Consider the following 115343-nt stretch of genomic DNA (forward strand, 5'->3'; position numbering starts at 1 on the left):
GGTGGAGATCCGCGAGGTCGCCGAGGCGTTGCTGCTCCACGACGACACATGGGGTGTGCGGGCACTCGACGACGGCCCGATGATGCAGGTCTGTCGTGACCAGGAACACCCGGTGATCACGGTGCTCGGCGTCCGCCGGGTCGACTCGTTCGACGAGGTGGAGCGGATCCTCCCGGACGCCCCGACCCTCGGGACCCCGCTGTGGTGGGTGGACACCGTGACCCCTGCCGGGTCGGACGGCGAGTCGGGGATCGCGGCTGCGCTCGAGGCCGCACTCGACCTCGACGCGGTCTGCATCGTCCACGGTGACTGACCGGCGGCCAGCCGGACCCCGGTAGCGGACAGCCCGTGCGGCCGTGTCAGTCGCGGTTCATCGCGGACAGGCGCTCGTTGTACGCCTTCAGCTCGGCGTCCCCGTCGCGGTCGGCCTGGCGGTCGAGGCGCTTCGCGTCGCGCTTGTCCGACTTCACCCAGTTCCGCACCACGAGCAGCGCCACGAACACCATCGGCAGCTCGGACGCACCCCACGCGATGCCGCCGCCGGTGTGCTGGTCGGCGAGGAGTGCGGCGTCGTTCGTCTGCCCGAGGGCGTGGAACCAGTCGACGGCGTAGATCGACTCCGACGTCATCACGGCGACACCGAAGAACGCGTGGAACGCCAGGGTCGCGAGCAGGGCGATGATGAGGATCGGGTACTGCGGGCGCTTGGGACCGGGGTCGATGCCGACGAACACCCAGAAGAACAGGTAGCCGCTCAGCACGAAGTGGACGACCATCGCCACGTGCCACTCGTGTGACTGCATGGCGGCCTGGAACGCACCGGTGAAGTAGAACACCACGAGGGATCCGGCGAAGATCACCCCGGCGACGGCGGGCTTCGCCATGAACTGCATGTACCGCGAGTGCACGAACAGCATGAGCCACTCCCGGGCGCCGCGCGAGCCGTCGTTCCGGACCGGCAGGGTCCGCAGTGCGAGCAGCACCGGGCCGCCGAGCACGAGCGGCAGCGGCACGAACATCATCAGCAGCATGTGCTGGATCATGTGCGACGAGAAGTGGATCATGCCGTAGACCGACGGACCGGCCGAGGTCGTCCAGATGAACACCGCGCAGCCGAGCAGCCACGAGATCGTCCGGCCGACCGGCCACTTGTCGCCGCGCTTCCGGAGCTTCCGGACGGCGACGAGGTACCAGCCGGCACCGACCACGGCGAGCGCGAGCCACACCCAGTCGATGTGCCACTGCGTGAGGAAGGTGTGCAGTGTCTGCGTCGGCGGGTACGGGTAGCCGATGAGGCCCGAGCGGGTGTCCTCGCCGGTCTCCGGGGTCTGCGGGATCGGCGGCTGGCTCCGGGACACCGCGACGGAGACGCCGATGGCGACGGCCATGAACACGATCTCGGCGAGGGCGAACCGGGTGAACGACCGGCGGTCGAGCGGGGAGCGCAGCAGTGCCGGCACGAGCTTCCGTCGCTGCACGACACCGGCGAGCCCGAGCAGGATCAGGATCGACGCCTTGACGGTGATGAGCCAGCCGTAGGTCGTCGTGAACAGGTCGAGCGGCCCGGTCAGACGGAGCGAGGCGTTCACGATGCCGGAGAACGCCACGGCGGCGAACGACCACCCGGCGAGCGTCGAGTACCGGGCGACCATGCGTCCGGTCGCGCCCTTCGTCCTGGTGCGCAGTGCGACGACCGCGACGAGCCCACCGGCCCACACGCACACCCCGATGAGGTGGATCGCGAGGGAGTTGACCGCGTTGGCGTGCTCGAGGGACCCGGCGGCATGGCCGGAGAGGGCGAGGGGGAGCAGCGCGAAGAGCCCGGCGACCGTCGCCATGGCGAGTGTCGTGACCCGGGTCGCGAACGCCGCGAGCACCGTCGCGATGAGGATCGCGGCCGCCGACACGACGAGCGCCTGCCCGATCTCGACCTGGAACGCGAAGAGCATGAAGTTCCGCGCGAACACCGAGTTCGTCAGCGGGACCCCGAGGGTGTTCGCCCCGGTGAAGACCAGGCTGACGACGGCGGCGAGGAACCAGATCGCTCCGGTCGTCGCCGCCCACCGAACCGCCCGGTGCTGGACGCTCGACATCGCGCCGTGGTCCTTCTTCTGCGCGGGCAGCGCGAACGCGGCGACGATGAGCAGCCCGATCGTGAGCGCCGCCATCGTGTCGTGCACCACCCGCGCGACGGGGAGCCCGTACTGCACGAGGTCGCCGGCCGACACGAGCTGCTGGCTCGCCGTGAACGCGCCGGTCACGGTCATGCCGAGGATCGAGCAGCCGACCGCGAGCGGGATCGCGATGGCGAGCACGGTCGCGACGGTGGATGTACGAGCGGTGACGGGCGCCGATTCCGGCGCCGAGCCTCCAGGCTGTGTTTCGGGTGACGTGACGGTCATCGACCTGTTCCGGGGACGCTTGCGTCCGCGAGACCGCGGACCCTCCATGGTAGGCGCTGCCGACTGATCACACCTTGCGCTCCCAGATCCCCTCGCTGCCGACGCCGACGAACCCGACCGCCTCGTTCACGTCGAGCATCGGCCGGTTCTCCTCGGCGTTGAACGTCACGATGGACGGGTGCCCCGGGTGGTCCCGCTCGATCGTCTCGATCCCGACGACCTTGAGCAGCCAGCCGAGCCGGTGCCCGCGGTGTTCCCGGAGGACGAGCGTGTCCCACTGGAACACGGGCTGATCGCGGTCATCCGGCACGGACAGCTGCGTGAAACCCACCAGGGTGGTGCTCGGGACGTGTTCGACCGCGACGGTGAGCAACGTCCTGGGGGAGTCCTCGAGGTGTTCCTCGTGTTCCTGCAGCCGCTCGACGGTCCACACGTCCTCCGGCTCCTCCATGTCGCCCTCTGGTGCGTCGGTGCTCATCCGGGTCTCGAGCAGGGCGATGCCCGCCTGCCACTCGGTTGGCGTGCGACCCGTCCAGGAGTGCACGCGGTAGTCGGGACCTGCCGCGGTCGACGCCCGCTCGTGCAGGGTCTGCACCACCGAGTGGTCTGCCGGCAGCGCGAGCCGGCTGATGCGGTTCACCTGGCCGAAGCGCCAGCCTCGGCCGGTCAGGAAGCGGACCCCTGGCTCGTCCGCGGGGACGGCGCCGAACCCGGTCGGGGCGACGACGTACCCGGGGCCGGCAGCGGGACCGACCTGCCGCGAGACGGCGTAGGTCTTCCATTGGGTGCGGCCCTCGGCGCGGGCGATGCCCTCGATGTGGTCGGCGAGCAGCGTGCCGATCCCGCGGCGACGGTGCTCGGGGTCGACGCCGATCGAGATCCAGCAGTTCGGCGTGCCCTCGGCGGTCTTCGAGTCGTACGCGCCGGCAGCGACGACGATGCCCCCGTCCTCGGAGTCCGCCGTCTCGTCCCGGACGACGAACAGTCGGCTCGGTGCCTCCGGGTCATGCTGCAGGGGGAGCTGTTCCTCGGCCTTCCAGGCGAGCTCGGCGAGGCCGTGGACGGCGACCTCAGAGCGGTTCGACACGTCGACCCACTCCTGGAACGCCCGCACCTTCGCACGGTCGTCGGTCATGGTGGCGGGGACGTCGAGTTCGACGACGCGGTACACGGTGGTTCCTTCCGCCGCCCGTGCCGTCTGCAGGGCAGCCGAGCAGCATATCGGGGGAGCGCCTGTGCCCGCTAGGATTCCGTACCGTGCTGCTCTCCGACCGCGACATCACCGCCCAGCTCGCCGCAGGCCGGATCGGCCTCGATCCCCGCGATCTCTCGCTCGTCCAGCCGTCGAGCGTCGACGTACGCCTCGACAAGTTCTTCCGGCTGTTCGACAACCACAAGTACCCCCACATCGACCCGGCCGTGGACCAGCCCGACCTCACCCGTCTGGTCGAGGCCGACCCGGACGAGGCCTTCGTGCTGCACCCCGGTGAGTTCGTGCTGGGGTCGACGTACGAGGTCGTCACGCTCCCCGACGACATCGCCGCCAGGCTCGAGGGCAAGAGCTCGCTCGGCCGTCTCGGACTCCTGACGCACTCGACCGCCGGGTTCATCGACCCCGGGTTCTCCGGCCACGTGACCCTGGAGCTCTCGAACGTCGCGACCCTGCCCATCAAGCTCTGGCCGGGCATGAAGATCGGGCAGCTCTGCTTCTTCCAGCTGTCGAGCCCCGCGGACAAGCCGTACGGCTCCGCCGAGTACCAGTCGCGGTACCAGGGCCAGCGTGGCCCGACACCGTCGCGGTCGGCGCAGAACTTCCACCGGACGGACGTCTCCGTCCGCGACTGACGACCTCGCGGACGGCCCACACGCCCCCGATCCGACACGCAGGGCAGAACGATCGGTGCGCGAGATGATACGAAATTTTTCATCTTGTGTATCGTGGCGTCATGTCAGGTGTCCTTGCACGACCCGCGGACCGACTGTCCGCGGCCGACCTCATCCGTGACGCGCGACTCCGTGCCGAGCTGACCCAGGTCCAGCTCGCGAAGCGGGCGGGCGTCACGCAGAGCGTCATCAGCACCTACGAGAACGGTCGACGCGAGCCGTCCCTCGCGGCGCTCCAGCGGTTGCTCTTCGCCGCGGGCTTCATGACCGTCATCGACCTGGAGCCCGTCGCCGATCCGCCGCCGCTCCGCGAACGGGTCGCCGCCGCCCGACTCGAGCTGCTCGAGGTCATCACGCGACTCGGCGGGATGAACCCGCGGCTGTTCGGCAGCGTCGCCCGGGGCGAGGACGGTCCGGACAGCGATGTCGACCTGATGGTGGACCTGCGCCCGGGGCTCGGGATCTTCGCCCTCATGCGCATCCAGGACGCCGCGGAGCAGGTGCTCGGCGTGCGCGTCGACGTCGTCGCGGCGGCCGGCATGAGCGAGGACGTCGTCCGGGACGCGGTGCCGCTGTGAACCGCGACGTCCCGGAGCGGCTCGACGACGTCATCCGGGCGTGCGGGGTCATCGACCGGTACGTCTCGGACACGTCGCTGCCGGAGGACCTGGTCTACGACGCCGTCCGGATGCGCCTCGTCGAGATCGGCGAGGCCGTGCGGATGCTCCCAGTGGCGGTGACGGCTGGCGAGCCGGGCATCCCGTGGTCGCGCGTCTCGCTCCTCGGCGAACGACTCACCCGGCGCTACTTCGACACGACGCCGGCGATCGTGCTCGGGACCGCGCGGGTGGACGTCCCACACCTCTGCGAGGCGGCCCGCCGCCTGCGTGCCCGCCACGGCTAGCCCCGGCTCGCGCGCTCCGGACGGGAGGCTCGCGGCGGGCCCGCCACGAGCCTCCCGTCCGACGGTTGGTGGCGGCCGCTGGTTCGCACCCCGGTGCGGACATCGCGCCCCGTCGCGAACGGGCGCGATGTCCGTGGCCGGGCGCGACGCCCCGGGCCGTCGCGCCCCGAAACGGGACAGGGCCCCGTCCGCGATGCGGACGGGGCCCTGTCGGGTGCTGTGTTGCTTACTTGCCGGCCTCGGCCAGCTTCTCGAGGGTGTCGTTGCCCTTGTAGGCCTCGACCGCGTTCTCCTTGGTGACGAGCACCGGGGTGAGCTCGATCGCGGGGACCGTCTTCACACCGTTGTAGTTGTTCGTCTTGTCGATCTTGGTGTCGGGCTTGTCGCCCTTCGCCAGCGTCGAGACCAGGTCGACGGCCGCCTGGGCCTCTTCCGTGGTGTTCTTGTAGATCGTCGAGTACTGCTCGCCGCTCATGATGAGCGGGATCGACGCGGTCTCCGAGTCCTGCCCGGTGACGACGGGGTTGTCCTTGCCGGCGGCCTTGGTCGCGGTGAGGATCGCACGGGCGAGGGTGTCGTTCGGCGACAGGACGCCGTCGAGCTTGGTGTCACCCGTGTAGTACTGCGACAGGAGGTCCGTCATGCGGGACTGGGCCTTCTGCGCGAGCCAGCCCTGCGTGTTGACCTTGCCGAACGTGGTCTGACCCGAGACGACCTTGAGCGTGCCGTCGTCGATCTTCGGCTGCAGGACGCTCATCGCACCGTTGAAGAACACCGTCGCGTTGGCGTCGTCCGGCGAACCGGCGAAGAGCTCGACGTTGTACGGCCCGCTGCCCTTCTTCTCCTTGAGGCCCTTGAGGAGCGCGTTGGCCTGCAGCTGGCCGACCTTGTAGTTGTTGAACGCGACGTAGTAGTCGACGTTCTTGGTGTTCAGGATGTTGCGGTCCCAGGCGATGACGACGGCACCAGAGGACTTCGCCGACTTGACCTGCGAGGTGAGCTGCGAGCCGTCGGCCGCACCGATGATGACGGCCTTCGCACCCTTGGTGATCATGCCCGAGATCTGCGACTGCTGGTCCGGGACGGGGCTGCCGGCGTTGGCGTACTGGATGTCCGCCTTGAAGCCGGCGTCCTCGATCGACTTCTTGAACGCGGCACCCGCGAGGACCCAGTTCTGCGAGGTCTTCGCCGGGAGCGCGACGCCGATGAGGTCGCCCTTCTTGATGGTCGCGTCGGAACCGCTGCCGGAGTCCGAGCCACGTGCGGAGCAGCCGCTGAGGGCGAGACCCGCGATGAGCGCCAGGCTGAGGCCGGCGACGATCTTCTTGCGCATGTGATTGCTTTCTCTTCGTTGAGGAGGGATGGGGCCGGAGCCCCGCTGTGGGGAGTGGGTGAGCTAGGGGAGGGTGATCTTCTCGGGCTGGTCCTCGATGGACTTCGGCTGCTGCGCGGCCACCGTGTTCTGTTCGGTGTCCTTGCGCTGGAACTGCCGCATCATGCCGCCGATCAGGGACGGACGCCCCTGCGACTTCGAGTAGACGTCGAAGGCGACGGCGACGAGCAGGACGAGACCACGGATGATCTGCACCTTGTTCGACTCGATGCCCATGAGCTGCAGGCCGTTCGACAGCAGCGCCATGACGAGACCACCGATGATCGACCCGGAGATCGTGCCGACACCACCGGCGACCGCTGCACCACCGACGAACACGGCGGCGATCGCGTCGAGCTCCCAGCCGGTGCCGTCAGCAGGGCCGGAGGCGCCCGAGTACCCGACGAAGACCATGCCGGCGATCGCGGCGAGGACGGACATGTTCATCATGACGAAGAAGTTGACCTTCTTCGCACTGACGCCGGAGAGGACCGCGGCGTTGGCGTTGCCACCGACGGCGTAGACCTGGCGACCGAAGATCGTGTTCTTCGTGACGAAGCCGTAGATGATCGTCAGGACGCCGAGGATGATCGCGACGATCGGGACCGAGGTGCCGACGGGGCCGGCGGCGAACAGGTACGTCGCGACGAGCGTCACGGCGACGAGGACACCGGTGCGGACGATCGAGACCCACAGCGGCGGGACCTCGGCCTGCATCTTCCGGCGACGGGACCGCCCGCGCGCCTCGATGATGATGAGCGCCGCGACGGTGACGAGACCGATCAGGACGGTGCCGTTCGAGAACGGGGTGCCTGGTCCGAAGTCCGGGATGAACCCGGCGCCGATCGTCGTGTAGCTGTCCGGCACGGGGACGGATGTCGAGTTGCCGATGATCTGGTTCGCACCACGGAAGATCAGCTGACCGGCCAGCGTCACGATGAACGCGGGAACCCGGACGAACGCGACCCAGAAGCCCTGCCACGCACCGATCAGGGCGCCGCACACCAGGCCGAGGACGATCGCGGCCCACACCGGGAAGTGCCACACGGCCATCGACTGGGCGACGACGATGCCGACGACCGCCGCGACCGATCCGACCGACAGGTCGATGTGGCCGGCGATGATCACCATGACCATGCCGAGCGCCAGGATGAGGATGTAGGAGTACTGCAGGAACAGGTTGATGACGTTCGTGGGCTCGAGGATGAGCCCGTTCGTCGTGACCGAGAAGATGGCGAGGATCGCGATCAACGCGATGATCATGCCGTACTGGCCGATGCTGTTGCCCTTACCGAAGAGCAGTCTCAAGTTCTTCATTTCGCGAGTGCGCCCTTCCGCGCGGAGGTCATGCTGCGCATGAGCGTTTCCGGATCGGCCTGGTCGGCCGGTACGTCGTTGGTGATCTGGCCCTCGAAGATCGTGTAGATCCGGTCGGAGAGGCCCAGGAGTTCCGGGAGCTCGGACGAGATGAGGATGATGCCCTTCCCCTCGGCCGCGAGCTGCTGGATGATGCCGTAGATCTCGAACTTCGCGCCCACGTCGATGCCGCGGGTCGGTTCGTCGAGGATGAGTAGGTCCGGGTCGGTGAACATCCACTTCGACAGGACGACCTTCTGCTGGTTCCCGCCGGAGAGCTTCCCGACGTTCTCCTCGACGCTCGGCACCTTCGTGCGGAGCAGCTTCCGGTACTTCTCGGCGACGTCGTACTCCTCGAGGGAGTCCACGACGCCGGCCTTCGAGATCTTGTGCAGGTCGGCGGACACCGTCGAGCGCTTCACGGTGTCGAGCAGGTTCAGGCCGAGTGCCTTGCGGTCCTCGGACACGTAGCCGAGCCCGGCGTCGATCGCCTGCTGGACGTTGTTGAGCTTGATCTCCTGGCCGTCCTTGATGACCTGGCCACCGAGGAACGTGCCGTAGGAGTGGCCGAAGATGCTCATCGCGAGCTCGGTGCGGCCGGCGCCCATGAGCCCGGCGAACCCGACGATCTCGCCGCGCTTCACGTGGAAGTTCGAGCCCTTGCAGACCAGGCGCGACGAGTCGAGCGGGTGCTGCACGGTCCAGTCGCGGACCTCGAAGAAGGTCTCGCCGATCTTCGGGGTGCGGTCGGGGAAGCGGGACTCGAGCGAGCGGCCGACCATCCCGCGGATGATGCGGTCCTCGTTGACGCCGTCCGCCTTGACGTTGAGCGTCTCGATGGCCTTGCCGTCACGGATGATCGTGATGCTGTCGGCGATCTGCTCGATCTCGTTGAGCTTGTGGCTGATGATGATGCTCGAGATGCCTTTGGCCTTCAGACCGACGATCAGGTCGAGCAGGTGCTGCGAGTCGTTCTCGTTGAGCGCCGCGGTGGGCTCGTCGAGGATGAGGAGCTTGACGTCCTTGTGCAGGGCCTTGGCGATCTCGACCAGCTGCTGCTTGCCGACACCGATGTTCTTGATCTGCGTGTCCGGGTCGTCGGCGAGGCCGACGCGGGCGAGCAGGTCCTGGGCGCGGAGCTGGGCCGTGGTCCAGTCGATCGCCCCGAAGCGGCTCGGCTCGTTGCCGAGGAACAGGTTCTCGGTGATCGAGAGCTCCGGGATGAGCGCGAGCTCCTGGTGGATGATGACGATGCCGGCCTGCTCGGACTGCTTGATGTCCTTGAAGCGGACCTCTTCGCCTTCGTAGACGATCTCGCCCGTGTAGGTGCCGTACGGGTAGACGCCGGACAGGACCTTCATGAGGGTCGACTTGCCCGCACCGTTCTCCCCGCAGATCGCGTGGATCTCACCGGCGCGGACCGTGAGCGAGACGTCCGCGAGGGCCTTGACACCAGGGAACTCCTTGGTGATCGACCGCATCTCGAGGATGGTCTCGGGTGCGGTGATCGACCGGGTCTCGAGTCCGGTGTCGATCGGGTTTGACGCCACTGTGCATCTCCTTCTGCCGCTTCGGTGCGGCAGTCCTTCGGTGGTTCTGCGAGCGGCAGCGAAGGCACAGAGAGTCTGTGTGGACTTCGTTGTCGCGTCCGGTGTCCCAGTCTGTGTGACGGTCCATGTGAACGGTCACATCGGCTGGAACGGAGGTAATACTACGCACGGCGTCGGCGCGGGTGTCAATTCGGATTGGTCGCGTTTCGGTAACGGCCCGCAGTTCCGCGCCGTCGGGCCGCACGGTGACCCTCGATGTGGGGTCGCTTCCCCGGCGTGGCGGGCATCGGACGGGAGGCTCGTGGCGGCCTGGCCACGAGCCTCCCGTCCGCCGTTCTGGCCGGTCTCGGCGGTGGGCCGAATCGCGCGTAGGGAGCCGAATCGCGCGTAGGAGGTCGAAAATTCCGACCTCCTACGCGCGGAACGGCCTCCTACGCGCGGAACGGCCTCCTCCGCGCGGAACGGCCTCCTACGCGCGGAACGGCCCGCTACCCGCGGTGCCGCGGCGCGCTCGTGGAGGCGCGGACCACCAGCTGGGGGACGATCTCGATCGGGCGGAGCACATCGCCCTCGTGGGGGAGGAGCAGGTCCACGCAGCGTCGCCCGAGCTCCGCGAAGTCGACCTGCACGGTGGTCAGCGGCGGCCAGAAGTGCTTCGCCTCCGGGATGTCGTCGTACCCCACCACGGACAGGTCTCCCGGCACGTCGAGCCCGTACGACCGCGCCGCGTGCATCACCCCGAGCGCCATGGCGTCGTTCGAGCAGAACACCGCCGTGCAGTCCCGCCATCGAAGGAGCTCGCGGCCGGCGTGGTACCCGAAGTCCGCGGTCCAGTCGCCCAGGATCGGCGGCTGCACGGGCTTGTCGCGGTCGGACATCTCGCGGAGGAAGCCCTGCATGCGGGCGTCGGCCTCGATCCAGTCCTGCGGTCCCGCGATGTGCCTGATGTACTCGTGGCCGAGGTCGAGCAGGTGTGCCGTGGCCAGGCGCGCGCCCTCCATCTGGTCGACCCAGAGCGCCGTCGGGTCCTCGCCGATGCTCGAGCGCAGGGTGATGTACGGCGTCCGGACGCCGAGCTCCTCGATGAGGTCGAACACGCGCTGCTGCGGCGCGATGACGATCATGCCCTCGACGTCCTGGTCCAGCAGGTGCCCGAGCCCGTCGCGTACGGCGGCGTCGGTCGGCTCGGCGATGTTCGCCGTCGTGACCGAGTACCCGCGCGCGACGGCCGAGTCCTCGATCGCCTGCATCGTGACCGCGGGGCCGTAGTGCGAGCGCTGTGCCGTCAGCACCCCGATCGTCCGGGTCCGGCTGGTGACCAGCGCGCGTGCTGCGCGGTTCGGCCGGTACTGCAGCTGCTCCATGGCAGCGACCACGCGCTCCCGTGTCTCGGCGCGGATCGCGTCCGAGTTGTTGAGCACCCGCGACACGGTCTGGTGCGACACCCCGGCGACCCGCGCGACATCGCGGATGGAGGGCGATCGCGGTTGCTGTGCCCGCGTCGACGCCATTGCTACTCGTTCCCGCTCGGTCTGCTGGCACGCCCATGTGCACGTTCACATTCCGAGCCAGATCATTATGCACGTCCGGATGCTCGGCGCCACCTGAGTTGTCGTGCTGCTGATGCACCCCCGAGCGCCTGAGACACCTCCGAGCTGCTGAGACACCCCCGATTCCGGAGGTGTCTCAGCAGCGGGGCGGCGTTTCGGCGGGTCGGCGGCGCGTCAGAGCCAGTTGCGCTTGCGGAACACCACCCACAGCACGCCGGCCAGGGCGAGCATCGCGACGATCGCGGCCGGGTAGCCGTAGCGCCAGTGCAGCTCGGGCATGTGGTCGAAGTTCATCCCGTACACGCCGGCGATGAGCCCGGGCGCGAACAGGATCGCCGCCCACGATGAGATCTTCTTCACCTCTTCGCCCTGCTGGTGCGCGGCACGGGCGAGCTGCCGGCTCTCCTCGCCCTGCGCCAGGCTCGCGCTCGTCATCCGCCGCATGGCCTCGTTCTGCTCCTGCGACACCAGGGTCGAGTGCAGCGTCAGGGCGTTCTCGAGCAGGGCGCGGAACGAGTCGATCCGCTCGGTCACCCGCAGCGCGTGGTCCATCACGTCGCGCAGCCGGTGCTGGACGTCCTCGTCGACGGCGTACTTGTCGGCGCCGCGGAGCAGCCCCTTCACCATCGCGGGGACCGGCTTCGTCGCACGTTGGAACGCCAGGACCTCGCTGAGGAGCTGGTAGATCCGCTTCGAGACGTCGGCGGCGACATGGCCGGCGAAGAGCTGGTCCTCGATCTCGTCGATCTCGTCCTGCAGCACCTCGACGACCGGCGCGTAGCCGTCCACGACCTCGTCGAGCACCGCGGCGGTGACGGCTTCCGAGCCCTTCGCGAGGAACTCGGGGTCCTGCTCGACGCGTGCGCGCAGGGCGGCCAGGTCCGGGCGGTCGGCATGCCGGACACTCACCACGAAGCGGTCGCCGACGAACAGGTGCACCTCGCCGAACTCGACCGTGCCCTGGTCCGCGTCGTACCAGGCCGGACGCAGCACCACGAACAGGGTGTCGCCGTAGCGCTCGAGCTTGGCGCGCTGGTGGCCCTTCATCGCGTCCTCGACGGCGTTCTCGTGCAGGTCGAACTCCGTCGCGACGGACTCGAGCTCACGTGGGTCCGGGCGCAGCAGCCCGATCCACGCGAGGTCGCAGTTCCGTCGTGCATCGAGCGACAGGGTCGATGACGACTCGACGCGACGTCCGTCGACGTAGATCGCGTTGTCGATCATTGCCATGCTGTGCTCCTTCGGTCGGGAGCAGGCAGGCGCGAGTCCGCGCGGGAGAACCGCTGCGGGCCGGTGGATCTAGGACACGGGCACGGGGGCGACCGGAAGGGTCAGCCGGCCCGCGCGAGGATGGTCACCCGACATCGCGCCTCACCTGCCCTTCTGGTTCGTCCTGCGCCGCGGGGTGTCCCGCGGCCAACCGCCGAGCGTACGCCTGTCGTCCGCGATTCCCAAATACTCCCGGGTGTGCTGATGTTTCAGTGTGACATCTCGGTCACGCTGATCGAAGGAGATCTGATGAAGGCATCACTCGTCCGGAACGGCCTCGTCGCGTCGGCACTGTCGGCGGCCCTGCTCGTGGGCATGACCGCGGGGCCCGCGGTCGCAGATTTCGCACCGACCGCCACCGGCAGCTTCGAGGTGAGCTGCGGCAGCCCCGGCGGCGGAGCGAAGGTGTCGTGGGAGCGCACCGGCACGACGTACCGAGCGACCATCGACCAGTACCGGCTGTCACCGGCCCACGGCAACACGAACTCCGATGGCGAGGTGACGCTCGAGGTCAACGGAGGCGCGTACGTCCAGAAGACGAAGTTGCTGTCCGATGGCGGATGGCACGGTCTCGGCGCCACGGTGACGGCGAACGTCGCCAGCGGGGCATCGATCGAGAACGCCTTCACCTTCGTCTACCAGGGCTTCCCGTCCTACCCCTCGTGCAAGGCGTCGAAGTGGCTCTGACCTCGTTGTGAGCCGGACCGTGGCGTCGGGGCCACATCCCCGGACGCCACGGTTCGACGTCGCAACCCCGCTGGCGGTCAGTCGAGCGCGCGGACCGGCAGTTCGGCGAGCTGCCAGCCGAGCCACGGGCTGAACGCGAACGGCGCTGCCGAGACCGCGGCGCGCAGCTTCTCCTCCGAGAGCCACACCCACTCGGACACCTCGTCGTCGGCGGGCTCCGGGTCGTGGTCGGCGACCGCACGGAACACCGGGCAGACCTCGTTCTCGACGATGCCGGACGCGTCGACCGCGCGGTAGCGGAAGTCCGGCAGGACCTCCTCGATGCCGTGCAGGGTCATGCCCAGCTCGCGTGCGGCCCGGCGGGCGATGGCGTCCTCGAACGACTCGTCGGGACCGGGGTGTCCGCAGAACGAGTTCGTCCACACCCCCGGCCAGGTCTTCTTCGCCAGCGCACGACGGGTCACGAGGATGTCGCCCGCGTCGTTGGTCACGTGGCAGCTGAACGCCAGGTGGAGGGGCGTGTGGTCTGTGTGCACCGTGAACTTGTCCGCCACGCCGATCGGGGTACGGTCGTCGGCGAGTAGCACCACGGTTTCCGGGAATTGGCTCATCTGTCTCGATAGATTAGTTGCATGACGGACGAAGCGGCCACCGTGGCGCCGATCGACCTCGCTTTGGTCGATGCGTGCCTCGAGCGCTTCTTCACGGTGTCCTCGGGCAGGGCACAGGCGTTCGGGCGTCCGTCCGAGGAACTCTGGCGGGTGCTCCGCAAGGCGAGCATGGGTGGCAAGCGCTTCCGCCCGCGCATGGTGCTCACCGCGTACGCCGGGCTCGGCGGCGACGACGTGCACGCCGCGTCGCACATCGCGGCCGCGTACGAGCTGCTGCACACCGCGCTGGTCGTGCACGACGACGTCATCGACCGGGACTGGTCCCGCCGTGGGCAGCCGAACGTCGCAGGAGCCTTCCGCGACACGGGCACGACGGGTGGGCTCCCGCTGCCGATCGCCGAGCACCGGGGGATGAGCGCCGCCGTGATCGCCGGGGACCTGGCGCTCTCCGGAGCCCCGCGCTTCATCGAGTCGAGCGGCGTCACGGGCGACCGTCGCACCCGCCTGCTCGACCTGTTCGACGACGCCGTGTTCGCCAGCGCCGCCGGGGAGATGGCCGACGTCGACCTGAGCCACGGCGTGATGCCGACGGTGGACGAGGTCCTCCAGATGGAGCGGGCGAAGACGAGCGTGTACTCGTTCGAGGCGCCGCTGCAGTCCGGTGCGGTGCTCGCCGGCGCGGACGAGTCGATCGTCGCCGCGCTCGGGGCCTTCGGCCGTGAGATCGGCATCGCCTACCAGATCGTCGACGACCTGCTCGGGGTGTTCGGGGACGAAGCCGCAACGGGCAAGACCGCCATCGGCGACCTGCGCGAGGGCAAGCGCACCATGCTCATCGCCTACGCCGCCACGACCGACTGCTGGGCCGAGCTCGCGCCGTACCTCGGGGACCCGCACCTGACCGAGGAACATGCGAGTGCGATGCGCGCGCTCCTGACGTCGTGCGGGGCCAGGGATGCCGCCCTCGCACGGGTCGAGGAGCACACGGCCCTGGCCCGCGCGGAGCTCGCGGCGCTGCCGTACGACCTCGCGGACCGGCTGGAGACGCTCGTGTCCGAGCTGGTGGAGCGCGTCCGGTGACCTCCAGCAACGCAGGGAGCACGCACACCGCGCGGCTCCCGCTCTACGACGCCACGGCAGAGGCGGCGTCCTCCGTCGTCATCGAGCGCTACTCGACGTCGTTCGGCCTGGCGTCGCGCCTGCTCACGAAGGACACCAGGGAGCACATCAGGAACGTCTACGCACTGGTCCGCGTCGCGGACGAGGTCGTGGACGGCCCCGCGACCGAGGCCGGGCTCGCGCCGGACCTCGCCCGCACGGTGCTCGACGAGCTCGAGTCGGACACCGAACGCGCGATGCGCCTGGGGTTCTCGGTGAACCCGGTCGTGCACGCGTTCGCCAGGACCGCCAGGACGATCGGGTTCGGCGCGGAGCTGACGGCCCCGTTCTTCGCCTCGATGCGGATGGACCTCGAGCAGACCGAGCACGACCAGGCCTCGTTCGACGCCTACGTCTACGGCTCGGCGGAGGTCGTCGGGCTGATGTGCCTCCGCGCGTTCGTGTACCGCGCCGGACGGCCGACCTTCGACGAGTCCGTGCTGGTCGAGGGTGCCAGGGCGCTCGGTGCCGCCTTCCAGAAGGTGAACTTCCTCCGCGACCTGCACGCCGACTTCGAGGTGCTCGGCCGGTCGTACTTCCCCGGCGTCGACGTGCGGACGTTCGACGAGGCCACGAAGGACCGACTCGTCGCGGACGTCCAGGCCGACCTCGACACCGCCGCCAGGACCGTGCCGCTGCTGCCGAAGGACGCCCGACACGCGGTCGGCCTCGCGCACGCGCTGTTCCAGGAGCTCAACGACCGGATCGCGGCCACGCCGGCCGACCGGCTGATCACGACGCGCGTGCGCGTCCCGAACCCCGTCAAGGCGCGGCTCGCCGCGCAGGTGCTCGCCGGTCGCGCGCCGCTGCGGTCGCGCACGGTGACCACGGGACACACTGGGCCCCAGCTGCCGGTTCCGGACCGACGCGCCAGCGGCGGGCCGGCCGTGACAGAAGGGAGAGGCTCCTCATGACCCCGCCACGAGCCTCCAGTCCGAAGAACCAGCCGTCCACTGCGCGCAAGGTCCCCGTCCGTCGCGCCGTCGTGATCGGCGGCGGCATCAGCGGACTCGCGTCCGCCGCACTGCTGGCGCGGGACGGCTTCGCCGTCACCGTGCTCGAGCAGCGCACCCAGCTCGGCGGACGCGCCGGGTCGTGGGAGCGGGACGGCTTCCGGTTCGACACCGGGCCGTCGTGGTACCTCATGCCCGAGGTGTTCGACCACTTCTTCCAGCTGCTCGGCACCAGCGCCGACGAGCAGCTCGACCTCGTGAAGCTCGACCCCGGGTACCGCGTCTACAGCGAGGGGTACGACGACCCGATCGACCTGCGGGCTTCTCGCGAGGACAACCTCGCGCTGTTCGAGTCGATCGAGCCGGGGGCCGGCGCCCGGATGGCGAAGTACCTCGACTCCGCTGCCGAGACGTACGAGATGGCCGTCCGGCGCTTCCTGTACGGCACGTTCCAGGACTTCCGGAAGCTCGCGGCCCCCGACGTGCTGCTCCGCATGGGCAAGCTCGCGCGGCTGCTCATCGAGCCGCTGTCGACGTTCGCCGAGTCCGCAGTGCGGGATCGTCGCCTGTGGCAGATCCTCGGCTACCCGGCCGTGTTCCTCGGCACCAGCCCGTATGCCGCACCGAGCATGTACCACCTGATGAGCCACCTGGACCTCGCCGACGGAGTGCTCTACCCGAAGGGCGGCATCACCGAGGTCATCGCGGCCGTCGAACGCGTCGCCCGGGCCGAAGGGGCGCAGATCATCGCCGGCGCCAAGGTCGAGCGGATCCAGGTCGAGGGCGGCCACGTCACCGGCGTCGTGCACCGAGACCGTCGTGGCGCGCAGCACGTCGCACCGGCGGACGTCGTCGTGAGCGCCGCCGACCTCCGGCACACCGAGATGCAGCTCCTCGACCGCGAGCATCGGACGCACGACGAGTCGCACTGGAAGAAGCGCGACCCCGGCCCCTCCGCCGTGCTCGTCTACCTCGGCGTCGACGGGCCGGTTCCGGGGCTCCTGCACCACACGCTGGTGTTCACCGCGGACTGGAAGGCGAACTTCGGCGCGGTGTTCGGTGACGACCGGCACGTGCCCGACCCCGCGTCGATCTACGTCTGCGCCCCGTCCGAGACCGACCCGACCGTCGCACCGCGGGGATCGAGCAACCTGTTCATCCTGGTGCCGCTCCCCGCCGACGTCGGCATCGGCAAGGGCGGGCTCGACGGCGCGGGTGACTACGAGGTCGAGCAGATCGCGGACCGCGCCATCGACGTCGTCGCCGAACGGTCGGGCGTGCCGGACCTCCGCGACCGCATCCGGGTGCGCAAGACGATCGGCCCCCGGGACTTCGCGGACGACTTCAACGCGTGGAGCGGCTCGATGCTCGGGCCGGCGCACACGCTCAAGCAGAGTGCGTTCTTCCGCGAGGGCAACGCCTCCGAGAAGGTCGAGGGGCTCTACTACGCGGGGTCCTCGACGATCCCGGGCATCGGGCTGCCGATGTGCCTGATCAGCGCCGAGGTACTGCTGAAGCGCATCCACGGGGACACCTCGACCGAGCCGCTGCCGACGCCACTCGAGCGTGCGGACGGTGCACCGCCCCGCCCGCAGAAGCGCGCGCCGCGGCGGACGCCGACCACGCCGCTGCCTCCGACCAAGACCCCGGCCGCGACGACCTGATGCCAGGGCTGTACCTCCTCGGGCTCCTCGTGGCGCTCACCGGGATGACCGTGCTCGACGCGCGCTTCCGGCTGTTCTTCTGGCGGGCGCCGTGGCGGGCCGCGGCCGTGATGGCGGTCGGCGTCGCGTTCTTCCTGGTCTGGGACGCCGCTGGTGTGGGGCTCGGCATCTTCTTCATCGGGCAGCAGCGCCTGCTGACCGGCGTCCTGCTGGCGCCGGACGTCCCGCTCGAAGAGGTCTTCTTCCTGCTGCTGCTCGGCTACACGACGATGAACCTGATCGGGTTCATCCGGCCCCGCGTGGCCCGGGCGCTCGATCGGGCGGGGGACCGGTGACCGGCTCCGGCGCGTACGCGCTCCTCAGCCTGCCGTTCTTCGGGGTCGTCGCCGTGGTCGGGATCGTGGCAGCGGTGGTCGCGGCACGTCGCCAGCGCCGGCTCGGGCGCGACGTCCACCGCCGACGCCGCACGGGCGTGGTCACCGGGCTCGTCGCCGGTGTCGTGCTGCTCGTGATGACGATCGTGTTCGACAACGTCATCGTCACGCTCCGCGTCGTCGCCTACGACCCGGCGCTCATCAGCGGCATGAAGATCGGAGCGATCCCGATCGAGGACCTGGCGTACTCGATCGCGGCCGTCGTCCTGCTGCCGAGCCTCTGGGTGCTGTTCGACCGCAGCCACGGGACGGACCACGAGACCCAGCCATCCACCGGACAGGAGCACGACCGATGACGGCGACCCCGGCCTCCCGGCAGTCCACCATGCGCGCGCTGTTCACCTCGTCGCGCCCGATCAGCTGGGTGAACACCGCGTACCCGTTCGGCGCCGCCTACCTGCTCGGCAGCGGGGAGCACTTCTCGATCCTCGCGTTCCTGATCGGCGTCGTGTACTTCCTGGTGCCGTACAACCTCGCGATGTACGGCATCAACGACGTCTTCGACTACGAGTCCGACCTGCGGAACCCCCGGAAGGGCGGCGTCGAGGGGGCGCTGCTCGACAAGAGCGTCCACCGGACGACACTCTGGGCGGTCGTCATCACGAACGTGCCGTTCCTCGTCGCGCTCGTGCTGCTGGGCGGCCCGTGGTCGTGGCTGGTCCTCGCGATCAGCGTCTTCGCGGTGATCGCCTACTCGGCACCGGGGCTGCGGTTCAAGGAGAAGCCGTTCCTCGACTCACTGACGTCGTCGACGCACTTCGTGTCGCCGGCGGTCTACGGGCTCGCGCTCGCCGGGACGCACTGGACCGGGCAGCTCGTCGCCGTGTGCGTGGCGTTCTTCCTGTGGGGCGTCGCCTCGCACGCGTTCGGCGCAGTGCAGGACGTGCTCGCCGACCGGGCCGGCGGGATCGGCTCGGTCGCGACCGTGATCGGTGCGCGGACGACCGTGCGCCTGGCGTTCGTGGCGTACGTGGTGGCCGGGATCGCGCTGCTGTTCTCGGCGTTCCCGGGGCCGATCGCCGCCGTGGTCGTGATCCCGTACGCGCTGAACGTGCTGCCGTGGTGGAACGTCACGGACGACGGCGCCGAGTCGGCGAACGCGGGGTGGAAGCGGTTCCTGTGGATCAACTACCTCGCCGGCTTCCTGGTGACGATGACGCTCATCGCCTACGCGTTCACGCGCTGAGCGGGGGCGCCGCGGGCGCGCGCGGCGCGGGTCGCGGCGCGGGTCGCTTCGCGCGTAGGAAGTCGAATCGCGCGTAGGTGTCCTGGATTCCAGACCACCCACGCGCGAAACGACCTCCCATGGCATGCGTTGTGGGAAGGAACCGCGCGCCTGACAGACTGGACGCGCGCGACGACAGCGCAGTCGAACACGAAGGAGTGCACGCATGACGGTCCGCATCATCCACGTCGGTCTCGGAGGGTGGGGCGGCAGCTGGGCCCGCACTGCACTCCCCGCGGTGTCGGAGGTCGAGGTGGTCGGGATCGCCGACCCGAGTGCGCCGACGCTCGAGGCCGTCCGGAAGGACCTCGGGCTGCCGGAGTCCGCCGCGTTCGGCTCCCTGACCGATGCGCTCCAGGCCGTCGACGCCGACGCCGTGGTCATCACCGCCCCGGCCGTCACGCACGTGCCGCTCGCCCTCGAGGCCCTCGCCGCGGGCAAGCACGTCCTGGTCGAGAAGCCCTTCGCCAACAGCGCCGCCGAAGCCGCCGAGGCCGTGCACCTCGCGGAGGAGCTCGGCCTCGTGCTGCAGGTCAGCCAGAACTACCGCTACTACCCGGCGCCTCGCGTCACGAAGGACCTCCTCGCCGCCGGTGCCGTCGGTGAGCTCTCGGCGATCAACATCGACTTCCGCCAGTGGGACAACGACCGCGCGTTCGAGGACCACCCGCACTACCGGTTCCCGCACGCGATGATCAACGACATGGCGATCCACCACTTCGACCTGCTCCGCATGGTCACCGGCAAGGAGGCCGTGCGGGTCTACGCCAGGGCCACCTACCCGTCCTTCAGCAAGTACCAGGACGAGGCGGTCGCGTCGATGCTCATCGAGATGGAGGACGGCATCGTCGTCAGCTACCGCGGCAGCTGGCTCAGCCGCGGGGAGCACACCCCGTGGGCCGGCGAGTGGAGCATCCAGGGCGAGGACGGCGAACTCCAGTTCACCAGCCGGGGCGGGGAGCCCGGCGACGTCAGCTGGGACCGCGTCACCGTCCGGAAGCCCGAGGGATCCGGTCGGACGTCCGGGGAGTCCGCTCGGACGTCCGTCGAGCTCCCGACTGCGGAGCACCACGACCGGCAGGGCGGGCTCCAGGCGTTCGCCCGTTCGGTGTCGAGCGGCGACGTCCCGGAGACGAGCGGGCGCGACAACCTCAGGAGCCTCGCGCTCATGGAGGCGGCCACCCGCTCAGCAGCGTCCGGCCTGCCCGAGGACGTCGTCGTCCCGAGCTGAGACCGAGCGGACACCGGGCCGAGACCGAGCGGACACCGGGCCGAGACCGGGCCGAGGCCGGGCCGAGACCGGGCCGTCACCGGGCCGACACCGATCATCCGCCACGCGCGAGCCGGACGCAGCCAGGGCCGCGTCCGGCTCGCGACGTGTACGAACGATGTATGGCGAACGACAGTCTCCCCGAGCTCGAGCTCGCGAACGTCCGCACCCGTGAACGCATCACCGACACCGTCGACCGGATCCGGCACAAGGTGGACGTCCCCGCGCGCACCCGCCTCGCGATCGCGAAGACGAAGCAGCGTTGGCACCGCGACCCCACCCCGCTCGTGGCGCTCGCCGCGACCGCCGCGGCCGGCATCGCGGCGATCGTGGTGGGTGTCCGGATCCGGAACTCCCCGGCCGCGCGCCTCGACGCACTCCGCACCCCGGCTCCCGTCCCGGTGTTCAAGCCCGTCAAGGTGGGCAAGGACGGGACCGCGAAGGGCGTGCCCGTGTTCGCACGCAAGGACGACAAGCACAACCCGGTGCTACAGGACCAGAAGGCCTCCGAGAAGCGCCGCGAGACGGTGCAGAAGCAGGCGAAGAAGGCCGGCAAGCGCGCCGCCAAGCGAGCGAAGAGGATCTGACCATGGCGCGAGAGCACCACAAGCCGGACCCGGACGACCCCCGGAAGGCGGACAGCCCCACGGAGCTGACGAAGCCCACGCTCGTCTACACGCTGAAGAAGACGCTCCGCGAGTTCTCCGCGGACCAGTGCACCGACCTCGCAGCGAGCCTGACGTACTACACGGTCCTGGCGCTCTTCCCCGGGCTGCTGGCGATCGTGTCGATCCTCGGCCTCGTCGGGCAGGCGCAGTCGGTCGTCGACACGTTGCTCGACATCGTCAAGAACGTCGGATCGGCGCAGATCGCATCCCTGCTCGAGGAGCCGATCAACAGCCTCGTCCGGTCGCCGGCGGCACCCATCACCTTCATCGTCGGTGTCGTCGGCGCGCTCTGGTCGGCCTCCGGGTACGTCGGTGCCTTCGGCCGCGCGATGAACCGCATCTACAACGTCCGCGAGGGCCGGCCGATCTGGAAGCTCCGCCCGACGATGCTCGGTGTCACGCTGTTCACCGTCGTCCTGCTCGTGATCGGACTGCTGGCGCTCGTGAGCGGACCCATCGCGCGGAGCTTCGGCGACACGATCGGTCTCGGCGACGTGGCCGTCACGGTGCTGTCGATCGTGCAGTGGCCGATCCTGCTCGTCATCGCGATCATCGTCGTCGCGGTGCTCTACTACTGGTCGCCGAACGTCAAGCAGCCGAAGTTCCGGTGGGTGAGCGGCGGGTCGATCCTCGCGATCCTGATCCTCGTCATCGCGAGTGTCGGATTCGGGTTCTACGTCGCGAACTTCTCGAACTACAACGCCACGTACGGGTCCCTCGGTGGCGTCATCGTGTTCCTGCTGTGGGTCTGGATCACGAACAACGCGCTGCTGTTCGGCGCGGAGTTCGACGCGGAGCTCGAGCGCGGGCGACAGCTGCAGGCCGGCATCCGTGCCGAGGAGGACATCCAGCTCCCGGAACGCGACACCCGGCAGATCGAGAAGCAGGACGAGAAGCGTGCGCAGGACGTCCTCGACGGCATCAAGATCCGGGAGGGCCGGGGATAGCTCCCGGATGCGTCCGTTACGGTTCCGGGCGTGCCGTCCTTCCTCGAGGGGCTCCCGTTCTGGTGGCTCGTCCTCGCGCTCTTCCTGATCGTGTTCTGCCGTGCGCAGGCCACGTACTGGATCGCGCGTGGAGCCGTCGCCGGCGCATCGCGCTCCCGGTGGGGCCGCTGGCTCGACTCCGCCGCGGTCCGTCGCGGCTCGGCGCTCCTCGACCGATGGGGGCTCCCCGTCGTGACGGTGAGTTTCGTGACGGTCGGGCTGCAGACGGTGATGAACGCGGCAGCCGGGCTCGCCCGTGTCCCGTGGCGGCGGTACCTGCTCGCGATGGTGCCCGGGTGCGTCGCGTGGGCGTTCCTCTACGCCACGGTCGGGCTCGCGGTGTTCTGGGCCGTCGTCGCGGCGCTCGCCGGCTCGCCGTGGGGGATCGCAGCGGTGGCCCTCCTGGTGGTCGCCGCGGTCGTCGCGGTGACGGTCGTGCGGCACCGCGGCAGCCGGACGGGAGGCTCGTCCCGCCTTCCGTAGGCTGGCCTGCGTGACGCACGCACAGCCTCCAGTCCGTCCGGTCGCCCTGGTGACCGGAGCCACCCGCGGCATCGGCCGCGCGATCGCGGCCGACCTCGGCCGCACCCACCACGTGCTCGTCGGCGGCCGGACGGCCGACGCGGTGGACGCCGTCGTGGCGGAGCTCCCGAGCGCGTCGCGGTTCGTCGGGGACCTCGGCGCCGGCGACGTCCCCGAGCTGCCTGCTCGACTCGACGTGCTCGTGCACTCCGCCGGTGTCGAGCAGGGCAACCGCATCGCGGACACCCCGCGGTCCACGTGGGAGGCGGTCTTCGCCACGAACGTCTTCGCCGTCGCCGAGCTCACGCGCCTCGCGCTGCCGGCACTCCGGGCGTCCCGCGGCATCGTCGTGACGATCAACTCCGGCTCGGGCTTCGTATCGGGCCCGGGCGGCGGGGTCTACGGCGCGTCGAAGTTCGCGCTCCGGGCCTTCACCGACGCCCTGCGCGAAGAGGAACGTCCGAACGGCGTGCGGGTGTCGAGCGTGCACCCCGGTCGGACGGACTCGGACATGCAGCGGGCGCTGACGGAGAAGCTCGGCGAGACCTACGACACCGAGTACTTCCTCGCGCCGCAGGACGTCGCCGACGCGGTCCGCACGGTGGTGGACCTGCCGGCACGCGGCGCGATCGAGACGCTCTCGATCCGCCCGACACGACGGCGGTGAAAGCATCGTGCATTGTAGTATTTTGAATATAGAACATGAAGTATGGTTGATGCGTCCCTGCCCCGACGCTGGAAGTCGCCATGCCATTCGCTCGACCCCTCAAGACGATCGCCGCGTCGTCCGCCATCGCTGTCGCAGCCGCCGCCCTGCTGCTGACACCCCTCGCCCACGCGGAGCAGTCCAGCGGCGGCATGGTGACCGGACCGCTGCAGAACGCATGGAAGTCGACCTACATCGGTCGGACCTCCACGTCGTGGGTCGACACGGTGGCGAGTCCCGTCGACGTCACCTACCCGGCTCCCGGAGGGTCCGGCGTGGTCGCGGTCGACGGGACGTGTGTGTCGAAGACGACCGCGCCCTCCGCGACCGCACTGAGTGCCATCCCCGTCGGTGACGGCAGCGGCTGCCTCGTCTTCAGCGCGCGCATCACGAACGAGGGGTTCTTCACGTTCGTGGTCGACACGCCGGGAGCGCCCGCAGACGGCAGGTACCTCGGCGACGGCAACGCCGGTGGGGTGCTGGACCTCATCGCGACGAACCCACTCGTCCTCTTCTCGATCCCCGAGGAGCCGAAGGGGGCGGTGTCGCTCACCGGCTCCGTCACCGACACCGACGCCGATGGACGCACCGGCGCCGGAGACACCCTCGAGTGGACGGTCTCGGTGGAGAACTCGGGCAACGTCCGTCTCCGGGAGCTCCGCCTCACGTTGGACGACGGCACGCCCGTGACGTGCTCGCGTCCCGACGTCGACGCCGGGAAGGCCCTCGACTGCACCGCGACGCGGATCCTCACGCAGGCCGAGGTCGACGGCGGCTCCGTCAGCGCCTCCGTGACGGGATCCGCGCTCACGCCGAGAGGGAAGCCGGTCGACCTCGGCACGGCGAAGCGCGACGTCACCGTCGACGGCACGGCGGCCGTCTCCGCATCCGTGACGTCCGACCTCGGCGCGGCGCCGAGCGCGGGCGACGTCGTCACGTACACGGTGCCGGTGGTGAACACCGGGACCCTGACGCTCGCCGACCTGCGCGTCACGGCTTCGGCGGGCCGCGCCGACGGATGCGACGCCGTCGACCTCGCTCCGGGGGCTTCGACCACCTGTCGCATCGTCCGTGAGCTCAGCCAGGCGGAGGTCGACAGCGGGAAGGCGGTCCTCGCGGCGGAGGTCACGGGACGGGCGGCCAACGGAGACGAGACGACGGCGCCGGTACGCCTCGACGAGGACATCGCGACGACGGTGTCGGCGAGCGTCGCCGTCACCTCGGACGCGGGGACGTCGGTGCAGGTCGGGCAGGAGATCACCTACACGACCACCGTGGTCAACACCGGGACGGTGACACTGTCCGGTCTCGCGGCCCAGCCCACGATCGGCTCGGCTGCTGCGTGCGGGCGGACGACGCTGGCGCCTGCCGCGTCGACGTCGTGCACGGTGACGTACACGGTGACCCAGGGCGATGTCGACGCCGGCGCGGTCGACCAGTCGATCGCGGTCGTCGGCGCCGCGCCGGGTGCGCAGTCCGCTCGACTGGGGGTGGACGAGGTGCACGATGTGGCCGTCGCCGAACCCGCGGTGGACGCGTCCGTGGTCACCGACGCCGCCGACGTGCCCGCGGTCGGGGACGTCGTGACCGCGACGATCTCGGTGACCAACACCGGCAACGTGACCCTCTCCGACGTGACCGTCGACCCGTCCACCGGCGAACCCGTGACGTGCGCGGACGCCTCGCTCGCGCCCGGTGCATCCACCTCGTGCGTGGTGACACGTGCACCACTGACCCAGGCGGACATCGACAGCGGCGAGATCGTGTTCACCGCTGACGTGGCCGCGACGGCGCCGTCCGGTGACCGGAGCGTGCTCGGTGCCGTCCGGACGTCGGACCCGGTCCCGGCAACGGCCTCCGCGTCGGCGTCGATGACCTCGGACGCGGGATCCGCCCCGGTCGTCGGACAGACCGTGACGTGGACGACGACGGTGACCAACACCGGCAACGTCACCCTCAGCGACCTCGGCGTCGACGTCGCCGGTGATGCCGCCGAGTGTCCCGCCACGACGCTCGAGCCGGGCCGTTCGGTGTCGTGCACCACGTCCGCGGAGGTCACGCAGACCGATGTCGACGCCGGCACCGTGGACCGTGCGGCGATCGTCAGCGCCGCCGCGCCGGGCAGCGCCGCGAAGGAACTGACCCGCGCGTCGCACTCCGACGAGATCGCACCGGCTCCGTCCCTGTCGACGAACGTCGAGTCGGACGTGACCGAGGAATCCGGGGTCGGCGATCAGGCAACCTGGACCGTCACGGTCCGCAACACCGGTAACGTGACCCTCTCGACCCTCGAGATCGGCGGCGGCACCTGTGACACCGCGGTCCTCGCCCCGGGAGCGGAAGCGCGCTGCACGATCGTGCGGACCCTGAGCCAGGCCGAGGTCGACGCCGGGACGGTGCAGGTGAACGAGGCGGTGACGGCGACGACCCCCGCTGGTGTCCGGTCCGAATTCGCCCGTGCGACCGGTGCCGCCGAGCTCGCCCAGCACCCCGCGCTCAGCGCCACCAGCGAGTCCGACGCTGACGTGCAGCCCGCCGTCGACGACACCGTCACCGTCGTCGTGACCGTCCAGAACAGCGGCGACGTCACCATCCACGACATCGCGGTGCGTCCGGGGCGCGGGGAGGCAGCCGCGTGCGCGCAGACCGCCCTCGCGCCCGGCGCGACGACCGACTGCGTCATCACCACCCCGGTCACCCAGCAGGACGTCGACGCCGGCGGCTTCGACGTCGACGCGGCCGTCATCGGGTCGACCCCGACCGAGGACGGCGTCGAACTCGCGACGACGTCTTCGCGGGTGGGGATCCCGGCCCAGCCCGCCGCGACGCTCGGGCTCACCGCCGCGGTCCAGGAGCGTCTGGAACCCGGCGTCGAGCTGACGGTCCAGGCGACGGTGACGAACACCGGCAACGTGACGCTGTCCGACGTGGCGCTCGCCGCGTCCGACGACCGCGAGGTCTCCTGCCCCGGCGAGCGCATCGCACCCGGCGCATCGGCCACCTGCACGGTCACGGTCACGGTCACCCAGGCGCTCGTCGACGCCGGCGGGATCGACCTCCACGTCGACGGGACCGCGACCTTGCCGGCCGGCGGCACGATCGACGTCCCCGCAGCCGACCTCTCCGTCCCGATCGACGCCGAGCCCGGCGCCACCGTCACCTTGACGGTCGTGCCCGGCGGCGACACCACCGTCGGCGGCACCCTCCGTTTCGAGGCCACGGTCACGAACACCGGGAACGTCACCCTCGGGGAACTCGTGCTGAGTCGCCTCAGCGCCTTCGGTGCTGGCCGCACCGAGGACGCCCCGGCGATCGAGTGCGCCGACGAGACCGTCCCGGTCGGCGGCTCCGTCACGTGCTCCTTCTCGCGGACCGTCACGCAGTCCGACGTCGACAACGGATCGATCCGCGAGACCACGACCGCGGCGGTGTCCACCCCGGCGGGCGACGCACTCGCCATCGCCCCGGCATCGGTCACGACCGAGATCCCCCGTACGATCGCCGGCGCGACCGCACTGTCCGCCGACACCGACGGTCCCGTCGCCGAGGGTGACCGCGTCACCCTCACCACCACGATCCGCAACGTCGGGACCGTCACCCTCCGCGACCTCGTCGCACGAGACGGCGACACCGACCAGGAGTGCATCGCGACCGACCTCGCCCCCGGGGCCGAGACGAACTGCGTCAGCACCAGGACCGTGACCGCCGACGACGTCGCGCATGGAGCCCTCGAACCGACGGTCGTGGCCACCGCGGCCGATCCCCAGGGCGACCGTGTCGACATGCCGGACGCGACCATCACGATCCGCGCAGAGGCACCCGCAGAGCTCGCCTACACCGGTGTCGAGGGCCTCGCCCTGGCCAGCGGTGCCGCACTGCTCCTGCTCGCCTCCGGCGCGATCGCGATGCTCCTCCGAGCACGCCGGCACACCACCGACGAGACGCAGTGAGCATCGGCTGAGGCGATCTCGGTCCGGCCGTGACGGATCCGGTCCGCGGAACCCCGGTTCCGCGGACCGGATCCGTCACGGCGAACGAGCAACGTGCCGCGTGCGCGCACTGGCACTGGCACTGGCACGCCGTACGCCGCTCAGGCCAAACCCACGCGGAGGTCGAGATCGAGCCGGTCCAGGAACGTCTCGTCGTGGCTGACCACCACGACGGCCCCGCGGTAGGCCCCGAGCGCGTCGACGAGCTGGTCGACGCTCGTCATGTCGAGGTCGTTCGTCGGCTCGTCGAGCACCAGCAGCTGCGGGGGCGGGTCCGCGAGCACGAGTCCGGCCAGAGCCACCCGGAAGCGCTCACCTCCGGAGAGCGCACCCGCGGGACGGTCCACCGTGTCCCCGCGCACCAGGAAGCGGGCGAGCCGGTTCCTGAGCACGGCGTCCCCGACGTGCTGCGCGCCGCGACGGACGTTCTCGAGCACGGTCAGGTCGTCGTCGAGCGAGTCCTTCCGCTGCGGCAGGTAGGCGATGTGCTCCACGTGCGGTTCGGCGTGCGTGCCCGGGAGCGGGTGCTCCCGCGCGGAGGGCCACCCGACGAGTTGCTCGAGCAGGGTCGTCTTGCCGACGCCGTTGTCCCCGCCGACGGCGATGCGTTCGGGGCCCTGCACGATCGTGTCCCGTCCGCGGACCGTGATCGTCGCGATGCGTCGGGACGCGGGGACGTCCGGATCCGGCAGCTCGACGTGGATGGACTCGTCGACCCGGAGCCGCGTCTCCGCCTCCCGCTTCGTCTGCAGGGCCGCTGCCTCGTCGTCCGCGTACCCGGTGCGGAGCCTCCCCGCCGTCTCCTCTCCCTTCTTCCGCATCTCGTTCGCGAAGATCTTCGGCATGCCCTGCGCGGCCTTGACGCCGGAGCGGGCCCGCCGCGCGATCTTCGTCTCCGCCTCGATCCGCTGCCGCTTCTCGGTGCGGTGCCGCTGCTCGGCGACCCGGACCTCGCGCTCGACCGCGGCCTGCTGGACGGCGAGGTGCTCCTCGAACGCGCTGAACGTCCCGCCGAACACGGTCATCGACCCGGCGCGGAGTTCGGCGACCTCGTCGACGTGCTCCAGGAGCTCCCGGTCGTGGCTGACGACGACGAGCGTCCCGTGCCAGGCGTCGACCATGTCGAGCAGCATCGTCCGCGCTCGTCGGTCGAGGTTGTTCGTCGGCTCGTCGAGGAACGCGATCGGGAGCCCGCGCAGCCGGATCCCGGCGACCGCTGCGAGGACCGCCTGGCCGCCGGACAGCGTCGTGACGGGCCGGTCGAGGTCGATGCCGAGCGGGTCGAGCGCGGCTGCGGCGCGTTCCTCGACGTCCCAGTCGTCGCCGATGACGTCGAAGTGCGCGGGCGATGCGTCACCGCCGAGCACGGCTCGGAGCGCCAGGACCGTGGCGCCGATCCCGAGCAGGTCGGCGACCGTGTCCTCGGCGCGCACGGACAGGCGCTGGGGGAGGTGGTCGACGGGACCCGACGTCGTGACGGTGCCCGACGTGGGGTGGAGCCGACCGGTGACCAGCCGGACCAGCGTGGTCTTCCCGGCCCCGTTCCTCCCGACCAGACCGGTCCTGCCGGAGCCGAAGGCGGTGGTGAGGTGGTCGATCGCGACGGTGCCGTCCGGCCAGGTGAAGGTGAGGTCGTGCAGGACGACCGATGGGTTCGCGGGCATGGAGGTGCCTCCCGTGTGTCGATGCGGGCGCACGACACCGGAGCCGCGGATGCGGCAGGGACCCGACTCAGGCGGGCGTGATCACGGTGTCAGCGCAGGGGCTGCTGCTGCGAGGACGCAGTACCGGTGATCACGCGCAAGGCGACTTCTTCCGTCGGTTCACCCCCGTTTCCGTGACCCGAGCCGGCGGTCGGTCTCCCGCCCCGCTGCTCCGCGGTCACGACGGAGTGTCCCCCACGGTAAGCCCGTTCCCGGACGGCCGCAAGGGATGACAGGGTGGAGGCATGCCCGAGAACCTGCTGCCGACCCCGTCGAGCAACCCCGAGACCCTGCTCCCCGCCGAACCCGAGGTGACCGCGGCGCTCGCCGCCGACGCACCCGTCGCCAGCGTGGTGGTGTCGCACCCGTCGTCGAGCCTGGCGTGGGCGCTCCTCGCCGACGAGGCGTGGGAGCGTGGTGCGACGCTCGAGTCCTACGCGTACGCCCGTGTCGGCTACCACCGCGGGCTCGACTCGCTCCGCAAGGCCGGGTGGCGGGGTGCCGGGACGGTGCCGTGGTCGCACGAGCCGAACCGCGGCGTCCTCCGCGCGCTGTTCGCCCTGCGTCGCGCCGCCCAGGCGATCGAGGAGCCCGGCGAGCCCGAGCGCCTCACCGAGTTCCTCGACGGCGCCGACCCCGCAGCGATCCCCGCGCTGACCGCGTAGGGCGGCGCGCCCGCCGCCCCTCCGCCCGCCGACCGCCGGCGCGGATCGCGGAGCCCCGCCGCCTACGCCAGCAGCACGCTCCACACGCGGGTGGACGGCCACAGCTGGTGCTCCGGGAGCACGTCCAGCCCGCACGCGCGACTCCCGAGTCCGTGCTGGGCGGCATCGAGGTACAGGTACAGCGCGTCCGGCGTCGGGAGCTCGTACGGGTGCGCCGCACGGCTCACCTGCTGCGCGGTCCACGGCGTCAGGGTGAACCCCGCCCGGTGCGCCCCGACCGTCGACACCGTGAACGGCCCCACCGTCAGCGAACGGAGGCCCGGACGGTGCCCGGTCTCCTGCGGCCTGGAGTAGTTCGCGTTCAGCAGCGACACCGGGGAGCCGAACCGGCCGACGTGCGCCGCGTGCGACGAGTCCGCGTACGACTCGAGCGGCCCCGTCCCGAACCACTCCACGGCCGCGTCCTCGGACACGAGGGACACCGGCAGGTCGATCCGCACGCCGATCCTCGGCCACGTCACGTCCCAGGCGCCGAAGGGGATCGCCGTCGTGTCGAGCAGCAGCCCCTCGTCCGTCAGGGTCCAGCGGTGCGTGACCTCGACACCGGCGCCGCTGTTCGCCGCCGCGACCCGGACCCGCTGCACGAGACCGTGCTCGGTCCGCTCGACGTCGATCAGCCGGTGCGTCAGCCGGTCGAGCCCGGCACGCACCCACTTCTCCGCCGACGCCGGCGCGTCGGGATCGCCCACACCGTGCGTCAGTACCGGGTCAGCGGTCTCGTAGCCGCCCTGCGACGCCAGCCGATCGTTGTCGGTCGGCGCGCGCCAGAGCTCCAGGCGCGGCCCGGCGACGGGCAGTCCCTTCCAGCTCGACAGGTCACCGCGTTCGGTGAAGGTCGCCTCCCCGAGTCGGTCGCCGTCCCACCCCGTCCTGGAGGCTCGTGGGACCTCCGCCGGACGGCTCGCGACGAGCGTCTGGGCGCGTGCCACGACGTGGCCGGTGTCCGCCCAGGCCGTCGGTCCGGCGAGCTCCGCGACGACGTCGAACCACAGTTCCTCGCCGGGGGCGATGTCGCCGGCAGCTGCGCCGAGCACGTCGTCCGGGACGGGCACCGTTGCCGACTCGCGAGCGGCGATCACGCCGGGGGCGATCCGGCCCGAGGACTCGACGACGCCGTTCCGCGCCAGGGTCCAACGGAACCGCAGGCCCGCGGTCGAGGCGGAGTGGTACCGGTTCTCGACGAGGACCGTGCCGTTCCCGACCGAGATGCGGATCGGGGCGACCACGGCCGCGTACTCCGCGAGCCCCGGCGTCGGGATGTCGTCGGGCAGCACGAGGCCGTCCATCACGAAGTTGCCGTCGTGGACGACCTCGTGGAAGTCACCGCCGTAGGCGTAGTACGGGGTGCCGTCGGGTGTGTGTGCCAGCAGCCCGTGGTCGCGCCACTCCCACACGAACCCGCCGTGCAGCCGGGGGTACCGGTCGGCCAGGTCCTCGTACTCCTGGATCTGCCCGGGGCCGTTCCCCATCGCGTGGACGTACTCGCAGTGGATGAACGGCTTCGACCGCTGCCGTGCGGCCTCGGCGGGGCCGCAGCCGAGCAGGGGCGTCGGGGTCCCGCCGCCGATCGACTCGGTCTCCTGCAGCGTCGGGTACATCCGCGAGTACACGTCGGTGTACTCGCCCGTGTAGTCGCCCTCGTAGTGCACCGGGCGTTCGGGGTCGCGGGCGTGCACCCAGGTCGACATCGCGGCGAGGTTCCGCCCGGTGCCGGACTCGTTGCCGAGCGACCACATCACGATCGACGGGTGGTTCTTGTCGCGCTCGACGGTCCGCTCGATGCGGTCGAGGTAGGCGTCCTCCCACGCGGGGTCGTCGGACGGGTTGCCCTGCCAGTCGAGGAACACGAAGCCGTGCGTCTCGAGGTCGCACTCCAGGATCACCCAGAACCCGAGCTCGTCGGCCAGGTCCAGCACGCGGGGGTGCGGCGGGTAGTGCGAGGTCCGGATGGCGTTCACGTTGTGGCGCTTCATGAGCGCCATGTCCTTGCGGGCGTGCTCCTCGTCGAAGACCCTTCCCCGCTCGGGGTGGGTCTCGTGCCGGTTCACCCCGTGGAAGACGACGCGTTCGCCGTTGACCAGGAACCGGTCACCGACGATCTGCACCGTGCGGAACCCGAGCCGCAGCGACACGGTCTCACCGCCTTCGCTCCCGCCCGCCGCGGTCCCGGTGGCCAGCGTCGCGTCGTACAGCCTCGGGAGCTCGGCGCTCCACGGCTCGACGCCCTCGACCTCGATCGGCTCCACGTCGGACGCCGATGCCCACACCACGTCGATGCCGAGGTCCGGCACCGCGAACCGCACCGGGAACACCGCGTCGAGCGTCGGCACCGTGATGGTCCCGGAACCCGTCGACGGACGTCCGGACGCGGCAGTCCCTGCCGTCGCCGCTGACCCGAGCGTCGCGGACCAGCCGGCCCTGACGAACACGTCGTCGATCGGCGCCGTCGGCCGCGCCAGCAGCGTGACGTCGCGGAAGATCCCGGGCAGCCACCACTGGTCCTGGTCCTCGAGGTACGACGCCGCCGACCACTGGTGCACGCGGACGCGGAGCTCGTTCGACCCCGGACGCAGCAGGTCGCTCACGTCGAACTCCGTCGCCAGGCGCGACCCGGTCGACCACCCGACGAGGTCGCCGTTCAGCCACACCCGGAAGTGCGACTCCACCCCGTCGAAGCGGAGCAGCACGCGCGCCGCCGCGTCGAAGGTCGTCGGCACGTCGAACGTCCGTCGGTAGTCGCCCGTCGGGTTCTCCTCCGGCGGGTTCGGCGGGTCGATCGGGAACGGGTACTGCAGGTTCGTGTAGCTCGGCGCCCCGTGCCCGTGCAGGACCCAGTGCGCGGGGACCGGCAGCGTGCCCCATCCGTCCGGGTCTTCGAACGGCGCTGCGTCGGCGACGGGCGACCAGCGGAAGTCCCACTCCCCGTCGAGCGACAGCGACGGTGCGTCGGTGTGCAGCCATGCTCTGGGCGTCAGCCGGGACGCCGATCCGGGTGCGGTGGACGCGAGGTCGGGAGTGGTCAACCCTTGACCGATCCTTCCGTGAGGCCCCCGCGCCAGAAGCGCTGCAGGACGATGATGGCGATGACGAGCGGGATGACCGAGACGAGCACCCCGCCGGTGGTGAGCTGGTAGAACTCCGGCAGCCGGTCGACCTGTGCGCGCCAGTTGTTGAGCCCGAGGGTGATCGGGTACAGCTTCTGGTCGGCCAGCATGATCAGCGGCAGGAAGAAGTTGTTCCAGATGCCGACGACCTGGAACAGGAACACCGTCACGAGCGCCGGCGTCATCTGCCGGAGCGCGATCGTGTGGAAGATCCGCAGCTCGCTGGCGCCGTCGAGTCGCGCGGACTCCATGAGCGCCGTGTCGATCGACGCCGCGGCGTACACCCGGCAGAGGAACAGGCCGAACGGGGAGACGAGGCTCGGGATGAGCACGCTCCAGTACGTGTCGGTCAGGCCGAGCGTCGAGAACAGCAGGAACAGCGGCAGCGCCGTCGCGGTCCCCGGCACGAGCACGCCACCGAGGATCGTCCCGAACACGAGCTGCCGCCCGCGGAACTCGTACTTCGCGAGCGCGTACCCGCCGGCTGCGGCGAAGTACGTCGCGAGCACGGCACCGACGCCCGAGTACAGGATGCTGTTCGCGATCCAGCGGACGAAGATCCCACCGTCGTACGTGAACACCTGCTGGATGTTGCTGAACAGCGCGAACTCGCCGCCGAACCAGAACCCGTTCGTGGAGAACAGCGCGCCGGTGGTCTTCGTCGCCGCGATGACGACCCAGTACAGCGGCACGAGGAAGTAGATCGCGACGATCACGAGGATGCCCGTGACGACGATCTGGCTCTTGCCGGACCGGTCGAGCTTGCGGCGCTGGTGCGCCGAGATGGACGTGGTGTCCACCGGTTCGGCGGCCTGCTTGGTCACCGGCGCCTGGATGGTCTCGCCGCTCATCGTTCGGTCCCTTCGATGGTCGCGACGCGACCGGACTGGAGGCTCGGGTCGGCTTGGGAGGTGACCGGACGGACGGCGGATGCGCGCGTCTGGAGCGCGCGCCGCGCCTCCAGTCCGTCCTTCTTGGCCCGTTTGCGTTGGTCGCGTTCCTCCTTCGGTGGCCGGTTCGTCAACGCGAGGAACGCGAACGACAGGATGAACGCGGCCAGGGCGATGATGACCGCCTGCGCACTCGCGACGCCGTACTCGTTGAACGCGAACGCGTTCGTGTACGCGGCGTAGTTCGGCGTGTACTCGGTATCGATGGCCGGCGCGACCGTCGACAGGATCTGCGGCTCCGCGAAGAGCTGCAGCGTGCCGATGATGGAGAACACCGTCGTCAGCACCAGAGCCGGCGCGATGAGCGGGATCTGGATGCGCCAGGCGACCTGGATCGGACCGGCGCCGTCCATCTTGGCGGCCTCGTAGACCTCGCCGGGGATGGACTTCAGTTGCGCCACGATGATGAGCATGTTGTAGCCGGTGTACGTCCACGTGACGATGTTCGCGATCGACCACAGCACGCTGTTGGCGCCGAGGAAGTCCGGCTGCAGCCCGATCGACTGGAGCAGGGCGACGATCGGCGACAGGCCGGGCACGTAGAGGAACGACCAGAGGATCGTCGCGATGACGCCGGGGACGCCGTACGGCATGAAGTAGATCGCGCGGAAGAACCCGGGCCAGCGGGCGCTCGCCGACTCCAGCAGCAGCGCGAGGATCGTGCAGGCGATGATCATCACCGGGACCTGCACGATGCCGAACAGCAGCATGCGGCCGATCGAGGCGACGAAGCCGGAGTCGTTCAGGGCCGTGACGTAGTTGTCGAACCCGGCGAAGCGGCCCGTGACGCCGTCCTCGCCGAACAGGCCCTTCCGGTCGACGGTCGTGAAGCTCTGGAACAGCGCACTGATGATCGGGATGATGAACGTCAGCACGAACAGGGCGAGGAACGGCGCGAGGAGGACCCACGGCGCGCGCTTCTGTGCGCGGGTGGCCTTCGTCGACGTGCGGAAGGCGGTGTTCGGCTGCGTGCTCATCGTGCCGTCCTGACGCTGAGGCCCTTGTCCTTGAAGGACTGGACGATCTCCTTCTGCGCGAGCTCGACGGCGTCGCGCAGCTTCAGACCGGAGGTGAGCTTCCGGCGGAACTGGTTCTGCAAGCTGGTGAACGCCGACTGCGTGACCGGGGACCAGGACCAGTCGATGTTCTGCTCCTTCGACGCCGGCACGAAGACCTCTTCGTTGTAGTTCTGGCCGGAGAACCACTTGCTCGGCTGCTCGCGCTGCTTGCCGATGTAGTCCACCGCGGGCGACCACCCGATGCCGCAGTACTTGATCATCGCGTCGATGCCCTCCTTCGAGGTGGTCATCCACGTGATGAACTCGAGCGCCTCCTTCGGGTGCTTCGCGTTCGCGAGGACCGCGGCCGTGGAGCCGCCGATCGCGCTCGAGCCGTAGCCCGTGTCGCCCCAGGTCTGCATCTTCGCGACCTTCCACTTGCCCTCGCCGCCCTGCACGGACTCGATGAGGGCGTCGCCCCAGCTCGCGCTCGTGACGGCTGCGATCTTGCCGCTCGCCGCCGACGCGTACCACCCGGGGGTGTAGGCGCCGGCGCTCGTGTCGACGAGCTTGTCGTCGATGCACCCGTCGAAGAAGTCGGCGACCATCAGGGTCTTGTCGTCGGTCATGTCGACGACCCACTCGTCGCCGTCGACCTTGAACCACCGGGCACCGGCCTGCTGCGCGTACGCGGCGAAGGGCGAGGCGTCGGCCACGGGGAAGACCTCGAGGTAGTTCTGCGGCCCGGTCTTCCTGACCTTGTCGGCCAACTCCCGCCACTCGTCCCACGTCGCCGGCGGTTCGCCGCCGGCCTGCTCGAGCAGCGCGGTCTGGTAGTAGAAGCCCATGGGGCCGGTGTCCTGCGGGATGCCGTAGACGCCGTCGACGAACGAGACCTGGGCCCACGCGGCCTCGTCGTACTTCGACTGGTTGTCCTTCGCGCCGTAGCGGGCGAGGTCGACCAGGCCGTTCGCGAGCATGAACTCGGGGATCTGCCGGAGCTCGACCTGCCCGATGTCGGGGCCGCCGCCGGCCGCGAGCGCGGAGTACATCTTCTGGTACCCGCCGGAGTTGCCGCCGGGGATCCAGTTCGCGGACACCTGAATGTGCGGGTTCTTCGCGTTCCAGACGTCGCAGACCTTCTGCAGGTCCTTGAGCCACGCCCAGTAGGTGATCTGGACCGTCTCGCCGCTCGCGGCCGCGGGGATGACCCCGGCCTTGTTGACGTTCGTGGATCCCGGGACCGCGCATCCGGCGAGCAGGCCGGTCGCGGCTGCTCCGATGCCGAAGCCCAACAGCTGTCGTCTCGAGATGGGTCGTGGTGATGGGGGCGTCATTGCCGTCGCACTCCGGTTCGTCGTCGATCGGGGTTGCAGTTCAGCCAACCACAAAACCGAGCGACAGTGCGATTTCGGCGCTGGGTGTTCCCTCCGATGTGTGACGTCGGAGCTCCGACGGGTGGAGTGTGGTCGGAACGTGAGAGCGCAGGGGCTCCTCGAGTTCCTGCTCCGTCCAACCGAAGGAGCTGCCATGACGTCGACCAACGTCACGAACGAACTGCACCGGATCCTGGGCCAGCGACTGGAGGGCGGAGGCACGTGGGCGTGGGCCTACGTGGACGCCTCGGGCAACGTCGAGGATCCGCGTCGCCAGGCGGCGCTGAAGCTCCGCGGGGTCGAGGAGGCACTTCGAGCGCAGGGCTCGGACCTCGACGCGGTCGACGTCATCGCCGGTGAGCTCGAGAACAGCCCCGGCGTCCCGTCACCGGTTGCGCGGTACGTGCTCGTGCACGACGGCTCCCTCGTGCTGAGCGAGGTCCTGCCCGGTCCGATGCATGCGGCCGAGTCGATCGGCGTCGGGGCCGTCCCCGACCTCGTGCCGCTCGTCGCGCACCGGCCGATCGACCTGCCGTTCCTGGTCGTCCAGGTCGGCAAGGACGGTGGCGGGTACCGCGCGTTCAAGCTCGGGCACCCGGCGACCGCCGACGACGAGGAGCGCATCTCCGGGGAGACGTTCGACCAGCACAAGGTGAAGGGCGGGTTCGGCGACTGGAAGCAGCCGCGCTGGCAGAGTCGCACCGAGGAGGTCTGGCGGCAGAACACGAGCGAGGTCGCGAGCGCGATCGACAAGGCCGTCGCGCGACTCTCGCCGGCGCTCATCGTCGTGGCCGGGGACCTGCAGGCACGTCCGATGCTCATCGAGCGGCTGTCGTCCGACGCACGTCGGCTCGTCAGCGAGGTACCAGGGGGCGGGTTCGACGAGGAGGTCCTCGGCGATCACGTGCGCGTCGCCCTCGCCCGGGTGATCGCGAAGCACCGGCACGACCTCGAGGACGCGCTCCGGTCCCACGTCGGTCGCGGGGACAACCAGGCGGTGACCGGGCTCGGACCCGTCGTGGAGGCACTGCAGCAGGCCCAGGGTGCGACGATCGCGCTCGACGCCGTGGCCGTGGGTGAGCGGACGTTGCTCGCGCTCGGGGCAGCGCCGTGGATCGCGACCGCACCGGAGCAGGCTGCCGGCGTGCCGGTGATCGGCCCCGTGCCCGCCGTCTGCGCGCTCGTGCGTGCTGCGGTGCTGACGGACGCGGAACTCGTGCTCGTGAACGCGGCGTCGTTGCCCGGAGGGGCTGCTGCGGCGGCGCTGTTGCGCTGGCCGGTGGGCCCGACCGTCCCGGCTTGAGCGGGAGGAGGCCCTTTCGCGCGTAGGAGGTCGAATCGCGCGTAGGAGGTCGAATCGCGCGTAGGAGGTCGGAAGTTCCGACCCCCTACGCGCGATTCCGCATCCCATTGCCGGCGTTGTGGGACGAATCGCGCGTGGTTGCCGCGCGGGTCAGTCGTGGGAGCGGTCGGCGCGCGGGACCAGGGGAAGCGCCAGGAGTGGCAGGACCGCCACGATGCCGAACGAGGCCGCGAACCCGAGCGCCCCCACGAGCGCACCGATCCCCGGGCCGACGGCGCTCGCCGCGATGAACTGCCCGGTGTTCTGCGCCCCGAGTGCTCTCCCGGACCAGAACGGCCCAGCGGCCTCGGCGACCGACGTGTACGCGAGCCCGTTGTCCGCCACGGTGACGCTCGTCGCGATGACGAGGAACACCGCCGCGCCGGCCAGGTGTGTCGCGTCGACGAGTGCCAGCAGGACCATGACCACAGCGGCGCTGATCGCGACGATGCGCAGTGGTCCGACCCGGGATCCCGCCCGGTCGCTCCACACGCCGACGAGGATCCGTCCGATCGCGCCGACGAACTGCGACGCCCCGACGAGCAGCCCCGCCGCGGGCGTCGACCACCCGAGCCCGACGAGCCACACCAGGCCGTAGGTCGACAGCGTGAACTGCGGCACCACGAGCAGGATCGACACCGCGTGGATCCGCCACAGGAAGTCGTTCGTCCGGTAGGGGTTCGCCGTGACGGTCGTCGCCGCCTCTGAGCGGACCGGCCGCGGCGGGTTCGCGATGCCGATCGCGCACGACACGGCGAGCACCGCGCAGAGGAGGATCGGCAGGACGAGCGACGCCCTGATGCCCTGCGCCTCGGCGAGCTGCGGCACCGTGACCGCCGCGAGCGTCACCCCGAGCGGCTGGGACATCTGCCGGATCCCCATCGCGAGCCCTCGACGCTCCTTCGGGAACCAGCCGACGACCACGCGTCCGCTCGCGGCGTTCGTGGACGCGCTCGTCATGCCGCCCGCCAGGAACGCCAGCCCGAGCAACACCGGGTTCCCTGCCGCGGCCCACGCGCCGACCACGGCGAGCGTCGTCAGGACCAGACCGCCCGCGATCACGATGCGCTCGCCGAACCGGTCGGTGATCGCGCCCCAGGCGATGAGCGTCAGCACCATGCCGAAGGTCGGAGCGGCGGCCAGGAGCCCCGCGAGGGTCAGCGACGTGCCCTGGGCGTGCAGGTACGGGATGAGCAACGCCGGTGCCGAGACCACGAGCGTGCCGGCGGCCTGCGCGGCGACGCCGAGCGCGAGCATCGTCCAGGCGCGGGCGGTGATCGGGGGTGTCGCGGCCGTGCGGGGAGCCGTCGTCGTCATGGAAGCAGTCGTTTCGTCGCGAACTGATTGGTATACCAAAACGGTATACCATCCGAGGCGCCGCGCCACTAGGCTGATGTGCCGTGACCGAACCGACCGACGCAGCCCCCGTGTCGCAGACGGCCCAGCTCTACGACAACCTCCGTGGCGCGATCCTCACACTCGACATCGCGCCGGGGGAGCGCATCTCCGAGCGCGGGCTCGAGGCGCGCTTCCACGCCTCGCGCACGCCCGTCCGTGCAGCGCTGTCACGACTGGAGCGCGAGGGGCTGATCCTCCACGAGGGGCGCTCGTGGACCGTCACCCCGATCGACCTCGACGAGATCGCGTCGCTCGCCGAGCTCCGCGGCGTGCTCGAGCCCGCCGCCGCACGGCTCGCCGTCGCGCGCGCGTCCCGCGAGCAGCTCGCCGAGGTCCGGTCGCACCTCGACACCCTGCAGCCGACGCCGGACCAGCAGGCCGGCATCCGGATGGGCTCGACGTTCCACCTCGACCTGGCGGCCCTCGGCGGCAACCGGTTCGTCACCGACGCGATCGCCGATGCGCTGACCCGACTGGAGCGGACGCGTTGGATCGAGGTCCGGACGCCCGAGGCCCGCGACGCCGCGTGGGACGAGCACAGCGCGATCCTCGACGCCGTGCAGGCCGGGGATGCCGACCGTGCGGCCGAACTGCTCGCCGCGCACGTCGCGGGGACGAACGACCGTCTGCTCGCCTTCATCGCGCAGGAGCGCCGCCGTCTCCGCGGTGCCGGCATGGCGATCGTGGGCGCGACGGAGCGCTGAGCGCGCCGGCACTCGACCCACCGCGACGCGACCAGGCGCCACCCGATCTGCGCGACCCACGGCGAGCACGGAACGCGACCCGCTCCACGAGGCGACGGCGCAGACTCGCTGCACCGGGCCTCCTGTCCGGGGCCGCGTCAGCGGCTCACTCGATGCGCGTCCGTTCCTCGGCGATCCAGGCGTTCACGGAGTCTTCGGAGTGCTCGAGGAGCGCGTCACGCACCTCTGCCTCGTCGCGGTTCAGGCGGTGCGCGTCGCGGCGCCCGGAATGTGTCGACTGTGACATCTCGATCGTCCTTCCCGAGTGCGGGCGCATGCCCGCGATGATGCGGACACCGTCCGCTGATTGCGCTTCCCCACGGGACGTACTGAGGTCGCTCCAGTGTCGTCGGATCGCTTCGGACCGCGCAAGGGTCCCTCGGCGGTTGTGGAGAAGTGTGTCGGCGACCGGTGCCTAGGATGGTCCGCTGTCGGGGCGGCTCGCCCCGGTACGGATCACCAGACGGACGGGAGGCACGGGTTGGCCGACCAGCGCACGGCACCTCCCACGGTCTACGACGTCGCCTCCGCAGCCGGCGTCTCCATCGCCACCGTGTCCCGCGTGCTGCGCACGCCGGACGCCGTCCGCGAGGGCACCCGCGACCGCGTGCAGGCGGCGATCCGAGCACTCGGGTACGTCCCGTCGGGCAATGCTCGAGCGCTTGCCGGACGTCGCACGGGCGTGATCGGGTTGCTGCTCCCCGGCTTCGACGTCGTCGCGGACGAGCGACCAGGGCTCGTCACCGACGGCGGCGTCCGCGTGGTCGACGACCGTCGGCACGTGACGCAGCCGTTCGCCTCGAACCTGTACTTCGACGAGGTCCTCCGCGGCGCCGAGACGGAGGCGTGGCAGCGTGGCCTCGCACTCATGGTCGCCGCCGGTCGAGGTCCCTCACGCGACGTCATCGTGAACGACGTCGCAGGCCGGGTCGACGGGCTCGCGGTGCTGGCGCAGACCGTGCCGGACGACCTGCTCGAGCACGTCGCCCGCCGGATCCCCGTCGTGATGCTCGCCGACGACCGACGCTCGCACGGCTTCGACTCCGTCAGTGTCGACAATGCCGCCGGGATGCGCACGCTGGCGTCACACGTCATCGGGCGGCTGGGCATCCGGTCGATCGCGTACGTCGCCGGGCCGATCGACTCGCCGGACGACCTGGAGCGTGCGGCAGGGTTCGCGGCGGCGCTCGCGGACCACGGTGTCGAGGCGTCGTCCGTCCGCACGGTGCACGGCGACTTCGGGCGGGTCCGGGCGCGGGAGCTCGTCGGGCCGCTGCTGGCCGATGGTGTGCCGCGGGCGATCGTGTGCTCGAACGACCAGTCGGCGCTCGGCGTCCTCGACGGGCTGCTCGCCGCTGGGCTCCGCGTGCCCGAGGACGTCGTCGTGACGGGGTTCGACGGCATCGACGCCGGGCGGTTCTCGTCGCCGCGACTGACCACCGTGCACCAGCCGATGGGGGCGCTCGGGCGCGCTGCCGTCGCGGCGATCGTCGACCGGCTGGACAGCCCCGCCGGGCCCCCGCGCTCGATGCGCCTGCCCGTCGAGGTCCTCCTGCGCGAGAGCTGCCCCCGGCGCTCTGACGCGCGGCGGGCTCGCGCCCGCGCGTCGTGCCCGCGCGTCGTGCCCGCACTCGTACTCGTCCTCGTACTCGTGCTCGTGCTCGTGCCCAATTTCGCGCCTCGGTTCCCGCCCGCCGCAGTCCGGAGTGGTCACGACACCCCGCTGGTTGCTCGCCGACTGGTCACATCTCGTCGGTCCCCGCGCCTTCTGGCGACGGTTCGTGACCGCTGGGTGAACCTGAGCGGGGCGTTGTGACCGGTCGCACGCCGCGCGCCGGCCGGCCGCCGGTACCCGAGAGAACCGTGACGGGGGACACCGGAACCCCCCGCTTGCGCAGCGCGATGTAAGCGCATACATTGTCTCGGTACCCACTCGACACGGAGGTCGACCGAGCAATGACGCTTCCCCCACAGCGCACGCGCGGCCAGCGCGCACGACGGCGCGGACGCCTGATGGCGGCCCTCGCCGGGCTCGCAGTCGTGGCCCTCACCGCCACCGGCTGCAGCATCCAGGTCCGCTCCCAGCCGGACCCGAGCATCGGCAAGGACACGATGCTCATCAACGCGGACCACGGCAACCCGCTGTTCGACCGCAACTTCAACCCGTACATCGCGAACGCCCGCACGGCGTCGAAGTGGATGTACGAGCCCCTCATCGAGGTGAACCCGCTCGACGGCAAGCGCAACCCGTGGCTCGCGAGCAGCTGGACGCAGCCCGACGCGAAGACGATCGACATGACGATCCGCAGCGGCGTGAAGTGGTCCAACGGCGACGCGTTCAGCGCGAAGGACGTCGTCTTCACGTTCGACCTGCTGAAGAAGTTCCCCGCGATGGACGTCAAGGGTGCGTGGCAGCACATCGCCAGCATCGACCAGCAGGGCCAGCACGTGGTCTTCCACCTGAAGTCGGAGGACGTGCCCAGCCTGACGATCATCGGGCAGACGTACATCCTCGGCGAGCAGCACTGGAAGGACGTCAAGGACCCGACGACCTTCCGTGACCCGAACCCCGTCGGCACCGGTCCGTTCGTCCTCGGGAACTACACCGACCAGCAGTACTCGATGGACAAGAACACGTCCTACTGGCAGGCCGACAAGATCGCCATCAAGCACCTGATCCTGCCGGCGACGAACACGCAGCTCGACACCGTGACCCGTGGCTACGACTGGGCGTACTCGTTCATCTCCGACGTGAAGGGCACGTGGGGTGCCGCATCGAAGACGAACACGTACTGGTTCCCGCCGGGCGGTGTCATCGGCCTGATCCCGAACCTGACGAAGGCGCCGTACAACGACGTCAACGTCCGCCGGGGCATCTCGCTCGCGCTGAACCGTGACGACATCGCCGAGACCGCGACCGAGGGCAACCTCAAGGCGGCGGCGCAGACCGGCCTGATCCTGCCGAACCAGGAGCAGTACGTGAACGACGCCATCCCCGACAAGGGCGTCATCACCCAGGACGTCGACGCCGCGAAGGCCTCCTTCGCGAAGTCCGGCTACGTGGAACAGGGCGGCAAGATCGTCAAGGACGGCAAGCAGCTCGAGATCACGATCATGACCGCGAACGGGTACTCCGACTGGCTCCGCGCCGCACAGGAGGTCCGCCGCAACCTGACGGCCATCGGCATCAAGGTGACGATCCAGGCCCCGCAGCCCGCCGGGTACCAGCAGAACATCAACAACGGCACGTTCGACATGGCGATGGGTGGCATGGGCAACGGCGACGTGTACCAGGCGTTCAACTCGCTGCTGAGCTCCGACTTCTACCAGCCGGTCGGCAAGTCGACGGTGAACAACTACGAGCGCTACAAGAACGCCGACACGCAGAAGCTCCTCGACGAGTACAAGGCGACGACGGACACCGCGAAGCAGCAGGAGATCCTCGACCAGCTGCAGGAGGTCGTCTACAACGACCTGCCCGTCATCGGGATGTACTACGGCGGCCTCTGGGGGCTCTTCAACACCAGCAAGTTCGTCGGCTGGCCGAGCGCGAAGGACCCGTACATGGCGCCGCAGAACTACGACTCCGCCCCGTTGCTCATCTTCTCGAAGCTCCGGCTCCGTGACAGCGCCGCCGGGCAGAAGATCCTGAAGGACGCAGAGGACAACCGGTGAAGTACATCCTCCAGAAACTCGTCCTCTTCGTCCTCACCCTCTGGGCAGCGGTCACGCTGAACTTCGTGCTCCCGCGCCTCATGCCCGGCAGCCCGACCGACGCGGCACTCGCGAAGCTCAGCCAGAACGGCCCGGTCACCGACGCCACCAAGAAGGCCATCGAGGCCCAGCTCGGCGTCCCGACCGGCAACCTCTGGGACCAGTACGTCAGCTACCTGCACCAGGTCGTCACGCTCGACTTCGGCGTGAGCTACACGTTCTACCCGCAGAACGTCGGGGACCTGGTCGCCCGCGCACTGCCGTACACGCTGATCCTCGTCGGCTTGGTCACGATCATCGCCTTCGTGCTCGGCACCCTGATCGGCGTCGGCGCCGCGTGGAAGCGCGGCACCTGGCTCGACTCGCTGCCGACCCTGTCCGGCAGCTTCATGTCGACGTTCCCGTACTTCTGGACGGCGCTCCTGCTGCTGTTCTTCCTCGGCTACGTCCTGCACTGGTTCCCGACCACCGGCGCGTACTCGGCGACCACGACACCGGGGTTCAGCGGCGTCTTCATCGGCGACGCGATCCAGCACGCGATCCTGCCGGCGGTCACGATCCTGGTGACGAGCCTCGGTGGCTGGATCATCGGCATGCGCAACGCGATGATCAACACGCTCGGTGACGACTACGTGACCTTCGCCGAGGCGAACGGCCTCCGTGGTCGCACGGTCGCCGTCCGGTACGCCGCCCGCAACGCGATCCTGCCGAACCTGACCGGCTTCGGTCTGGCGCTCGGTGGTGTCGTCGGCGGCTCAGTCCTCGTCGAGCAGGTGTTCGGCTACCCCGGCATCGGCTACCTGCTGTTCAACGCCGTCATCGGCCAGGACTACCCGCTCATGCAGGCACTCTTCCTGATGATCACCGTGTCGGTGCTCATCGCCAACTTCATCGTGGACGTCCTCTACGGCGTCCTGGACCCGAGGACTCGACGATGAGCACTGTCGCAGTACGCACTCAAGAAGCTCCAGAGCAAACCGCCCCGAGCAAGCTCAGATCAGCCGCCCGCCAGTTCGGGGTCGTCTGGGGGAACACCAAGGCCAGGATCGGCATCATCATTCTCGCCGTCTTCGTGATCGTCGCGATCGCCGCCCCGCTCCTCGCGCCGTACGGAGCCAGTCAGAACGGATTCCCGCGAAGCCAGGACGCGACCGCCGCGCACTGGATGGGGACGACCGCCGCCGGCGAGGACGTCCTCTCCCAGATCATCTACGGCGCCAGGATCTCGGTCCTCGTCGGCGCGGTCGCGGGCATCCTGTCCACGCTCGTCGCCGTCGCGATCGGCCTCAGCTGGGGCTACGTCCGCGGCTGGATCGCCGAGGTCATCGGGTTCATCGTGAACCTCTTCCTCGTCATCCCGGGCCTGCCCCTGATGATCGTCATCGCGGCCTACCTGCAGAACGGCGGCATCGCCGTCATCATCGCGGTCATCGTGGTGACCGGCTGGGCATGGGGCGCTCGCGTCCTCCGCTCGCAGACGCAGTCGCTCCGCGGTCGCGACTTCGTGACCGCCGCGCAGTTCTCCGGTGAGGGCGCGACCCGCATCGTGTTCCGCGAGATCCTGCCGAACATGACGTCCCTGATCGTCGGCAGCTTCTTCGGGGCCGCGACGAGCGCGATCCTCGCGGAGGCCGGCCTGGAGTTCCTCGGCCTCGGCGACTCCTCGATCGTCAGCTGGGGCACGATCCTCTACTGGGCGCAGAACTCGAACGCGCTCCTCACCGGTCAGTGGATCCTGCTGTTCGCACCGGGTCTGTGCATCGCGCTCCTCGCGATGAGCCTGACCCTGATCAACTTCGGCGTCGACGCCGTGTCGAACCCGCGACTGCGCGAGGGCGCGCGGGTCAAGAAGGAGAAGGCCGCATGACCAGCCTGGAGGCTCCCATCACGTCCGCCCCGCGGGCTGCGGACGTCCTGCTCGACGTCCGCGACCTGTCGGTCGTCTACGAGTCGGCCGGCCAGACCGCGGTCCAAGCGGTCGACCACGTGTCGTTCTCCCTGAAGAAGGGCGAGTTCGTCGGCCTGGTCGGCGAGTCCGGCTCCGGCAAGTCGACGCTCGGCTACGCGCTGACCCGACTGCAGAAGCCGCCGGCGCGGACGAACGGCGGCAGCATCGTCTTCGCCGGCAAGGACATCCGCGACCTCGACGAGGAAGCACTCCGCCAGCAGCGGCAGGGTGGCTTCGCGATGGTGCTGCAGTCCGGAATGAACGCGCTCAACCCGGTGCGGACCATCCGGAACCACTTCATCGACATCTTCAAGGCGCACGGTCACGTCCCGCGCGAGCGCTGGGACAGCCGGATGCGCGAGCTCGTCGGGAAGGTCAAGCTCCCCGACTCGATGCTCGCCCGCTACCCGGGTGAGCTGTCCGGCGGCATGCGGCAGCGCGTGTCGATCGCGTTGGCGCTCTCGCTCGAGCCGCAGCTCATGGTGTTCGACGAGCCGACGACGGCACTCGACGTCCTGGTGCAGCACGCGGTGATGGACACCATCATCGAGCTGCAGCGATCAGAGGGCTTCACGGCCGTGCTCATCTCCCACGACCTCGGCATCGTGCTCGAGGCCACCGAGCGAGTCCTCGTGATGCACGAGGGACGGATCGTCGAGGACGGCGGTTCCCGCGACATCCTGCGCGACCCGCAGGACGAGTACACGCAGATGCTGCTCTCGCACTACGCGGACCCTCGTGCCGAGGTCGTCTCGCTGCCCGGCTTCCCGGACCGCTCGCTCCGCGCGGAGTCGGGGGAGAAGCGACAGGAGGCGACGACCTCGCACGCCACCGTCGGCACCCGCGAGCGCACGGCCGCGAAGAACCCGATCGTCGTCGACGGCCTCGTGAAGACCTACGCCCCGCCGCGTCGTGGCGAGGAGCCCGTGCGCGCCGTCCGCGATGTGTCGTTCACGCTCGAGCCGGGGCAGTCGCTCGCGCTCGTCGGCCAATCGGGCTCCGGCAAGTCGACCATCGCGAAGATGCTCACGGGCGTCGAGAAGCCGACGAGCGGCACCGTCCGCTTCGGTGACCTCGACGTCGCGAAGCTCGGGCGCCGGGGCCTGCGGGATCTGCGCTCCGAGGTGCAGATGGTGTTCCAGGACCCGTACGCGGCGCTCAACCCGCTGCACACGGTCGAGTACACGCTGACCCGTCCGGTCGTGAACTTCACCGGCCTCCGCGGCAAGGAAGCGCGGCACCGCGTGCTCGAACTCCTCGAGACCGTGGGGCTCACGCCCGTGGAGCAGTTCGCGCAGAAGCTCCCGCACCAGCTCTCCGGCGGGCAGCGGCAGCGCGTGGTCATCGCCCGGGCGCTCGCGAGCGACCCGCAGGTGATCATCGCCGATGAGCCGGTCTCGATGCTCGACGTCACGCTCCGTGCCGGCGTGCTGGCGCTGCTGGAAGACCTGCGCGAGCAGTGGGGCGTCTCGCTCCTCTACATCACGCACGACCTGCTGAGCGCCCGGCTCATCACCGACGACATCATGGTGCTGCACGACGGCGCCGTGGTCGAGCGCGGGCGGACGGCCGACGTGCTGCAGAACCCGCAGGACAGTTACACGATCGACCTGCTCGACGCGGTGCCGAACCCGCGCCGACGGCTGGCGGAAGGAGCACTGTGAGCACCCTGCACGACTTCGAGGCGGTCACCGCCTTCGGACACCTGCCCACCCCGGACGGTGTCGACGTCGTCGGCGTCGACCTGCCGATCGGACGACTGACGGCGTACCGGATCGTGCCGGAGGGCGAGTCCAAGGGCACCGTCCTGATCGTCCCCGGGTACACCGGCTCGAAGGAGGACTGGCGGACCTTCCTGCCGGTCCTCCGCGACGCCGGATGGTCCGCCGTGGCGATCAGCCGTCGCGGCCAGGCCGACTCGGTCGCGCCGACGGACCGGAGCGAGTACACGCTCGAGCAGGAAGCCGCCGACGTCGTCCGGGTCGCGAGGCTCCTCGACGACGGCGCGCCCGTGCACCTCATCGGGCACTCGCTCGGCGGGGTCATCGTCCGCGCGGCCGCGATCCAGCACCCGAGCGCCTTCCGCGACGTCACGATGTTCTGCTCCGGCCCGCACGGCTGGGCGAACCGCAAGGCCGCTGAACGCGCGATCGTCTCGGAGTCGTGCAGCAACCGCGCGCTCTTCGACGCGACGAACCCGCTCTGGGCCGGTCGTCCCGACGAGGAACTCCCCGACGATGTCCGGATGGTCCGCGAGCGCATCGATCACACGAGCGTGCTCAGCGTGCTCGCCGGCGCAGGCATCCTCGAGGACCCGTCCGACACCACCGACGCGCTCCGCGAGACCGGTCTCCCGACCCTCGTGGCGCACGGCGTCTGGGACGCGGCATGGCCGATCCCGTGGCAGCACGACATGGCCGAGCGGCTCGGCGCCGACTACGCGGTCATCCCGGAGAGCTACCACGGCCCCCAGGTCGAGAACCCGCTCGGGACGGTCGCCGTCTTCGACGCGTTCTTGTCCGAGCACTGAAAGGACCCCATCATCACCACGCTGACATTCCCGGACGGCTTCCTCTGGGGCGCGGCCACCGCTGCACACCAGATCGAGGGCAACAACGTCAACAGCAACTGGTGGGTGCACGAGCACGAGCCGGACACCTCCATCGTCGAGCCCTCCGGGGACGCCGCGGACAGCTACCACCGGTACCGCGAGGACATCCGCATCGCGGCCGACCTCGGGCTGAACTCCTACCGGTTCAGCATCGAGTGGGCGCGCATCGAACCGGAGCGCGGGTTCGTCAGCCGTGCCGAGATCGACCACTACCGCCGGATGGTCGAGGCCTGCCACGAGTTCGGCATCGAGCCGATCGTCACCCTCATGCACTTCACCGTGCCCCGGTGGTTCGAGCGCGACGGCTTCTGGCGTGCACCCGACGCCGCCGACCGCTTCGCCCGCTACACCGAGGCGGCGCTCCCCGTCGTCTCGGACGGCGTCCGCTACGTCTGCACGATCAACGAGCCGAACATCGCGGCGATGCTCGCCGGAGGCGAGGACGCCAGGAACCTGGTGGCCTACGGCCTGCCGAACCCGGACCTGGGAGTCGCCGACGCCCTGCTGGCCAGCCACCAGCGGTCGCGCGAGGTGCTGGGACAGGTGTCGGGCCTCCAGTCCGGGTGGACCGTCGCGACCCAGGCGTTCCGCTCGAACGGCGAGCCCGGCGCCGACGAGATGCTCCGCGAGTACGGGTACCCGCGCGACGACTGGTACCTGGAGAACGCCGCCGGCGACGACTTCCTCGGCGTGCAGGCGTACACCCGCACGTTCGTCGGGCCGAACGGCCCGCTCCCCGTCGCCGAGACGAAAGAGACCACCCTGACCGGCTGGGAGTTCTACCCGGAGGCCTCCGCCGACGGACTCCGTAGCGCGTGGGAGCTCTCCGGCCACGTCCCGCTCATGATCACCGAGAACGGCATCGCGACCGCGGACGACACCCGTCGCCAGGCGTACACGCAGGGCGCCCTGGAGGGGATCCACCGCTGCATCGAGGACGGCATCGAGGTCCTCGGGTACCAGCACTGGTCGCTCCTGGACAACTACGAGTGGGCGTCCGGCTTCCGGCCGACGTTCGGGCTGGTGTCCTGGGACCCGGTGACGTTCGAGCGCACCCCGAAGCCGTCCGCGCACTGGTACGGCGGAGTCGCTGCGGCGAACGCGCTCCAGTCCTGACCCGCCAGTCCTGACGCGCCGGCTGCCCGTCACCGGGCAGCCGGCGCGCTCCTGGTGTCCGCCGGGATCGTGAACAGCCGGCTCGTCTCGGTCCGCCCGTTCGCGGTCTGCTCGATGGCGAACCGGAACTCCGTCACACCTGCCGGAACGGTCAGGGCGAACGCCCACGTGCCGTCCCCGAGCACGGCGTGCTCCCCTGGGGTGAGCGGGTTGCCGGAGGCGTCCAGGACGCGGAACGTGGCTCGGGGCGTCGCGGTGCCCGTGAACCGGTTCTCGACACCGGGCTGCACGGTCGCCGGACCGGTCACCGTGACCGGGTCGAGCGCCGGCGGGTCGAGCACGACGGACAGGGTCACCCGGTCGTACTCGATGCCGTTGATCTCCTGGATCGCGACGAGCGGGTTCGTGCCGAGCGACAGCCCGGTGACCGTGATCGACCACGTGCCGGTGTTCGCGTCGACGACCGTCCCCTGACCGCCGATCGACACACGAGCACCCTTCGTCGCCGTGCCGGCGATGACCGCGGACCTCGCGGCGGGGTCGACCGATCGGATCTCGGCGGTGAGCTTCGTCCGCGCCGGGCCCGGCCGCGCCACCCAGGGGTCGCCGCCGCCGCGCGCCTCGTCCCGGCCGCCGTTCCGGCCGTGCGCGATCGTGGTGAAGACCACCGTGACGACCTCGCCGGGCTGCACCCACGACGGCCAGGGCTGGGTGCCGACCGAGAGCGGGCGGAGTCCTCCGCTGCTCGGCGTCGCGCCGGCAGCGGAGACTTCGCATCGGACCGCCTCTTGGCAATCCGGTGTGGCGGTGGCGGTGAGGGTCGTCGCGGTGGCGGTCAGCTTCTTGTCGAACGGCGGGTAGGCGAACGGGCCGCCCAGGACCGAGCCGCCGGCGTCGTTCGGGATGCCCGCCGCTGCAGATGCCGGGGTCGCGGCGGTGAGTCCGCCGGCGGCTGCCACGACGAGCGTGGTGGCGAGGACGGTCAGGAGGCGTGGTCGCGTCGTCGAGGAACCCATGTGCTGGACAGTAACCGATGTGCTGCATCCAGAACAGGAATATCGACAAGCCGGTGTGTCACGCTCCGTTCGCGAGGACCTGGGCCACGGTCGGCTCACGGAGCAGGCCGGCGCGGTCCGCGGCGGTCGAGCCCTCGTCGTCCCGCGCGTCCCGGTCCACGTCGAGGTCGAGCGCGGCACGCACCGTGTCGACGTCCCCGGAGTCGACCGCGGCGATGAGCAGCGTCGCACCGCGCGACCCGCGCGCACCGGGGTCCGCCCCCGCCTCGGCGAGGGCGCGCACGATCGCCGCGTGGCCACCCCATGCAGCGCGGACGATCGGCGTGTTGCCGTCGGTGTCCCGGGCCTCCAGGTCGACGCCGGCGGCGACGAGGACCGCGACGGCACGACGCGCGTCGCGGTCGATGGCCAGCGTCAGTGGTGTGCGGCCCTCGACGTCGTGCAGCTCGAGGGAGGCTCCGCGGTCGATGAGCTCCTCGAGCATCTCCGGCCGGTCGAACCAGGCCGCGGCGTGCAGCGGGGCGAAGCCCCACCGCGGGTCCAGGTCGTCGACGTCGCTGGCGTCGTCGGCGAGGTGCAGGCCGCCCAGGTCGCCGTACGCTGCCGCGCGGACCACCTCGTCCGCCCACTCCACCCAGCCGTCCGGCACGGGACCGTGCCAGCCGCGTGCCGGGCGCGAGTCGAGGTCGGTGAAGTCCTGTTCGTTGACGCTGCGGACCTCGATGGTGACGTCCGTGAAGCGGATGGCGATCTCGCCGATGGGGGAGACGAGGAGCCGGAGCTCCCAGGCGTCCCGACCCGCGTGCTCGATCTCACCGCGGATGACGTGCGCGTCACCGGCGAGGAGGGTCGCTGCGTCGAGGAGCGGCGGCTCGATCACGGCGTCGTCGAAGCGGACACGGACGCGGGCGTGGTTCCAGCGGCGCCAGAGTCCTTCGGGAGTGTCCAGCACCTCGTCGTTGCGGACCAGCACGTCCGCGTGCAGGACCACGGGGTCCGGTTCGCCGTGATCGGGCAGGGCTGCGGTGTCGTCGTTCGCGGATGCCTGGTGCCGATGGCCGGCCTCGACCGACCACCTGGCGACGCGGGAGTCGGTCCATCGGACCGTGGCGAGGGCGGCGACCGGCGGTGGTGCGTCCTGCACGAGTCGGGCGAGGTGGTCGGTCTTGCCCTCGAAGTCCTCGAGCGACACGTAGCCCACTGACGGCCAGTTCACTCGACTCCATCGCACGGGGTCGAGACTAGTCGAAGTTGCGTCACTCAGACGCAACTTTCAGCTCCCGGAGTTGACGTGCCTCCAGTCCGGAGTAGAGTTGAGTCCATCGGACGCAAGTCCGCAGACTTCAGCAGCATCCGCACCAACAGAAGGAGCACCAACACATGGGACGTGCAGTAGGCATCGACCTCGGAACCACCAACTCCGTCGTCTCCGTTCTCGAAGGCGGCGAGCCCACGGTCATCGCGAACGCCGAGGGCATGCGCACCACGCCGTCGATCGTCGCGTTCACGAAGGACGGCGAGGTCCTGGTCGGCGAGACCGCCAAGCGCCAGGCCGTCACGAACGTCGACCGCACCATCGCCAGCGTCAAGCGCCACATCGGCACCGACTGGACGACGGACATCGACGGCAAGAAGTACACGCCGCAGGAGATCTCGGCGCGCATCCTCGGCAAGCTCAAGCGCGACGCCGAGCAGTACCTCGGCGAAGACGTCACCGACGCGGTCATCACCGTGCCGGCGTACTTCAACGACGCCGAGCGCCAGGCCACCAAGGACGCCGGTGAGATCGCCGGACTCAACGTCCTCCGCATCATCAACGAGCCGACCGCGGCCGCGCTGGCCTACGGCCTCGACAAGGGCAAGGAAGACGAGCTCATCCTGGTCTTCGACCTCGGTGGCGGGACGTTCGACGTCTCCCTGCTCGAGGTGGGCAAGGACGACGACTTCTCCACGATCCAGGTCCGTGCGACCTCCGGTGACAACCGCCTCGGTGGTGACGACTGGGACCAGCGCATCGTCGACTACCTGATCAAGAAGTTCAAGGACGAGCACGGCGTCGACCTGTCCACGGACAAGATCGCCAAGCAGCGCCTCAAGGAAGCCGCAGAGCAGGCCAAGAAGGAGCTCTCGAGCCAGCTGAGCGCCAGCATCCAGCTGCCGTACCTCACGCTGACGGCAGACGGCCCGCTGAACCTGGACGAGACCATCTCGCGCGCCCAGTTCGAGCAGATGACCTCCGACCTGCTCGACCGCACCAAGAAGCCGTTCAACGACGTCATCAAGGAAGCGGGCGTGTCGGTCAACGACATCGCGCACGTGGTCCTCGTCGGCGGCTCGACCCGCATGCCCGCCGTGGCCGAGGTCGTCAAGTCGCTGACCGGTGGGAAGTCGCCGAACCAGGGCGTCAACCCGGACGAGGTCGTCGCCGTCGGCGCCGCACTGCAGGCCGGCGTGCTGAAGGGCGAGCGCAAGGACGTCCTGCTCATCGACGTCACCCCGCTGTCGCTCGGCATCGAGACCAAGGGCGGCCTGATGACGAAGCTCATCGACCGCAACACCGCGATCCCGACCAAGCGGAGCGAGACCTTCACGACCGCTGACGACAACCAGCCGTCGGTCGCGATCCAGGTCTTCCAGGGCGAGCGCGAGTTCACCCGCGACAACAAGCCGCTCGGCACGTTCGAGCTCACCGGCATCGCGCCGGCTCCCCGTGGCGTCCCGCAGGTCGAGGTCACCTTCGACATCGACGCCAACGGCATCGTGCACGTGTCCGCGAAGGACAAGGGCACCGGCAAGGAGCAGTCGATGGTCATCTCCGGCGGTTCCTCGCTGCCGAAGGAGGACATCGAGCGCATGGTCCGCGAAGCCGAGGAGCACGCGGCCGAGGACAAGGCCCGTCGCGAGGCGAACGAGCGTCGCAACCAGGCCGAGCAGCTCGTCTACTCGATCGAGAAGCTCATCAAGGAGAACGACGAGAAGCTGCCCGCCGACGTCAAGTCCGAGGTGCAGGCCGACGTCGACGCCCTGAAGTCCGCCCTTGCTGGTGAGGACGACGACGCCGTCAAGACCGCCTTCGACAAGCTCAACGAGTCGCAGGGCAAGCTCGGCCAGGCGATCTACGCGCAGCAGGACGCGGGCGCGGCCGCCGGTGGCGACCAGCCCACGGACGAGCAGCCGGCCGACGACGAGGACATCGTCGACGCCGAGGTCGTGGACGACGACGAGAACGACAAGAAGTAGCCGATGACGGACTCCACGAACGACGACAACGTCGAGAACAACGAGGAGCCCCAGGTCGAGGGCGACGCCACGAACGCGGCGGAGCCCGAGGACCTGATCGAGGCCGAAGGCCCCGATGTCGAGGTGTCCACCGACGCGGCGAACGACCTCAGCCCCGAGGACGAAGCGCTGCTCGCCGACGCGGCCCGCGGCATGGCCGAGGACAAGCTGTCCACGGCCGACCGTGACCTCGTCGCCGAGATGCGGGCGGACATGCTCCGGGCGCAGGCCGAGCTCGTGAACTTCCGGAAGCGCGTCGAGCGCGACCGAGAGGCGAACCGAGAGGTCGCGATCGCCGAGGTGGTGCGCGCACTCCTGCCGGCGCTCGACGACCTGACCCGCGCCGAGGCACACGGCGACCTCGCCGAAGGTCCGATGCTGGTCATCGCGCAGAAGATCCGTGGCGGCTTCGGCAAGTTCAAGCTGGAGCAGATCGGTGAGAAGGGTGAAGCCTTCGACCCGACCATCCACGAGGCGATCGTGCAGCTCCCGACACCGGGTGCCACCGGCCAGACCGTGGCGGACGTCGTCGAGCCGGGCTACAAGCTCGGTGAGCGGGTCCTCCGTGCGGCCAAGGTCGCGGTGGCGGTCCCGGCCTGATCCGGGCAGGAAGGTAGGTATCCGTGGCCAGTCAGGACTGGTTCGACAAGGACTTCTACAAGGTCCTCGGCGTGTCCAAGGACGCGTCCGAAGCCGAATTGAAGAAGACCTACCGGAAGCTCGCGCGGCAGTTCCACCCGGACTCCAACCCGGGTGACACCGCGGCCGAGAACCGCTTCAAGGAGATCAGCGAGGCGTACTCGGTGCTCTCCGACAAGGAGCAGCGTGCCGAGTACGACCAGGTCCGCGCCATGGGCTCCGGCGCTCGCTTCACGGCGGGCGGCGGAGGCCAGGGTGGCGGCTTCGAGGACGTCTTCGGAGGCATGTTCGGACAGCAAGGCGGCGGCGGACAGCGTGTCCGCTTCGGCCAGGGTGGCGGTGGCGGCTTCGAGGACATCCTCGGCGGCATGTTCGGCGGCGGTGCCGGGGGCGGCTTCGGACAGCCCTCCGGCGGCTACCGCGGCTTCGGTGGTCCGACGAAGGGGCGCGACGTCACCGCGACGACGACGCTTGACTTCACGACGGCCATCGCCGGCGACACCGTCAAGCTGTCGCAGGGCAACGGCCGTCCGGTCAACGTCCGGATCCCAGCGGGGGTCGCGGACGGCCAGAAGATCCGGCTCCGCGGCCGCGGTGAACCCTCGCCCGACGGCGGCGAGTCCGGTGACCTCGTGGTGACCGTGCACGTCCGCAAGCACCCGGTGTTCGAGCGCGACGGGCAGAACCTGCGCCTGGACGTCCCCGTGACGTTCGTGGAGGCAGCGCTCGGCGCGACCATCCAGGTGCCCACCCTCGGCGGTGACCCCGTCAAGCTCCGGGTCGCACCAGGCACACCCTCCGGTCGTGTCCTGCGCGTCAAGGGGCGAGGCGTCGCGACCAAGAACGGGACGGGCGACCTGCTCGCCACCGTCCAGGTGGCGGTGCCGTCGCACCTGTCGGACAAGGCGAAGGAAGCGGTCGAGGCACTCGCGGCGGCCCTGCCGGACGAGAACCCCCGCGAGGACCTCCTCGCCAAGGCGCGCAGCTAGCTGCCCGCCGGAAATGCAGTAGACCCAGCCTGGAGGCTCGGCGCGGCTTCCTGACGGACGCTCGCCGAGCCTCCAGGCTGTTTGCAGACCACGCGGACGACGGAAGGAGCGCTCGATGACCGACATGGACGAGAACTCGCCTGTCTTCGCGATCGCGGTCGCGGCGGAACTGGCGGAGATGCACCCGCAGACGCTGCGGCAGTACGACCGGCTCGGCCTGGTCGTGCCGGGGCGGACCCGAGGCGGGTCCCGCCGGTACTCGATGCGCGACATCGCGCAGCTGCGCGAGATCGCGCGACTCGGTTCCGAGGGGGTGTCGCTGGAGGGGATCCGGCGGGTGCTCGAGCTCGAGAACGAGAACGAGGAACTGCGCGACCGGGTGCGTGAGCTCGAGACGGCCCTGGCCGACCAGCTCATCAACCGGCCGGGTGCCCGGGTGTTCGCGGCCACCACGACGGGAGCCGCGGTCTCCCTGCGCGCCGGTGCACGGCCGCAGCGGAACACCCAGATCGTGCTCTACCGCGGGCCGCGCTGACCGGGATCTGAGCGCCCGACCACGACGAACGCCCCGGGCCGACGTGCAGTGCGAAGCGTTCCGTATGCAAAATACAAAAATCTGGTACTGAAGTACTGGTTCCCGATACGCTTCCCACGACGGCAGGGGCCGTCGGGGAGCGGGGACATGCACATGTGCGAACACCAACCGGGACGGGGTCCGACGGCGTCACGAGCCGCGGCGATAGCGCCCACCGCCTCGATCGGCCCGGGCGTCCGGGTCTGGGACGGCAGTCACGTCGAGGCGGACGCGGTCGTCGGTGCGGAGTCGAGCGTCGGTCGTGGCGTCACGATCGGGCGCGGCGTCCGCATCGGTGTCCGGTGCAAGATCCAGAACGCCGCCCTGGTCTACGGTCCTGCGGCCCTCGGCGACGGGGTGTTCGTCGGCCCCGGCGTGGTGTTGACGAACGACACGGTGCCGCGAGCGGTCCTCCCCGACGGCACGGTCAAGTCCGGAGGGGACTGGCAGGCATCCGCGGTCGTGATCGACGACGGTGCGTCGATCGGCGCGGGGGCGGTGTGCGTCGCCCCGGTCCGGATCGGGCGATGGGCGATGATCGCAGCCGGCGCCGTGGTCACGAGGGACGTCCCGGACCACGCACTGGTTGCGGGGGTGCCCGCGCGACGGATCGGTTGGGTCGGCCGCAGCGGTGTCCGGTTGGTCGAGGGCACAGGCGCCCTGGTGTGCCCGCGGACCGGTGAGCGGTACACGGTCCACGGTGACGTGGTCGGACTGCTGCGATGAGCGTCGAGACGGTGGACGTGATCCCGGCCGCACGGCCGCTCATCGGCGTCGAGGAGCGCCGCGCCGTCGACGCCGTCCTCGCGAGCGGTCGTCTGACCCAGGGCCCCGAGGTCGCGGCGTTCGAGCGGGAGTTCAGCACCACGCTCCTCGACGGGCGGCCGGTGGTCGCGGTGAACAGCGGCACTGCCGCACTGCACCTGGCACTCATCGCGCTCGGCGTCGGACGGGGGGACGAGGTCCTCGTGCCGTCGTTCACGTTCGCGGCCACGGCCAACGCGGTCCGGCTCGTCGGCGCGACACCCGTCTTCGTGGACGTCGATCCGGACTCGTTCTGCATCGCGCCGACGGCGATGCTGCGTGCGGTGACCGCGCGGACGCGGGCGATCGTCCCCGTCCACCTCTACGGACACCCCGCTGACATGACGGCGATCGCCGCCGTCGCCAGGGAGCACGACCTGCTGGTGGTCGAGGACGCCGCGCAGGCGCACGGCGCACGGTGGGCCGGCCGGCCCGTCGGGACCTTCGGGGATGCCGGAGCGTTCAGCCTCTACCCGACCAAGAACATGACGGCGGCGGAAGGCGGCATGGTCGCGACCGCGTCACCGTCGTCGGAGCGCGTGCTCCGGCTGCTCCGCAACCAGGGGATGGCCGAGCGGTACGCGAACGAGATCGTCGGGTTCAACGCGCGGATGTCCGACCTGCACGCCGCGATCGGCAGGGTGCAGACGCGCAAGGTGCGCGCCTGGACCGCGCAGCGGCAGGCGAACGCGGCGTACCTCGACGGAGAACTCCGCGGCGTCGTGACGCCGATCGTGCACGCCGAGGCGGAGCACGTGTTCCACCAGTACGTCGTCCGGGTGTCGGACGACCGTGACGGCTTCGTGGACGCGCTCCGCGACGAGTACGGGATCGGTGCAGGGGTCTACTACCCGACACCGGTGCACCGTCTGCCGTCGTTCGCTGACGCCGCGGTGTGCGGATCCGACCTGCACGAGACCGAACGTGCCGCCGCAGAGGTGATCGCTCTGCCGGTCTACCCCACGCTCACCCTCCGGGAGCTCGACCGGATCGTGGCCGCCGTGAACGCGCTCGCCGCCGCCGGGGGTTCCCGGTGACGCGGTCGCTGCGCGTCGGCGTCGTCGGCCTCGGCATGATGGGCCGGCACCACGCCAGGGTCCTGCGCGACCTGGGCGGTGTCGAGCTCGTGGGCGCGGCCGACGCGCTCGGTGACGTGCACGGAGCCGCCGGCGGGGCGCCGGTCGTCGCCTCCGTGGCGCAGTTGCTCGACCTCGGGCTGGATGCCGCGGTCGTCGCGGTGCCGACCGCCGCCCACGAACCCGTCGCCATCCGGCTCGCGGAAGCGGGCGTACACGCGCTGATCGAGAAGCCGGTCGCCTCGTCCGCCGCCGGCGCGGCCCGACTGGTCGCCGCGTTCGCGAGCGCAGGACTCGTCGGCGCGGTCGGCCACGTCGAGCGCTACAACCCCGCACTGCAGGAGCTGCGCAGGCGGCTCGACGGCGGGCAGCTCGGGGAGGTCTACCAGATCGCGACGCGACGGCAGGGCCCGTTCCCGGCGCGCATCGCGGACGTGGGCGTGGTCAAGGACCTCGCGACGCACGACATCGACGTCACGACGTGGCTCGCGCGGTCGCCCTTCGCCCGGCTCGCCGCGTTGGCGTGCCGCAGGAGCGGGCGTCCCCACGAGGACCTGGTCACGGTGACGGGCGAGCTGGAGGACGGCACCCTGACGACCCACCTGGTGAACTGGCTGACGCCGTTCAAGGAGCGCGTCGTCGTGGTCACCGGTGAGCACGGCACGTTCGTCGCGGACACGGTGAGTGCTGACCTGACCTTCCACGAGAACGGCACCGTCACGACCGGGTGGGACCAGGTGGCTGCCTTCCGCGGCGTCGCTGAGGGGCCGAGCACGCGGTTCGCGATCCAGAAGCGCGAGCCGCTCGTCGTCGAGCATGAGGCGTTCCGAGACGCCGTGCTCGGGAAGCCGACGGACATCGTGTCGCTCCGCGAGGGGCTCGGGATCGTCCGGATCGCCGAAGCGGTGCTCGAGTCCGCCCGGACCCGCACGACCGTCGAGGTGACGGCATGAGGGTCGCCGTGGTCGGGCTCGGCAAGATCGGCCTGCCGCTGGCGGTGCAGTACGCGTCCTCGGGGGTGCGGGTGACCGGCCTGGACGTCGACCAGCGGGTCGTCGGCGCCGTGAACGCGGGGCGCGAGCCGTTCCCGGGCGAGCATGGTCTGAGCGAAGCCCTGACGGCCGTGGTCGAGACGGGGGCGTTGCGGGCGACGTGTGACCCGGCATCCGCGATCGAGGACGCCGAGGTCGTGGTGGTCGTCGTCCCGCTCGTCGTCACGGGGGACGGCGAGCCGGACTTCCGGGCGATGGACGCGGCGACCGAGTCGGTCGGCCGCGCACTCGCGCCGGGGACCCTCGTCGCCTACGAGACCACACTGCCGGTCGGCACGACGCGGCACCGGTGGGTGCCTCGCCTCGAGGCCGCGTCCGGGCTGGTGCAGGGGGACGACTTCGACGTCGTCTTCTCGCCGGAACGAGTCCTGACCGGCCGGGTGTTCGCGGACCTCCGTCGGTACCCGAAGCTCGTCGGCGGGCTGTCGGCGCGCGGCGCGGACCGGGCTCGGGCGTTCTACGAGCGCGTGCTGCAGTTCGACGACCGGCCGGACCTCAGGCGTCCGAACGGCGTCTGGGACCTCGGGACCGCAGAGGCGGCCGAGCTCGCCAAGCTCGCGGAGACCACGTACCGCGACGTCAACATCGCCCTGGCGAACGAGTTCGCGGTGTTCGCGGGACGGAACGGCATCGACGTCGACGTCGTGATCGACGCGTGCAACTCGCAGCCGTACAGCCATCTGCACCGCCCCGGCATCGCGGTCGGTGGGCACTGCATCCCGGTGTACCCGCAGCTCTACCTCTGGAACGACCCGGATGCCTCGGTCGTGTCGACCGCTCGCCGGCGCAACGCGGCGATGCCCGAGCATGCCGTCGACGTGCTGGAACGGTTGCACGGTGACCTCGCCGGTGAACGGGTGGTCGTGCTGGGGGCGTCGTACCGCGGGGGTGTGCAGGAGACGGCCTTCTCGGGGGTGTTCGGCACGGTCGCGGCCCTGCGCGCGCGGGGTGCCCTCGCGTCCGTGTCCGACCCGCTGTACACGGACGCCGAGCTGGTCGGACTCGGGCTGGTCCCGCACATGGCGGGCGCGCCGGTGGAGGCGGTGATCGTGCAGGCGGACCACGCGGAGTACGCGACGCTCGGCGAGGACTCGTTCCCCGGCGTGCGCACACTGCTGGACGGGCGGCGGGTCATCGACACGGCGCGATGGCCGTCGACGACGGTCGGGTCGATCGGCGCTCCTCCGGTTCGCCCCGCGCACCGCCCGTGATGGAATGCGACATGTGAAGAACTGGTGATCTGCGCGCGGAGGCACCTAGCGTCGCAGCATGCACTCCCGCCCTCGCCCGTTCGACATCGTCCACGTCTCGAGCGCACACCCCTGGACCGACAACCGGATCCACACCCGGGCGGCCACGACCGCGGCACACGCCGGGTACCGGACCGCGCTCGTGGCGGTCGACACCGGCGGTGGAAGCGCCGAGCGGGCTCCGGCCGACTGGGATCGCCCGGACGAGCGGAGCGGCGTGTGGGTCCGACGCCTTCCGCGGCGCGGGCGGGTCAGACGCCTGGTCGTCTCGACCGTCCAGGCGGTACTCGCCGCGTTGTCGTCTCGGGCACACGTCGTCCACCTGCACGATCCGGAGCTGGCGTGGGCCGTCCCGCTCCTCCGCCTCGCGCGGCGCCGCGTCGTGTACGACGCGCACGAGGACCTGCCGGCGCAGGTCGCCGGCAAGGAGTACCTCGGGCGGATCCGCAGGGTCGCTGTCCCGATCGCCCGTGGCGTCGTCCGGTTGGCCGCCCACGCGGACGCCGTCGTCGCCGCGACCCCGACCATCGCGTTGCGGTTCCCGGCTGCCCGCACGACGGTCGTGCAGAACCTGCCGGTGCTCCGGGCGTCGGACGCCACCCTGGCTGATGCGTCCGGACGTCCGCCGATCGCGGTGTACCTCGGGGCACTGAGTCATGACCGCGGCATCGGCGTCGTCAGCGGCGTCGCCGGGTCGCCGGCGCTGCCGTCGGGGTGGCGAGTGCGCACTGCCGGCCCGATCGACGGGGCGGTGGATCGCCGCGCGTTCGATGCCCTCTGCGGCACCGGTCGGATCGACCACCGGGGTGTGCTCCCGCCGGATCGGGCACGGGACCTGCTGCAGACCGCGCGGGTCGGTCTGCTGCCCCTGCTGCCGACCGTCGCCTACGCGTCGTCCATCCCCACCAAGCTCTTCGAGTACCTGGCTGCCGGCCTCGCGGTGATCGCGACGGACGTCCCGTACTGGCGGGAACTCCTGGACGACATCGAGTGCGTGACCTGGGTGCCCGCGGGAGATCCGGACGCCGTGGTCCGGGCGCTGCAGCGGTACGCCGCCGATCCCGATCTGCTCGACGCACACGGGCGCGCCGGCCGTGCGCTGGTCGACGCGCGCTTCCGGTGGGACCACGAAGCGCCCGAGCTGCTCCGGGTCTACCGACGGCTCTGCGGTGCTGCACCGTTCGACGGGTACCTTCCCGATTCGTCGGACGCCGACTGGAATGTAGTATCCAAGTGACCGTACACTGGCCCTTGCACCTCACGAACGGCGGGTACCGTGCGCCGACCCCGACCCACGCGGGCGATCCTCACGATCCTGTTCGGGACGCTGCTCGGCCAGGGCCTGGTCGTCGCCGTCTCGCCGCTGTTGACCCGGCTGTACGCCCCGACGGACTTCGGCGTGCTCGCCGTCGTCACCGCGATCGCTTCCGTGCTCGGCGCGGGAGCGACCATGGGGACCGATCGCGCACTCCCCGTGGCGCAGGACGCCACGATGCACGCTCTCGTGCTGATCGGCATCGTCTCGACGGCGTTCGTCAGCGGTGTGACGGCAGTGGCCACCTGGCTCGCACGCGATGCGCTCGCTGCGCAGTTCTCGGCGCCGACGTTCGCCGACCTCTGGTGGATCGTCCCGGTCACGACCGGGGCCGTCGGACTCCACCGGGTGGCAACCGCAGTGCTCGCCCGGGGCCAGCGTCACGGCTCGATCGCGATCCGGAACGTGTGCCAGGGGGTCGGGCAGACCGTGTGGAACCTCGTGATGGCCTCGACCGGAGCCCTCGGGCTCGCCGGTGGACTGGCTGCCGGGCGACTCGCGGCACTGGTCGGGATGTTCCGTCCGGCGTCGCTCCGAGCCAGCCCGTCACCGTGCTCCGTCCGGGCCGCGCTGTCGGTGCACCGACGCTTCCTCTGGTTCACCCCGTGGTCCTCCATGCTCAACGTGGTCGGGCAGCAGGCACCGGGGCTGCTCATCGCCGCGGCACACGGCAGTGCGGCGGCGGGACTGGTGGCCCTGACGATGCGGGTCCTCGGCTCACCGGTCGGGATGCTCGCGGACGCCGTCGCGCAGACGGTCGCCGGGGCGATCGGTGGCCGGATCCGAGCCGGAGCGTCGGTACGAGATCCGCTCCGGCGGGTCGTGGGTCGTCTGCTGGTGCTCGGGGCTGCTGCGGCCGTCGTCGTGATGATGTCTGGGCCGTCGGTGTTCGGTGCGGTGTTCGGGCCGGACTGGACACGGTCGGGCGAGTACGCGCGCATCCTGGCGCCGGCGTTCGCGCTCCAGGTCGCGGTGTCGCCGGTGAGCCAAGTGCTCGGGATGCTCGGTCGACAGTCCTCGCAACTCGCCTGGGATGCCGGACGCTTGGTCCTGACGTCCGGTGCGGTGATCGTGCCGACGCTGCTCGGTGCGCCCGTGCCCGTGATGCTGGCGGGGCTCTCCGGCGCGATGATCGCGTCCTACCTCGTGATGCTCGGGCTGGTGGTCGCGGCGACCCGGTCCGTCCGCGACTGACCGACTCGCACCCGTGCACGGACCGGTGCGACGGACGGACGGGGTCCGACGATGCGCATCGATGACGTCGCCCGTACCCTGACCCGTCGCGCGGCGCTGTTCGGCGCGGCAGCGGCTCCCGGCGCGGTGTTGATCGGACGCCCGCTCTCCGCCCGGGCTGCGTCCGTGCCGCCCGCGCCGACGTCGGCGTCACGGTCCGCCTCGGACATCGACGCGACACGGCTGCAGGACGTCCTCGACCAGGCCCACCCGCACGCCGTCGTCGACGTGACGCGTCGGTGGACGCTCGCGGAACCACTGGTCGTGGACCAGCCGCTGACGCTCCGGTTCGCCGGGGGATCCGTTGCCACGGACCGGGACATCGACCTCGTGCACATCCGGTCGAGCCTGGTGCGCGTCGTCGACGCCGTGCTCGACGGTCCCGGCGCGGAGCACTCGGGGCTCGGTCGGGGCGTCCGCGCGACGGGCACGGCGAAGGCGCCCCTGCGGGACGTGCGCGTCACGCGTGCACGTGTCCACGGGTTCCCGCACGACGGTGTCCTGCTCGAACACTGCGAGGGCTTCGTGGTCGACGACTGCGACATCGCGGACGTCGGGTACGCCGGGGTGCTCATGTTCTCGTGCGTCCGGGGTTCCGTCACCGGGAACCGCATCCGTCGTGTGACCCAGCCGGCGCCGTACCCGAACTCGTACGGCATCGAGGCGGTCCGCGCCACGACGACCGGGCTCGACGACTCCCCGCGGAGCAGCCGGATCCTGATCGCCGACAACCACGTCTCGGGCGTCCCGTACTGGGAGGGCATCGACACACACGGCGGCTCGTCGATCGCGATCGTCCGGAACCGTGTCGAGGACTGCCGGGTCGGCATCGCCGTGGTGCCGTCGAAGGACGAATCCGACGCGTCGGCGACGAAGTACGCGCCGCTGGACTGCTCGGTGGTCGACAACGTCGTCTCCCGCTCGACGCAGGGGCCGGGCTCGGGCATCATCGTGCGTGGTGCGGGCGAGACCGTGGGGTCGGCCGCGGAGCGCGCGACCGGGATCGTGCTCCGGAACACCGTGACCGGGTACGGCGACGGTGATCGTGACGCGGGGATCCTCGTCTACCTGACCCGCGGCGTCGTGCTCGCGCACAACCGGTGTACCGACGGTGTCCGTCGGGGTGTCTCGCTCTACCACTCCAACGAGGACCTCACGCTGATCGGCAACGTGGTGGCCGGCCTCCGACCGCAGGGGACCGCCACGTCGGTCGCCGTCGACGTCCGGGCGACGGCGAACACGGTCGTCCTGCTCGACAACCGCTACACCGCTGGTGCGACCGCGCCGCCGGTGTACGGCGTGCAGTGCCGGCAGGCCGACAACGACGTGGTGCTGGTCGCGAACGACTGGCGGGCCACGACGACGCCCGTCGTGGCGACGGCCGGGGCGGTGACACGCTACCGAGAGGAGTGAGGCGCCACCGGCGGAGCGACGTCCTGGCGCCCGACCGGCGCGGCCCCGGTGGCCCCGTGCGCGCGCCCGACCCCGTCCGCGCGCCCGACCCCGTCCGCGCGCCCGACCCCGTCCGCGCGCCCGACCCCGTCCGCGCGGCCGGCCTCGGTGGCGCGGGCGGTCCCGTCCGTGCGGTCCCACCCGCTCCGCGGGGCGATCGCGAGCACGATCGTCCCGACGAGCAGCCCGTGCGAGAGCATCGCCGTGAAGATCGAGGTGTTGCTCAGCATGATGCTCGGCATCACGACCGCCATCGCCGCCACCCGGAGCGGCAGTCCCCGGGCAGCGAGGTCGAGCCCGCGGAGCCACAGCAGCAGCGCTGCCGCCGCCACCGGGATGCCCGCCCACCCGAGGTTCGCGAACCCGTCGGCGAACAGGTTGGCGTTCGCGTAGCCCGTCGACCCCGGCACGAGGAAGTCCGCGATGCGCTTCGGTGGCGGCAGGTCGTACGGGTAGTCCACCCAGGCCCGGAGGAACGAGTACCCGTACTCGGCGACGGGGTTGTCCGAGAAGTACTGCACGTACACCGAACTGAGGAGCCCAGGCGTGAGCATGAACCGTCGCGTGAACACCGACGTCCACGTGATCCCGCCCTGGACCTCGTCGGCGACGGCGGACACGATCATGATGACGATCGGTGCGACCAGGAGCGGGGCCGATCCGCGCGCGGACCGACGCCGGAAGAGGACGGCCATGCCGAGCACGGCGACGAACGAGAACAGGACGGCCTTGAACCCGGTGCTCGAGTACAGCAGGAACTGCCCGACGACCGCGGCGGCGACCAGGCTCGGCCGCCGTCGTGCGAGTCCGCGGGCGAGCACGAGCGGGTTGATCACGTACGCCTGCCCGGTGAGCAGGTAGCCGAGCGTCCCGCCCGTGCCGACGTCCGCTGCGTACTCGGCGCGCACGTCGTAGATGTCGTCGAGCGCGAGGAAGCGGACCTGCAGCCCGACGGTCGCGACCATCACGCCGTAGGTGGCCGCCGAGTACACGCCGCACACCGTCCAGGTCAGCGCCCCGCGGTCGATGCCACGCGCCCCGAGCGGGATCCGGTCGACGCCGCTCACCGCCGGTGCGGCCGGTGCTCTCGGCGTCGCGATGCAGACCAGCGCGAACGACACCCCGACCCCGGCGCTCAGTGCGAGGGCGGTGTCGGTCGGCAGGTACCCGGTCGAGGGGCTCATCAGCATGGTCGGCGCGACGCACACCACGAAGATCGTCCAGAGCACCACGTGCGACGGCCTGCGCACGACGGCGGGCATCGCCAGGGCGACGGCCGCGGTCAGGGCGGTCACCACCACCCGGAGCTGCCACGGTGCGTCGACGTGCGTGAACCCGCTGTACGAGAACAGCGGCGCCACCAGGTTCGCCGCGATCCAGTCGGTCGTGACGCCGAGCACCGCGACCGTGGCGCACACCACGACCACTCGGCGGAGCAGCGCGACGAGGAGCGATCGCTCTGCCGCCGTCAGCGGCGCACGCACGGCAGGAGCTCGTCGTACATCGCGACGAGGCGAGCAGCCTCACGGTGCCACCGGAACCGCTGCGCCGCTCGCCGTGCCTCCGCGCCGTGCCGGAGCAGCAGGCCCGGATCCTCGGCGTAGCGGCGCACGGCACCGGCGATCGCGGCGGGGTCGTCCGGCGGCACGAAGGTGACGCAGTCCGAGCCATCGAGCAGCATCCGCAACAGCGGGGTGTCCGTCGCGATCACCGCGAGGCCCGCTGCGAGGTACTCGAACAGCTTCGTCGGGAAGATCTGGTCCGTGACGGGCGTCCGCCGGAAGGGGATGACGCCGATCCGTGCGCCGAGCAGCAGGTCGCGCGCCTGCATCGGGCCGACGACCCCGCCGTGGCGGAGCCGGCCGCTCGACTCGGCGTCACGGAGCGCCGTCGTGTCCGTGGCGGCGTCGATCGCCCCCACGAGCTCGATCCGCCAGCCCGGCGGGAAGTCCGGCTGGCCGGGGACGGCCGCGACCACGTCGATCCCACGGTCGTGACTCAGGACGCCGACGTGCGCGACCACGGTGGGCCGAGCCTCCAGTCCGGTCTGCGCATCGTCGGCCGCGCGCCGCAACGGGTAGTTGTGGATCGCGATCCGCCGCGCTGCCGGGAACCGGCGGCCGGTCCACTCGGTCGCCGTGACGACGCGGTCCGCGGTGCCGGCGAGCCGGAGCAAGCCGTGCGACAGGGCCGAGAGGACCGCCCGCTGCCGGTACGACAAGTAGTCCTTGCCCCAGATCTGGTCGGGCAGGTCCTCGTGCGCGTCGTACACCACGATCCGGCCGGCGGCGCGGAGCACGGGGATGGTCCAGATGAGTTCCGGATCGTGGAGGTGGACGAGCCGCGCCCGCGACCGCAGCGCCAGCAGGAGTGCCTGCGTCGTGGAGACGAGCATGCGTCGGAGACGGCACCGGCGCGGGATCCGGACGACCTCCACGGCGGTGGGCGGAGCGTCGAGTGCGCAGTCGACCGCGATCAACCGCACGCGGTACCCGGCATCCGCCGCCGCAGCGGCTTCGCGGAGGTGCACGCGGTTGTCCACCCACGGATGGGCGCTCGAGACGTGCACGATGTCCGGCGTCATGCGGCGCTCGCCGCGGCGTCGAGCGCGCCGGCGTACCGGGCGGCGAGCGCCCGGTAGTCGTTGTCGCGGAGGACGTGCGCGCGACCGCGCGCGCCCATGGCGTCGCGGTCCGGAGCCGGCATGGCGGCGAGCGCCAGCATGCCCTCCGCGAGCGCGGCCGGGTCGTCCGGGGCGACCTGCAGCCCGCAACGCGCCGCGGCGACCGGCGCCAGTGGCACCGGAGCGGCGACCAGCAGCGGCCGACCGGTGAGCATGTACTCGTACTGCTTGTTCATCGAGACCCCGTACCGGTAGAGCGGCAGGTCATGCATCGTGACGGCGAGGCAGTCGGCCTGCTGGCCGATACGGCGGGCCTGGTCCTGCGGCACGCGTCCGTCCCAGATCACGTCCGGGGCAGACGGGAGGCTCGACACGCGTTCCCGGAGTGCGCCCACGTCGGCGCCGTCCCCGACCATGCGGAGTCGGAGCTGCGGTCCGCCGGCGGCGTGGGCACGGCCCGCTGCGAGGACGAAAGCGTCGAGGAGGGTCTCGAGGGCGTTCGCCGGGCCCATCGACCCGATGTACGCGATCGTGAACGGAGCGGACCCATCGGCGCCGGGCGCGTCGGCTGTGCTGGTCTCGTCGGCGGTGCTGGTCTCGTCGGCTGTGCTGGTCTCGTCGGCGCCGGCGCCGGTCTCGTCGGTCTGCACGCCGTTCGGTACCCACGTGAACGGCCGGGGCTGGCCGCGCTCGGCGTAGTACCTGCCGACGCCGTCGAGGGGCGACACGAGGTGCGCCGCACGGTCGACGGTGCGCCGTTCGACCGACCGGAGCACCCGGACGAGCGGATGGCGTTCGGCGAGCCCGGCGAGCCCGATCGCGGACTCCGGCCACAGGTCGCGGGGCTCGAACACGAACGGCACGCGGAACCGGCCGGCCAGGAGCGACGCGGCCCAGGCGGCGAGCGGGTGGAACGAGCTCCCGACCACGACGTCCGGTCGGGGAAGCCCACGGAGCGTGCCGGGGACGAGGAGCAGGACCGTGAAGGACACGATGTCGGCGAGACGCCTGGTGGTGCGCCGGAGCCCGGCTCCGCGGTGGTCGACGCCGCGGAGCCAGCAGAACTCGTAGCCGGCGCCCGCCCATCGCTCGCGGAGGCGGCCTCGTCGCATGTGTGCTCGTCCGGTGGGGTGGTCGGTGCCGGCGGCGACGACGACGGTGCGCCAGCCGTGGTCGCCGAGGTGCTCCGCGAGCAGCTGGTGACGAGTGGCGCGACCGTCGCGTTCGTGGTGGTGGGCGTAGTGGTTGACGATCCACACGACGCGTTGTCCGGGCATCACGTGCTCGTCCCGGTGAACGCCTCGCTCGTCGCGTGACCCGGCGTCGTGATGCCCTCGCGGCGGAGCACGACCCCGATCGTCCGCAGCAGGATGCGGGCGTCGAGGGCGAGCGACCTGGTGTCCACGTACTCGAGGTCCGAACGCAGCCGCTCCGGCCACGGCAGCGCGTTGCGACCCCGGACCTGCGCGAGCCCCGTGAGGCCGGGGCGGACGTCGTGCCGCCGGTGCTGCTCGGGTGTGTAGAGGTCGAGGTATCGGCAGAGGCTCGGTCGCGGCCCCACGAAGCTCATCTCGCCGACGAGCACGTTCCAGAGGCTCGGCAGCTCGTCGAGGCTCGTCGAGCGGAGCCAGCGACCGAAGGGGGTGAGGCGATCGGCGTCGTCGACCGTGCCGTCGACTGCTGCCGGTTCGAGCATGGTGCGGAACTTGACGATGGTGAACGTCGTGCCGTGCAGTCCGGGCCGGTCCTGGCGGAAGAGCACGGGGCGGCCGAGGCGCACCGCGACGAGCACCGCGAGCCCGATGAGCAGTGGGGACAGGCCGATGAGGGAGAGCGCCGCCCCGATCGCATCGAGCGCGCGCTTCACGAAGTGCTCCTCAGGGCGATCGGCGCGGACGTGGTGGTACCGGGGCGTGCGTAGTAGCCGTCGGCCACCGGTCGTCGCGACTTCGTCAGGACGACGCCGTCGACCCGCTCGCCGACGCGGGTCAGCGCGGTGACCGCGAGCCGGACGTCCGAGCGCTTGGTCTGACCGGCGGCAGCGACGAGGAGTGTGGTGGAGACGAGTGTGCTGACGAGCGCTGCGTCGGTCACCGCCAGGACCGGCGGTGTGTCCACGAGCACGACGTCGAACCGCTCGGTGAGGTCCGCGATGACCTGTTCCATCGCCGCCGAGCCGATGAGTTCGCTCGGGTTCGGCGGGATCGTCCCCGCGGGGAGCACGCTGAACGCGTCGAACCCCCATTCCTGCAGGACGTCGTCGAGTTCGGCACGGCCGACGAGCAGGTCGGTGAGGCCGACGGCACCTTCGAGGTCCAGGGTGCTCGCGACGTTCGGGCGTCGGAGGTCCGCGTCGACGACCACGGTGCGGACGTCGCTCTGGGCCAGGGCGATCGCGAGGTTCAGCGTCGTGGTGGTCTTGCCCTCGGCAGGACGCGGGCTCGTGACGGCGATCGTGGACACCCCGCCGGTCCGCAGGAACTGCAGGTTGGTGCGGAGGCTGCGGAACGCCTCCGCCCGGGTGGTCGTACCCTCGTCGCGGGCGATCAGCGGCTGCCGGGAGGCCTCCGGGTCCATGCCGATCTCGCCGATCAGCGGGACGTCGGCGTCGATGTCCTCTGCGGACCGGACGCGCGTGTCGGCAGCGGCGCGGAGGAGGGCGAGCCCGGTTCCGAATGCCAGTCCGGCGGCGAACCCGAGCGCGAGGTCCACGGATGTCCTCGGGGCGATCGGTGCGGTCGGGACCGATGCCTCCGACACGCGTTCGAGACGGACGGACGGTTCGCCGGAAGTGGTCCTCGGCTCGATCTCGGAGACGACCTCGGCGAGGACCCGACCCGTTGCTGCGGCGATGCGCGCGGCGGCCCGGGCGTCGCCGTCGGTGACCGAGATCTCGATGATCACCGTCCCGGTGCTCACCACCGAGGTCACACGGCGTCCGAGCGCCGCGGGTGTCGTGTCGAGCCGCAGCGCGGCGATCACCTGCTCGAGGACGCGCGGCGACGACGCCAGCACCGTGTACGACTTGATCTTCTGCTGCGCGGCGGTGGACCCCTGGGCGATCTCACCAGCGGAGGCGCTCTCTTGCCCCGCTACGGAGACGTAGTACGACGTCGACGCGCGGAACGTGGGCGGTGTCGTGCTCGTCACCACGAGCGCGACACCGCCGCCGGCGATCGAGACGGCGAGCACGATCCACCATCCGGAGAGGAGGGCTCGTGCGACGACGAAGTGGTTCATGCGGGTCCCCGGTCGCCCTGTCAGTTCCGGGTGTCGGCGGGCACCCGGAAGAGCTGCGACGTCTCGGTCTGGCCGAACGCGGTCTGCCGGATCGCGAACGCGTAGTCCGTGGCTCCGGCCGGGACCTCGGCGGTGAACGACCAGTCGCCGCGGTCGTCGACGTCGAACGGGCCGCCGGGGACGATGACCTCGCCCGCGGCGTCCACGACCTGGTACGTCGCTCCGGGGGTCGCGGTCCCGGTGAAGGTGTTCGTCGTCCCGGGAGCGACCGTGTCGGGGCCGGTGCGGGTGACGGGGGAGAGCGTGCCGGCCTCGATCCGCACGGGCGTCGTCGCGGACGCTGCGAGCGATCCCTGCGGCGCCGAGCCGGTGACGGACATCCGCAGCTCGCCGGTGCCGGCGGCGTTCCCCGGGTTCTGCACCGGGACACCGAACCGGACCTCTTGCCCCGCGGTGAGCTTCCAGCCGGCGTTGCCCGGCGCCCACCGGAAGACCACCGATCGACCGTCGGCCGAGACCGAACCGTCGACGAGGTTGTCCGCGGGGAAGTCCGTCCAGTCACCACCCGTTACCGGACGCTGCTGGCCCCGGACCGTCGTCAGGTCGCTCGGGAAGGTGGTGCCGGCCGGTGCGGTGAACGTCACCGTGGCGTCGGCCCCGGGGGTCGTGATCTCCGCTGCCGCACGGAGCTGGCCGAACACCGTGGTGGTCGAACCTGCGGGCAGTGTGGTCGTCGTGCCGTTGATCCCCGTCAGGAGCTGCCTGGGGGCGAAGACCACGTCCACGGAGGTCTGGTCCTGGTAGGTGTTGTCGACGTACTGCTGGAACGTGAGGGTGTTCCTGCCCTCGTCGAGCCCGCGGATGACGGCGCTCCACGCTCCGTTCGTGTTCGCGGTCGCCACGACGGTGCCGTTCCGGCGGATGGACGCGTTCGGGGTCGCGGTCCCGGTGACCGACGCGGATCGCGCGCCGTCGTCCTGACTCGTCACGCGCGCGGTGATCGGCCGGACCGCGTACGGGCGCGTGATCGACCCGAGCGAGGTGGTCGCGGTGCTGTACCAGCCGTACCCGAAGACGTCACGCCCGTACGAGTGCACGTACCCGGACGAGATCGTCTCCCCCTCGCGCCAGCTCGACGGCCACGGCACCAGGATGCCGTTGGTCGTGTCGACGTCCTTGCGATCGATGCCGAACGCCGGGATCCGGACCCATGATCGGCAGGACCGCCATCCGCTGCACACCGGGGTCGCGTAGATGTACATGCCGTTCTCGCGCGCTGAGACCCGGACGTTGCGCGGTGCCCCGAACGAGCCGTACGGGGTGATGGTCGACCGAGCGCCCTGGTCCGCGCCGGGGTGGGGATCCGGGCTGGCCGCCGTCGCCGGGGACGCCCCGGCGGTGAGGGCACCGGCGGTGAGCAGTGCGACGAGGACGGCTGCCGGCGCTCCGGCGCGGTGGTGCTTGGTCATGGCTTCCTTCCAGGAGAGGGCGAAGAGGAGGGGGCGGCGGGGCAGCCGACGTCGGATCGGCTGCCCCGCCGGTCGGTCCGTGTCAGCGGGTGTTCGCCGACACGGTGAACAGGGGTGTCGTGTAGCTGGCCCCGTTGATCGTGATGTGCAGCTTGAACTTGAAGTCGCGCTGACCAGCGGACACGATCCGGTCGAAGGACCACGCGCCGTCGTCACCGATCTCGAAGCGGCCCGGCACGATGGAGTTCCCAGACGCGTTGAGCACCTCGAACGTGGCGCCCTTCGGGCCGGTGCCCGTGAAGGTGTTGACCTCACCGGGACGGACCGTGCGGGTGTCGAGTGTCACGGGTGCGAAGCCCTCGTTCGCGGGGAGCACGAACAGCTCCGACGTCTCGGTGATGCCGTCCTTGGTCTGCCGGATCTTGAAGCGGAACTCACGGGCATCGGCGGAGATCACCCGGTCGAAGGTCCAGTTGCCGTCGGGGTCGACCCGCAGCGTGCCCGGCACGACCGGGGTGTCCGACACGTTGAGCACCTCGTACGAGGCATCCGGCTCGCCCTTGCCGGTGAACGTGTTCGTCACGCCGGGCGTGACGGTGTCCGGCTGCTCCAGGGTGATGGGCGCGAGCTTGCTCGTCGAGCCGGGGTTGACCGTCACCTCGGCGATGGTGGTGTTCGCGCCCTTCGAGTACTGCACGACGCGGAGCACGTGCTCCGAGCGGTCGAGGGCGTCGGTGTCGACGGTCCATCGTCCGTTCGGGAGCACCCCGTCCTGGCTCCGGCCGACCACCGCGTCACCGTTGCTCGTGTCGCGCACCTCGATGCGCGAGTTCGCCTCGCCGCGACCCTCCATGCGCAGCGACCCGCCGGGCTGGACGGACCCGTCCGCGGGCGTGGTCACCGTCACCGCGGCGCCGTAGTCGACCCCCTTGGTGACGTCGTGCACCGAGTCACGGAGTTCGTTGAGGAACTGGGCTGCGGTCACGGCGTAGGAGCCGCCGGCATCGGGCGCGGGGATCGTCGTCTCCCACGCGCCGGTGACGGCGTTCGCTCGGACGGTCGACCCGATCTGACGGTCGTCCGGCCCGAACAGGCGCACCTCGGCGCCCGGCTGGGCCCGGCCGGATGCGCGTACCGGCGCGTCGATGGACGGCGGGAAGGTGGCGTCGAACGTCAGCGCCGCGGCCACGAGGTCCGCGGTGACCATCGTGTCCCCGGTCTTCTGCGTTCCCTCGTACTGTTCGAGCGTGATGCGGTTCGTGCCGAACACCAGCGACCCCACCGAGGTCGACCAGGTCCCTCGCTCTCCGACGCGCACCGGGGTGGTGCCGTTCACCAGGACGGTGGCGCCGGGGGTACCCGTCCCGGAGATCTGAGCCACTCGTGCGAGGACGTCGATGCCGTCGACGCGGGCGGTGAACCCGGTCACGAACTCGTCGATCGTCGGGACGCGGTCGGCCACCGTCCGGGACTGGAGTCGCATCACGTCGTCCTTGTTGAACAGCCCGAGGTAGCCGTCGTTGTACGTCGACTTGATGCCGGTGCCGATCGGGTTGTTCGATCCCGTGTTGGCCGCCTGTGTGAAGAGCTGTGCCGGGTCGCCGGCGACACAGTCCTCGAGCGTGACCGGGGACGAGTTGGTGACGGACCGGCTCTCGGCGGTCAGGCAGAGTCCGGGATCGGACTGGGGACGGACGGTCGACGTCGATCCGGCCGCGGGGACGAACCAGCTGGCTGCGGCAGCCCGTGCCTGGGCCAGGGTCGCGGCACGGTTCGCGGGGACCGGCTGACCGGCGCGTCCCGCTGACGGTGCACTGAAGGCGAGCGCCCCTTCGAACGACGACGTCTCCGTCACGAGCGGGCCGACGACCTGGGCGTCGTCGAGGGTCGATGCTGCCCAGGCGTTGGTGCTGGTGAGGCTCGCGGTCACCGTGGTGAGTACGAGCACGCTCGCACCGAGGGTCCGTTTCGTCCGGCCCGTGCATTGCGACTTCGGCATTGCTGCCCTTTCTGTCGAATTGAGGAGTGACACGGAAGATATCAGATACAGGTGACGTCGTGGGTACAAAATACGACATTCACAAATGCGCTTATTCCCGCAATATCGCCCATTTGTGTATGCCCTTCCCCGGGCTGTGTGCGCGAGTATTCTGATATCCGAGGAAAGAGGGTCGCGATGGATGGACCACAGCCCCCGACGCGTCGTTCCGTCGTCATCGGCGCCGCCGCCGGTGTCGTCGGTGTCGTCGCTGCCGTGGTGGTCGCGACGTGGGGCCGCGGTGGGAGTGCGGACGGGGAGACGGGTGCTCCGGATGCGCTGCAGGCCTCGCTCGACGCGCTCCCGGTCGGCGGGACGCTGACCATCAGCGAGCCGGTCGAACGATCGACGTCGCTGACGGTCGTGCACGCTGTCACGATCCGGTTCACCGGCGCGGGGGCGATCCGGATGACCGCGGACCAGGACGCCGTCGTCGTGCGTGCGTCCGACGTCCGGATCGTCGCACCGGAGATCACCGGGGTCGGGGCTCCCAGCGGCGGCCGGTCGAACGCGATCACCGTGCGCGGCAAGCGATCGACGCCCCTGTCCGACGTCCGGATCTCGGGCGGACACCTGCGCGACGTCCCGCGCGACGGCGTCCACGTGGAGTACGCGGACCGCGTCGTCGTCGAGCGCGTGTCCGTCGCCAGGGTGGGGTACGCGGGGGTGCTCCTGCTCGGTGTGACGGACTCCGTGGTACAGGACAGCGTGGTCTCGGACGTCCGACAGCGTGCGGACGAGGTGAACTCCTACGGCATCACGGTGACCAGGGACGCCACGGCCGGCACCGCGGTCACCCGGCGGTCGTCGGGCGTCCGGGTGCTGCGCAACCGCGTCAGCGGCGTCCCGGCGTGGGAGGGGATCGACACCCACGCGGGTGACCGGATCGAGATCCGGGACAACGTCGTCAGCGGATGCCGGGTCGGGATCGCGGCGGTCCCGAGCAAGTCGGCGACCGACCGTGGCACCACGGACGTCGCACCGACCGGCCTCGTGATCGCCGGCAACCGCGTCACCCGGACCGGTGCCCTGGCTGCCGGGTCGGGGATCGTCGTCAGTGGGGCAGGTACCACGGTCGGGTCGACTGCACCGCGGGCAACGGGGTCCGTCACGGGCAACACCGTCACCGGGGCCGGCGGCACCGACGCGGGCGGGATCCTGGTGAAGCTGACGCGCGGGCTCACCGTCGCGGACAACACCATCGTGTCGAGCGTCGACGACGCGATCGCGGTCGAGCACTCGAACGCCGCCCTCACGGTGCGCGGGAACCGGATCACCGGTGTCTCCGGCGACGCGGTCGCCATCGACGTCCGGTCCGCCGCGAACGACGGCAGGATCACGGGCAACCGGGTGGACCGGACGGAGCCACGAGTGCGCGTCGGGTTGCGGTTCGGCGATCGGAGCAACCGCTTCGTGGTCAGCGGGAACACGTTCAGCGGGGCGACCGTCCACGAGTCGGACGGGGATGCCCACATCACACGATGACCGGTTCCGCGCCCGTCGAGAGCCCGACCGACTACGCTGCACCGGTGCCCGCGTTCGACTTCGCCGACCTCTTCCGACGGACGCCCGACGACGACGGGCCCGACCTGCTCGCGATCGACGGCACCGACCGCTTCATCCTCGACGAGGCGCCGCACGTGCACGGCGACGCGCTGCGGCAGCCAGGAGCGGTCGCGATCGTGGACGACCAGCGCGGCGTCCTCACGATCGGCGTGATCGCGGTCCACGGGGCCACGAACGTCCGCGTCGTGCAGGACTCGCTCGTGTCGCAGCGTGCCCTGCAGGCGAACGCCGGCACGTTCGGGCACCGGGGGTTCCACCACCCGGACTCCCTCGAGGACGCGTTCCGGGACGCCCGGCTCGTGCTGCTCCGCCTGACGAAGTCCCTGGACCGCCTCGACGAGATCGCCAGGGCCGTCGCACGCTTCGCCGCACCGGACGTCGTGCTGCTCTGCGGCGGCCGGACGAAGTTCATGACCCTGTCGCAGAACGACGTCCTCCGACGGTCCTTCGGCGAGGTCGTGGCGTCCCGCGGGCGTGCGAAGTCGCGGCTGCTCGTCGCCCAGGACCCCCTGACCGCCGCCGCGAACCGTGCGGCCATCACGGCGCCCTGGCCGCGCGTGGTGCACAACGACGAACTCGGGATGTCCATCGCCGCGCACGGCGGGGTCTTCGCCCGTTCCTCCCTGGACATGGGCACCCGGGTGCTCCTCGACGCGATGGACGACGCCGTGCCGACCGCCAGGGTCGCCGTCGACCTCGGCTGCGGGAACGGCGTCATCGCGACGGCGATCGCGCGGCGACGGCCGGGGATCCGCGTCGTCGCGACCGACGTCTCGCACGCGGCGGTCGCGAGCACCCGCGCGACCGCCGACCGCAACGGCGTCGGCGACCGCGTCACCACCGTCCGGAGCGACGCCGGCGACGAGCTCGACGAGGGGTCCGCCCAGCTGGTCCTCTGCAACCCGCCGTTCCACGCGGACACCACCGTGAGCACGGACGCGGCCGAGGCGATGTTCCGGAACGCGGCCACGATCCTCCAGTCCGGCGGCGAACTGTGGTGTGTCTGGAACTCGCACCTGCGGTACCGGCCGGTGCTGGAGAAGGTCGTCGGACCGACCCGTCAGGTCGTCCGCACGGACAAGTTCACCGTCACGGCGTCCCGTCGGGTCTGACGAGCCCGCTCGCCAGCGGAGGTGCTCGTCCTGACGACGAGTGCACATACGGGCGCGCGTGCACTCGTCGGGACCGCGCGCAGCAACGGGCAACGGGCAACGGGCCGCGGGCGACTCGCGGGCGCGTCAGTGGGTCGTCGGGACCCCGGCGGCGCGGAGGGTCGCCGCCACGAACGGCACCGAGCGCAGGTCGTGCGAGGTCAGCCGACGCACGGCTCGGACCTCGGGGAGCGCGCGGATCCAGTCCTCGCGGGTCTTCTCGGCGATGACGACCTGCTCCGGGGAGCGGCCGTCGCGCGTCCGTGCATCGCGGTACTTCACGGCGCCGTCGTACTCGACGACGACGCCCTGGTCCGGGAACCAGAAGTCGACGAGGGCGCGGAGGCCATCGGGGGAGCGGAACTCGTGCTGCAGCTGCGGCCGCGGGGCTCCGCTCTCGTGGAGGACGACCCGGGCGAGCGACTCGCCGACCGAGTCCGACCGGTGATCGGCGAAGTCGAGCGCGGCGTGCGCCCGGGCCGCGCCGCGTCGGGACCCTGGTGCCAGGGCCGCGGCGATCTCGTCGCGGGGGACCCCTCGGCGGAGCACCTGGTCGAGCACGACGACCGTGTCACGGAACGGCATCGACCGTGCCGTGGCGGCCGCCGCGCCCGCCAGGCCGAGCACCGGGACGTCCTCGGGGCCGAGGCGGACGGTCTCGAGCGCACCGGATGGCATCGGGTGCGACTCGACGAGCGGGGAGCGGCGGTCGACGCGCGCGCGACACGGTTCGGCGACCACGACACGGGCCGGCGCGGGACCGAGCAGCCGGACACCGTGCAGGAGCAGGGCGGACTCGTGGGCGAACACCGCGCCGCCGGGCAGCCGGGGGAGGACGGCACGGACCCGTACGAGGTGCCGTGCCCGGTCATCGAGCGCGAGCCACTGCGCACGGTCGACGTACAGTCCGCGACCGATCCGCACGAGGTCGGCGCCGGCACGGCGCTGCACGGCCCGCGCGACGGACGGCGGCGTGCGGTCGTCGACGCGCACGATCGGGCAGTCCGGGAGGGGGATCACGCGCCCATCGTGGCGGGCGCGGGGCGAGCCTCCCGGCTTGTCCACAGGCGTCCGGCGGACTTGCGCGTGGAAACGACAAGTGCGCATGCGGGCGCATGCGCACTTGTCGTCAGGACGAGCAGCTACCGAGCCCGCCCACAGGACCGAGCCCGCCCACAGGACCGAACCCGCCCACAGGACCGGGCCCGGCCCCCCACTACTCCGGGATGTAGGCGAACGTGTCGGGGTCCGGCCCCGTGCGGTGGCCCTTGTCGAGCGTCGTGATGTCGGTCATGTCCTCGTCGGACAGCTCGAAGTCGAAGATCGCGAAGTTCTCCTCGACGCGGGCACGGGTGACCGACTTCGGGAAGACGATGTCGCCGCGCTGGATGTGCCAGCGGAGCACGACCTGCGCGGGGCTCTTGCCGACCGACTCCGCGATCCGGACGATCGTCGAGTCGTCGAGCACCAGGCCCTGGGCGATCGGGGACCATGCCTCCGTCGCGATGCCGAGTTCGCGGTTGACCGCGCGCAGCGACTCCTGTGCCAGGTAGGGGTGCACCTCGATCTGGTTCACGGCCGGGGTGATCGTCGTCTCGGCGACGAGCTTGCGGAGGTGGTGCGCCTCGAAGTTCGAGACACCGATCGAGCGCGAGGTCCCGGCGGCGTAGAGCTCCTCGAACGTCTTCCACGTCGGCACGAAGTCGCTGACGGTCGCGAGCGGCCAGTGGATCAGGAACAGGTCGGTGTAGCCGCCGAGCAGGTCGGCCGACTTCTTGCCGTTCTCCAGGGCGAGCGCGGGGTCGTGGAAGCCGTTGTTGAGCTTCGACGTGACGAAGATCTCGGACCGGGGGATGCCCGACTCGGCGATCGCCTCGCCGACCTCTTTCTCGTTGCCGTACATCTCGGCGGTGTCGATGTGGCGGTAGCCGACCTCGAGCGCCGTCAGGGTCGCTTCCTTCGTCGACGAGGGGTCGATCTGGAACACGCCGAAGCCGAGCTGCGGGATGGTCTTGCCGTCGTTGAGTGTGATGTTCGGAACGGTCATGCTCCCAGACAACCAGGGGACGCCCGAGCACCATTCCGGATTCACCCAGGTGCTACTCCAGCGCCGTCGTGATGTAGGCCACCAGGGCCTGCCCGTACGCGATCGCCGGGTCCGCAGCAGCGAACGACCGGTCATCGCCCCGGAGCACGACCGTCACCGTGTGCACCACACGCTCCCCGGCGGCGACCCGGGTGAGCCCGACGAACGACGGTCCGAGCAGCTCGCGCAACTGGTCCTCGCGGGGCAACCACAGCGACTCGGCCGCCGTCACCGAGTCGAGCGCCCACTCGGTCGTCCCGTTGAACCCGAGGATGGTGCCAGACGGGTGGTCGTGCCGCTCGACGGTCATCTCGGACACGGTGTACACGTCGTCGTCGACCCCGGGCTTGTCGATGACGAACCTGTCCCCGGTCTCGGGGTTCCAGCGGAGCCCGGCTGCGCGGAGGTCCTTGGCGAGTTCGACGGTGATCACCTCCCCAACCTGCCACGGCAGCCCGTACGGATGTTCCCGAAAGCAACCCGTACTAGCATCGCGGAGCACCCTCGTGCGTGGATCACCCGACTGTTCCACGCGCGCGACGCGACGACGCCCGGACGACCGGTGCCGTGCCTCCAGGCGGTTGAACCGGCCACGGGACGGTCCGCCGGCCGGGCCCCGACCGCGGTGGGCCACGGATCGGCCCGCCCAGAGAAGGATCCGCATGACGCTCGAACGCGAGGAACTCCGCGACGCCTGGACCGTCGCCATGGTCGACGAGACCGCTCCGGCGACCGCGCCGGCCGGTGCCATCGCCGGCATCCCCGCCACGGTCCCCGGTCAGGTGCACACGGACCTCGAGCGCGAGGGCCTGCTCGCCGACCCGACGCTCGACCGCGACGAGGACGCCGCGAAGTGGGTCGGGCGCGCCGACTGGACGTACTCGCGCACGCTCGACGTCGACCCCCGTGGTCACGAGCGCGTCGACCTGGTCTGCGACGGCCTCGACACCGTCGCCGAGCTGACGCTGGACGGCGTGCAGATCGGTGCCACCCGGAACATGCACCGCCGCTACCGCTTCGACCTCCGCGACTCCACGGACGGCAGCAACACCAGGACCGAGCGCGACCTCGAGATCCTGTTCGAGTCGCCCTACCGCGAAGCCGGCCGCGTCGCGGCCCGCGCCGGCGCGATGCCCGGGCCGTACGACGAGCCCTTCCCGTACGTCCGCAAGATGGCGTCGAACTTCGGCTGGGACTGGGGGCTCACCGCGGTGACCAGCGGCCCCTGGCGTCCGATCGCGATCGAGCGCTGGTCGACCGCGAGGCTCCGCGACGTCCGGCCGCTCGTCGACATCGAGGCGGGCGAAGGCGTCCTCGACGCACACATCGCGTTCGAGCGGTCCGGACTGAACGACCTCGACCAGGACGGCGAGGACGACGACCTCGTGCTCGTCGTCACGGTCTCCGGCGAGACCGAGGACGGCGCGAAGACCCGGCAGCGGTCTCGCGCGCAGGTCACCCCGAAGCAGGACGAGACCGTCGTCACCGTCCGGGTCCCCGAGGTGCAGCGGTGGTGGCCGCGCGGGTACGGCGAGCAGCCGCTCTACGACGTCGTCGTCGAGCTGCAGACCGTCGACGGCGAGGTCCTCGACCGCCACGGGTTCCGCACCGGGTTCCGGTCGACGCGGATCGACACCGCGGTGGACGACATCGGTCGTCCGTTCGACGTGTACGTCAACGGCACGCGCATCGACGTCCGCGGTGTGAACTGGATCCCGGACGACGTCATCGTGTCGCGGGTCGACCGTCCGCGGTACGGATCGCGCCTGCGTGCAGCGGCCGACCTCAACGTGAACATGGTCCGCGTCTGGGGCGGTGGCGTGTACGAGTCGCACGACTTCTACGAGGTCTGCGACGAGCTCGGCCTGCTCGTCTGGCAGGACTTCCCCTTCGCCTGCTCGGCCTACCCCGAGGACGAGCCGCTCCGCAGTGAGGTCATCGCCGAGGCCCGCGACAACGTCGCCCGGCTCTCCCGGCACCCCTCGCTCGTGCTCTGGAACGGCAACAACGAGAACATCTGGCTGCACGACGTCGACGGCTGGGACGCAACGCTCGGGGAGCGCGGCTGGGGCCTCGACTACTACCTCGACCTGCTGCCGACGATCGTCGATGCGGTCGACCCGTCGCGGTTCTACACGGTCGCGTCGCCGTGGTCCGGCTCCGAGTCGCTGTTCGCGAACGACGTCGACCACGAGACGCACCACTCGTGGGACGTCTGGAACCGCCTCTCCGACGACCACTACCGCGACTCGGTCCCCCGGTTCGTGTCGGAGTTCGGCTGGCAGGCACCGCCCGCGTGGCGCACCATGCGCGACGCGGTCTCGGATGAGCCGATGACGCCGTCCTCGCCCGGTGTCGTGCACCACCAGAAGGCCGCATCCGGCATGCAGAAGCTCGCGGACGGGCTCGCGCCCCGGTTCGGCGTCGTGCCGTCCGACTTCGACCGGTGGCACTACCTGACGCAGCTCCAGCAGGCGCGCGCCATCGCGACCGGCGTCGAGCACTGGCGCACGCACTGGCCCCGCAACACCGGGGTCATCGTCTGGCAGCTGAACGACCTGTGGCCCGTGTCGTCCTGGTCGGCGATCGACTCGGCAGGGCGGCTGAAGCCGCTGGCGCACGAGCTGCGTCGGCTGTACGACGACGTCCTGGTGGCGATCCGGCCCGTCTCGTCGGTCCGGACGGTTCCTGCCCCGGACCGGACGGGAGGCTCGGATCACCCGACCGCGTCGCTGCCGGTCGCGGACGTGGCCGGTTCCGCACCCGCCGGCTTCTCGCCGATCGAGGTGGCCGTCCGGTCGACCCGCCGCGGTCTCGACAGCGTGGTCCGCGTCCGGCGCATCGACCTCGCCGGCCGTGTCCTCGCCGAGGAGACGCTGCCCGTGCACCTCGACGCGGCCGGTGTCGCGGTCGTGACCCTGCCCGACGCGGTCGGCGTGGTGGGCGACCCGACCGGCGAGCTCGTCGTGGCCGACATGGACTGGCGTCGCGCGGTGTGGACTCCAGCGCCGGACAAGGACATGCGGTGGGAACCGGCGCACTACCGCGCGGCGTTCACCCCCGCGGCGGACGGCGACGGGCTCGACCTGGTCGTCGAGGCCGAGTCGCTCGTGCGTGACCTGCTCCTCCAGCCCGACCGGGTGCAGCCGGGTGGCACCGTCGACCGCGGGTTCATGACCCTGCTGCCGGGTGAGCGGGTCGCGTACCGCCTGCACGGCGTGACCGAGGCGGACATCCCGAGCCTGACCGGGACCGCCGTTCTGTGGTCGCTCGACCGCGTGTTGGCGGACTGATCTCCTGGCGTGCTGATGGTGTCGATCCTGTGCGGGAGGTGTTCGTTCAGGCGCTCGACCTGGGCTTCCCGGCCCGTGCGAGTTACGATGGACGGACCACGGCTTCCGCCGGGCCCGTCGATGACGACGAGCTGACGGCGACCACTTCCAGAATCAAGGAGTCATGATGCTCGGAAACCTCACCGGTGTACACCTGCTGATCATCCTCGGCATCGTGGTGCTGCTGTTCGGCGCGACGAAGCTGCCGGCGCTCGCCAAGGGCCTCGGCCAGTCCATCAACATCTTCAAGAAGGAGATGGACACCGACGACAAGAAGGCCAAGGGCACGGACGGAACCACCGTCCAGAGCGTCCCCGCCGACCAGGCTTCGACGGCCGCCCCGGTCGTCAACCCGGCGCCGTCCGTCCAGCCCAACTCGGACTCACGCACCAACTAGACATCCCAGCCCCGGGAACGACCGAGCCCCGCACCTGTCCACAGGTGCGGGGCTCCGTCGTTCCCGGGGCGCTCCGAGGGCGCATGATGAGCGCATGACCGATCCCGCCACCCCGGTGCACACCGCACCGCTCCGCGACGACCGCCGCGTGGTGCTGGTCGTCGCGATCCTGGCGTCCTTCGTGGTCGGGCTCGACTCCAGCGTCGTGAACGTCGCGTTGCCGGCCATCCGGCAGGAACTCGGCGGTGGGCTCGTCGTGCAGCAGTGGACCGTCGACGCGTACCTGGTCACGCTCGGGTCGCTGATCCTCGTCGCGGGCTCGCTCTCCGACCTGTTCGGCCGCGTCCGGATCATCACGTGGGGCCTCGTCGTGTTCGGGGTCGCTTCGGTGCTGTGCGCGGTGGCGCCGACCGGTGCCGTGCTCATCGTGGCGCGGGCGTTGCAGGGCGTCGGTGGCGCGCTCGTCACCCCGAGCTCGCTCGCGCTCATCGTCGCGGCCTACCGGGGAGCGGCCCAGGCGAAGGCGATCGGGTCGTGGACGGCGTGGTCGAGCGCCGCGGTCATAGTCGGCCCGGTGATCGGCGGGCTCATCGTCGACGGCATCGGCTGGCGGTGGATCTTCGTCCTCACGGCGGTCCCCATCGCCGTGACGATCCCGCTCGTCCGCCGGATCTCGGGTGACGTCGTCGCCGGGCACCGCCCTCGCGTGGACGTGGTCGGCGCCGTGCTCGCGGTGGTCGGGGTCGGCGGGGTGGTGCTCGGGCTCATCGAGCAGGGGCGGCTCGGGTGGGGTGCGCCGACCGTGGTGGCCGCGCTCGTCATCGGCGGGCTGGCGCTCGTCGGGTTCGTGCCGTGGGAGCTCCGCGTCACCCGGGTGACCGGGGCACCGCTCGTCCCCCTGGAGTTGTTCCGCGCCCGGAACTTCGCGGTGGGCAACATCGCGACGCTCTCGATCTACGGAGCCCTCGGGATGGTCGGCTTCGTCGTCACGCTCTTCCTGCAAGAGGTGTGGGGGCTCCCGGCGTGGCTCGCCGGCCTCGCGACGCTGCCGCCCACGGTGCTCCTCCTGCTGCTCTCGACGACGGTCGGATCGTTCGCCGGTCGGTACGGTCCACGCTGGTTCATGGCTACGGGACCAGCGGTCGCCGCGGTCGGGTCGCTCCTCATGGTCCTGGTCGGCAGCGATCCCGGCGCGTACTGGTACGCGGTGTTCCCGGGGCTCGTCCTCGTCGGTGTCGGGATCTCCCTGATGGTGACGCCGTTGACCAGCGCCGTGCTCGGCTCCGTGCCGCAGACCGAGGCCGGTGTCGGCTCAGCGGTGAACAATGCGATCGCCCGCATCGCGAGCCTGGTGATGGTGGCGCTCGCCGGCGTCGTGCTCGGCGGTGAGATGAGCGTCGGCGGGTTCCACCGCGCGGTGATCGTGATGGCGCTGCTGCTCGTCGCCGGTTCGGTCGTCAGTGCCGTCGGCATCCGGAACACCCACTCGCGAACCTAAGTTGAGTCGAGTAGACTCAAGTACCGGACCATCACAAGGAAAGGACGGAACCCATGGCGAACCTCCAGGGCGCGCCTGACTCACAAGAGCGTCAGAAGACCGCCCTCGAGCAGTACGGCGTCGACCTGACGGCCGTCGCTCGCAGCGGCAAGCTCGACCCGGTGATCGGCCGAGACGCCGAGATCCGCCGTGTCAGCCAGGTGCTGACCCGCCGCACCAAGAACAACCCCGTGCTCATCGGTGAGCCGGGCGTCGGCAAGACCGCCGTCGTCGAAGGACTCGCCCAGCGCATCGTCGCGGGTGACGTCGCCGACTCGCTCAAGGACAAGCGACTCGTGTCGCTCGACATCTCCGCCCTCATCGCCGGCGCGAAGTACCGCGGCGAGTTCGAGGAGCGGCTCAAGGCCGTGCTCAAGGAGATCAACGACTCCGACGGGCAGGTCATCACCTTCATCGACGAGCTCCACACGCTCATGGGCGCCGGCGGCGGCGAGGGCTCCGTCGCAGCGTCGAACATGCTCAAGCCGATGCTCGCCCGCGGTGAGCTCCGGCTGATCGGCGCGACGACCCTCGACGAGTACCGCGAGTACATCGAGAAGGACGCGGCACTCGAACGGCGCTTCCAGCAGGTCTACGTCGGGGAGCCCAGCGTCGAGGACGCGGTGGCGATCCTCCGCGGGCTCAAGGAGCGCTACGAGGCGCACCACAAGGTCACCATCAACGACTCCGCGCTCGTGGCTGCGGCGAGCCTGTCGAACCGCTACATCTCCGGCCGACAGCTGCCCGACAAGGCGATCGACCTCATCGACGAGGCAGCGTCGCGGCTCCGCATGGAGATCGACTCCAGCCCGGTCGAGATCGACGAGCTGAAGCGGAACGTCGACCGGCTGCGCGTCGAGGAGTTCGCGCTCAAGCAGGAGAAGGACGACGCCTCGAAGGCCCGGCTCGAGACCCTGCGCACCGAGCTGCGCTCCCGAGAGGAACGTCTGGCGGCGCTCGAACAGCGCTGGCAGGCGGAACGGGCGAGCCTCAACCGCATCGGCGAGCTCAAGCAGCAGCTCGACGACCTCAACATGCGCAGCCAGCGCGCGCAGCGGGAAGCGGACTACGCCACCGTGTCGCGGCTGGAGTACGCGGAGAAGCCCCGGATCGAAGCCGAGCTCGCCGCGGCCGAACAGGCCGAGTCGGCGGACCGCATGGTGAACGACAGCGTCACCGACGAGGACATCGCCGCGGTCATCGCGCAGTGGACCGGCATCCCCGTCGGCCGGCTGCTGCAGGGCGAGACCGAGAAGCTCCTGCACCTGGAGACCGAACTCGGCCGCCGGATCATCGGGCAGCGCACCGCCGTGGCCGCCGTGTCCGAGGCCGTCCGACGCACCCGTGCCGGCATCTCGGACCCCGACCGCCCGACCGGGTCGTTCCTGTTCCTCGGCCCGACCGGCGTGGGCAAGACCGAGCTCGCGAAGGCCCTCGCGGAGTTCCTCTTCGACGACGAGAAGGCCCTCGTCCGCATCGACATGAGCGAGTACGGCGAGAAGCACTCCGTCGCCAGGCTCATCGGCGCCCCGCCCGGGTACGTCGGCTACGAGGCCGGCGGGCAGCTCACCGAAGCCGTCCGTCGTCGCCCCTACTCGGTGATCCTGCTCGACGAGGTCGAGAAGGCCCACCCCGAGGTGTTCGACGTGCTGCTCCAGGTGCTCGACGACGGCCGTCTGACCGACGGGCAGGGCCGCACGGTCGACTTCCGGAACACGATCATGGTGCTGACATCGAACCTCGGCTCGCAGTTCACGACCGACATGTCCCTGACCGAGGACCAGCGCCAAGAGGCCGTCCGCGAGCTCGTGCAGCAGGCCTTCCGTCCCGAGTTCATCAACCGGCTCGATGACATCGTGGTGTTCCAGGCGCTCACCGCGGAGGACCTCGGGCAGATCGTCTCGCTGTACGTCGACCGGCTCGCGAAGCGTCTGTCCGGTCGGCGGCTCGAGCTCGCCGTCACCCCCCAGGCCCGTGGATGGCTCGCCGAGCGCGGGTACGACCCCGTGTACGGCGCGCGGCCGCTGCGTCGCCTCATGCAGCGGCAGATCGACGACCAGCTCGCGCGGGCGATCCTCGCGGGGGACGTGCGCGACGGCGACACCGTCCGCGTGGACGTCGCCGAGAGCGGCGACGCCCTGACGGTGGAGCCGTTCGAACTGGCGGAGATCGTCGAGGAGTAGTCGCGGCTCGGCACGCGACTGACGGGAGGCCCGTCATCGGTTCCTGGGACCGGTGACGGGCCTTCCGGCCTACGTTCACCCCCATGCCCGAGATCCGCGCGCTCCGTCGCCTCACCGAGTCCATCGAGCACGCGAGCGTGCTCGACACGGCCGTCGACATCGACCGGAAGGTGGTCGAGGTCCTCGCGAAGCCCGGGTCGCTCCGTCGACTACTGCACGGCGTGCCGTTCGGGCACCCGATCCACCCGCTCATGGTGCAGGTCCCGCTCGGGGCGTGGATTTCCGCGGCGGTGCTCGACCTGCTCGGCGGGAAGGGCAACGCGAAGGCCGCGAAGACCCTCGTCGGCGTCGGACTCGTGTCGTCGGGCAGCGCCAGCGTCGCCGGGTACGTCGACTGGTCGGAACTCGACCGGGAGCAGCTCCGCACGGGGTGGGTGCACCAGGCCGTGAACTGGGTCGGCATCTCGCTCTACGGGTTCTCGTGGCTGCAGCGGAAGCGCGGCAACCACGGCGCGGGGAAGCTCCTCGGGTTCGCCGGACTGGCGGTGGTGGGTGTCGGCGGGTACCTGGGTGGGCACCTGGCCTACCGGCAGCGTGCCGGGGTGAGTGTGCACGGCGAGGTCCCGTTCGAGGCCTGACGCAACAGCCGCGAAACACCGCACGGCGAAGACTCGGGACGTGCCGTCCCAGTCCACGCAGAGCAACATCGTATGCAATACATGTATGCGTGTACTCGTGGTGGACGATGAAATCGCCCTGGCCGACCTGGTCGCGAAGGGCCTGACCCGGCAGGACATGGCCGTCGACGTCGCGTACCGCGGCGACCACGCCGACGAGCTCCTGGCGGTGAACGACTACGACGTCGTCGTGCTCGACCGCGACGTGCCGGGACTCCACGGTGACGAGGTCGCCCGCCGGCTCGCCGGTCGGGGGAGTCTGACCCGCATCCTCATGCTCACCGCGGCGACGGCCCTGACCGACCGGGTGAACGGCCTCGAACTCGGCGCGGACGACTACCTGACGAAGCCGTTCGAGTACCCCGAGCTGGTCGCCCGCGTCCGGGCACTCGGGCGCCGGAGCGTCGCACCCGTGGCACCGGTCCTCGAACGGGACGGACTGCTCGTCGATACCAACCGGCGGATCGCCACGCGTGCGGGACGGCCGCTCGACCTGACGTCCAAGGAGCTCGGCGTCCTCGAGACCCTGCTCCGCGCCGACGGCCGCGTCGTCTCCGCCGAGGAACTGCTCGAGAAGGTCTGGGACATGAACATCGACCCGTTCACCGCGGCCGTTCGGGTGACGATGTCGAAGCTCCGCAAGAAGCTCGGCGAGCCCGATCCGATCCGGACGATCCCCGGTCAGGGCTACGCGTTGTGACGGGCAGGCGCACGTGGAGCATCCGGGTCCGCACCGCCGTGGTCTTCGCGCTCGCGGCGATGGCGCTCGCCGCCGGGGTCGTCGTGTTCTCCAACCTGATGTCGCAGGCGGGCGTGAGCGAGGCGTACGCGACCACGGTGCGTGACGCGACCGGCTTCCGGCCGACGGACGCGACCGCCGCGCCGAAGCCGATGCCGACCGGCACCACCGACCCGGGCGACCTCGACATGTCGAAGCTGCAGTCGGTGGCGATCGTGCGCGTCGTCGCGGCGCAGCAGTGGCAGTGGTCGGCGATCGGGATCGCGGGCGCTGGCGCCGTCGCGGGTGGGATCGGGTGGCTGCTCAGTCGCCGCATGCTCCGTCCGATCGACCGGATCACCGCGACCGCCAACCGGATCACGGCGTCGAACCTGCACGAGCGGATCGCGCTCGAGGGCCCCGACGACGAACTCCGGCGGCTGTCCGGAACGGTCGACGACCTGCTGGACCGGCTGCAATCGGCATTCGAGAGCCAGCGGCGGTTCGTCGCGCAGGCCTCGCACGAGCTCCGCACACCCCTTGCGGTCCAACGGGCGGCGATGCAGATCGGGCTGCACGACGGCGCCGACGCCGAGGACGTCCGGGCGACCCGTGACGAGCTGCTCGAGCAGAACCGCCGGACGGAGCACCTCGTCGAGTCGCTCCTCGTCCTCGCGGAGGCCGACCGCGGCCTCGCGGGCGCCACGACGGACGTCGACCTGGGGGCCGTCGTGGGCGAGGTCGTCGCGGGAGCTGCCGGAGCCGCCTCCGAGGCGGGCGTGCGTGTGGTCCACGAGGACCGCACCGAGCCTCCGGGCCGGGTCGTGACCGGCGAGCCGATGCTGGTCCGGCAGCTCCTCGTCAACCTGGTCGGCAACGCGGTCGAGTACAACGCGCGAGACGGGTTCGTCCGCGTGACCACCTCGTCGGACGGGATCGTCGTCGAGAACTCCGGGCCGACCGTGCCGGACGCCGTGGTGCCGCTGCTCGTCGAGCCGTTCCGGCGGTGCCAGGGGGTGACCGGCTCCGGCCGACGGCACAGCGGGCTCGGGCTCTCGATCGTCGCGTCGATCGCCCAGGCGCAGGGCTGGCGGCTCTCGGTCACGGGTCGTGACGAGGGCGGGCTGCGCGTGCAGGTCGACGTTTCGCCGGAGTAACCACGGGTGTACCGGGGCCGAAACACCGATTCCGGTGTGCTGGTCTCATGACCAACACCACGAAGAAGACCACGACCATCGCGCTCGTCGCCGGGCTCCTGCTCCTCCCCGGGCTGCTGGTGTCCTGCGCGAGCAACGCCCCGACGGTCCGCGAGAGCGCATCCGGCGCCGGCCAGAAGGGGGCGACCATCGCAGAGTGCATGCGCGGCAAGGGCTACGACATGGCCGACCCGTCCGGGAAGTCCGAGACGATCTCGGTCCCGAAGGGCGTCGACCAGGAACAGTGGTCCGCCGACCTCACCGAGTGCTCGGGCGCCGCGTCGGGCGCGGGTGACGGTGTCCAGGCGGCCAAACCGATGGCGGGCATGGAGAAGAAGATGCAGCAGGCCGCGAAGTGCATCCGCGAGAACGGCTTCGCCGACTACCCGGACGACGAAGCAGGCTGGATGTCCTACACGCCCGGCGATCAGGCCACGTTCGACGACGTGGCGAAGACCTGCGACGAGAAGGCCTTCGGGCCGGTCGAGAAGGTCACGAAGTGACCAGCGCCGCTCCCACCAGGAGGCGCATGGTGATCGCGGGCGTCTGCCTCGTCGCCGTTCTCGGAGTCGGGACGGGGGCCTGGGCGCTCGTCGACCCGCGGACGACGCCGACCGCCTCCGCCGAGCAGACGAAGACGTCGAAGCGGGCCACGTCCCCGGTCACGAAGGGTGACCTGACCGATTCGAGGGTGTTCGCGGGGACACTGGGCTACGGGACCTCGACGGGCGTCCCGGGTGCGGCACGGGGCACGCTGACCTGGTTGCCGAAGCCCGGGCAGGTCATCCACCGAGACGAGTTCCTCTACGCGGTCGACGAGCGCGGCGTCCGCTCCATGTACGGCACCGTGCCGCTCTGGCGTTCGCTCGAGCGCGGGCTGCGGGGCACCGACGTCCGGCAGCTCAACGAGAACCTCGCGGCCCTCGGCTACGACGTCGCACAGGACGACACGTTCGGACCGCGCACACAGCGGGCGGTGCGGCAGTGGCAGAAGGACCGCGGGCTGGAGGTCACCGGCAGTCTGACCGTGGACGACATCGCATTCGTGGACGGGGACGTCCGTGTGAGCGCGGTCGACGGGAAGCTCGGGCAGCCGACCGGCGGGGACGTGATCTCGGTCACGAGCACCAAGCGCATCGTCAAGGCGACGATCTCGCAACGGGACGCCGAACGCCTCGCCGTCGGCACGAAGGTCGACGTGCGCGTGAACGGTGCAGGAGACCCGATGACCGGCGAGGTCGTCGACGTCCAGCCGAGCGCGTCGGAGGACGGCGGGAACACGGTGGACGTCTCCGTGTCGTTCGATCCCGGCAACCGGCAGCTCCCCGCGGCAGCATCGGCGCAGCTCGACGCGAAGGGCACGACCGAACAGGACGTGCTGTCGGTGCCGGTCGCCGCGCTCGTCGCGCTCGACGGCGGTACGTACGCCGTCGACGTCGTGCAGCGCGACGGGACCACGAAGCGGGTGCCGGTCGAACCCGGGTTCACGGCCGACGGGCGAGTCGCCGTCACCGGTGCCGTCAGTGCAGGTGACGAGGTCGTGGTGCCGGGATGACCGCGGTCCTCGCGCTCCGCGACGTCAGCAAGACCTACGGGGACGTCGGCGCGCTCCGCGGGGTGTCCCTCGAGGTGGCCGACGGGGAGTTCGTCGCGGTCGTCGGGCCGTCAGGGTCGGGCAAGTCGACGATGCTCAACATCGTCGGCACGCTCGACCGGCCGACGTCGGGGACGGTGACGATCGCCGGCAACGACGTCGCGTCGATGTCGGACGACGCGCTCTCGATGCTCCGCGCCGACCACATCGGGTTCGTGTTCCAGCACTTCCACCTGCAGGCCGGGGCGACGGCGGCGGAGAACGTCGCCGACGGGCTCCTCTACGCCGGCTGCGGTCGACGCGAGCGGCGACGGCGTGCCGTCGACGCCCTCGAACGGGTCGGGCTCGGGCACCGGGCGGACCACCGGCCGAACCAGCTGTCCGGCGGTGAGAAGCAGCGCGTGGCCATCGCGCGTGCGATTGTCGGCGAGCCGACGATCCTGCTCGCCGACGAACCCACCGGAGCCCTCGATTCGAGCTCGGGCGCCGCGATCCTGGCGCTCCTGCGCGAGCTGAACGCAGCAGGCACGACGGTCCTGGTGATCACGCACGACCTCGACCTCGCGGCGTCACTGCCCAGGCAGGTGCGGATGCGGGACGGGCTGGTGGAGCACGACTCCGCCGGAGCGCCGGGCGCATCGGCAGCCGACCTCGCCGAGGCGATCGGTGGTGTCCGGTGAGCGCGGTCCGCTCGCGCCTCGGCCCGGGCGACCTGCTCCGCCTCGGTGTCTTCGGGCTCCGCACCCGTCCGGGCCGCGTGGTGCTCTCGGCGCTCGGGATCGCGATCGGCATCGCGGCGATGATCGCCGTCGTCGGGATCTCCTCGTCGAGCAAGGCGAAGCTCGACCAGGTGCTCGACGCGCTCGGCACCAACGTGCTCACCGCCACGAAGGCCCAGGGGTTCGGCGAGACCCCGCCGCTGCCCGGCACGGCCCTGGAGTCGGTGCTCCGTCAGGACGACGTCGAGGAGGCCGCTGCGGTGGGGACGGTGGCGGACGGACACGTCTACCGGAACGCCTACATCCCGGAGCCCGAGACGAAGGGCATCGGTTTGCTCGCCGCGTGGGGTGACGTGCCAGGGGTGCTCGGCGGGGAGTTCGCTTCCGGACACTGGATCGACGACCGTGCGGACGCGCCGCCGCAGGCCGTGCTCGGCGCGGGCGCGGCGAAGTCGCTCGGGATCGACGTCGTCGGGCCGGGCACCCGCGTCTGGATCGGCGGGCAGTGGGTGCAGGTCGTGGGGGTGTTGCAGCCCGTCCAGCTCGCGGAGGACCTCGACCAGCAGGTGTTCGTCCCGCGGGGGCTCGCGCAGCAGTTGGGGTTCGACGGGGCCCCGACCGCCGTGTACACGCGAGTGGTCCCCGATCGCGTGGAACAGGCACGAGACGTGCTGGCCGGAGCGATCCGCCCCGGTGCCCCGCAGGACGTCGGCGTCACGCGGCCGTCCGACGCCCTCGCGGCGAAGAACGCCACCGACGACTCGTTCACCGGACTCCTGGTCGGCATCGGCGGGGTGGCACTCCTCGTCGGCGGCATCGGTGTCGCGAACACGATGGTGATCACCGTGCTCGAACGACGGGCCGAGGTGGGGGTCCGCCGTGCGCTGGGCGCCAGGCGGCGGAACATCCGTGACCAGTTCCTCGTGGAGTCGCTGCTGCTGTCCTTCGTCGGCGGCGTCGCCGGTGTGGTGATCGGCGTCGGGGTGACGGTCGCCTTCGCCCTCTGGCAGGGCTGGCCGGTCGCCGTGCCGCTGTGGGCCGTCGCCGGGGGGCTCGGCGCGACGGTCCTCATCGGCGGGATCTCCGGGCTCTACCCGGCGGCGCGCGCCGCGCGCATCCCGCCGACGTCGGCGCTGGCGGCTGTCTAGGGCAGTGGACGCGACGGCCTGGAGGCCCGGTGCCGGTCCGACGGACCGGCACCGGGCCTCCAGGCTGGTCGCGTCCGGATCCGTCAGCCGACCCTCCGGGATCAGGCTCCGGGCCAGCGCTCCGTGCCCCACGTCACGGGCACGTTCCGCATGAGCAGCACGTCCGAGAACTCGGCGCTGTCGCGGGGGAGTGCGTCGATGAACGACGAGTGCACGCGGTGCGCCCGGGCCGGGGAGACCCGCCATGCGTCCGTGCGGAGCTCGAGGCCCTCGAGTGCGCCGCGGTGGTCGGGGGACCAGCCGGTGCTCCCAGCGCGGAAGAAGTCGGATGCCTCGTCCACGTCGCGGAAGACGCTGCTCGTCCAGCGATGCGCCGGGACGCGCTCGACGTCGACGTCGACCTCGGCGTCGGTGGCGTCGAAGCCGACACGGAACCGCTCCCCGTCCTCGTCGACGTCGAAGCGGGCGTGCTGGTGCACGCCGGGCATCACCCGTCCGCCGAGTGCGACCGGCACCCACGACGCGCTGTAGCGCTTCGAGATGTACACGCCACGACGAACTCCGGTCGGTCCGTCCCACTCGACGGCGATGCGGTGCGCGGCGTTCTCGGCACCCCACGCGATCCCGCGAGGAACCCAGCGTGGTCGGAGGCCGGCCATGCGCAGCAGGCAGACGCCGGCGACCGCCGATCCGTCGACGAGCTGCGGGCGGAGGCCGTCCGGCAAGACGCGATGGAGTGCGGTCGGGTCGACCCGGAAGTTCACCAGGAGCCGACGGTCGATGCGGGCGACGATGCCGGCGCGGGACGGGGTCGTCGTGGTCGGTTTCGTCGACGCCTTGTGCGCTGCGGTGGTCACCCGTCGGATGCTAGCCCCCGCGCGAGGCGAGCGCCAGGGGGTGGAATGGTGCCTGGTCATGACCAGTTCGTCAAGCAATCGGCAGGATTCGTTCGATATCCGTCATCCCCCGGAAACATGCGGATCATCGGTCTCCACAGGCAGGAAATCGGAGGTTGACAACCCTGCCCCGAGGGTCTTTCATTGCCATTACGCAACGTCCTTTCATAAAGGTCGGACCAAGGGAGTCAACGTGACACGCACGCGATTCGCCGCACTCGGTGCGCTCGGCCTGGCGGCCGCGCTCGCCCTCGCCGGGTGCTCTGCCGGAAGCAACGGAGCTTCCGACAGCGGAACGAAGTCCATCGGCACACCCGATGGCAAGGGCAAGACCCTCAACGTCTGGATCATGAACGGCGACCTCAGCCCGAAGATCCTCGACGTCGCCGAGAAGCAGTTCACGAAGGCCACCGGCGCCAAGGTGAAGCTCCAGCTGCAGCAGTGGGACGGCATCACCACGAAGCTGACCACCGCCCTCGCTCAGAAGGACGCGCCGGACATCGTCGACCTCGGCAACACCCAGGTGCCGGTGTACGCCGCGACGGGTGGGCTGATGGACCTCAGCCCGTACAAGAAGGAACTGGCCGACGGGCAGACCTGGCTCTCCGGGCTCGAAGGGCCCGCGACCGTCGACGGCAAGCTCTACGGCGCACCGCTCTTCGCGGGCAACCGTGCGGTCATCTACAACAAGAAGACCTGGGCGGACGCCGGGGTGACCGGGACGCCGAAGTCGTACGAGGAGCTCACCGCCGACCTCGACAAGGTCAAGGCGAAGAACCCCGCTGCGGACTTCTCGGCGTTCTACATGCCGGGGCAGTACTGGTACGGCGGCCTGCAGTGGGTGTGGGACGCCGGCGGACAGATCGCCACCGAGAAGGGCGGCAAGTGGACCGGGGCGATCGACTCCGCCGACGCCGTCAAGGGACTGACCGCCTGGAAGGACTTCCAGAACGCCTACTCGGCGAAGTCCACGCAGGACATCAACACCGACAAGCCGGCCGAGTCCGACGTCTTCGCGCAGGGCAACACCTCCGCGATCCTCGGTTCGGCGTGGGAGATCGGCTCGATCACCACGGCGAAGCCGGAGCTCAAGGACCAGATCGGCACCTTCGCGATGCCGTCGGCCACCGAGGGCAAGACGCAGCCGGTGTTCCTCGGCGGCTCGGACCTCGGCATCCCGTCGAAGTCGGCGAACCAGGACCTCGCGCTGTACTACATGAAGATCCTGACCTCGAAGAAGTTCCAGCAGGACCAGGTCTTCGGCGTCGACGGGTGGGAGCCGAACTCCACGCAGCTGCTCGACTCGGTGGCGGCAGACGTGGACGAGCTCCACAAGCCGTACTTCGCCGCAGCCGGCACGAGCCGCCCGACCCCGGCGACGCCCGGGTGGGCGACCATCGAGGGTGACGCGTCCTTCCAGTCGATGTTCGCGGACATCGCGACGGGCCGGAAGACGCCGGAGGAATCCGCGAAGGACTTCTCGAAGCACCTCACCTCGGCGCTCAACGCGAGTCTGTAGTCGATGACCTCGACCGCTGACACGGCGACCGGCTCGGCACCTGCCGGGCCGGTCGCCGGCGCCGGGCAACCGCCCGTCGCCGGCCGGGTCCCCGGGTCCGGCCGGACCGGACGGTCCGGCCGCCCGCCCCGCCCCCGTCGTCGCTCCGTGGGCGCCTCGCGTGCGCCCCTCGTGCTGCTCGCACCGGCCGCGGTGCTCCTGCTGGCGCTCGTCGTCTACCCGCTCGTCCGGCTCATCGTCATCTCCTTCCAGGAGTACGGCCTGCGGGCGATCTTCACCGGGCAGGCCGGGTTCGCCGGTCTCACGAACTACACGAACGTCCTCACCGACGGCAGCTTCTGGCCGGTCATCCTGCGGACGATCGCCGTCACCGCGTCGATGGTGATCGGCACGCTCGTCATCGGGATGGGGGTGTCGCAGCTGCTCACGCGGCTCGGGGTCGCGATGCGGACGATCGTCAGCGTCGTGCTCGTCCTGGCGTGGGCGATGCCGAACGTCGCCTCGAGCCTGGTCTGGCAGTGGCTGTTCCAGCCCTTCTACGGCGTGCTGAACTGGCTGATCACGCAGATGCGGGTCTTCGGCGACCACACCCAGGACAACTGGGCGTCGCACCCGGGACAGGCGTACACGATCGTCCTGACCCTGGTGATCTGGCAGGCGGTGCCGTTCGTCGCCCTGACGCTCTACGCGGCACAGTCGCAGATCGCGCCGGAGTACTACGAAGCCGGGTCGCTCGACGGCGCCTCGGCGTGGGCCATGTACCGCGCGATCACGCTGCCGGCACTCGCCCCGACGCTGCTCCTCGTGACGATCCTCTCGGTGATCTGGGACTTCAACGTGTTCAACCAGATCTGGCTCCTCACCAGGGGCGGTCCTGAGGACGCGACGCTCACGCTCGGCGTCTGGACCTTCGTGAAGTCCTTCGTCTCGAACGCCTACGGGCAGGGCGCGGCGATCGCGGTCATCTCGACGGCGATCCTCGGCGTGCTCACCAGCTACTACATCCGCCGGCTCATCCGGAGCGGGGAGGAAGACCTGTGACGGCTCCAGCTGTTCGACCCGAAGCGCGCCAGGTGCGCCAGGGCAAGCGGAAGCCCCGCGTGCTCGCCAACACCATCGCAGTGGTGTTCTGCCTGGTGTGGGTGTTCCCGATCTACTGGATGCTGAACACCGCGTTCAAGCCAGCGGACGAGGTCACCACCCTCACGCCGATCTGGGCACCCATCCACCCGACGATCGAGAACTTCACCAGGGCACTCACGCAAGAGGGCTTCCTGGGCTACCTCCGGAACTCCGCGATCGTCGTGGTGGCCGCGGTGCTGCTGTCGATCGTCGTCGGCTTCCTGGCGTCGGCGGCGCTGTCCCGGTTCCGGTTCAAGGGGCGCCGGGCCATCCTCGTGGGCATCCTCTTCGTGCAGATGATCCCGTCGGGCGCGCTGCTCATCCCGCTGTTCCTGTCGTTCCAGTCCCTCGGGCTGCTCAACAGCTACATCGGGCTGATCCTGGCCTACGTCGCGAGCGTGCTGCCGTTCTCGATCTGGGTCATGCGCGGCTTCTTCGTCGCGGTCCCGGTGGAGATCGAAGAGGCGGCGAAGACCGACGGCGCGGGCACCTTCCGCATCCTGTGGAGCGTGCTGTTCCCGCTGGTGATGCCCGGGGTCATCGCGACGAGCGTGTTCGCGTTCATCGCTGCGTGGAACGACTACCTGACCGCCTACGTGATGCTCAAGGACCAGTCGATGTACACGCTGCCGGTCTGGCTCGCGGGCTTCTCGACGAACAAGGGGACGGACTTCGGCGGGCTCATGGCGGCGAGCGTGCTGTTCAGCCTGCCGGTCGTGGTGTTCTTCCTCATCGTGCAGCGTCGCCTGGTCAGCGGCATGACGGCCGGCGCTGTGAAGGGGTAACGCCGGACGTGACGGACGGGAGGCTCGGTGCCAGCTGGCACCGAGCCTCCCGTCCGAGCCTCCCGTCCGTCGTTCGTGTCCGTCGTTCCTGTTCTCGTTCGTCGTTCGTCGTTCCTGTTCTCGCTCGTCGTTCGTCGTTCCTGTTCTCGCTCTCGCTCTCGGTCTCGGTCGGCGACCGGTCACGACTCCCCGTCCGTGATTGCCGAGCGGTCGAAGATCGTCGGCCGTGCGGCCCTGGGGCGACGATTCTCGTCCAGTCGTCCGAACTGAGCGGTGTGTTGTGACCGGCCGGGAGCGGGAGCGGGAGCGGGAGCGGGAGCGGGAGCGGGAGCGGGAGCGGGAGCGGGAGCACGCGCACGCGCACGCCTGCGGGTGTGTGGGATCGAAGACGAAACACTTGCGTTTGTGTTGGGTATGGACGTACAGTTCCTGAAACCAACGCGAACGAAGGAGTTCGGTCATGTACGCAACCGAGCGGCACGATGCGATCGCCGCCGAGCTGCAGTCGGCAGGGCGGGTCTCCGTCGCCGACCTCGCCGAGCACTTCGACGTCACGACCGAGACCGTCCGGCGGGACCTCGACGCGCTCGAGTCGGCAGGGGTCCTCCGCCGGGTACACGGGGGAGCGGTCCCGGTCGGACGCTCCAGCGTGGTCGAACTCAGCGTCGCCGAGCGGGAGGGGCAGCACGGGTCCGCCAAGTCCGCGATCGCCCGGGCCGCGATGCGCCTCGTGCCGCCGACCTTCACCGGGTCCATCGCCCTCGACGCTGGCACGACCTGCGCCGCTGTCGCGACCGAACTCGCACGGTGGGAGCCCGCGGAGTCCGGCGCGACGATCACCGTCATCACGAACTCCGTCCCCATCGCCGCGACCCTGCAGCACAGCGAGCACGTCGAGCTGCACCTGCTCGGCGGCCGCGTGCGCGGGGTGACGAGCGCCGCGGTCGGGACCGCCACCGTCGAGCAGATCGGCGCGCTGCGTCCCGACATCGCCTTCGTCGGTACGAACGGGCTCTCCGCCGGGTTCGGACTGAGCACCCCGGACGAGTACGAGGCCGCCGTGAAGGCCGCGTACGTGCTCGCCGCACGGCGGAGCGTCGTCCTCGCGGATGCCGCGAAGCACGGCGTCGAGGCGCTCATGCGGTTCGCCCGGCTCGACGAGGTCGACACGATCGTCACCGACGAGCAGCCCCCGGCCGACCTCGCCGGAGCGCTCACCGACGCCGACGTCGAGGTGGTCGTGGCATGAACGAGTCCAGCACGCGCATCGTCACGGTGACGCCGAACCCGTCGCTCGACCGCACGATCGAGCTCGCCGGTGAACTGCAGCGCGGTTCGGTGCAGCGCGCCACCCGGTCGACCGCGGAGCCGGGCGGCAAGGGCGTCAACGTCTCCCGTGTCGTCGTCGCCAGCGGCGGGGACACGATCGCCGTCCTGCCCGGGGACGAGCTCGACCCGGTCCTGCTCGGCCTCGCCACCCGCGGCATCCCGACCGCCGCGCTGCCGATCGGCGCACCGCTGCGGTCCAACGTCACCGTCACCGAGCCGACCGGGACGACCACGAAGCTCAACGAGCCCGGGCCGTCCCTCGCCGGACGCCTCGACGAGCTCGCGGCGCTGGTCGCCGACACCGCGGACGCGACCGCCACCGGACCCCGTGCCCGGTGGGTCGTCCTCGCCGGATCGCTCCCGCCCGGTCTGCCGGACGACGCGCTCGCCGTCCTCGTGCGGGCCGTCCGCGAGCGGCACGGCGACGACGTCCGGATCGCCGTCGACTCGTCCGGCGTGCCGTTCACCGCGCTGCTGCAGTCCGGCGAGCGGATCGACCTGGTCAAGCCGAACGCCGAGGAGCTCGCCGAGGTCGTCGGCGGGGATCCGGACGAGTACGAACGCGACCACGAGCTCGCGGCAGCGGCAGCCGAACGGCTCCGCGACCGTGGCGTGGACACCGTCCTGCTCACCCTCGGCAGCGCCGGCGCGATCCTGATCGGGCCGGAGGGCTCGTTCGCCGCGGCGGCACCCCGGATCGTCGCCCGCTCGACGGTGGGCGCGGGTGACTCCTCCTTGGCTGGTTACCTGCTCGCCGAGGTCGCCGGTCGGCCGCCGGAGGAGCGGCTCGCACAGGCGGTCGCGACGGGGGCCGCGGCAGCCGCGCTCCCGGGCAGCGACGTCCCGGCGCTCGACCACACCGACCCGGGTGCCGTCACGGTCACCCGCCTCCGTCAGACAGCGGCACCCGCCGCCTGACCGCCCCGCCGCACCACATCACCGCCAACAGCACCGCTACCCGAACCTCAGCGAACCCCAGCGCCACCGCGCCACTGCAAAGGAGCACACCATGACCGCTGCGCGCAGCTCGGACACGAGTCCCGGCCTCATCAGCGTCGCCCTCGTCGGCCTCGACGAGGACCTCGGCGCCACCTCGTCCGACGTCATCCGCGTCCTCGCCGACCGCGTCGCTGCGACGGGCCGCGCCGCCGACGGAAGCGCCCTCGCGGCGGACGCCATCAAGCGTGAGGCGAGCGTCGGCACCGGCGTCCCCGGTGGCATCGCCATCCCGCACGCCCGGTCGGCCTCGGTCACCGAACCGACACTCGCGATGAGCAGGCTCGCCCGGACGGTGCCGTTCGGCGCCCCGGACGGCGACGCCGACCTGGTCTTCATGATCGCCGTGCCGGAGGGCGCCGACAAGGACCACCTCACCGTCCTCTCGACCCTGGCCCGTGCGCTCATCCGCGACGACTTCACGGCCGCCCTCCGCGCCGCGACGACCCAGCAGGAGATCGTCGACCTGGTCGACCGCGAGGTGACCGGCGAGGTCGCCGACGCCGGCGTGACGGGCGCACCCCGAGCCTCCAGTCCGGCCGCGCCGACCACGGCACCGACCGCCGGCCGGAAGGTCATCGTCGGCGTCACCGCCTGCCCGACCGGCATCGCCCACACCTACATGGCAGCCGACGCGCTCGTCGCCGCCGCCCAGCGGGCCGGCGCCGAGATGCACGTCGAGACGCAGGGGTCCTCGCAGGTCGAGCCGCTCGACCCGGCGCTCATCGCCCGGGCCGACGCGGTCGTCTTCGCGGTCGACGTCGACGTCCGCGACCGTTCGCGCTTCGCCGGCAAGCCGCTCGTGTCCGGCCCGGTCAAGCGCGGCGTCGACGAACCGGACGCGATGATCGCCGAGGCGCTCCGTGCCGCCGACGACCCCAACGCCGCACGGGTGTCCGGATCCGCGGCGGAGGCGGGCAGCAGCACCGCGAAGGACGAGCACTTCGGGCAGTCGCTCAAGCGCTGGCTCCTCACCGGTGTCTCCTACATGATCCCGTTCGTCGCCGGTGGCGGTCTGCTCATCGCGCTCGGGTTCCTGCTCGCCGGGTACGGCATCGCGCTGACCCACGGCGACTCGGGTCAGAACAACGCCGTGTACACGCTGACGCACTACACGCTGCTGAACCTGCCGCCGGAGGGCCTGGCGTACTACCTCGGTGCCGCCGCGTTCCAGATCGGTGGGGTGTCGCTCGGCTTCCTGGTCGCAGCGCTCGCCGGGTACATCGCGTACGCCATGGCCGACCGCCCCGGCATCGCTCCGGGCTTCGTCGCCGGGTCGATCGCGGTGTTCATGAACGCCGGGTTCCTCGGCGGTCTGGTCGGCGGTCTCATCGCCGGTGCCGCCGCCTACTGGATCGGGCGCATCCCGGTCTGGCGCTGGCTCCGCGGCTTGATGCCGGTCGTGATCATCCCGCTGTTCGCGTCGATCATCGCCTCCGGTCTGCTGCTCCTGGTGCTGGGCGGCCCGATCGCCTGGGTGATGACGCAGCTCACCACCTGGCTGAACTCGCTGAGCGGCGCCTCGGCGGTCCTGCTCGGCATCATCCTCGGCCTCATGATGGCGTTCGACCTCGGCGGCCCCGTGAACAAGGTGGCGTACGCGTTCGCCGTCGCGGGTCTCGGTGCCGGATCGGCCACCAACGTCGTGCCGTTCGAGATCATGGCCGCGGTCATGGCGGCAGGCATGGTCCCGCCGCTGGCCCTGGCGCTCGCATCGACCGTCCTGTACCGCAAGGGGTTCACGAAGCCCGAGCGCGAGAACGGCAAGGCCGCGTGGCTGCTCGGTGCGTCGTTCATCTCCGAGGGTGCGATCCCGTTCGCCGCAGCCGACCCGCTGCGCGTCATCCCGGCGTCGATGGTCGGCGCCGCGGTGACCGGTGCGATCTCGATGGCTGCCGGTGTGACCTCGCGGGCGCCGCACGGTGGGATCTTCGTGTTCTTCGCCATCGGGGACGTCGCGATGTTCATCGTCGCGATCCTGGCGGGCACCGTCGTCTCGGCGCTGGTGCTGGTCGGCCTGAAGAAGTGGGTGCGTCGGGCGCCGGCGGCTGACGCCCCAGCGGTGGGCGTGCCGGCCGACGACCGGGTCGCGGTCGCCGCGTAGGGCGTCACCGCGGGGCGGGGGTCACCGCGGGGCGGGCGGGAGGCTCGGTGCCAGCTGGCACCGAGCCTCCCGTCCGTCGTCGGCGTGGCGCCGACTGGTCACGACCCACCGTCGGCGTGGCGCCGACTGGTCACATCCTGTCGCTCGGCGAGCAGCGGAGCGACGGTCTTCGACCGGTCGGCGGAACTGAGCGGGGTGTCGTGGCCGCTCGGGAAGGGACAGGTCGGCTCTGCCCGGGCCCGGGACCGGGCCCGTGCCCGGGCCGGGGCCGTGCCCGTGCCCGTGCCCGTGCCGGGGCCCGCGACCCGCGTCAAGCGGCCAGCAGGAGCGGGGCGGTGTCGGCGTGCAGCGGCCCGTCGAAGGTGGCGGGGTCGAGCGCGGGGACCGACGCATGCGAGATCTTCGGGTGCACGGGTCGTCGCTCGGTCTCGCCCCGCCCGATGAGGTCCTCGTGCAGCTTCTCGCCCGCACGGAGCCCCGTGAACACGATGTCCGAGGTGCCGCCCATCGCGGCGATCATCCGACGGGCGATGTCGAGGACCCGGACGGGATCGCCCATGTCGAGCACCAGGACCTCACCGGGCCGAGCGATCGCGGCGGCCTGGATCACCAGGTGGCATGCCTCGGGGATGGACATGAAGTAGCGCGTGGCATCCGGGTGGGTGACCGTCACCGGGCGCCCGGCTCGGATGAGCTCGGCGAACAGCGGGAGTATCGACCCGCGACTGCCGAGGACGTTGCCGAACCGGACGGACACGTAGTCGCGACCCGTCTCCGCCGCGGTCCACGCCGTCAGCCGTTCGGCCAGGCGCTTCGTCTGCCCGAGGACGCTCGTCGGGTTCGCCGCCTTGTCCGTGGAGATGTTCACGAGCGTCTGGACGCCGAACTCGACCGCGGCGGCGAGCACGTTGCGGGTCCCGAGGACGTTCGTCTTCCACCCTTCGTCCGGGTACTGCTCGAGCATCGGGAGGTGCTTGAGCGCCGCGGCGTGGAAGACCACGTCGGGACGGCGGTCGAGCAGCACCTGCCGGATCGTCGACGCGTCGCGGATGTCGGCGAGCACGACGTCCTTCGTGTCGAGCAGCCCGTGCCCCGCGACCGACACCTGCACCTGCTGCAGGGCCGTCTCGTCGCGGTCGAGCATGATGACCTCGGCCGGGTCCGAGCGCATCAGCTGCCGACAGAGTTCGCTGCCGATCGACCCGCCGGCGCCGGTGACGAGCACGGTCCGACGGCGGACGAAGTCGATCGGCAGTTCGAGCTCGTGATCGGCCGGGTGCCGGCCGATCAGCGCGTCGAGGTCGAAGTCGTCGGTGGCCGACGCAGTGCACCTGTCCATGGACACCAACCTATCGGCTGGTATCTGGTATGTGCAACGTCAGTCCGCGATGTTCGCCGTGATCGCGTCGATGTACGCGGCACGTTCCTCGCGCGTCCCGGGTCGACCGGGGACGCCTGGACGCTCCTGCCACGGGAACGGGCCGGTCTCGTGGCGGTACTCGATGCCCATCGCCTCGAGTCGCGCGAGGTGCTCCGCCAGCCGCCCGCGGAAGTCCGCGAGGTCCCGGGGTCCGGTGACATCTGCGGACCAGAGCGCCTCGGACAGTGCCGCGACCCGCGGGAAGAGCTGGTAGTCGAGCTTCCGGACGGTGTCCACGTGCTCGCACCACATGTTCCCCTGGCCGCCGATGACATGGGCACGCTCGTCGTCGGTCAGGTCGGCCGGCACCGGGTCGAACGCGAAGACGTCGTCCACGGTGAGCACGATCGACACCGGGATCGGCTCGTTCGGCAGGTCGCTCTGGCGGTAGTCGAGGTACACCTGGTCATCAGGCGAGGAGATCACGTCGTGCCCGCGCTTCGCCGCCGTCGACGCGCCGCGGAGCCCCCGCCACGAGACGACCGTGGCCGATTCCGAGAGCGTCCCGCCCTCGAGGATCTCGTCCCAGCCGAACGCCCGACGGCCCTTCGACTCGATGTGTGCCGCGAGCTGCCCGATGATCCAGGCCTGGAGCTGTTCCTCGTCCGCGAGCCCGAGCGACCGCATGCGCTCCTGCGTGCGGGGGTCCTGTTCCCACTGCACCTTCGGGCACTCGTCGCCGCCCAGGCCGATGTACGCGCTCGGGAACAGGTCGACGACCTCGTCGAAGACGCCCTTGAAGAAGTCGATCGTCGCGTCGTCGGCGTTCAGGACGTCCTCGGCGATGCCCCACTCCGTCCAGACCTCGACCCCGGCCTCCGGGTGCACGCCGAGTTCCGGGTACGCGGCGAGTGCGGCGCGGACGTGCCCGGGGGTCTCGATCTCCGGGACGACCGTGACGAACCGGTCGGCCGCGTAGGCGATGATCTCGCGGATGTCGTCCTGCGTGTAGTAGCCGCCGTGCGGTCGGCCGTCGAAGCCCTGCGGTCGCATGACCCCGTCGGCATCGGGGACGTGCGCGCCGACCTGGGACTCGCGGCGCCACGAGCCGATCTCGGTCAGGCGCGGGTACTTCCGGATCTCGATGCGCCAGCCCTGGTCGTCCGTGAGGTGGAAGTGCAGCGTGTTGATGCGGTGCGCCGCGAGCTGGTCGATGACGCGGAGGACCTCGGCCTTGGTGCGGAAGTGCCGGACGACGTCGAGCATGACGCCGCGCCAGGCGAACGCGGGAGCGTCCTCGACGGTCTGCACCGGGATGGTCCAGGGCCCGGTGCCGACCCGGCCCTTGCGGTAGACGTCGGCGGGGAGCAGCTGGAGGAGGGCCTGCACGCCGTAGAACACGCCGGCCGCGCTGCCGCCGAGGACGTCGATGCCGTCCGGCGTCACGGTGAGGCGGAACGACTCGGCGGTGGACCCGGCGGGGCCGGTCGGGAGCGCTGCGTCCGCGTCGCCTGTTGCCTGCGTGTCGTCCGCCACGCGCAGGCGGATCACGTCGGTCCCCGGGGTCTCGACGTCGCGCACCGGCAGCCCGGTGGACCCCCGCAGTGTCTGCTGCAGGTACAGCCGCACGGACTCGCTCGCGGCGTCTGCGGCGATGCGGGTCGTCGGCGTGATCTCGAACGAGCCGACACCGGGGGTCGACAGGCGCGGGCGGGGGATGAGCATGTCGGAGTCCACCATTCCTCAATGATCTTTCGTAATATGAGGCTATGGCCGTGAACGAGACCCTGTCAACGATGAGCACGCCGGGTGCCCTGCGCCTGGTGAACTCGCGCGCCATCCTCGACGAACTGTTCCGCAGCGACGCGTCCGTCACCGTCACCGAGCTGGGGCGCACCGTGGGGCTCTCGCGGCCGACGGTCGAGGCGTCGCTCGCCGACCTCGTCGCCGAGGGCTGGGCGCGGGAGGCCGACGCGATCGTCACCCCGAACAAGGCCGGGCGGCGGGCCAAGCGGTTCCGAGCCGATGCCGGCGCCGGGTCGGTCCTCGGCGTGGACCTCGGGCTGCACGGCATCGTCGGGCTCCTCGCCGACCTCCGCGGCAACGAGATCGCCCGGGTGGAGGAGGTCTACCCGGACCTCGCGTCGGCGGACCAGGCGTGGGCGAGCGTGCAGGACGTCGTGCAGCGCCTGACCTCGACGCCGGGAGCCGGCCGCCTCCTCGCCGCGACGTTCGGCGTCCCCGCCGTCGTCGACCGAGACGGCGCCATCGACTACACGATCGCCGTGCCGCAGTGGGTCGAGGGCCGCATGCCCGGCCGCATCCAGGACCTGTTCCCGACGGCCCCGACCTTCTTCGACAACGACGCGAAGCTCGCCGCGACCGCCGAGACGATGTGGGGCCGGTTCACGGGTGCGCGCGACGCGCTCTACCTGGTGATGGGACGGCAGATCGGCGCGGCGTACCTCGTCGACGGCACGCTGGCGCGCGGCGCCAGGGGAGCGGCGGGCGAGGTGGGCGGTCTGGCATCGACCGGCTGGCCCGGCGCGCCGGCCCGACTGGAGGCCCGGATCCCGTCCGGCGCGGACCTCGAGTCCGTCATGGAGTCGGCCGGGCACGGCGACCCGGCTGCCGCCGAGATCGTCCGGGCGCTCGCCGCGGACGTCGCGACCGGGGTCGCGCAGCTCGTCGCGACGATCGACCCCGAGGTCGTCGTCGTGGGAGGAGAGGTGCTGCCGGCGGCAGCGGTGTTCTGCGCGGCGCTCGCGGAGGCCGTCGGCCCGCAGCTCCGGCACCCGGTGGAGATCGTGCCGTCGACGGTCGGGCGGGACGCGGTCGCCAGGGGTGCGCTGGCCCGGTCGTTGACGCACGTGCGGGCGTCGCACATGGGCCTGGGCTGATCGGCAGGTCACGTCCTGCTGCCTGTCAGGGCACTCAGGGAACATTGCCGCATGACGACTGCCCTCGCCGCCGCCACGTCCTCTCCTGACGCCGAGATGGGTGGGCTGTCGGGGATGGTGCTCCAGCTCATCGACATGCTCGGCGAGTGGGGCGTCGCGCTGATGCTCTTCGTCGAGACCGTCTTCCCGCCGATCCCGTCCGAGGTCATCCTGCCGCTCGCGGGGTTCCTCGCCGGTGCCGGGCGGATGAACCTGGCGCTCGTCCTTGTCCTCGCGACGCTCGGTTCCTACGTCGGGGCACTGGTGCTCTACTGGCTCGGCCGGGTGATCGGGTTCGACCGGACCGTCCGCTGGCTGGGCAAGCTGCCGCTCGTCGACGAGGACGACTTCCGCAAGGCCGCCGCGTGGTTCCACCGGCACGGGCGCAGCGCGGTCCTCTTCGGGCGGCTGGTCCCGATCGTGCGCAGCCTGATCTCGCTGCCGGCCGGTGCCGACCGGATGAACCTCTGGTCGTTCTCGCTGTTCACGATCATCGGCTCCGGCGTCTGGAACAGCCTGCTGGTGCTCGGCGGCGCGGCGCTCGGCACGCAGTACGAGCGGATCGAGGGCTACACCGAGTGGATCGACCGCGGCATGTACGCGGCGATCGCCGGGGTCGTCGTCGTGTTCGTCGTGCGGCGGATCCGCCGCGGTCGTGCCGCTCGCGCCAGCCGTGCCGAGCGCGGCCGTCGTCGCGCCGAGCCCGCAGGGGACTGAGCCGCGTCAGGCCTTCGTGAGCGCCGACTCCTTGTGTGCAGCGCGCTTGCCGGTCTTCTCGGACTCCACGATCCAGTACGGGTCGTCGTCCGTCGGCTTGAACTGCTGCCCGTCGAACTCGAAGTCGCTCACACGCTTCTGGACGAGCGTTCCGGTGGTCTTCCCCTGCGAGGTGTTCCAGTGCACCTCGTCGCCCTTCGACAGCGCCATGACGGGTCCTTTCTCGGTGGTGTCCCCGAGAGGGTAGACCCCGATGCATCCGCATGAACTCAGGGATGTACCCCTCGTCACGAAGTCATAACACCCGCGCGTTCGGCCCTGTTCGCGCGTACCGTAGTCGACGAGTCATCTTGCGAGCAACCTTCGCCTCTCCTTGGCTCCCGACGGATCGAACCGCACGATGACCCTTGTCGCCAACGGACGGACGGAGACCATCCTCTCCGGCCGCTACCGGCTGTCCCGGCTCATCGGCACGGGCGGCATGGGATCCGTGTACGAAGCCCGCGACGAGCACACCTACCGACTGGTCGCCGTGAAGCTCTTCGCGACGCCGCAGGCCATGACGACGGCCGACCGGGTCCGCCAGGAACGCGAGATCCGGCTGCTCAGCATGCTGTCGCACCCCGGCCTCATCCCGCTCTACGACGCGGGCACGCACGAGTTCTCGGACGGTCCGCACCGGTACATCGTGATGGAGCTCATCGCCGACACGACCCTGCTCCGCCGACTGGCCGAGGGGGCGCTGCACAACTACGAGGTCGCCGACCTCGGCACGCAGCTCGCCGACGCCCTGGCGTACGTGCACTCCCGCGGGATCGTGCATCGCGACGTGAAGCCCGCCAACATCCTCATCAGCGACGAGGGCTCGTCCGGGTTCGCCCGCACGGTCAAGCTGACGGACTTCGGTGTCGCGCACTTCGTCGACGGATCGCGCCTGACGAACGACGGCACCATCATCGGCACGGCGGCGTACCTCAGCCCCGAGCAAGTAGCGGGCGAGCCGATCAGCTTCGCGACGGACGTGTACTCCCTCGGGCTCGTCCTGCTCGAGGCCCTGACCGGGCACCAGGAGTACTCCGGCACCCTCGTCGAAGCCGCACTCGCTCGACTCCGGAACAGCCCGGAGGTCCCCGAGTCCGTCGGACCGGAGTGGCGCGAGCTGCTCCTGCGCATGACCGACCGTGACCCGGCTCGTCGACCGACCGCGGTCGCCGTCGCCCGTGCGCTCCGAGGCGGATCGGTGCAGGTCACCGGACCGGTGCCGCTCGGCCCGAGCCGGACGGCGCACAAGCGCGACCACCGGATGCACAGGGCAGCGCACCGGCACGCCAAGCGCGGCACGTTCGTGGCCGTCAAGCGGTGGCGCCGACGGAACATCCTGACCGGATCGTTCGCGGTCGTCGCGGTGCTGCTCGCGTGCGGCCTGAGCTACGTCGCCGGCACGCTCCACTGATCGCCGTCGGCGCACCCGCACGGCTGTCGTTTCGTGCAGGATGGGTTGCATGACCGACCAGCGCTGGATCAAGATCTGCGGCCTGTCGACGCCCGAGACCGTGGACGCCGCCATCGACGCCGGTGCCGACGCGGTCGGGTTCGTCTTCGCCGCTGGCAGTCCCCGGACCGTGACCGCCGACCGCGCGAAGGAGCTCGTCGAGCGGGTGCCGGACGGGATCGACGCCGTCGGCGTGTTCCGCGACCAGGAGATCGACGAGATCGTCGGGATCGCGTCAGCGGTGGGCCTCACGACCCTCCAACTGCACGGCGGCGAGTCGGCGACCGACTTCGCGCGTGCCCGGGACGCCGGGTTCTTCACGATCCGAGCGGTGTCGGCGGATGCCTACCTCGCCGAGTCCGCGGAACAGCGGGCGTCGTACGACCACGACCTGCTGCTGCTCGACGCCGCGGTGCCCGGCAGCGGACGGCTGATCGATCCCGCGTCCGTCACCGGCAAGGTCGACGAAGCGTGGATCCTCGCAGGGGGCCTCACGCCGGCGAACGTCGTGGCTGCGGTCGAGAGCCTGGACCCCGACGGGGTCGACGTGTCGAGCGGTGTCGAGTCCGAGCGTGGCGTCAAGGACCCGGCGAAGATCCGGGCGTTCGTCGAGGCGGTCCGCAGCCTGCCCTGACGGGGCCGACCCGTGCCTCCTGTCCGTGGCTGCGCCGTACCGGCGTTGCGCCGTCAGGCGCGGGCGCGACCGAGCGTCGGGATCAGCTCGGTGAGGAACGCGTCCGTGTCCTCCCAGCCCTCCACCGCATGGCAGGGGACGCCGAGCGCCTTCACCGGGTAGTCGTTGCCCTCGGGGTCGAGGCGGTCCCCGACGAACAGCATGTCGTCGAGCGCGATGCCGGTGAGCTCGGCCAGACGCTGCATGCCGTACGCCTTGTCGATGCCCTTGCGGGTGATGTCGATGCTGGTGGATCCGCCGGAACGGACCTCGAGGTCGGGGAGCTCGGCCTGCACGCGGCGCCGGAGGTCGTCCTTCTTGGCACCCGTCGGGTCCCACACCTTCTTCGCGGCGACGGGCGCGGCCTGACCGAGGGCCGAGAACGTGATCTGTGACCCGCGGTCTTCGAGGATGGCACCCCAGGTCTCGGACTCCCAGTAGCCGGCGGCCTTCGCCTGGGACTCGACCGCGGCGAGGGCCTGCTGCTTCTGGGCGTCGGTGAGGTCCTCGGCGTACTGCAGCGCCCAATCGTCGTCGGACCAGCGGTAGTACCGGGTGCCGCAGGTGGGGAGCAGGTGCAGGTCGTCGAGCGTGAGACCGTCACGGTGTCGCAGGGGCGTCACGAGCTGCTGCTCGAACTGGTGGAAGTTGCCGCCGCTGATCACGGCGACCGGGACCACGTCGAGCAGGGCGGCGAAGGTGTCGAGCATGCGCGGGTCGAGCGCGGACTTCGACGGGGCGAGGGTGTCGTCCAGATCGAACGCGACGAGACGTGGTGCGGTCATGCCGTCGATTCTGTCATGCGACATGTCCCCGATCCTCAGGGCTGCGGGGATCAGTGGATCGTTGCGGGAACCCGGTCGCGAGCGTACGTGATCTCCGTGTAGCCGTGCGGGGCCGGGTTGCCGTCGACGTCAAGGTTGACGAACACGACCTCGTCGATGGTGAGGATGCTGCGGTGCGTGAAGAGGTTCCGCGCCTCGGCCCGCATCGTCAGCGAGGTCCGGCCGAACCGGGTCGCGACGAGGCCGATCTCGACGATGTCGCCCTCCTTCGCCGAGGAGACGAACTCGATCTCGGACATGTACTTGGTGACGACCTTGCCGTTGCCGAGCTGGATGATCGCGTACACCGCGGCCTCTTCGTCGATCCAGCGGAGCAGGCTTCCACCGAAGAGCGTGCCGTTCGCGTTGAGGTCCTCCGGCCGGACCCACTTGCGGGTGTAGAAGTTCATCTCGGGCTGCATGTCTGTACATACTACGCGGCCGGGATGCACGTGCGGGTCCCGGCCGCGGTCGTGCTGCTGGTGCGGTTACTCCTTGACGAGGACGACCTCGTCGAGTGCGATGCGGGTGCGCGGGGCGACCTCACGCTCTGCGGCCTTCTCCTCGAGCTGCGACGGGTCCGCGACGGTGCCGATCGCCGTGACGGTGAAGGGCACGAAGCGCTCCGGCAGGTCGAAGGCGGCGGCGAGGCCGGCGGCGTCGATGCCGGCCATCTGGTGGACGTGCAGGCCCTCGGCGTGCGCCTGGACGGTCAGCGCCGCGAGGGACTGACCGAGGTCGTACTCGGCGTAGCGGAGCGGCTCGCCCTGCTCGTTCGTCGTCTCGAGGATGCCCACGACGAGGGCGCTCGCGCGGAACGCCCAGCCGGCGTTGAAGCCGAGCAGGTTGTCCGTGATCTTCCGGAAAGCGTCCGTGCCACGGCGCGCGGCGACGAACCGGCGTGGCTGCAGGTTCATGGCCGACGGTGCCCAGCGAGCGGCCTCGAGCACGGCGTCGAGCTGCTCGTCGGAGATCGTCGCGGACTCGTCGTAGGAGCGGGGGCTCCACCGTTCCTCGAGGAGCGGGACGAGCGGCTGGCTCGAGTCGGTCGAACGGGTGAGCGTCGTGGCGTTGGTCATGATGCCGTCAACGGTATTCGATGCGTTCGCATTTCCGGTCTGTACGACGTCACATGTCGGGCGGTGCCGCATCCGTTGCCGCGCCCGGTGCGGGGCTGCCGCGGGACTGACAGGATGGGGGTGATGAGTGGCGTTCTGATCGGCTTCGCGATCATCGGCGCGATCATCGCGGCCGGGTACGTCGTCGGGCGCATCGGGCTCCTCGGGCCGCACGCCCAGTTCGTGATCAGCCGACTGGCGTTCTTCGTGCTGATGCCGTGCCTGCTCTTCCACACGATCGCCACGGCGGACATCGCCTCGCTGGTGTCGCCGATGCTCTGGGTGTCGCTGCTCAGTGCCGTGCTCGTGGCGCTCGGCACGGCGCTCGTGTTCGCCCTGGTGCTGCGGCGCTCGATCACGACGACGACGGTCGGGGCGCTGGCTGCGAGCTACGTGAACGCGAACAACATCGGCCTGCCGGTCGCCGTGTACGTGCTCGGGCAGGCCACCGCCGTCGTGCCCGTCATCCTGCTGCAGCTCGTCGTGATGGCCCCGATCGCACTGACCGTACTCGACACCGCGACGGCGTCCGGGGGCGGGTGGGAGCGCCGGGTGCTCGGGCCGGTGACGAACCCGCTGATCATCGCCTCGCTGACGGGGTTGGTGTTCTCCGCCTTCCGGATCGAGCTGCCGGATCCGGTACTCGAGCCGTTCTCGCTCGTCGGTGCCGCCGCCGTGCCGCTCGTGCTGCTGTCGTTCGGGATGAGCCTGCACGGCGCTGCACCCCTCCGTGACCCGGCGATCCGGACGGACGTCATCGTGGCGTCGTCGATCAAGCTCGTCGTGATGCCAGCGGTGGCGTTCGTGCTCGCACGGTTCGTGTTCGGGCTCGACGACCAGCAGGTGTTCGTCCTGACGACGCTCGGGGCGTTGCCGGCGGCGCAGAACGTCTTCAACTACGCGCAGCGGTACGACGCGGCGGTGCCCGTCGCCCGTGACGTGGTGCTCATCTCGACGCTCGGCGCCGTCCCGGTGCTCGTCGGGATCGCCGCGCTCCTGCACCCGTAGCGCGCGGGCCGGCGGCGCCGCGGCGGCGCGCCGCGCGTCGAGTGGTCGCGACACCCCGTCGGCCGCGCGTCGAGCGGTCGCAGACCGTCGGGGACGGTCGTCGCGACCGACGCTTCGTGGCCTGTCGGCAGACGCGAGCGGGGTGTCGCGACCGGTGGGTGCGGACTGCGCGGGCGCGGGCGCGGGACCGCGGCGCGCAGTGGCGGCGGTCCACCGACGGACGGGAGGCGCGTTATCAGCCCGCCACGGGCCTCCCGTTCGGCCAATCCCACGCCGCGCGTCGAGTGGTCGCGACACCCCGTCGGCCGCGCGTCGAGCGGTCGCAGACCGTCGGCGACGGTCGTCACGACCGACGCTTCGTGGCCTGTCGGCAGACGCGAGCGGGGTGTCGCGACCGGTGGGTGCGGACTGCGCAGGTGCGCGAGCGCGGGCGCGAGCGCGCCGAGCGCGCCGCGCGCGTCAGAAGATCATCGGGCGGTCGTCGTCGAGGGAGGTCTCGAGATCCAGGTCCACGACGACCGGCACGTGGTCGCTCGGGGCGTCGCCCTTCCGCTCGTCCCGGTGGATGGACGCACCCGTGACGACGTCGGCGAACCCCTGCGATCCCATGACGAAGTCGATGCGCATGCCCTCGCCACGGGGGAACCGCAGCTGCTTGTAGTCCCAGTAGGTGTAGCCGGACGGCACCAGGGGTCGGACGACGTCCTGCAGCCCCCGTTCCTCGAACGCGCGGAAGGCGGCACGCTCCGGCTCGGTGACGTGCGTGTGCCCCTCGAAGACGGAAACGTCCCAGACGTCGGAGTCGAGCGGTGCGACGTTCCAGTCGCCCATCAGCGCGAGCTTCAGGTCCGGGTCCGCCTCGAGCCACGACGTGGTGCGGTCGGCCAGCTGCGCGAGCCAGTCGAGCTTGTAGGTGTAGTGCGGGTCACCGATCTCCCGGCCGTTCGGGACGTACAGGCTCCAGAGCCGGACGTCGTCGACGGTGACGCCGATCGCGCGGGCCTCGACGGGGAGATCGGGACCCTCGTGTCCCTTGAGGAAGCCGGGCTGGCCGGGGAAATCACGGGTGACGTCGGTCATCGGCAGGCGGCTGGCGAAGGCGACGCCGTTCCACTGGTTCAGGCCGTGCGCCTCGACCTGGTAGCCGGCGGCCTCGAACGCCTCGACCGGGAACTGCTCCGGCTTGCACTTGATCTCCTGCATGCCGAGCACGTCGACGTCTTCGCGGACGAGCCAGTCGACGACACGGCCGACTCGGGTGCGGACGGAGTTCACGTTCCAGGTCGCGACGCGCATGGTGTCGAACCTACCGGTCGCGACCGACGGCGCGGTGCGGGCGACGCGGGGATGCCGCTGCTCGGGCGGCGTGCGGCACGATGGTGTTGCCTGGGAGCAGGACATCGCACGGAGCGTGAGGAGCACGATCATGGCATCGACGACGAACCGCGTCGACGGGAACCCGACCACCGGGAGCGTCACCACGCAGGTGACCAGCGCCGGCAAGACCATCATCGACGACCAGGTCGTCGCGAAGATCGCGGGCATCGCCGCCCGCGACGTGCCCGGCGTCTTCGCCCTCGGCGGCAACGCGGCGCGGGCCTTCGGTGCCATCCGTGACGCCATCGGTTCCAGCGCACTCGGCCAGGGCGTCCGCGTCGAGGTCGGCGAGACCCAGGTCGCCGTCGACCTGACGATCGTGGTCGACTACCCGACGCCGATGATGGAGGTCGCGTCCGCAGTCCGCGCGGCCGTGACCGACGCCGTCACCGAGCTCGTCGGCCTCGAGGTCACCGAGGTCAACATCGCGATCAACGACGTCAACATCCCGGCACTGGGCGGCGCACCCGACGAGGCCGAGGGTCGCGTCCGGTGAACGCCACCGTCGTCGGGATGGGGGTCGGCGCCCTGCTGGCGATCGTCGCCGTCACGCTCGGCTTCTGGGCGTTCGTCGTCGTGGCCGTCTTCATGATCGTCGGCGGTGTCGTGGCGCGGATCGTCACCGGGGACATCGACTTCCGACGCCTGCTCGACGTGCTGCGCGGACGCCGGAGCTCGTCGTGAGTCCGGCGGCCGACGTGCCGCCGATCGCCTCGTCCGGTACCGCGCCGTCCCGTGCGGTCGCGGTGCCGCGCGTCGCCGGGTACGACCGCATCGGCACGACGGCGCTGGTCCGGACCGCGCAGGCCGTCGCGGCCGAAGCGCTCCGCACACCCGTCCGGGAGGTCCGTGCCCGGGTCGCCGACGACGGTCGCGGATCGTTGGCGGTCGAGATCACCTCCCCGCTCGCCGTGCCCGTGCTCGGTTCCCACGCGGTGCCCGACGAACCGGTGGTCCACACGGCGCACCGGGCTCGCGCGACCATCGCCGAGCGCCTGAACACCATCACCGGGCGACAGGTCGAGCGGGTCACCATCACGTTCGCGTCGTCGGTCGTCGACGCCCCGAGGAGAGTCCGATGAGCTCGATCCCGCCACCGGCTTCGCCGCCGGTGTCGTCACCGACTTCGTCGCCGGTGTCGTCACCGACCTCGTCGCCGTCTGCGCCGGCATCGGGGGAGCACGACGCCGTGTACCGCCGCGTCCTGCGGCGCGAGACCCACGTGTCCCGATCGGGCAGCGTGGTCGTCGCCGTCCTGGTCGCACTCGTCGTCGCCGCAGCCGCCGTGTTCGCCGCTGCGCTGGTGTTCCTCGACCAGAACGTCCTCGGCATCGATCCCCGTGCCGTCGTCGACGGCGCTGCCCGTGCGCCGCGCGGACTCGTCGACGCCATCGTGGTCGTCACCGGCGCCGTCGTCGCGGTCATCGGCCTGGTGTTCCTGCTGCAGGGCGTCCTGCCGCAGCGACGCCCCCGTCACACGATGTCGTCCAGGCGGCTCGCGATCGTCGTGGACGACGAGGTCCTCGCCTCCGCCGCGGCACGCGCTGCCCGGAGCGCCACACGACTCGGACCCGACGCGGCCGTGGGAACCGTCGGCCGTCGCACCGTCGAGGTCGTCCTCCGTCCGGCTGCCGGTGTCGACGTGCCGGCAGTCGCTGCGACCGACGCCGTCGAGCGCGAGTTCGCGGAGATCGACACCACGCCGTCGATCTCCGCCCGGGTCCGTGTCCAGCCGACCGGACGGGTGGACGGATGAACGCCACGAACCGGGCGCTCGGACGCATCGCCCTCGTCATCGTCGGGCTGGCACTGCTCGTCGGGGGACTCGGGACCGTGCTCGTGCAGACGGTCCCGCAGGCCGCCGATCTCTGGCACCAGGCGGCACGCGCGTCGCTCCGCGACCTCGGTGCGGACGCATCCCGTGACGCCTCGATCGCCGCATGGGCGTGGGTGCTCGGCGGAGCGGTCGTGCTCGGCGTCCTCGCGCTGATCGTCCTCACGACACTCGGCGGTGGCCGTGTCGGCACCGTGATCGAGGACGACGGGGCCGCGGACGGGCTCCCCGGCGAGGTCCGCATCGATGCCGCTGCCGTCCAGCACGCGCTCTCGTCAGCCATCGGGGACCTTCCGCAGGTCGCCTCGCTCGCGGTCGACGTCTACCGCGTGCGCAGCCGCCGGGCGCTGCGCATCAAGGTCCGCCCGCGGAAGGGCGCATCGCCGCGGGAGATCGCCGACCGGATCGAGGAGATCGTCACCGACCTCGACGCCCTGCTCGGCGAGCGGTTGCCCGTCCTCCTGCAGATCGCGCGCGGGGGATCGGGGTCGTCCCGGCCGGACCGCGTGCACTGACGATGAGCTCCCTCGGGTCGCAGATCCCCGGCGCCCCCGTCACGGTGCCGGAGCCCGTCGCCCGGATCGTCGGCGATCGACGAGCCGTCCCCGTGTGGGTGAACGAGATCGGCGGGAGGACGTTCCGCATCGGTGGCGACGGGAGCGTCGGGTCCGCCGAGGAGTACGTCAAGTGGGTGCCGACCCACTACGCGGCCTGGATCGCGGCCGAAGCGGCACGCCTGACCTGGGCCGGCCGGTGGCTCCGCGTGCCGGAGGTCGTCGAGCACGACGCGGACGAGCACGGTGCCTGGCTCCGGACCCGCGCGCTACCGGGATGGAGCGCCGTGGACCCCCGATGGCGCGACGAGCCCCGGACCGCCGTGATCGCCGTGGGGGAGGGCCTCCGGGCGATGCACGACACACTGCCGGTCGACGACTGCCCCTTCGCGTGGTCGACGTCGGACCGGACGGCGCGGGCGCGTGCGGCCGGGTCCGACCCCGCGGCGCTCGGCCCCGAACCGGCGTCGGACCGCACGGTGGTGTGTCACGGCGACCCCTGCACGCCGAACACCCTCATCGGGGCGGACCGGCGCTGGTACGGGCACGTCGACCTCGGTGCGCTCGGGATCGCCGACCGCTGGGCCGACATCGCCGTCGCCACGATGGCGCTCGGGTGGAACCACGGTCCCGGATGGGAGCAGCTGTTCCACGAGGCGTACGGCGTCCCCTTCGACGAGGAACGGACGGCCTGGTACCGCGCCCTCTGGAACCTCGACGAGGACGAGGTCTGACCCGAGGGCGTCGGGACCGCTAGAAGCCGACCCCGCGCGCGGCCATGAACGGCACCGGGTTGGTGGTGCCACCGCCCACGTGGGTCTCGTAGTGCAGGTGGCACCCGGTCGAGTTCCCCGTGGACCCGACGAGCGCGACGAGCGTCCCCGCGGCGACCTGCTGCCCGGGAGACACACGGAACCCACCGCTGACGATGTGGCCGTACGCGCTCTTCACGCCGTTGCCGTGGTTGATCCGCACGTAGTTGCCGTACCCGCCGTACCACCCGACGTACTCGACCGTGCCGGCCGACGCGGCGACGATCGCCGTCGAGCAGCCGCTGCCGAGGTCGATGCCGTCGTGGAAGCTCGTCGCGCCGGTGATGGGGTGCACACGCGTGCCGTACGAGCTCGTGATCCAGCCGCCGGCGGGACGGACCCACCCGCTGCCGGAGCCCGACCCGACGGCCCCACCGCCGCCACCACCCGACCCGCCGCCGCTGTTGGCCGCGGCTGCCGCACGTGCCGCTGCCGCCGCGGCTTCACGGGCCGCACGCTCCGCGGCTGCCTTGCGCTCGGCCTCGCCCTTGGCGAATTCGGCCTCAGTCCGGACACGGCCGGACTTCAGCGTCGCGAGCTGTGCTTCGAGTCGCGCCTTGTTGTCCTGCTGCTCGTCGTAGGCCACCTGGGCACGGTCGGATGCCGCCTGTGCCTCTGCCATGCGCTCCTCGGCCGCCTTCGC

At 70.8% G+C, this 115343-nt stretch carries 103 protein-coding genes and 1 pseudogene (2 of these 104 only partly in view); 68 read left to right on the plus strand and 36 right to left on the minus strand.

The window, feature by feature from the left end; all coding sequences use genetic code 11:
• Positions 1–313 carry the 3' portion of a hypothetical protein gene (locus QK288_RS05130; protein WP_281266729.1) on the plus strand. It extends 35 nt beyond the left edge of the window, so the window shows 313 of its 348 coding nt (coding positions 36–348); its start codon lies beyond the left edge, outside the window; its stop codon occupies positions 311–313.
• Positions 314–359: 46 nt separating this feature from the next.
• Here the strand turns inward: QK288_RS05130 and QK288_RS05135 are convergent, their stop codons facing one another.
• The gene (locus QK288_RS05135; RefSeq protein ID WP_281266730.1) at positions 360–2315 is read right to left on the minus strand and encodes a cytochrome c oxidase assembly protein; all 1956 of its coding nucleotides are present in this window, start codon (positions 2313–2315) and stop codon (positions 360–362) included.
• A 154-nt stretch (positions 2316–2469) separates the two neighbouring features.
• Entirely contained in the window at positions 2470–3573 is a 1104-nt protein-coding gene (locus tag QK288_RS05140) for a GNAT family N-acetyltransferase (protein WP_281266731.1), read from the minus strand.
• 86 nt (positions 3574–3659) lie between these two features.
• Between QK288_RS05140 and dcd the strand changes: the two genes are divergently transcribed.
• The 3 genes from dcd to QK288_RS05155 all read left to right on the plus strand — a co-directional run bounded on the left by dcd (position 3660) and on the right by QK288_RS05155 (position 5190).
• Positions 3660–4247 carry a dCTP deaminase gene (dcd, locus tag QK288_RS05145; RefSeq protein ID WP_281266732.1) on the plus strand — a complete coding sequence of 196 codons (588 nt, stop codon included), beginning with the start codon at positions 3660–3662 and terminating at the stop codon, positions 4245–4247.
• A 101-nt stretch (positions 4248–4348) separates the two neighbouring features.
• Positions 4349–4864 carry an XRE family transcriptional regulator gene (locus tag QK288_RS05150; RefSeq protein ID WP_281266733.1) on the plus strand — a complete coding sequence of 172 codons (516 nt, stop codon included), beginning with the start codon at positions 4349–4351 and terminating at the stop codon, positions 4862–4864.
• The gene (locus tag QK288_RS05155) at positions 4861–5190 is read left to right on the plus strand and encodes a HepT-like ribonuclease domain-containing protein (protein ID WP_281266734.1); all 330 of its coding nucleotides are present in this window, start codon (positions 4861–4863) and stop codon (positions 5188–5190) included. Before QK288_RS05150 ends, QK288_RS05155 begins: the two co-directional genes overlap by 4 nt.
• Before the next feature lie 226 nt (positions 5191–5416).
• On the opposite strand, the gene QK288_RS05160 is transcribed toward QK288_RS05155, so the two are convergent.
• The 5 genes from QK288_RS05160 to QK288_RS05180 all read right to left on the minus strand — a co-directional run bounded on the left by QK288_RS05160 (position 5417) and on the right by QK288_RS05180 (position 12248).
• A complete protein-coding gene (locus tag QK288_RS05160) occupies positions 5417–6523 on the minus strand; it encodes a sugar-binding protein (protein WP_281266735.1) in 1107 nt (368 codons plus the stop codon).
• Between the two features lie 63 nt (positions 6524–6586).
• Positions 6587–7879, minus strand: coding sequence for a multiple monosaccharide ABC transporter permease (gene mmsB / locus QK288_RS05165; RefSeq protein WP_281266736.1), 1293 nt, complete (start codon positions 7877–7879; stop codon positions 6587–6589).
• Positions 7876–9399: a multiple monosaccharide ABC transporter ATP-binding protein gene (gene mmsA / locus QK288_RS05170; RefSeq protein WP_281267661.1), complete on the minus strand. Its 1524-nt coding sequence runs from the start codon at positions 9397–9399 to the stop codon at positions 7876–7878. Before mmsA ends, mmsB begins: the two co-directional genes overlap by 4 nt.
• A 557-nt stretch (positions 9400–9956) precedes the next feature.
• Positions 9957–10979, minus strand: coding sequence for a LacI family DNA-binding transcriptional regulator (locus QK288_RS05175; RefSeq protein WP_281266737.1), 1023 nt, complete (start codon positions 10977–10979; stop codon positions 9957–9959).
• A 213-nt stretch (positions 10980–11192) separates the two neighbouring features.
• Entirely contained in the window at positions 11193–12248 is a 1056-nt protein-coding gene (locus QK288_RS05180; RefSeq protein ID WP_281266738.1) for a magnesium and cobalt transport protein CorA, read from the minus strand.
• A 288-nt stretch (positions 12249–12536) separates the two neighbouring features.
• Between QK288_RS05180 and QK288_RS05185 the strand changes: the two genes are divergently transcribed.
• Positions 12537–12974 (plus strand): hypothetical protein, encoded by a 438-nt coding sequence (locus QK288_RS05185; RefSeq protein WP_281266739.1) that lies wholly within the window; start codon positions 12537–12539, stop codon positions 12972–12974.
• Positions 12975–13051: 77 nt separating this feature from the next.
• Here QK288_RS05185 and idi read toward each other — a convergent pair whose 3' ends face one another.
• Positions 13052–13585, minus strand: a complete 534-nt coding sequence (idi, locus tag QK288_RS05190; RefSeq protein ID WP_281266740.1) for an isopentenyl-diphosphate Delta-isomerase — start codon at positions 13583–13585, stop codon at positions 13052–13054.
• A gap of 21 nt (positions 13586–13606) precedes the next feature.
• On the opposite strand from idi, the gene QK288_RS05195 reads away from it, so the two are divergent.
• The 12 genes from QK288_RS05195 to QK288_RS05250 all read left to right on the plus strand — a co-directional run bounded on the left by QK288_RS05195 (position 13607) and on the right by QK288_RS05250 (position 27121).
• Positions 13607–14665 (plus strand): polyprenyl synthetase family protein, encoded by a 1059-nt coding sequence (locus tag QK288_RS05195; RefSeq protein WP_281266741.1) that lies wholly within the window; start codon positions 13607–13609, stop codon positions 14663–14665.
• Positions 14662–15657, plus strand: a complete 996-nt coding sequence (locus QK288_RS05200) for a phytoene/squalene synthase family protein (protein WP_281266742.1) — start codon at positions 14662–14664, stop codon at positions 15655–15657. Before QK288_RS05195 ends, QK288_RS05200 begins: the two co-directional genes overlap by 4 nt.
• Entirely contained in the window at positions 15654–17360 is a 1707-nt protein-coding gene (gene crtI / locus QK288_RS05205; protein ID WP_281266743.1) for a phytoene desaturase family protein, read from the plus strand. Before QK288_RS05200 ends, crtI begins: the two co-directional genes overlap by 4 nt.
• A complete protein-coding gene (locus QK288_RS05210; RefSeq protein WP_281266744.1) occupies positions 17360–17695 on the plus strand; it encodes a lycopene cyclase domain-containing protein in 336 nt (111 codons plus the stop codon). Before crtI ends, QK288_RS05210 begins: the two co-directional genes overlap by 1 nt.
• A complete protein-coding gene (locus QK288_RS05215) occupies positions 17692–18090 on the plus strand; it encodes a lycopene cyclase domain-containing protein (RefSeq protein WP_281266745.1) in 399 nt (132 codons plus the stop codon). The genes QK288_RS05210 and QK288_RS05215 overlap by 4 nt, the downstream gene beginning before the upstream one ends.
• Positions 18087–18980, plus strand: a complete 894-nt coding sequence (locus QK288_RS05220) for a prenyltransferase (RefSeq protein ID WP_281266746.1) — start codon at positions 18087–18089, stop codon at positions 18978–18980. Before QK288_RS05215 ends, QK288_RS05220 begins: the two co-directional genes overlap by 4 nt.
• A gap of 205 nt (positions 18981–19185) precedes the next feature.
• Positions 19186–20250, plus strand: a complete 1065-nt coding sequence (locus QK288_RS05225) for a Gfo/Idh/MocA family oxidoreductase (RefSeq protein WP_281266747.1) — start codon at positions 19186–19188, stop codon at positions 20248–20250.
• A 161-nt stretch (positions 20251–20411) separates the two neighbouring features.
• The gene (locus QK288_RS05230) at positions 20412–20876 is read left to right on the plus strand and encodes a hypothetical protein (RefSeq protein WP_281266748.1); all 465 of its coding nucleotides are present in this window, start codon (positions 20412–20414) and stop codon (positions 20874–20876) included.
• Between the two features lie 2 nt (positions 20877–20878).
• Positions 20879–21904 (plus strand): YihY/virulence factor BrkB family protein, encoded by a 1026-nt coding sequence (locus QK288_RS05235; RefSeq protein ID WP_281266749.1) that lies wholly within the window; start codon positions 20879–20881, stop codon positions 21902–21904.
• Between the two features lie 30 nt (positions 21905–21934).
• The gene (locus QK288_RS05240; RefSeq protein WP_281266750.1) at positions 21935–22426 is read left to right on the plus strand and encodes a VTT domain-containing protein; all 492 of its coding nucleotides are present in this window, start codon (positions 21935–21937) and stop codon (positions 22424–22426) included.
• A 10-nt stretch (positions 22427–22436) separates the two neighbouring features.
• Positions 22437–23132 (plus strand): SDR family oxidoreductase, encoded by a 696-nt coding sequence (locus QK288_RS05245; RefSeq protein WP_281266751.1) that lies wholly within the window; start codon positions 22437–22439, stop codon positions 23130–23132.
• Between the two features lie 80 nt (positions 23133–23212).
• A complete protein-coding gene (locus QK288_RS05250; protein WP_281266752.1) occupies positions 23213–27121 on the plus strand; it encodes a hypothetical protein in 3909 nt (1302 codons plus the stop codon).
• 140 nt (positions 27122–27261) lie between these two features.
• Here the strand turns inward: QK288_RS05250 and QK288_RS05255 are convergent, their stop codons facing one another.
• Positions 27262–28824, minus strand: a complete 1563-nt coding sequence (locus QK288_RS05255) for an ATP-binding cassette domain-containing protein (protein ID WP_281266753.1) — start codon at positions 28822–28824, stop codon at positions 27262–27264.
• Positions 28825–29108: 284 nt separating this feature from the next.
• Between QK288_RS05255 and QK288_RS05260 the strand changes: the two genes are divergently transcribed.
• A complete protein-coding gene (locus QK288_RS05260) occupies positions 29109–29528 on the plus strand; it encodes a DUF3151 domain-containing protein (RefSeq protein WP_281266754.1) in 420 nt (139 codons plus the stop codon).
• A gap of 62 nt (positions 29529–29590) precedes the next feature.
• Here QK288_RS05260 and QK288_RS05265 read toward each other — a convergent pair whose 3' ends face one another.
• Genes QK288_RS05265 through QK288_RS05280 form a run of 4 tightly spaced genes read right to left on the minus strand, consistent with a single transcriptional unit; the run spans position 29591 to position 35977 of the window.
• Positions 29591–32611, minus strand: coding sequence for a glycoside hydrolase family 2 TIM barrel-domain containing protein (locus QK288_RS05265; protein ID WP_281266755.1), 3021 nt, complete (start codon positions 32609–32611; stop codon positions 29591–29593).
• Entirely contained in the window at positions 32608–33543 is a 936-nt protein-coding gene (locus tag QK288_RS05270) for a carbohydrate ABC transporter permease (RefSeq protein ID WP_281266756.1), read from the minus strand. The genes QK288_RS05265 and QK288_RS05270 overlap by 4 nt, the downstream gene beginning before the upstream one ends.
• Complete coding sequence (locus tag QK288_RS05275; RefSeq protein ID WP_281266757.1) at positions 33540–34619, minus strand: sugar ABC transporter permease; 1080 nt, start codon at positions 34617–34619, stop codon at positions 33540–33542. The genes QK288_RS05270 and QK288_RS05275 overlap by 4 nt, the downstream gene beginning before the upstream one ends.
• Positions 34616–35977 carry a sugar ABC transporter substrate-binding protein gene (locus QK288_RS05280; RefSeq protein WP_281266758.1) on the minus strand — a complete coding sequence of 454 codons (1362 nt, stop codon included), beginning with the start codon at positions 35975–35977 and terminating at the stop codon, positions 34616–34618. The genes QK288_RS05275 and QK288_RS05280 overlap by 4 nt, the downstream gene beginning before the upstream one ends.
• Positions 35978–36170: 193 nt before the next feature.
• Here QK288_RS05280 and QK288_RS05285 point away from each other — a divergent pair, with 193 nt between their 5' ends.
• Positions 36171–37319, plus strand: a complete 1149-nt coding sequence (locus QK288_RS05285) for a Vms1/Ankzf1 family peptidyl-tRNA hydrolase (protein ID WP_281266759.1) — start codon at positions 36171–36173, stop codon at positions 37317–37319.
• A gap of 150 nt (positions 37320–37469) precedes the next feature.
• Here QK288_RS05285 and QK288_RS05290 read toward each other — a convergent pair whose 3' ends face one another.
• Positions 37470–38675, minus strand: coding sequence for an MFS transporter (locus QK288_RS05290; RefSeq protein WP_281266760.1), 1206 nt, complete (start codon positions 38673–38675; stop codon positions 37470–37472).
• An 83-nt stretch (positions 38676–38758) separates the two neighbouring features.
• On the opposite strand from QK288_RS05290, the gene QK288_RS05295 reads away from it, so the two are divergent.
• Positions 38759–39460 carry a GntR family transcriptional regulator gene (locus QK288_RS05295; protein ID WP_281266761.1) on the plus strand — a complete coding sequence of 234 codons (702 nt, stop codon included), beginning with the start codon at positions 38759–38761 and terminating at the stop codon, positions 39458–39460.
• Between the two features lie 145 nt (positions 39461–39605).
• Here QK288_RS05295 and QK288_RS05300 read toward each other — a convergent pair whose 3' ends face one another.
• Positions 39606–39746: a hypothetical protein gene (locus QK288_RS05300; RefSeq protein ID WP_281266762.1), complete on the minus strand. Its 141-nt coding sequence runs from the start codon at positions 39744–39746 to the stop codon at positions 39606–39608.
• 234 nt (positions 39747–39980) lie between these two features.
• Between QK288_RS05300 and QK288_RS05305 the strand changes: the two genes are divergently transcribed.
• From QK288_RS05305 to QK288_RS05335, 7 genes are all read left to right on the plus strand, one after another.
• Positions 39981–41315, plus strand: coding sequence for a LacI family DNA-binding transcriptional regulator (locus QK288_RS05305; RefSeq protein ID WP_281266763.1), 1335 nt, complete (start codon positions 39981–39983; stop codon positions 41313–41315).
• A gap of 140 nt (positions 41316–41455) precedes the next feature.
• On the plus strand, positions 41456–43174 hold the full coding sequence (locus QK288_RS05310; RefSeq protein ID WP_281266764.1) for an ABC transporter substrate-binding protein: 1719 nt from the start codon (positions 41456–41458) through the stop codon (positions 43172–43174).
• On the plus strand, positions 43171–44151 hold the full coding sequence (locus QK288_RS05315; protein ID WP_281266765.1) for an ABC transporter permease: 981 nt from the start codon (positions 43171–43173) through the stop codon (positions 44149–44151). The genes QK288_RS05310 and QK288_RS05315 overlap by 4 nt, the downstream gene beginning before the upstream one ends.
• Positions 44148–45080, plus strand: a complete 933-nt coding sequence (locus tag QK288_RS05320; protein WP_281266766.1) for an ABC transporter permease — start codon at positions 44148–44150, stop codon at positions 45078–45080. Before QK288_RS05315 ends, QK288_RS05320 begins: the two co-directional genes overlap by 4 nt.
• On the plus strand, positions 45077–46825 hold the full coding sequence (locus QK288_RS05325; protein WP_281266767.1) for an ABC transporter ATP-binding protein: 1749 nt from the start codon (positions 45077–45079) through the stop codon (positions 46823–46825). Before QK288_RS05320 ends, QK288_RS05325 begins: the two co-directional genes overlap by 4 nt.
• Positions 46822–47691: an alpha/beta hydrolase gene (locus QK288_RS05330; RefSeq protein ID WP_281266768.1), complete on the plus strand. Its 870-nt coding sequence runs from the start codon at positions 46822–46824 to the stop codon at positions 47689–47691. Before QK288_RS05325 ends, QK288_RS05330 begins: the two co-directional genes overlap by 4 nt.
• A 21-nt stretch (positions 47692–47712) precedes the next feature.
• Positions 47713–48888, plus strand: coding sequence for a family 1 glycosylhydrolase (locus tag QK288_RS05335; protein ID WP_281267662.1), 1176 nt, complete (start codon positions 47713–47715; stop codon positions 48886–48888).
• 29 nt (positions 48889–48917) lie between these two features.
• Here QK288_RS05335 and QK288_RS05340 read toward each other — a convergent pair whose 3' ends face one another.
• Entirely contained in the window at positions 48918–49904 is a 987-nt protein-coding gene (locus tag QK288_RS05340; protein WP_281266769.1) for a hypothetical protein, read from the minus strand.
• 58 nt (positions 49905–49962) lie between these two features.
• Positions 49963–51120, minus strand: a complete 1158-nt coding sequence (locus QK288_RS05345; RefSeq protein WP_281266770.1) for an ankyrin repeat domain-containing protein — start codon at positions 51118–51120, stop codon at positions 49963–49965.
• Between the two features lie 164 nt (positions 51121–51284).
• Between QK288_RS05345 and dnaK the strand changes: the two genes are divergently transcribed.
• From dnaK to QK288_RS05400, 11 genes are all read left to right on the plus strand, one after another.
• Positions 51285–53144 carry a molecular chaperone DnaK gene (dnaK, locus tag QK288_RS05350; RefSeq protein WP_281266771.1) on the plus strand — a complete coding sequence of 620 codons (1860 nt, stop codon included), beginning with the start codon at positions 51285–51287 and terminating at the stop codon, positions 53142–53144.
• Between the two features lie 3 nt (positions 53145–53147).
• On the plus strand, positions 53148–53783 hold the full coding sequence (locus QK288_RS05355; protein ID WP_281266772.1) for a nucleotide exchange factor GrpE: 636 nt from the start codon (positions 53148–53150) through the stop codon (positions 53781–53783).
• Between the two features lie 23 nt (positions 53784–53806).
• Positions 53807–54811 (plus strand): DnaJ C-terminal domain-containing protein, encoded by a 1005-nt coding sequence (locus tag QK288_RS05360; RefSeq protein ID WP_281266773.1) that lies wholly within the window; start codon positions 53807–53809, stop codon positions 54809–54811.
• Positions 54812–54935: 124 nt separating this feature from the next.
• Positions 54936–55346, plus strand: a complete 411-nt coding sequence (locus QK288_RS05365) for a MerR family transcriptional regulator (protein WP_281267663.1) — start codon at positions 54936–54938, stop codon at positions 55344–55346.
• Positions 55347–55499: 153 nt separating this feature from the next.
• A complete protein-coding gene (locus QK288_RS05370) occupies positions 55500–56111 on the plus strand; it encodes an acyltransferase (protein WP_281266774.1) in 612 nt (203 codons plus the stop codon).
• On the plus strand, positions 56108–57226 hold the full coding sequence (locus QK288_RS05375; RefSeq protein ID WP_281266775.1) for a DegT/DnrJ/EryC1/StrS family aminotransferase: 1119 nt from the start codon (positions 56108–56110) through the stop codon (positions 57224–57226). The genes QK288_RS05370 and QK288_RS05375 overlap by 4 nt, the downstream gene beginning before the upstream one ends.
• Entirely contained in the window at positions 57223–58218 is a 996-nt protein-coding gene (locus tag QK288_RS05380; protein ID WP_281266776.1) for a Gfo/Idh/MocA family oxidoreductase, read from the plus strand. The genes QK288_RS05375 and QK288_RS05380 overlap by 4 nt, the downstream gene beginning before the upstream one ends.
• On the plus strand, positions 58215–59528 hold the full coding sequence (locus tag QK288_RS05385) for a nucleotide sugar dehydrogenase (RefSeq protein ID WP_281266777.1): 1314 nt from the start codon (positions 58215–58217) through the stop codon (positions 59526–59528). The genes QK288_RS05380 and QK288_RS05385 overlap by 4 nt, the downstream gene beginning before the upstream one ends.
• A gap of 58 nt (positions 59529–59586) precedes the next feature.
• Entirely contained in the window at positions 59587–60804 is a 1218-nt protein-coding gene (locus tag QK288_RS05390; protein WP_281266778.1) for a glycosyltransferase, read from the plus strand.
• A 39-nt stretch (positions 60805–60843) separates the two neighbouring features.
• The gene (locus QK288_RS05395) at positions 60844–62076 is read left to right on the plus strand and encodes an oligosaccharide flippase family protein (protein WP_281266779.1); all 1233 of its coding nucleotides are present in this window, start codon (positions 60844–60846) and stop codon (positions 62074–62076) included.
• A 51-nt stretch (positions 62077–62127) separates the two neighbouring features.
• Entirely contained in the window at positions 62128–63528 is a 1401-nt protein-coding gene (locus QK288_RS05400) for a right-handed parallel beta-helix repeat-containing protein (RefSeq protein WP_281266780.1), read from the plus strand.
• On the opposite strand, the gene QK288_RS05405 is transcribed toward QK288_RS05400, so the two are convergent.
• From QK288_RS05405 to QK288_RS05435, 7 genes are all read right to left on the minus strand, one after another.
• Complete coding sequence (locus QK288_RS05405) at positions 63513–65051, minus strand: hypothetical protein (RefSeq protein ID WP_281266781.1); 1539 nt, start codon at positions 65049–65051, stop codon at positions 63513–63515. The genes QK288_RS05400 and QK288_RS05405 overlap by 16 nt on opposite strands.
• Positions 65036–66151 carry a glycosyltransferase family 4 protein gene (locus QK288_RS05410; protein ID WP_281266782.1) on the minus strand — a complete coding sequence of 372 codons (1116 nt, stop codon included), beginning with the start codon at positions 66149–66151 and terminating at the stop codon, positions 65036–65038. The genes QK288_RS05405 and QK288_RS05410 overlap by 16 nt, the downstream gene beginning before the upstream one ends.
• Positions 66148–67467 carry a glycosyltransferase family 4 protein gene (locus QK288_RS05415; protein ID WP_281266783.1) on the minus strand — a complete coding sequence of 440 codons (1320 nt, stop codon included), beginning with the start codon at positions 67465–67467 and terminating at the stop codon, positions 66148–66150. The genes QK288_RS05410 and QK288_RS05415 overlap by 4 nt, the downstream gene beginning before the upstream one ends.
• On the minus strand, positions 67467–68057 hold the full coding sequence (locus QK288_RS05420) for a sugar transferase (RefSeq protein ID WP_281266784.1): 591 nt from the start codon (positions 68055–68057) through the stop codon (positions 67467–67469). The genes QK288_RS05415 and QK288_RS05420 overlap by 1 nt, the downstream gene beginning before the upstream one ends.
• Positions 68054–69430 carry a polysaccharide biosynthesis tyrosine autokinase gene (locus QK288_RS05425; protein WP_281266785.1) on the minus strand — a complete coding sequence of 459 codons (1377 nt, stop codon included), beginning with the start codon at positions 69428–69430 and terminating at the stop codon, positions 68054–68056. Before QK288_RS05425 ends, QK288_RS05420 begins: the two co-directional genes overlap by 4 nt.
• Positions 69431–69450: 20 nt before the next feature.
• A complete protein-coding gene (locus QK288_RS05430; RefSeq protein ID WP_281266786.1) occupies positions 69451–70899 on the minus strand; it encodes a hypothetical protein in 1449 nt (482 codons plus the stop codon).
• Positions 70900–70981: 82 nt separating this feature from the next.
• Positions 70982–72847, minus strand: a complete 1866-nt coding sequence (locus QK288_RS05435) for a hypothetical protein (protein ID WP_281266787.1) — start codon at positions 72845–72847, stop codon at positions 70982–70984.
• A 228-nt stretch (positions 72848–73075) separates the two neighbouring features.
• Between QK288_RS05435 and QK288_RS05440 the strand changes: the two genes are divergently transcribed.
• Entirely contained in the window at positions 73076–74422 is a 1347-nt protein-coding gene (locus tag QK288_RS05440) for a right-handed parallel beta-helix repeat-containing protein (protein WP_281266788.1), read from the plus strand.
• 44 nt (positions 74423–74466) lie between these two features.
• Positions 74467–75615: a class I SAM-dependent methyltransferase gene (locus tag QK288_RS05445; protein WP_281266789.1), complete on the plus strand. Its 1149-nt coding sequence runs from the start codon at positions 74467–74469 to the stop codon at positions 75613–75615.
• A 126-nt stretch (positions 75616–75741) separates the two neighbouring features.
• Here QK288_RS05445 and QK288_RS05450 read toward each other — a convergent pair whose 3' ends face one another.
• The 3 genes from QK288_RS05450 to QK288_RS05460 form a co-directional block, all read right to left on the minus strand.
• Positions 75742–76674 carry a hypothetical protein gene (locus QK288_RS05450; RefSeq protein ID WP_281266790.1) on the minus strand — a complete coding sequence of 311 codons (933 nt, stop codon included), beginning with the start codon at positions 76672–76674 and terminating at the stop codon, positions 75742–75744.
• Positions 76675–76870: 196 nt separating this feature from the next.
• Complete coding sequence (locus tag QK288_RS05455) at positions 76871–77701, minus strand: aldo/keto reductase (RefSeq protein WP_281266791.1); 831 nt, start codon at positions 77699–77701, stop codon at positions 76871–76873.
• A 52-nt stretch (positions 77702–77753) separates the two neighbouring features.
• The gene (locus tag QK288_RS05460; RefSeq protein WP_281266792.1) at positions 77754–78173 is read right to left on the minus strand and encodes a pilus assembly protein CpaE; all 420 of its coding nucleotides are present in this window, start codon (positions 78171–78173) and stop codon (positions 77754–77756) included.
• Positions 78174–78402: 229 nt separating this feature from the next.
• Between QK288_RS05460 and QK288_RS05465 the strand changes: the two genes are divergently transcribed.
• The 11 genes from QK288_RS05465 (at position 78403) to QK288_RS05515 (ending at position 91241) form a co-directional block, all read left to right on the plus strand.
• Positions 78403–81033 carry a glycoside hydrolase family 2 protein gene (locus tag QK288_RS05465; protein WP_281266793.1) on the plus strand — a complete coding sequence of 877 codons (2631 nt, stop codon included), beginning with the start codon at positions 78403–78405 and terminating at the stop codon, positions 81031–81033.
• A 166-nt stretch (positions 81034–81199) separates the two neighbouring features.
• Positions 81200–81469: a twin-arginine translocase TatA/TatE family subunit gene (gene tatA, locus QK288_RS05470; RefSeq protein WP_281266794.1), complete on the plus strand. Its 270-nt coding sequence runs from the start codon at positions 81200–81202 to the stop codon at positions 81467–81469.
• Positions 81470–81563: 94 nt separating this feature from the next.
• Positions 81564–82967 (plus strand): MFS transporter, encoded by a 1404-nt coding sequence (locus QK288_RS05475; protein WP_281266795.1) that lies wholly within the window; start codon positions 81564–81566, stop codon positions 82965–82967.
• A 53-nt stretch (positions 82968–83020) separates the two neighbouring features.
• Complete coding sequence (locus QK288_RS05480) at positions 83021–85189, plus strand: AAA family ATPase (RefSeq protein ID WP_281266796.1); 2169 nt, start codon at positions 83021–83023, stop codon at positions 85187–85189.
• An 83-nt stretch (positions 85190–85272) separates the two neighbouring features.
• Positions 85273–85827 carry a DUF2231 domain-containing protein gene (locus tag QK288_RS05485; RefSeq protein ID WP_281266797.1) on the plus strand — a complete coding sequence of 185 codons (555 nt, stop codon included), beginning with the start codon at positions 85273–85275 and terminating at the stop codon, positions 85825–85827.
• Positions 85828–85912: 85 nt separating this feature from the next.
• Positions 85913–86566, plus strand: coding sequence for a response regulator transcription factor (locus QK288_RS05490; protein ID WP_281266798.1), 654 nt, complete (start codon positions 85913–85915; stop codon positions 86564–86566).
• A complete protein-coding gene (locus QK288_RS05495; RefSeq protein WP_281266799.1) occupies positions 86563–87741 on the plus strand; it encodes a HAMP domain-containing sensor histidine kinase in 1179 nt (392 codons plus the stop codon). Before QK288_RS05490 ends, QK288_RS05495 begins: the two co-directional genes overlap by 4 nt.
• A 47-nt stretch (positions 87742–87788) precedes the next feature.
• Positions 87789–88283 (plus strand): hypothetical protein, encoded by a 495-nt coding sequence (locus tag QK288_RS05500; RefSeq protein WP_281266800.1) that lies wholly within the window; start codon positions 87789–87791, stop codon positions 88281–88283.
• Complete coding sequence (locus tag QK288_RS05505; protein WP_281266801.1) at positions 88280–89335, plus strand: peptidoglycan-binding protein; 1056 nt, start codon at positions 88280–88282, stop codon at positions 89333–89335. The genes QK288_RS05500 and QK288_RS05505 overlap by 4 nt, the downstream gene beginning before the upstream one ends.
• Positions 89332–90054 (plus strand): ABC transporter ATP-binding protein, encoded by a 723-nt coding sequence (locus tag QK288_RS05510; protein ID WP_281266802.1) that lies wholly within the window; start codon positions 89332–89334, stop codon positions 90052–90054. The genes QK288_RS05505 and QK288_RS05510 overlap by 4 nt, the downstream gene beginning before the upstream one ends.
• Positions 90051–91241 carry an ABC transporter permease gene (locus tag QK288_RS05515; protein ID WP_281266803.1) on the plus strand — a complete coding sequence of 397 codons (1191 nt, stop codon included), beginning with the start codon at positions 90051–90053 and terminating at the stop codon, positions 91239–91241. The genes QK288_RS05510 and QK288_RS05515 overlap by 4 nt, the downstream gene beginning before the upstream one ends.
• 101 nt (positions 91242–91342) lie before the next feature.
• On the opposite strand, the gene QK288_RS05520 is transcribed toward QK288_RS05515, so the two are convergent.
• Positions 91343–92098, minus strand: a complete 756-nt coding sequence (locus QK288_RS05520) for a DUF2071 domain-containing protein (RefSeq protein ID WP_281266804.1) — start codon at positions 92096–92098, stop codon at positions 91343–91345.
• Positions 92099–92330: 232 nt separating this feature from the next.
• Here QK288_RS05520 and QK288_RS05525 point away from each other — a divergent pair, with 232 nt between their 5' ends.
• From QK288_RS05525 to QK288_RS05550, 6 genes are all read left to right on the plus strand, one after another.
• The gene (locus tag QK288_RS05525) at positions 92331–93656 is read left to right on the plus strand and encodes a sugar ABC transporter substrate-binding protein (protein WP_281266805.1); all 1326 of its coding nucleotides are present in this window, start codon (positions 92331–92333) and stop codon (positions 93654–93656) included.
• Between the two features lie 3 nt (positions 93657–93659).
• The gene (locus QK288_RS05530) at positions 93660–94697 is read left to right on the plus strand and encodes a sugar ABC transporter permease (protein ID WP_281266806.1); all 1038 of its coding nucleotides are present in this window, start codon (positions 93660–93662) and stop codon (positions 94695–94697) included.
• Positions 94694–95563, plus strand: a complete 870-nt coding sequence (locus QK288_RS05535; RefSeq protein ID WP_281266807.1) for a carbohydrate ABC transporter permease — start codon at positions 94694–94696, stop codon at positions 95561–95563. Before QK288_RS05530 ends, QK288_RS05535 begins: the two co-directional genes overlap by 4 nt.
• A gap of 460 nt (positions 95564–96023) precedes the next feature.
• Complete coding sequence (locus QK288_RS05540) at positions 96024–96812, plus strand: DeoR/GlpR family DNA-binding transcription regulator (protein WP_281266808.1); 789 nt, start codon at positions 96024–96026, stop codon at positions 96810–96812.
• Positions 96809–97810: a hexose kinase gene (locus tag QK288_RS05545; protein WP_281266809.1), complete on the plus strand. Its 1002-nt coding sequence runs from the start codon at positions 96809–96811 to the stop codon at positions 97808–97810. Before QK288_RS05540 ends, QK288_RS05545 begins: the two co-directional genes overlap by 4 nt.
• A gap of 91 nt (positions 97811–97901) precedes the next feature.
• Complete coding sequence (locus QK288_RS05550) at positions 97902–99992, plus strand: fructose-specific PTS transporter subunit EIIC (protein ID WP_281266810.1); 2091 nt, start codon at positions 97902–97904, stop codon at positions 99990–99992.
• Positions 99993–100302: 310 nt separating this feature from the next.
• On the opposite strand, the pseudogene QK288_RS05555 reads toward QK288_RS05550, so the two are convergent.
• Together QK288_RS05555 and QK288_RS05560 are read right to left on the minus strand one after the other, a co-directional pair.
• A pseudogene (locus tag QK288_RS05555) lies at positions 100303–101292 on the minus strand (UDP-N-acetylglucosamine 4,6-dehydratase family protein); the annotation flags it as partial.
• Between the two features lie 78 nt (positions 101293–101370).
• Positions 101371–103092 (minus strand): beta-N-acetylhexosaminidase, encoded by a 1722-nt coding sequence (locus QK288_RS05560; protein ID WP_281266811.1) that lies wholly within the window; start codon positions 103090–103092, stop codon positions 101371–101373.
• Between the two features lie 35 nt (positions 103093–103127).
• On the opposite strand from QK288_RS05560, the gene QK288_RS05565 reads away from it, so the two are divergent.
• Together QK288_RS05565 and QK288_RS05570 are read left to right on the plus strand one after the other, a co-directional pair.
• On the plus strand, positions 103128–104252 hold the full coding sequence (locus QK288_RS05565) for an ROK family transcriptional regulator (protein ID WP_281266812.1): 1125 nt from the start codon (positions 103128–103130) through the stop codon (positions 104250–104252).
• Positions 104253–104303: 51 nt separating this feature from the next.
• Positions 104304–105008 (plus strand): DedA family protein, encoded by a 705-nt coding sequence (locus QK288_RS05570; RefSeq protein ID WP_281266813.1) that lies wholly within the window; start codon positions 104304–104306, stop codon positions 105006–105008.
• A 6-nt stretch (positions 105009–105014) separates the two neighbouring features.
• Here the strand turns inward: QK288_RS05570 and QK288_RS05575 are convergent, their stop codons facing one another.
• Positions 105015–105218 (minus strand): DUF2945 domain-containing protein, encoded by a 204-nt coding sequence (locus tag QK288_RS05575; RefSeq protein WP_281266814.1) that lies wholly within the window; start codon positions 105216–105218, stop codon positions 105015–105017.
• 190 nt (positions 105219–105408) lie between these two features.
• On the opposite strand from QK288_RS05575, the gene QK288_RS05580 reads away from it, so the two are divergent.
• A complete protein-coding gene (locus tag QK288_RS05580; RefSeq protein WP_281266815.1) occupies positions 105409–106461 on the plus strand; it encodes a serine/threonine-protein kinase in 1053 nt (350 codons plus the stop codon).
• A gap of 49 nt (positions 106462–106510) precedes the next feature.
• Positions 106511–107134: a phosphoribosylanthranilate isomerase gene (locus QK288_RS05585; protein ID WP_281266816.1), complete on the plus strand. Its 624-nt coding sequence runs from the start codon at positions 106511–106513 to the stop codon at positions 107132–107134.
• A 53-nt stretch (positions 107135–107187) separates the two neighbouring features.
• On the opposite strand, the gene QK288_RS05590 is transcribed toward QK288_RS05585, so the two are convergent.
• From QK288_RS05590 to QK288_RS05600, 3 genes are all read right to left on the minus strand, one after another.
• Positions 107188–107958, minus strand: coding sequence for an HAD-IIB family hydrolase (locus tag QK288_RS05590; protein ID WP_281266817.1), 771 nt, complete (start codon positions 107956–107958; stop codon positions 107188–107190).
• 50 nt (positions 107959–108008) lie between these two features.
• Positions 108009–108419 (minus strand): hotdog domain-containing protein, encoded by a 411-nt coding sequence (locus tag QK288_RS05595; protein ID WP_281266818.1) that lies wholly within the window; start codon positions 108417–108419, stop codon positions 108009–108011.
• A gap of 66 nt (positions 108420–108485) precedes the next feature.
• Complete coding sequence (locus QK288_RS05600; RefSeq protein ID WP_281266819.1) at positions 108486–109076, minus strand: nitroreductase family protein; 591 nt, start codon at positions 109074–109076, stop codon at positions 108486–108488.
• A gap of 123 nt (positions 109077–109199) precedes the next feature.
• Between QK288_RS05600 and QK288_RS05605 the strand changes: the two genes are divergently transcribed.
• Positions 109200–110123 (plus strand): AEC family transporter, encoded by a 924-nt coding sequence (locus QK288_RS05605; RefSeq protein WP_281266820.1) that lies wholly within the window; start codon positions 109200–109202, stop codon positions 110121–110123.
• A gap of 459 nt (positions 110124–110582) precedes the next feature.
• Here the strand turns inward: QK288_RS05605 and QK288_RS05610 are convergent, their stop codons facing one another.
• Positions 110583–111419: an exodeoxyribonuclease III gene (locus tag QK288_RS05610; RefSeq protein WP_281266821.1), complete on the minus strand. Its 837-nt coding sequence runs from the start codon at positions 111417–111419 to the stop codon at positions 110583–110585.
• A 130-nt stretch (positions 111420–111549) separates the two neighbouring features.
• On the opposite strand from QK288_RS05610, the gene QK288_RS05615 reads away from it, so the two are divergent.
• From QK288_RS05615 to QK288_RS05640, 6 genes are read left to right on the plus strand one after another with little or no spacing between them, the layout of a single operon-like run.
• Positions 111550–111996, plus strand: a complete 447-nt coding sequence (locus tag QK288_RS05615; protein WP_281266822.1) for an Asp23/Gls24 family envelope stress response protein — start codon at positions 111550–111552, stop codon at positions 111994–111996.
• Entirely contained in the window at positions 111993–112184 is a 192-nt protein-coding gene (locus QK288_RS05620) for a hypothetical protein (protein WP_281266823.1), read from the plus strand. The genes QK288_RS05615 and QK288_RS05620 overlap by 4 nt, the downstream gene beginning before the upstream one ends.
• The gene (locus QK288_RS05625) at positions 112181–112582 is read left to right on the plus strand and encodes a hypothetical protein (protein ID WP_281266824.1); all 402 of its coding nucleotides are present in this window, start codon (positions 112181–112183) and stop codon (positions 112580–112582) included. The genes QK288_RS05620 and QK288_RS05625 overlap by 4 nt, the downstream gene beginning before the upstream one ends.
• Positions 112579–113256, plus strand: a complete 678-nt coding sequence (locus QK288_RS05630; RefSeq protein WP_281266825.1) for a hypothetical protein — start codon at positions 112579–112581, stop codon at positions 113254–113256. Before QK288_RS05625 ends, QK288_RS05630 begins: the two co-directional genes overlap by 4 nt.
• Positions 113253–113849, plus strand: coding sequence for a hypothetical protein (locus tag QK288_RS05635; protein WP_281266826.1), 597 nt, complete (start codon positions 113253–113255; stop codon positions 113847–113849). Before QK288_RS05630 ends, QK288_RS05635 begins: the two co-directional genes overlap by 4 nt.
• 2 nt (positions 113850–113851) lie before the next feature.
• Positions 113852–114622, plus strand: coding sequence for an aminoglycoside 3'-phosphotransferase (locus QK288_RS05640; protein WP_281266827.1), 771 nt, complete (start codon positions 113852–113854; stop codon positions 114620–114622).
• A 19-nt stretch (positions 114623–114641) separates the two neighbouring features.
• On the opposite strand, the gene QK288_RS05645 is transcribed toward QK288_RS05640, so the two are convergent.
• On the minus strand, positions 114642–115343 hold the 3' portion of the coding sequence (locus QK288_RS05645) for a M23 family metallopeptidase (protein WP_281266828.1). The gene runs 606 nt beyond the window's last position; the window shows 702 of its 1308 coding nt (coding positions 607–1308); its start codon lies beyond the right edge, outside the window; the stop codon is at positions 114642–114644.

It is taken from the genome of Curtobacterium sp. 9128 (assembly GCF_900086645.1).
Classification (GTDB): domain Bacteria; phylum Actinomycetota; class Actinomycetes; order Actinomycetales; family Microbacteriaceae; genus Curtobacterium.

What these genes read in the sequence shown, in the direction of transcription:
- QK288_RS05425 (WP_281266785.1), bottom strand. Translation starts at nt 69,430, where the DNA reads ATGAACCACTTCGTCGTCGCACGAGCCCTCCTCTCCGGATGGTGGATC.
- QK288_RS05340 (WP_281266769.1), bottom strand. Translation starts at nt 49,904, where the DNA reads ATGGGTTCCTCGACGACGCGACCACGCCTCCTGACCGTCCTCGCCACC.
- QK288_RS05605 (WP_281266820.1), top strand. Translation starts at nt 109,200, where the DNA reads ATGAGTGGCGTTCTGATCGGCTTCGCGATCATCGGCGCGATCATCGCG.
- QK288_RS05325 (WP_281266767.1), top strand. Translation starts at nt 45,077, where the DNA reads ATGACCAGCCTGGAGGCTCCCATCACGTCCGCCCCGCGGGCTGCGGAC.
- QK288_RS05410 (WP_281266782.1), bottom strand. Translation starts at nt 66,151, where the DNA reads ATGACGCCGGACATCGTGCACGTCTCGAGCGCCCATCCGTGGGTGGAC.
- QK288_RS05185 (WP_281266739.1), top strand. Translation starts at nt 12,537, where the DNA reads ATGAAGGCATCACTCGTCCGGAACGGCCTCGTCGCGTCGGCACTGTCG.
- QK288_RS05490 (WP_281266798.1), top strand. Translation starts at nt 85,913, where the DNA reads ATGCGTGTACTCGTGGTGGACGATGAAATCGCCCTGGCCGACCTGGTC.
- QK288_RS05595 (WP_281266818.1), bottom strand. Translation starts at nt 108,419, where the DNA reads ATGCAGCCCGAGATGAACTTCTACACCCGCAAGTGGGTCCGGCCGGAG.
- QK288_RS05500 (WP_281266800.1), top strand. Translation starts at nt 87,789, where the DNA reads ATGACCAACACCACGAAGAAGACCACGACCATCGCGCTCGTCGCCGGG.
- QK288_RS05235 (WP_281266749.1), top strand. Translation starts at nt 20,879, where the DNA reads ATGGCGCGAGAGCACCACAAGCCGGACCCGGACGACCCCCGGAAGGCG.
- QK288_RS05355 (WP_281266772.1), top strand. Translation starts at nt 53,148, where the DNA reads ATGACGGACTCCACGAACGACGACAACGTCGAGAACAACGAGGAGCCC.
- QK288_RS05375 (WP_281266775.1), top strand. Translation starts at nt 56,108, where the DNA reads ATGAGCGTCGAGACGGTGGACGTGATCCCGGCCGCACGGCCGCTCATC.
- QK288_RS05150 (WP_281266733.1), top strand. Translation starts at nt 4,349, where the DNA reads ATGTCAGGTGTCCTTGCACGACCCGCGGACCGACTGTCCGCGGCCGAC.
- QK288_RS05275 (WP_281266757.1), bottom strand. Translation starts at nt 34,619, where the DNA reads ATGAGCACGCAGCCGAACACCGCCTTCCGCACGTCGACGAAGGCCACC.
- QK288_RS05390 (WP_281266778.1), top strand. Translation starts at nt 59,587, where the DNA reads ATGCACTCCCGCCCTCGCCCGTTCGACATCGTCCACGTCTCGAGCGCA.
- QK288_RS05575 (WP_281266814.1), bottom strand. Translation starts at nt 105,218, where the DNA reads ATGGCGCTGTCGAAGGGCGACGAGGTGCACTGGAACACCTCGCAGGGG.
- QK288_RS05590 (WP_281266817.1), bottom strand. Translation starts at nt 107,958, where the DNA reads ATGACCGCACCACGTCTCGTCGCGTTCGATCTGGACGACACCCTCGCC.
- QK288_RS05230 (WP_281266748.1), top strand. Translation starts at nt 20,412, where the DNA reads ATGGCGAACGACAGTCTCCCCGAGCTCGAGCTCGCGAACGTCCGCACC.
- QK288_RS05510 (WP_281266802.1), top strand. Translation starts at nt 89,332, where the DNA reads ATGACCGCGGTCCTCGCGCTCCGCGACGTCAGCAAGACCTACGGGGAC.
- QK288_RS05440 (WP_281266788.1), top strand. Translation starts at nt 73,076, where the DNA reads ATGGATGGACCACAGCCCCCGACGCGTCGTTCCGTCGTCATCGGCGCC.
- dnaK (WP_281266771.1), top strand. Translation starts at nt 51,285, where the DNA reads ATGGGACGTGCAGTAGGCATCGACCTCGGAACCACCAACTCCGTCGTC.
- QK288_RS05580 (WP_281266815.1), top strand. Translation starts at nt 105,409, where the DNA reads ATGACCCTTGTCGCCAACGGACGGACGGAGACCATCCTCTCCGGCCGC.
- QK288_RS05290 (WP_281266760.1), bottom strand. Translation starts at nt 38,675, where the DNA reads ATGACGACGACGGCTCCCCGCACGGCCGCGACACCCCCGATCACCGCC.
- QK288_RS05160 (WP_281266735.1), bottom strand. Translation starts at nt 6,523, where the DNA reads ATGCGCAAGAAGATCGTCGCCGGCCTCAGCCTGGCGCTCATCGCGGGT.
- QK288_RS05320 (WP_281266766.1), top strand. Translation starts at nt 44,148, where the DNA reads ATGAGCACTGTCGCAGTACGCACTCAAGAAGCTCCAGAGCAAACCGCC.
- QK288_RS05560 (WP_281266811.1), bottom strand. Translation starts at nt 103,092, where the DNA reads ATGGTGGACTCCGACATGCTCATCCCCCGCCCGCGCCTGTCGACCCCC.
- QK288_RS05270 (WP_281266756.1), bottom strand. Translation starts at nt 33,543, where the DNA reads ATGAGCGGCGAGACCATCCAGGCGCCGGTGACCAAGCAGGCCGCCGAA.
- QK288_RS05635 (WP_281266826.1), top strand. Translation starts at nt 113,253, where the DNA reads ATGAACGCCACGAACCGGGCGCTCGGACGCATCGCCCTCGTCATCGTC.
- QK288_RS05260 (WP_281266754.1), top strand. Translation starts at nt 29,109, where the DNA reads ATGCCCGAGAACCTGCTGCCGACCCCGTCGAGCAACCCCGAGACCCTG.
- QK288_RS05570 (WP_281266813.1), top strand. Translation starts at nt 104,304, where the DNA reads ATGACGACTGCCCTCGCCGCCGCCACGTCCTCTCCTGACGCCGAGATG.
- QK288_RS05530 (WP_281266806.1), top strand. Translation starts at nt 93,660, where the DNA reads ATGACCTCGACCGCTGACACGGCGACCGGCTCGGCACCTGCCGGGCCG.
- QK288_RS05550 (WP_281266810.1), top strand. Translation starts at nt 97,902, where the DNA reads ATGACCGCTGCGCGCAGCTCGGACACGAGTCCCGGCCTCATCAGCGTC.
- QK288_RS05485 (WP_281266797.1), top strand. Translation starts at nt 85,273, where the DNA reads ATGCCCGAGATCCGCGCGCTCCGTCGCCTCACCGAGTCCATCGAGCAC.
- QK288_RS05540 (WP_281266808.1), top strand. Translation starts at nt 96,024, where the DNA reads ATGTACGCAACCGAGCGGCACGATGCGATCGCCGCCGAGCTGCAGTCG.
- QK288_RS05640 (WP_281266827.1), top strand. Translation starts at nt 113,852, where the DNA reads ATGAGCTCCCTCGGGTCGCAGATCCCCGGCGCCCCCGTCACGGTGCCG.
- QK288_RS05285 (WP_281266759.1), top strand. Translation starts at nt 36,171, where the DNA reads ATGACGTCGACCAACGTCACGAACGAACTGCACCGGATCCTGGGCCAG.
- QK288_RS05630 (WP_281266825.1), top strand. Translation starts at nt 112,579, where the DNA reads ATGAGCTCGATCCCGCCACCGGCTTCGCCGCCGGTGTCGTCACCGACT.
- QK288_RS05475 (WP_281266795.1), top strand. Translation starts at nt 81,564, where the DNA reads ATGACCGATCCCGCCACCCCGGTGCACACCGCACCGCTCCGCGACGAC.
- QK288_RS05255 (WP_281266753.1), bottom strand. Translation starts at nt 28,824, where the DNA reads ATGCCCGCGAACCCATCGGTCGTCCTGCACGACCTCACCTTCACCTGG.
- QK288_RS05385 (WP_281266777.1), top strand. Translation starts at nt 58,215, where the DNA reads ATGAGGGTCGCCGTGGTCGGGCTCGGCAAGATCGGCCTGCCGCTGGCG.
- QK288_RS05400 (WP_281266780.1), top strand. Translation starts at nt 62,128, where the DNA reads ATGCGCATCGATGACGTCGCCCGTACCCTGACCCGTCGCGCGGCGCTG.
- QK288_RS05180 (WP_281266738.1), bottom strand. Translation starts at nt 12,248, where the DNA reads ATGGCAATGATCGACAACGCGATCTACGTCGACGGACGTCGCGTCGAG.
- QK288_RS05220 (WP_281266746.1), top strand. Translation starts at nt 18,087, where the DNA reads ATGACGGCGACCCCGGCCTCCCGGCAGTCCACCATGCGCGCGCTGTTC.
- QK288_RS05365 (WP_281267663.1), top strand. Translation starts at nt 54,936, where the DNA reads ATGGACGAGAACTCGCCTGTCTTCGCGATCGCGGTCGCGGCGGAACTG.
- QK288_RS05415 (WP_281266783.1), bottom strand. Translation starts at nt 67,467, where the DNA reads ATGCCCGGACAACGCGTCGTGTGGATCGTCAACCACTACGCCCACCAC.
- QK288_RS05585 (WP_281266816.1), top strand. Translation starts at nt 106,511, where the DNA reads ATGACCGACCAGCGCTGGATCAAGATCTGCGGCCTGTCGACGCCCGAG.
- QK288_RS05370 (WP_281266774.1), top strand. Translation starts at nt 55,500, where the DNA reads ATGTGCGAACACCAACCGGGACGGGGTCCGACGGCGTCACGAGCCGCG.
- crtI (WP_281266743.1), top strand. Translation starts at nt 15,654, where the DNA reads ATGACCCCGCCACGAGCCTCCAGTCCGAAGAACCAGCCGTCCACTGCG.
- QK288_RS05210 (WP_281266744.1), top strand. Translation starts at nt 17,360, where the DNA reads ATGCCAGGGCTGTACCTCCTCGGGCTCCTCGTGGCGCTCACCGGGATG.
- QK288_RS05610 (WP_281266821.1), bottom strand. Translation starts at nt 111,419, where the DNA reads ATGCGCGTCGCGACCTGGAACGTGAACTCCGTCCGCACCCGAGTCGGC.
- QK288_RS05250 (WP_281266752.1), top strand. Translation starts at nt 23,213, where the DNA reads ATGCCATTCGCTCGACCCCTCAAGACGATCGCCGCGTCGTCCGCCATC.
- QK288_RS05600 (WP_281266819.1), bottom strand. Translation starts at nt 109,076, where the DNA reads ATGACCAACGCCACGACGCTCACCCGTTCGACCGACTCGAGCCAGCCG.
- QK288_RS05465 (WP_281266793.1), top strand. Translation starts at nt 78,403, where the DNA reads ATGACGCTCGAACGCGAGGAACTCCGCGACGCCTGGACCGTCGCCATG.
- QK288_RS05300 (WP_281266762.1), bottom strand. Translation starts at nt 39,746, where the DNA reads ATGTCACAGTCGACACATTCCGGGCGCCGCGACGCGCACCGCCTGAAC.
- mmsB (WP_281266736.1), bottom strand. Translation starts at nt 7,879, where the DNA reads ATGAAGAACTTGAGACTGCTCTTCGGTAAGGGCAACAGCATCGGCCAG.
- QK288_RS05280 (WP_281266758.1), bottom strand. Translation starts at nt 35,977, where the DNA reads ATGACGCCCCCATCACCACGACCCATCTCGAGACGACAGCTGTTGGGC.
- QK288_RS05615 (WP_281266822.1), top strand. Translation starts at nt 111,550, where the DNA reads ATGGCATCGACGACGAACCGCGTCGACGGGAACCCGACCACCGGGAGC.
- QK288_RS05225 (WP_281266747.1), top strand. Translation starts at nt 19,186, where the DNA reads ATGACGGTCCGCATCATCCACGTCGGTCTCGGAGGGTGGGGCGGCAGC.
- QK288_RS05545 (WP_281266809.1), top strand. Translation starts at nt 96,809, where the DNA reads ATGAACGAGTCCAGCACGCGCATCGTCACGGTGACGCCGAACCCGTCG.
- QK288_RS05480 (WP_281266796.1), top strand. Translation starts at nt 83,021, where the DNA reads ATGGCGAACCTCCAGGGCGCGCCTGACTCACAAGAGCGTCAGAAGACC.
- QK288_RS05195 (WP_281266741.1), top strand. Translation starts at nt 13,607, where the DNA reads ATGACGGACGAAGCGGCCACCGTGGCGCCGATCGACCTCGCTTTGGTC.
- mmsA (WP_281267661.1), bottom strand. Translation starts at nt 9,399, where the DNA reads ATGCGGTCGATCACCAAGGAGTTCCCTGGTGTCAAGGCCCTCGCGGAC.
- QK288_RS05455 (WP_281266791.1), bottom strand. Translation starts at nt 77,701, where the DNA reads ATGACCGTTCCGAACATCACACTCAACGACGGCAAGACCATCCCGCAG.
- QK288_RS05430 (WP_281266786.1), bottom strand. Translation starts at nt 70,899, where the DNA reads ATGACCAAGCACCACCGCGCCGGAGCGCCGGCAGCCGTCCTCGTCGCA.
- idi (WP_281266740.1), bottom strand. Translation starts at nt 13,585, where the DNA reads ATGAGCCAATTCCCGGAAACCGTGGTGCTACTCGCCGACGACCGTACC.
- QK288_RS05310 (WP_281266764.1), top strand. Translation starts at nt 41,456, where the DNA reads ATGACGCTTCCCCCACAGCGCACGCGCGGCCAGCGCGCACGACGGCGC.
- tatA (WP_281266794.1), top strand. Translation starts at nt 81,200, where the DNA reads ATGCTCGGAAACCTCACCGGTGTACACCTGCTGATCATCCTCGGCATC.
- QK288_RS05175 (WP_281266737.1), bottom strand. Translation starts at nt 10,979, where the DNA reads ATGGCGTCGACGCGGGCACAGCAACCGCGATCGCCCTCCATCCGCGAT.